The sequence below is a fragment of the Mediterraneibacter butyricigenes genome, from assembly GCF_003574295.1.
Classification (GTDB): Bacteria; Bacillota; Clostridia; order Lachnospirales; family Lachnospiraceae; genus Mediterraneibacter_A; species Mediterraneibacter_A butyricigenes.
The window spans coordinates 807,401-922,743 of record NZ_BHGK01000001.1; the positions used below are offsets into that span (position 1 = coordinate 807,401).

The window sequence follows — 115,343 nt, forward strand, 5'->3', positions numbered from 1 at the left end:
TTTACATCTTCCAATATCGGTACATCACCGGTATATCCAAACGAAAGATGCTCCACTTTGATTGCTTCCACTCGATTTCCCTCTTTCCGATTTCTTTCTTCTTTTCATTCTGTCCTTCAGGAGTCTCTGCACTTTTTTCCATTTTGCACAGCTCGCTGCCCCAGCAAATGTTGCTCTGATTTCACGGTTCGCTCTCACTCATTCAACGCCTGCTCCAGTGTTTTCAAATTGCGCTCCATCACAGAAAAATAGTCTTCTCCCTTTTCCAGATCTTCCTGATCCAGACCTTCCAGCGTATTCAAAACCGCTGTTTTGGCCCCAACCTCATCTGCAATGGTTTCTGCCACTTTCGGACTGACCAGCTCCTCAAAGAAAATAGTCTTCACCTGATGTTCCCGGGCAAACTGAATGATCTCTTCCATCCGGGCAGCATCCGGTTCAGAATCCGATACAACTCCCTCGATTCCCTGCTGTTCAAGTCCGTACGCATGGCAAAGGTAGCCGAACGCCTCATGGGCTGTGATCAGTTCCTTATTCTTCACCTGCTGCAGAACCTCCCGATAATTTTCATCCAATGTGTCAAACTGACCGGCATATGTTTCATAATTCTTTCTATAATATTCCGCATGTTCCGGATCAGCCTGCACAAATCCATCCAGGATTGCTTTCATTTCCTGTTTTGCCTTCTCAGGATCCAGCCAGACATGAGGATCCACACTGTGTTCCGAGTCTCCCTGACCCAGGCTATGACTATGATTATGGCTGTGTCCCCCATGACCATGTCCGCTTTCCTCACTTTGCAACAGTTCCAGATCTTTTGCTGCTTCTGCCACTACCAGATCCTGATTGTCCAAAGCATTCAGGACATCTTCTGTCCAGTGTTCCATTCCGGCACCATTGTAGACGAACAGATCTGCCCGTTCCAATGCCACCAGATCCTGTGCTCCCGGTTCCCAGTCATGAGGTTCCATCCCTGACGGCACCAGATTCTTCACTTCTGCATAATCCCCGCCAATTTTCTTTGCAAAGTCATACATCGGATAAAAACTGGCAACCACTTGCAATTTTCCATCCTGATCCACCTGATTTCCACCGGATGAATCCGTTCTGGCTTCTATATCTGTTTTTCCGCATCCGGTACAGGCAACTAAAAAAAGCAGCACTGCTGCCAGAAGCGTTACTCGTTTTTTCATTTCGTTCATGCCTCCGTAAAAATGCAATTAATTTGCATTTACAACAATACTGCTTTCTATTCGGTTTGTCAATATGATCCATTATATTTTTGCAACTCATTTGCTTTTTTCTGCGTCGATTTTTATTCTTCTCCGTTTTCCTGCTGTTCTGCCTCCTTTTCACAGTCCCCGCAAATCCCATGAAGCAGATCTCCCTGACAAAGCAGCCTGAACTGATGATCGCTCAGCAAATGGCCTTTCAGCTCATCCATGAATCCACAGTCCAGATGGATCACCTTTCCACACCGGACACATTTCAGATGGAGATGGCTGGTACAATGCCCGGCTTCCCCGGAATACTGATACAATGCACTTTCGGCGTGTGGATCCGCATATTTTATAATCAAATGTTCCTCGCACAGACGATCCAGACAGCGATACACGGTCGTCGGATTCACCTTGATTCCCTCTTCTTTCAGATATCGGATCACGTCCGATGCACTGGCTGTCACCGAAAAATTTCGTTTGAAATAATCCAGAATCTCCGTTCTTGCTTTTGTGGTATAAGTCTTTCGTTCTGCCATAATTTTTATCCTTGCCTCTCATCATCGACATTTCTTTGCCTTTATTTTAAGCCCTGCCCCTTCTGTAAGTCAAGAAATCCTCTCCGTTGTACCAAACAAAGCCTACGCTGAATAAAGCTAAGTTGAACTGTTACGATTCGCAACATAGCTGCAAACAATATTCCATCATTTTCATTTTAAAACGCACCTTCCTGTGTTAAAATGAACTGGATATGAAACAATCGGCCCTGATCTTTTTATGGAGCCGCCAAAAAATATAAACATACACAGGAGGATTTTCCAATGATCTCTTTAGAATGTGATTATAATGTAGGAGCACACCCTGCGATTTTACAAAGACTTTCCGAAACCAATTTAGAAACAAGACCCGGCTACGGCTGTGATGATCTCTGTGAAAGTGCCGCAGAGAAAATCCGGCTTGCCTGCCAGTGTCCGGAGGGAGACGTCTATTTTCTGACCGGTGGAACCCAGACCAATTCCACTGTTATCGCATCCATGCTTCAAGCCTATGAAGGAGTCGTTGCTGCCGACACCGGACACATTGCATCCCATGAAGCCGGTGCTGTAGAATATACCGGACACAAGGTGCTCACCATTCCCCATAAAAACGGAAAAATCCCTCCGGAAGTTTTAAATGCTTACCTGAAGGGATTCTTCGAAGATTCTAATCATGAACACATGGTATTTCCGGGAATGGTCTACATTTCCCATCCGACGGAATATGGAACCCTTTATACGCGGTCCGAGCTGGAACGAATTTCTTCTATATGTAAAGAGTATCAGATTCCGCTGTTTCTGGATGGTGCCCGTCTGGGCTATGGGCTTATGAGCCACGGTACCGATGTGACCCTACCGGATATTGCCCGTCTCTGTGACGTATTTTATATCGGCGGAACCAAGGTCGGTGCCCTCTTCGGAGAAGCCGTTGTCTTCACCCGACAGAATACTCCACCGCATTTTGTCACCCAAATCAAGCAACACGGTGCCCTGCTTGCAAAAGGTTTTCTGTTAGGGCTTCAATTTGATACCCTTTTCACTGACGATCTCTATTTTAAAATCAGCAAACACGCCATCGATATGGCCGACTACTTAAAGGAAATCCTTCTGGAAAAAGGCTGTCAGCTTTATCTGGACTCTCCCACCAACCAGCAGTTCATTCTGATGGAAGATTCCATGTTAAGCTGTCTGGATGGTCAGGTTGCTTATCGTTTCTGGGAGAAACCGGATCCGGATCACACCGTTATCCGGCTTGTCACCAGTTGGGCAACCCCAAAAGAAGATCTGGATCACTTGAAGGAAATTCTGCCGGATCCTTCTTAATTCACGAGACTTACACACTTTGAATTCTGATTTATTTTACCAGACATTTTTATATTGGATTTCTGTGCAGTTACACCGTCTCGTGGAAAGTTCGTTTGATCACTTCCAACTGCTGTTCCCGGCTCAGGCGGTTAAAATTCACGGCATAGCCGGACACACGAATGGTCAGGGTCGGGTAGTTCTCCGGGTGCTCCATGGCATCCAGCAGGACTTCCCGATTCATCACATTTACATTCAGATGATGGGCTCCCTGCACAAAATATCCATCCAGGATCTGTACCAGATGTGTGGTTCTCTCTTCCTTATTTTTTCCCAGTGCTTTCGGTACAATCGAAAATGTGTTGGACACGCCGTCCTGACAGATTCCGCGATACGGAATCTTTGCCACAGAATTCAGAGATGCCAATGCTCCGTTTTCATCTCTTCCATGCATGGGATTGGCTCCCGGCGCAAACGGTTCTCCTGCTTTCCTTCCATCCGGAGTGGATCCGGTTTTCTTTCCATACATTACGTTGCTGGTGATGGTCAGCGCCGACAGAGTATGGATCGCATTTCTATACAATGGATGTTTCTTCAGTTCTGCCGAGAAGTAGCTGACGATCTCCACCGCAATATCATCCACCCGTTCCTCATCATTTCCATACTTCGGGAAGTCTCCTTCCACCTCAAAATCCACAGCGATTCCCTCTTCATTCCGAATTGGACGCACCTTTGCAAATTTGATCGCTGACAGAGAATCTGCGGCAATGGACAAGCCTGCCACACCAAAGGCCGCCAGCCGTTCCACCAACGTATCATGGAGCGCCATCTGACTGGATTCATAAGCATATTTATCGTGCATGTAATGAATAATGTTGATCGTATCCACATACAGCTCTGCCACATAAGACAGCACCTTTTTATAATTTGCCAGCACCTTGGGATAATCCAAAATCTCATCGGTATCCCGTTCAATGTCCGGAATCACCTGAATGCCTTTCTTCTCATCGATTCCGCCGTTGATGGCATAGAGCAGACTCTTTGCCAGGTTTGCCCTTGCCCCGAAGAACTGCATCTGTTTTCCCACTCCCATGGCAGATACACAGCATGCAATGCAATAATCATCGCCATAGAGCGGACGCATGATATCGTCATTTTCATATTGGATGGAATCCGTATCAATACTCATTTTCGCACAGTACTTTTTAAATGTTTCCGGCAGGTTCTGGCTCCACAGTACCGTCAGATTCGGTTCCGGCGCGGTTCCCAGATTGGTCAGGGTATGCAGATAACGGAAGGTATTTTTCGTTACCAGCGTCCGACCGTCTACACCCATTCCGCCTAATGCTTCGGTCACCCAGGTTGGATCTCCGCCAAAGAGCTCATTGTATTCCGGCGTCCGGAGATGTCGCACCATTCGGAGTTTGATGATAAACTGGTCGATCAGCTCCTGGGCTTCCTGCTCGTCCAAGACTCCATTTTCCAGATCCCGCTGAATGTAAATATCCAGAAACGTCGCGGTCCGTCCCAGAGAGGTAGCGGCACCGTTATTTTCCTTGATTCCCGCCAGATAAGCCAGGTACAGATTCTGCACGGCCTCCTTCGCGTTCTCTGCCGGTCTGGTGATATCACAACCATAGGTTTCTGCCATCTGTGTCATTTCTTTTAAAGCACGGATCTGCATCTGCACCTCTTCTCTCAACTGAATCCTTTCTTCCGTCATCGGTCCGTCCAGCATGTCCAGATCTTTTTCCTTCTCCTCTATCAGAAAATCTGTTCCATAAAGCGGGACTCTTCGATAATCCCCCACAATTCTTCCGCGGCCATATGCATCCGGCAAACCGGTCAGCAGTCCAGCCGTTCTCGCCAGTCTGGTACGTTTCGGATATGCATCAAAGACCCCTTCATTGTGCGTTTTCCGATACATTTTAAAATGGGATTCAATCTCTGGATCCAGCTCATAGCCATACTCTTTCAACGCTGACGTTGCCATCCGCATACCTCCATAAAGATTGACAATCCGTTTCAGCGGCGCATCGGTCTGGAAACCGACAATCACTTCATTTTCCTTATCCAGATACCCCGGAGCGAAATTATTGATCCCGGACACTTTTTTCGTCTCCACATCGATGATTCCTTTCTGAATCTCCTCGACAATCAAATCATGCGCCTTGCCCCAGACTTTCTCCGTCTTCTTTGAAATTCCCTCCAGAAAGCATTCATCTCCTTCATACGGTGTGTAATTCTTCTGAATGAAATTCCGCACATTTACCAGATGTCTCCATTCTCCGGTGTGAAACCCTTCCCATGCCTTGCAGCTTACATCAATTGCCATCTTGTGTTCCTCCTGTTTTTCTTTCTGTTTTTTTCGGCTCTGTTATGTTCTTACCCGATTTCAATTTTTTCGGTTACCTTTTTCGTTTCTATATGATTCTTTGCGCCGGTTCTGTCAACCGGTGCTCTGATTTATGACAATGCTCTGATTCAGACGTCTTTCCCAGTCTGCAACTTCTTCCGTTGCCACCGCTCTTACATTTTCCAATGGATAATGGATCCCCAGTTTCTGATACTTATGAACGCCCAACACATGATAAGGCAACAGCTCTACCTTCTGAATGTTTGGAATGTCCTTCAAATATGCTTCCAACTCTTTCACATGTGCCTCGCCAAAGGTCAGACCCGGCACCATCACATGCCGGATCCAGACCGGTGTCCCCATTTTTTCCAGCAATTTTTGAAAAGTCTGAAATCTGTCCCGGCTTTTTCCGGTCATCTCCCTATACTTTTCTGACGTCACCTGCTTGATATCCAAAAGTACCAGATCCGTATTTCTTAAAATTTCTGTGTAATCATAGTCTTCCATCCCCACTCCTGCGGTGTCCAGACAGGTGTGAATTCCCACTTCTTTCAAAAGGGACAGGCCCTCTTCGAGGAATTCCGGCTGCAACAGCGGTTCCCCTCCCGAAAATGTCACACCTCCTTCTTGTCCATAATAGGGACGAAATCTCTGCACTTTTTCCACCAGTTGTCCGGGTGTCATCCGCTTTACCTGGCTACTGTCCATCGCCCAGGTATCTGGGTTGTGGCAAAATTTACAGCGCAGATCACATCCCTGCATAAAAACCACGGTTCGGATGCCCGGCCCGTCTACCAGCCCCATAGATTCGATGGAATGAATCTTTCCTTCCACTCTGATCGACCTCCTGTTCTTTTCGTCATGTCTCGTTTTCTTATAACAGGTTCCCTGATGTGCCCTCAAATGATTCTCGCGGAGCGTTTTTGATGCATAGTTTTTTATGCATCAGAAAAACCGCCTGAGCACATCATATAAAATGTGCCCAGACGGTCGGCTTCTTATCCGGATCATACTTCACGTGGTTTCTGCTCCACTTTTTCCGTCAGTCATATGATCTCTGTGCATTTAACATACTACACTCCTTTTTCATTTGTCAATAAATTTCTCAAAAATTTAGCTGAAAAATTTTTGAATTGTACCTTGACTTTTCCTCAAAATATAGTAACATAGATATTGCACAACATTTTGTTACAGAACACTCGGAAAACACAAGATGTACCACAATATATAGTGCATCATTTTTATACATGGATTCCCGTAAATCAACGGAAAATCGACTGAATTCCGCATATTTCTTACGATTTACCGCACGGATTGCAGGGCGCTAAATATAGAAAGATTCAGATGTACAAAGGAAAAAATAAGAAGAAAAGGAGGATGTTGAGCGATGACAATTCAGGGGAGTTCTAATGTAATTAAAAGGAATGGAGAAGAAGTTTCTTTCGATCGTGATAAGATCATCAACGCGATCCGGAAGGCCAATCAGGAGGTTTCTCCGATCCATCGCTTAAATGACTTTCAGATTGAGGCTATTGCCGACATGATCGTCCGAAAAGCCGTTACATCATCCAGCGCATTAAATGTAGAAGATATTCAGGATATGGTAGAGACCGGTATCATGGAGATGCGTGGTTATGAAGTTGCACAGAAATATGTCCGCTACCGTTATAAGAGAGAATTATCCAGAAAGTCCAACAGTACCGACAACAACATTCTGGCACTGTTAGACCAGATTAATGAAAACGTAAAACAGGAAAATTCCAATAAGAATCCGACCATCAACTCTACTCAGAGAGATTATATGGCAGGTGAGGTCAGCAAGGATCTTTCCATGCGTGTCCTGCTGCCGGAAGAGATCGTACGTGCGCATGAAGAAGGAATCATCCATTTCCACGATTCCGATTATTATGCACAGAAAGAGCACAACTGCGATCTGATCAATCTGGAAGACATGCTGCAGAATGGTACCGTCATCAGCGAGACCATGATCGAGAAGCCGCACAGCTTCTTCACCGCCTGCAACGTTACCACACAGATTGTGGCACAGGTTGCAAGTAACCAGTACGGCGGTCAGTCCTTTACTCTGGCACATCTGGCACCATTTGTGGATATCAGTCGTCAGAAACTGCGTGCCAAAGTGATTGAAGAACGAAAAGAATGTGGAGAAGCTCTGGATGAGACCATCATCCACAAGATTACCGAGCGTCGCCTCCGCGACGAAGTAAAGAGCGGAATCCAGACGATCCAGTATCAGCTCATTACTCTGATGACCTGTAACGGACAGGCTCCGTTCGTCACCATGTTTATGTATCTGGACGAAGTTCCGGAAGGTCAGGTTCGTGAAGACCTTGCCATGATCATCGAAGAAGCACTGCTTCAGAGACTTCAGGGCGTAAAGAATGAAAAAGGTGCCTGGATCACCCCGGCATTCCCGAAACTGATCTATGTATTGGATGAAGATAATGTAACCGAAGATTCCAAATACTGGCATCTGACCGAACTGGCTGCAAAATGTACCGCAAAACGTATGGTCCCGGATTACATTTCCGCCAAGATCATGCGAGAGCTGAAAAAAGGCGAAGTTTATCCGTGTATGGGATGCCGTTCCTTCCTGACTGTGGAAGATTCCCAGCGCAATGCTGACGGCAGCCACAAATTCTACGGAAGATTCAATCAGGGCGTTGTTACCATCAACCTGGTAGATGTTGCCTGTACCGCAGAAGGGGATATGGGTAAATTCTGGAAGATTCTGGACGAACGTCTGGAACTCTGCCACCGCGGATTACGCTGCAGACACGAACGTCTTCTCGGAACCATTTCCGATGTAGCACCGATCCTTTGGCAGCACGGCGCTTTGGCTCGTCTGAAGAAAGGCGAAACCATTGATAAACTGCTTTATGGCGGATATTCCACTATTTCTCTGGGCTATGCAGGTCTCTATGAAATGTGCGTCCGCATGATGGGCAAGACTCATACCGATCCGGAAGCCAGCAAATTTGCTCTGGATGTTATGCAGCATCTGAATGATAAATGTAACGAATGGAAAGCTGCTGAAAATATCAGCTATTCCGTATATGGTACTCCGATGGAATCTACCACTTATAAATTTGCAAAATGCTTACAGAAACGGTTTGGTATCATTCCGGGTGTTACCGATAAGAACTACATCACCAACAGCTACCACGTCCATGTAACCGAGGAAATCGATGCTTTCAGCAAGCTGAAATTTGAATCTGCATTCCAGAAGCTGTCCCCGGGTGGAGCCATCAGCTACGTAGAAGTTCCGAACATGCAGGATAATATTCCGGCGGTGCTCTCCGTCATGCAGTTCATCTACAACAACATCATGTACGCAGAGCTGAATACCAAGAGCGACTACTGCGAAGTATGCGGATACGATGGAGAAATCAAGATCAAAGAAGACGAGACCGGCAAACTGATCTGGGAATGCCCGAACTGTGGAAATCAGGATCAGAGAAAAATGAGCGTTGCCCGCAGAACCTGTGGTTATATCGGAACCCAGTTCTGGAATCAGGGACGTACTCAGGAAATCAAAGACCGGGTACTGCACCTGTAAAAGCTCTTTCAAATTATAAGTTCTTAATTATAGTTTTTAAACGAGATAGAACAGAATGCTTCTATCTCGTTTTTCGACCTTACTTTTATTTTTAGAGGAGCATTTTTCACTATTATTCTATCTAAGATTACTCATAATATTTTCTTATACGGAGGGATGAAATCATGAATTACGGAACCATCAAACCCTGTGATATTGCAAACGGAATCGGCGTTCGCGTCAGCCTCTTTGTGTCCGGCTGCCGCCATCACTGCAAAGGCTGTTTCAATGCCGAGGCCTGGGATTTCAACTTTGGAGTTCCTTATACCAAAGATACCGAAAAAGAGATTATAGAGGCCTTAGAACCGTCTTATATCGAAGGCTTCTCTCTCCTTGGCGGGGAACCCTTCGAGCCGGAGAATCAGCCCGTACTGGCCGAACTCCTGCAAAAGATCAAGGCGACCTATCCGGAGAAAAATGTCTGGTGTTACAGCGGATATCTCTTTGATTCTGATCTACAACCGGGCGGAAGCGTCTACACAGAATTCACAGATCAGATGTTAGAAATGATCGATGTTCTGGTGGACGGAGAATTTATTGAAGCACAAAAAGATATTACCCTTCGGTTCCGCGGATCTTCCAATCAGCGGATCATTGACGTAAAAAAAAGCAGAGAGGCACAACAGGTTGTACTCTCTCCGCTTCAGAAAAAACGGGAGTTTTAATTTCACCCTATCCCAATTATCATTCCCACCATATGTACCGCAAATGCCACGATCCAGGCGATTCCGCACTGTAAGATCACAGTCAGAATTGCCGTCCACATACTTTCCATTTCTCGTCGTACCGTAGCGATCGCTGCCACACAAGGTGTATACAGCAGGGTAAACACCAGAAATACGATAGCGGTAAATGGGCTAAAAATGGTCTGAAGCAGTGCCAGATTTCCACCGTTTAATACGGATAACGTAGACACTACACTCTCTTTTGCGATAAAACCTGTAATCAAGGCTGTGGATACTTTCCAGTTTCCGAAGCCAAGTGGTGCAAAAATCGGAGCAATCCAGCTTCCGATCAATGCCAGCAGACTCTTATCCGCACTCGCTGCGATATTCAGTCCGGCATCAAAGGTCTGTAAGAACCAGACTACGATGGTTGCCAGAAAGATAATGGTAAATGCTTTCTGCAGGAACCCTTTTGCTTTATCCCAGAGAAGCTGGCATACATTTTTTGCTCCTGGCATCCGGTAATTCGGCAGTTCCATTACGAACGGAACCGGCTCGCCTTTATATCGGGTGTTGCGCAGGATTACCGCGTACAGGATTCCGCACAAAATTCCGAACACATACAGCCCCACCATCACCAGACCTCTCCACGGTCTCGGGAAAAATGCAGTCGTAAACAGTCCGTAAATCGGCAATTTTGCACTGCAGCTCATAAACGGGATCAGCAAAATCGTCATTTTACGATCCCGCTCACTGGACAGGGTTCTGGTGGCCATCACTGCCGGAACCGAACACCCGAATCCTACCAACATCGGCACGATACTTCGTCCGGACAATCCCACTTTTCTTAAGATTTTATCCATGACAAAGGCAACTCTTGCCATATAACCGGTATCTTCCAGAATCGACAGGAAGAAAAACAAGGTCACGATTGTCGGCAGGAAACTGAGTACACTTCCCACGCCACTGCAGATTCCGTCCACAACCAGGGATCTGACCACCGGGTTTACATTTGCAGAAACCAGACCATGTTCGATTCCATTCGTCACCAAATCTACCAGATACGACATGCCATCCGATAAAAATGCACCGATAAAGTTAAAGGTCAGAATAAAGACCAGTGCCATAATCCCGATAAAGCACGGAATTGCTGTATATTTTCCGGTCAGGATCTTATCCATCTCCACACTTCGTCTGTGTTCTTTGCTCTCTGCCGGCTTCACCACCGTCTTCTCACAAAGCTGCTCGATAAACGTAAACCGCATATTCGCAAGTGCTGCTTCCCGTTCCAGTCCGCTGTCTTTTTCCATCAGCTCTACCAGATGTCCCAGGGTCTCTTCTTCCTCTTTCGGGATTTCCATTGCCTGTCGAATCAGCGCATCATCTTCCAACATCTTCGTTGCCGCAAATCGAACCGGAAGTCCGGCTTTTTTTGCATAAGGCTCCAACAGGTGAACTGCTGCATGGATACACCGATGTACTGCACTTCCCGGATCATTTGCCCCTCGATCTTCACAGAAATCGATTCGTCCCGGTGCTTCCCGATGTCTTGCCACATGCATGGCATGATCAATCAGTTCATCAATTCCTTCATTTTTTACCGCCGAAATCGGAACTACCGGAATTCCAAGTAATGTCTCCAGTTCATTGATCCGTATGGATCCTCCATTTTCCCGAACCTCATCCATCATATTCAACGCCAGAACCATAGGAATTCCCAGTTCCATTAACTGCATCGTCAGATACAGATTCCGTTCGATATTAGAAGCATCTACAATGTTAATGATTCCTGTCGGCTTGTTCTTGATCAGAAAATCTCTGGTAACAATTTCTTCATTTGAATACGGTGACAGAGAATAAATTCCCGGAAGATCCGTCACAGTTGCTTCCGGGTGTCTCCGGATACTTCCCTCTTTTTTATCCACAGTTACACCTGGGAAATTTCCCACATGCTGATTGGATCCCGTCAACTGATTGAATAACGTCGTCTTTCCACAGTTCTGATTTCCTGCCAGCGCAAAGGAAATGGGCTCGCCTTTCGGGATGGTCTCCCCGATTTTATTTACATGATAGTCTCCGGCTTTTCCAAGTTCTCCTTTTCTCGGATGAGCGATCGGCTGATGCAGTTCCTTTGCATTTCTCTTTTCTTCCGCCGTTCTACCTGTTGCTCTGTCTTCGGATCGTTCTCCGGATTTCTTTCCGGATTGCTCCGTCCTTGTTTCTGATGTTTCTGTTATGTTCCCGCTTAATTCATCCGGTACGATGTCTATCTTTCCGGCTTCCTCCAGACGCAATGTCAGTTCATATCCCCGAAGTTCCATCTGGATTGGATCTCCCATGGGCGCTACTTTTCGAAGCGTCACAATGGTTCCCGGCGTCAGTCCCATATCCAGAAGATGATGGTGCAGTGCACCCTGTCCGTTTACTTTGATGATTGTTCCTTTTTGACCGATTTCTAGTTGATCCAGTGTCATGATTCGGCTCTCCTCTGCTGTGATTGTTTTATCGATAGTTCTCTTCTGCTCCTCCTCTTATTGAGAAAAATCTTATTGAGAATTTTTATTAATTAGAATCATTTTTATGTTAAAACAATCACTCTGGAAAGTCAAGAAAGCTGCCTTAGTTTTTCCGGCAATTCCCGGATATCATTCAGGAACAGATCACTTCCTTTTAGCTCCTCGTCTGAACCAAAGCCATACCTGCATCCGATAAAAATTCCATCTGCTGCTCTTGCTGCTGCCAGATCACTGTCCCGGTCTCCAATCACAACCGCCTTTGTCTCTGACTGTTCCTCCAGCACTGTCTTTATAATCTCTGTCTTTGGAGCAAATCCATAGCTTTCACAGTCATAAAATTTCTGAAACCATCGCTCCAATTGAAACCCTTTCCAGTTTGCTTCTTTATATATGATACTGCAATTGCTTAAAATCACCATCGGATATCCGTCCTGTTTCAACCGGTCTAAGACCTCTCGCACACCCGGATACCATCTGGCATGTCCCATTTCAATCTGCTTTTTCATCTGCTTCGCGACTTCTTTTGCAGCAGCCTCACGTCTTACAAGTGGCAGATTTCCTGCCAGATCTTCCCACATTTCCTGCCGGTTCATTCCCAGCCATCCGGCGATCCGTTCCCTTTTTAATTCCTGTGGCAGCACCAGCCCTTCTTCTACCAGCCCCTGATACACCGTTTTGACGGACGGTTCGTAGATTTCTATGGTATGGTGCAGGGTTCCGTCATAGTCGAAAATTAAAAGTGGTTTGTCATTTTTCTTCATACATTCCCTCTTTTGCAGCATTTTCTATATCCTCTGTTTTTCTCTTTTATAAGTAGCTCCGAACAACAATCCTGTGGAACTGCTTCTATCCTACATCTACCCCAGAAATTTATCCAGAAGATTGATCTCTTTTCCCGGTTTTTTCCCGGTTTTACATCTGTTCCAGAAGGTTTACCATCTCGATCGCAGACAATGCACAATCGTAACCCTTATTTCCGGCTTTACTTCCTGCTCTTGCAATAGCCTGTTCGATATTTTCTGTGGTAATGACACCAAAAAGAACCGGAATTCCGGACTGTAATCCTACCTGCGCCACACCTTTGGAAACTTCATTGCAAACATAATCATAGTGTGTTGTATCTCCGCGAATGACTGCACCTACACAGATCACTGCGTCATACTTTCCGGAATTTGCCATCTTTGCGGCAGTGATCGGAATTTCAAATGCTCCCGGCACCCAGGCTGCTGTAATGTTGTCATCAGAGACACCGTGACGCACCAGTCCGTCAACAGCTCCACCCAACAGCTTGTTTACGATAATTTCATTAAATCTCGCTGCCACGATTCCCACTTTCATCCCCTCTTTTGCTACCACATTTCCTTCTAATACTTTGATCTCTTTCATGTTCTTTGTCTCCTTTTTCTTTTTTATTTCTTGAAATTTTTTCCTTTATAACTTTTTCTGATTTCTGCACGTTTCAAATGTACCTATGAATTTCTAAAATTGAATGTCGCGGAAAATATGTCCCATCTTTTCCTGTTTTGTTTTCAGGTAAATCTGATCATATTTCTGCGGTGCGATCTCGATCGGAACCCGCTCTTTGATTTCCAGTCCAAACCCGCTTAAGCCATACACTTTATCCGGATTGTTGGTCAGTAGTCGCAGGGATTTCACCCCCAGATCCGACAAGATCTGTGCTCCTACCCAATATTCCCGAAGATCCGGTGCGAATCCCAGTTCCAGATTGGCCTCCACTGTGTCAAAGCCTTTTTCCTGTAACTCGTAGGCTTTCAGTTTGTTGATCAATCCGATGCCACGGCCTTCCTGTCTCATATATAAAATGATACCGCGGCCTTCTTTTTCCACCTGCTCCATTGCTTTTTGCAACTGCTCTCCACAGTCACACCGTCTGGATCCGAAGGTATCCCCCGTCAGGCACTCAGAATGTACCCGGCAGAGCACATTTTCTCCCTCCCCGATCTCACCTTTGACCAGTGCCACATGATGCTCGCCCGTGATATCATTGACATAGCCATGAATCGTGAAGTCTCCGTATTTCGTCGGCATTTTCGCAACTGCTTCACAGTTCACATGCTTTTCATGCAGTCTGCAATAATCCTGCAATTCTTTGATGGTGATAAATTTCAGTCCATAGGTATTTGCCAGTTTCCAGAGATTTTCTGTCCGCATCATGGTTCCGTCCTCTTCCATGATCTCACAGCAGACACCACATTCTTTCAGTCCCGCCAGCCGCATCAGATCTACGGTTGCTTCTGTATGACCGTTTCTCACCAACACCCCGCCTTTTCTTGCGGTCAACGGGAAGACATGCCCCGGTCTTCTCAGATCTTCCGGCTTCGTCCCCTCTTCCACGCATTTCATCATGGTATAGGATCTCTCTGCTGCCGAGATTCCTGTGGTAGTGTCCTTGTGATCGATGGATACGGTAAATGCAGTGGAATGGTTGTCTGTGTTCTCGGATACCATCTGCGCCAGTCCCAGTTTATTTGCCAGTTCTTTGGACATCGGAGTACAGATCAGACCCTTGGCATGGCTTGCCATAAAATTGATATTTTCCTGTGTGGCAAATTCTGCGGCACAGATCATGTCTCCCTCATTTTCCCGATCCGGATCATCCGTCACCAGAATGATCTTTCCTGCCTTTAAGTCTTCCAACGCTTCTTCAATCGTATTGTATGGATATTTCATGTTCTCGTCCTCCTTCTTTTGTATGATCCTTTTCTGCTTTTGTTTCTGTCTTTTTTAATTGTCCTTTCTGACATTCAGCCATTTTTTTGTTTATGACATCCTGCTTCTTTAACTCCTGACTTCTTCTCCGCTCACTGATTAATGGTTGTACACTCTCTTGTCTCCCCCCAATTTAGATTTCAAGAGCCTGCAAATCTTCCATCGTCAGACCGGAAGGTTTTTTTGCCGTTCCATTTTCCTTGTCAACTCCTGACCGCTTTGCAACCCCTAGCAGCTTCTCCACATATTTTCCAACGATATCATTTTCCAGATTCACCGGATCACCGATCTGCTTCGTCAGCAGAGTGGTTTCCTCTCCGGTATGCGGAATCACCGATACAGAAAATGTCTGCTCCGTTTCCTCTGCTCTTGCAACTGTCAGGCTGATTCCATCGATACAAATCGAGCCTTTTTCCACGATTAGATTCAGGATATCCGGACTTGCCTGAATCGTAATCCAGACTGCATTTCCTTCTTTTATCTTTTCCTGAATTACACCGGTTCCGTCAATATGACCGGATACGATGTGACCGCCAAATCTGCCATCCGCTGCCATGGCCCGTTCCAGATTTACTTTGGAACCGTTTTTCAACATTCCAAGTGCACTTCTTCGGAAAGTTTCCGCCATCACATCCGCCGTAAATCCATCCGGCTTCAATGAGGTCACGGTCAGGCAGACTCCGTTGACCGCAATGCTGTCTCCGATCTTCGTCCCTTCCAGAACTTTCGCGGCCCTGATCTCCAACGTACCGGAGATTCCCTGCATCGTCACACGCCTGACCGTCCCCTGTTCTTCTATAATTCCTGTGAACATATTTTCAAATCACCGTTCCTTTCTCACATCATCAACGATCATTCATTCTCCACCTCATATTCCAGCAACAGATCTTCGTCAAATTTTCGAACTTCCTGCAATTTCAGCTTCACCGCCTCATCCGGCACTTCGACTCCCAGACCCCTCACCGGTGATTTTGCCTCTTCACCTCCGAATATTTTCGGTGCCACAAAGGCTGAGACATGCTGAACGATTCCTGATTTCAGTGCACTTTCATTCAAGGCTCCGCCACCTTCCAGCAATACACTGTCAATTTCCTGTTCTCCCAGATATTCCATCAGTTTCTTCAGATCAACTTTTCCGGCTTTTCCCGGAAGCTTTACGACCCTGACGCCCTGTTTTTCCAACTCCTGAATTTTTTTCTGAAATTCATTGTCTGTGTCACTATATACTTCCCTCTTGTCCTCGAGGTCTTCGCTCAAATCTTTTTGACAGATTTCATCATTCATCCATTTTCCGGTTTCACTGCAACGTCTGCTTTTTGTTGTTTTCTCATCGTTACTACACTTTCCCACATACGCCACAATCGTCAGATATTCCTTTGCGGTTTTCACGATCTGACTGTCCAGCGGAATCCGAAGCCGGCTGTCACAAATGATCCGAACGGGGCTTCGTTTGCCGGAAATCCTGGTATTTAACATGGGGTCATCTGCCAGAACTGTTCCGATTCCCACCATAATTCCAGTGTATCTGTGCCGCATATGCTGCACTTCCTGTCTCGCAGCTTCCCCTGTAATCCACTTGGAAGCTCCGGTTCTGGTGGCGATCTTTCCATCTGCAGTCATGGCATATTTCAAAACAACGTATGGCGTCTTTGTGGTAATGTAATGAAAAAACACCGGATTCAACCGATCACATACTTCCCGCATAAAATCTTCTTCCACTATCACACCCGCTTCTCTCAAAAGTCTCGCACCTTTTCCAGCAACTTTCGGGTTCGGATCTCTGGAACCAATCACCACACGTCCAATCTTCTGTTCCAGAATTGCTTCTGTACAAGGTGGAGTCCGTCCCTGATGGCAGCAGGGTTCAAGCGTCACATAAATGGTGGCACCTTCTGCCGATTCTCTCAGAGATGCGATGGCATTTCGCTCTGCATGAAGCTCTCCGCATCTTTCGTGATATCCTTCCCCGATGATCCGGCCATCTTTCACAATCACCGCGCCCACCATCGGATTCGGGCTGGTCCAGCCTTCGCCCTGCTTTGCCAGTTCTATGGCACGTTCCATAAATGTTTGATCCTGAGCCTCCTGACTTTGCTGCTGATACGTTATTTCTATTTTTTCTGTTTCTTCTTTCTTCTCTGTACTCATTCTGCTCCTCTCCTCCTTCCGTCATTTCTTTCTCACTTCTGTTTCATTTTCTTCTTTCATAGACTTTGGTTCGTCACCGGACAAAACAAAAGCCCTGCAAAGAATTTTTTCCTCTACAAGGCTTTTTCATCCAAGAAATCCGATCACCGCTATCACTTATAAGCTCTCTCGTATTCCTCTATGTTGATATCAGGAATTCATTTTTATCTCCTTGAAATTTACATCTCCGGAAATAAAAAAACTCTGAAACGGATTTCTCCATCTCAGAGCAATGTATCAAATGTATCTGTATTCTTATCGAGTACTGCATATGACGCATCTTCTTCCATCCAGACTTTACTGTCGGCCCCGGAATCTCACCGGATCATGCCTTTCGGCTCGCGGGCTTTACCGCCGGTAGGGAATTGCACCCTGCCCTGAAGATCACTTTACTTGTTCAACTGATTACAGTATAAGCGCAGAAAGTGTCGTTGTCAAGATTCCAATTTTATTTCTTTCCGGCTTTTCTGACCTGTCCCACGATCAGACAGAGGATCACGGTGATCACCATATCCGGCAGGGTATTTCCAACCGGGATATCCACATTCATCAGATACCGGTACAGAATAAATCCGATCACCCAGATTCCCAGATTCCATACATCCAGTCCTTCTTCTTTCCGGTCTTCTTTCAGGAAGAAGAAATCTGCAATCTGAACTGCGATCATCGGTGCAAATACGGAACCGATCAGATACAGGAAATCGGTGATATTATCCATCGGATATACGATCGCCGCAATGGTTCCCAGGATCGTTACCACGATCGCCACATGATTTCCTTTCCATTTGGACACGATCGTCTCACTGGAAATTCCGGCAGAGTACGCATCCAGGAATGTGGTCGTAACTGTGGAAAATACGATGATCAGAAGACCAGCGATTCCAAGTCCTGCCTTCAACATGATCTGTGCGATATCGGATTCTCCGGTAAAGATGGCTGCGCCCATACCAATCACATACATCCAGCAGCTTACCAGTCCATATACCAGTGCGCTGACTGCCGAACTCTTTACCGGCTCTTTTGCTTCTCTGGTATAATCGCTAATCAGTGGCAGCCAGGATAACGGCATCGCTACGGATAATTCCACAGCTGCTCCGAAACTCATCACATCGTCCATTCCTGTGCTGACTGCTCCGCCGTCAAAGAAAATGACTTTGCACAGGATCAGAGTCAGAATAAACAGTGCGGTCATCGCTACCACATTGACTTTTCCAAGGTTTGTGATTCCGATGGCGATCCACAGAATGATCAGGCCACCGATCACCAGACACCAGATCCATCTTCCGGTTGAAAGGATTCCGGTTGCTGCCAGTGCCCCATCATAGATCATGATGGCAGTCCAGCCTACCAACTGCAAGACATTCAAGATTGCGAACCAGACGCTTCCCTTTTGTCCGAAACTCATTTTGGAAGTTTCCATGGCACTGCATCCGGATTTTCCACCGATCACACCTGCCAGGAATAATAACACACATCCGATCACATGTCCCACGATAATGGCTGCCAGACCTTTTTCAAATCCAAGCGGTGCCAGGGATACTCCGGTCAGGATCTCAGCCAGGGATACTCCGGCTCCAAACCAGATCAGTCCATTTTCAAATACGGAGGTTTTTCTCTCTGTCATCTTAACAGTCCTCCTTTTCTGCCATCTCGGTATATTTTCCGGTCACTGCAAATCCATGATTCATCGGACCACTGCCTTTTCCAAGATCCAGCATCGCTGCCAGTGCCCCGGAAATGTAATCTTTCGCACGTTCCACTGCCGTATCCAGATCATAGCCTTTTGCCAGATTGGATGCGATGGCACTGGAAAGCGTGCAGCCTGTACCATGGGTATTCGGATTGTCGATTCGTTTACCGTTGAACCACTTGAACTCACCCTCCCGACACAGCAGGTCATTGGCATCGTTCAACTGATGGCCGCCTTTTAATAATACCGCACAATGATAGGTCTTGTTGATCATAAGTGCCGCTTCTTCCATCTCCTTTGCGCTGGTGATCTTTGCGCCGAAAAGGACTTCTGCCTCCGGAATGTTCGGTGTGATCACGGTTGCCATTGGAAGGAGTGTGGATTTCAGGGTTTCAATGGCATCATCACTGATCAGTTTTGCTCCACTGGTTGCCACCATCACCGGATCCACTACAATATTTTCTGCCTGATATTCTTTTAATTTTCCTGCGATCATTTCGATCAGCGGGCTGGCTGATACCATTCCGATCTTCACCGCATCCGGACGGATATCCGTAAAGATTGCGTCGATCTGACTTCCTAAAAACTCTGGTGTAACGTCCATAATTCCTGTAACGCCGGTGGTGTTCTGTGCAGTCAGTGCTGTAATCGCGCTCATCGCATACACACCATTTGCAAGCATGGTCTTCATATCAGCCTGAATTCCGGCGCCTCCGCTGCAATCACTGCCAGCGATTGTTAATGCTGTTCTCATAAAATTCTCCTCTCGTTTTCCTGCATTAATTTTCTTAAGCGACAAAAGGTGGTGCCCCCAATCCGCCGCTCTGTTTGATAAACTGCATTTTTGCAGATATCATTCCCGGATTGCTATCTTGCGAGCATCTCTTTTGTACGCTCACACAATTCTTTTGATGCTTCTTTCACATCCTCCTGTGCAAAGATTGCACTGATCACTGCGATTCCGCAGATTCCGGAACCTGCCAGTTCTCTTACATTTTCTTTGGTAATTCCTCCGATCGCAATGACCGGAATCTTTACCGCTTCGCAGATTGCTTTCAGTGTCTCATGTTCCACTTCTTTGGCATCATCCTTGGAGCCTGTTGCAAAGACGGCCCCCACACCCAGGTAATCTGCTCCGTGTTTTTCCGCAAGCAAAGCCTGTTCTACGGTCTGTGCCGATACCCCGATGATCTTGTCCGGTCCCAGTTTCGCACGGACATCACCGGCTTCCATATCACTTTGACCTACGTGAACTCCATCTGCTCCGATCTCAGCTGCGATCTCCACATTATCATTGATCACAAAAGGAACCTTATATTTTTCACAGAGTGCTTTCAGCTCCTCTGCCTCTTCCAGAAATTTCTCCGGATCCAGATCCTTTTCCCGGATCTGTACAAAGGTCACGCCTCCCTGAATCGCCTCTTCTACCTGATCCACCAGGCGTTTTCCGTTTAACCAGCGACGGTCTGTCACTGCATATAATAATAAATCTTTTTTATCGCACTTCATACTTTGCTCCCTCATCTAAGGTCTTCTGATCCATGTTGTAGATTGCATCGATGATCCGGTTACGGTAAGTAGAATTGCCGTCTCCTTCCTGCATTCTGGAAAATCCGATCTCTCCGGCCAGTCCCATGGTGCAGACTGCTGCCGCTGCCGCTTTTAATTTTTCTTCCGGGTTTGCCGTGATAAATGCTGTCATCACTCCGGAAAGCTGGCAACCGGTTCCCGTAATCTTCCCCATCTCCGGGCGACCGTTTCGGATCACATAACACTTCGTTCCGTCACTGACCAGATCGATGGCTCCGGTCACCGCAATGATGCATCCCATTTTTTCCGCAAATGTTTTGACAAACGCGATAGACTGATCCAGATTTTCCTCTGTCACCGCGTCTGCCACATCCGCATCGACCCCTTTGGTGGTGCCGCTTCCAAGCGCCAGCGTCTTGATCTCAGAAATGTTTCCACGGATCACATCAAATTTGATCTCCTGAATCAGTTTCAGCGCCGTCTCTGTACGAAATGCACTGGCTCCTGCTCCCACCGGATCCAGAAGTACGGCATGTCCCAGTTCATTTGCTTTCTTTCCTGCCAGAAACATTCCCTCTACGGTTCTCTGATTTAAAGTTCCGATATTGATATTCAGGCCTCCGCAAATGGATGTGATATCTTCCACATCCTTCGGATCGTCTGACATGATCGGGCTTCCGCCACATGCAAGCAATACATTTGCCACATCGTTGACCGTCACATAATTGGTAATGTTATGCACCAGTGGGACATTTGCCCGTACCTGATCTACACAAGCTCCTAATGTACTCATCGTTTCTCCTCCTTTATATTCTTATGATTCTGTAAGCCTCGCTCCTGTGACTGTCGCTTGCGACATTTTCATGAATCGTCACAGTGCGCATCCTCACAGAGCGTTTTCATAGATAGGATACAATTTCCCACACATGAAAAAAGACACCCCAATTATGGAGTATCTGTCAATCTTCTGCATCCGCATTTTCTCTGCACGCTGCATCCATTCCTACGTTGGCATTATCCACATCAGGTTCCCGGGTCGAAATCTTCAATTTCCTCTCAGCCTGCTTGATACGCAAGCTCCCCTTTTCTTTTCCATCCCTATTATACTACGGATTTCCCAAAATGCAAGACATACCGCTTTTTATCGGTTCCCCCTTAACTTTCCCCCCTGACTTTTTCATGGGATTTGCAGGAACCCGGTACTGTATTTCATACGGAATTTTCATTGAAAAAGCGGAACATCTGCGCCATAATAAAATCATCCGGTCTGTGATTCAAGAATAAACCCATAAGATCCGGATTCTTTTCGGAGCATTCCGATATCAAAGAATAGTAAAAAGGAGACAAACTCATGAAATCATCAGAAGAACTTCGCAATTTATTACAACGGATCGACCATCGCGGTTATCCGGCTTATAAAGATACAAAAGGATGTTATTCCTTCGGTAATTACACCTTATCCATCGATCATGTACAGGGAGATCCTTTCGCCGCACCTTCCAAAGTCAGCATTCGGATTGCTCAGAAATTCCACAAAATCCCGGCGGAACTTTTTGATCAGCCTTATAAACGGATTGCTTTACAGGACTTTTTGCTCCGCGGATTTTCCCGCGCTGTTGATAAAGTTTCTTTCAAAGCCAAAGGTTCCGGAAAAAGCGGACTCCTTTCTGTCAGCCGCTGTTCCCAGGAGATTCTGGAGCGAACCGCCTGCACGATCCAGCCCGGCTCCGGCGAGTTGAAGCTTTGTATGGAAGTGGGCTTTCCGGCAAACGGACGTACCATCAATGCAAAAGAACTGATCAAAATTTTCTTCGACCTTCTGCCGGACGTGATTCATCAGTGCCTGTTTTTCAGCCGGCTCCCGCAGCAAAAACTGCAGTCTGTCATTGAACTGGCTGAAGATCAGCAGTATATCCGGGAACAGTTGCCCCAGATGGGACTGACTGCCTTTATCGCCAACCAGTCCATTTTGCCCAGAGAAAGCGGAATTTCTTCCAGACCGATGAAAAACGCCATTCCATTTGTCTCCCCGGCTTCTATGGAAGTTGCTCTCACACTTCCTCACCGCGGCGTAATCAAAGGAATGGGAATTCCTCAGGGCATCACTCTGATCGTGGGCGGTGGATACCACGGGAAATCTACCCTGTTAAAAGCACTGGAAACCGGAGTCTATAACCACATTTCCGGGGATGGCCGGGAATATGTAATCACAGAAAATACTGCGATGAAGATCCGCGCCGAGGATGGTCGCAGCATTTCACAGACTGATATTTCATTCTTTATCAACGACCTGCCAAATAAGAAAGACACGACTTCTTTTTCCACAGAAGACGCCAGCGGAAGCACCTCTCAGGCGGCAAATATCATGGAAAGTATGGAATCCGGTACCCACACCTTCCTGATCGATGAGGACACCAGCGCCACCAACTTCATGATCCGGGATGAACTGATGCAGCGTGTGGTTCTTCGGGAAAAAGAACCCATCACCCCTTTTATCGAACGGGTACGCTACCTCTACGAAACCTGTGGAATTTCTACGGTAATCGTTGCCGGAAGTTCCGGTTCCTATTTTCAGGTAGCCGACCATGTCATCCAGATGGATCAGTATGTTCCTTACGAAATTACCGAAACTGCAAAAGAAGCCGCTGCGGATTATCCTTCCATCACACTGCCGGATGCACCGGCCGACAAGCCCTCTTTCCATCGCGTCATGCGTCCTGTTTCCATGTCCGGGGATCGGGGCCGTACCAAAATGAAAACATTGAGCAAAGACGCGTTCTCCATCAACCGCGATACCGTGGATCTTCGTTACGTAGAACAGTTGATGGATTCCGAGCAGACCACAGCTTTGTCTTACTGTCTGCTCTATGCCGAATCCCATCTGATCAATGGGAAAGCCACTCTTCAGGAGGTGGTCGAGAATCTGATGGAGCTTCTGAAGAAAAAAGGACTGTTTGAAATTATGGAAAGCACTTATGCCAAATCCAATCTGGCAATGCCGAGAAAGCAGGAGATCTTTGCCTGCCTGAACCGATATCGGAAATTATAAAGATGGAATATTTATTTACAGATCAAAAAGCTGTGGAAGTTCTTTTAAGGAATCGATAGTGTAGTCAGGATCCTTCACATCACCGAATCCGTAGGTTACCCAGACGAAAGGAACGTCAGCATCCTTGCAGGCTTGTGCATCAGAAGGCGTATCACCTACATAGACCACATCTTTCAAACCTTCTCGTTCCATTAATTTCCGAATGGAACCGGATTTCGGAAGAAGGGTTTCCCCATAACAGAGATGACCGGAGATAAAATCTTCAATTCCGGTCGTTTCAATACAGGTGGTATCGTATCCGGTCTGGCAGTTGCTGACAACGTAAAGTGGAATTTTCTCAGACAACTCTTTCAGAGCATCATAAACATCAGGATAAAGAGTTCCGGGATGTTTCGGAAGATATTCCCCCTGAGCCTTCTGGCAGGCTTTTAAGACTTCCGGACGTTCTTCCGGTGGCAGCGGGGCCAGAAGCTGATCTCTTAAAATGTCCATCTGTTTTCCAAATGCATTCTGCAAATCTTTCGCAGTCAGTTCAAAGGGAACGGATGCGTTTTCCTTTACAGCCTGCGTCCAGGCAACTGCTGCCTGTGGGGTAGAATCCCAGATTGTTCCGTCTATATCAAAAATAATTGCGTCCATTTATATCTTCTCCTTTATGAAATGCATATACCGGTAAATGTGCCTGGTGGCACTTCCGGTGATTATTCTAGCGCAAATAATCCGGAAAATCCATTGCATTTTCTGACAGACTTACAGAAGAAAAACAAGAAAAATCGTGCAGGGTGTACAGCAAGGCACTCAGGACACATAGCAGAAGCCGAAAAAGAAATTGCACAATAGAAAAAATGTGATATAATAGTTTGGTAACAGTTTTGGAGATGTACCCAAGTGGCTGAAGGGTCCGCACTCGAAATGCGGTAGGTCGGTTTACCGGCGCGAGAGTTCAAATCTCTCCATCTCCGTAGAAAAATCCAGCAGTAATTTTCTACTGCTGGATTTTATTCTATGAGTTCTTTCTTTATATATTCCATATAATTCTTTAATATATCCAAATCCGTACCGGAATACAACATTCTGGCTCCGACCGCATCTTCTATCTCATTTAATACCATTTTCCCCTGATCAAAGAGAAAATCAATTCCCACATAGTCTGTTTTTAATTCTTCCAGAATTTTTTGCACCATATACTGCTCTTCTGCCCCCAGTTCATAAGGCTCCGCCTGTCCTCCCAGACAGAAATTGCTGCGAAAATCCGTTTCCGATACCCGAAGCATCGCCTGTACAATCCGATTTCCTATAGCATACACTCTTACGTCTTTTCCCAGTTCTGATGCAGGTCGCTGGATCATCCATTTTTTCCCGTCCAGCAATCGTTTTACCTTTGATAGTTCTGTCGCATTTTCCACCCAGAACACTTCCGTTCCCCCGTGACCACCACAGGATTTTGCCACCAGCGGAAATGTAACACTTCCCTGTAAAACGTCTTTTACGTCTTTTGCTTCTTTCGTCTTTTCCCCGGTCTTTGCCTCCGTTCCTGACATATCTGACGCATACAAAGATTCTCCGTCTTTCCACTCCAATGTAGGAATTTCCAGAGATTCCGCGAACTCCAGCGTCTGCTCTTTGTCATTTGCAATCCGGGTCACGGAAGAAGAATTGAACACTCGAATTCCTTTTTCTTCAAACCACTCTGCCAGACAAGTATCCCGACTCCGGTTGATCACATACCCCGGAAGTTCACGAACTTTGCAGTCCGCATTTTCCTCTGACGCTTCCCAACTATCGTTCTTCCACGCTTTCCACCACTGCCAGGTTTTTACCTCCAAAGGGATCTCCAGACGTTCCGCATTTTCACACATGACCCGAATGGAAAATTGATTCCGCACGATTTCCTCTTCCTGATAAATCAGCCATCCATGCTTCTTTCTCATTTCTCGTCCCCTCACTCTATATCACAGTTCTTTTCTGCTTCGATTCCAGCAGAGTCTGTTACAGTTGCTCCAAAATGTAAGAAATAATTGCATCTGCCACATTGATGCCGGTACAGTCATAAATATTTTTAAAATGAGCATTGGAATTCACTTCACAGAGGATCGGCTCTTCCTCTTCTCCAAACAAAATGTCTACTCCCGCGAAATCCAAACCCAGAGTCCACATGACTTTTCTTGCCAGTTCTACCTGGGCTTCCTTCGGTTCATAAGGTTTCATGCTTCCTCCATTGGTGATATTGGCACGGAAATCTGTGTCATTATACCGATACATGGCAGCCACCGGATTTTCTCCCACCATATTGATGCGGATGTCATGTCCTTTCGATGCTTCGATATATTCCTGAAGCAAAAACGGTCGATTCTTCAGCTCCGGCAATAACGTTCTCAGTTCCTGTTCACTTTGCACCAGGTGCACCTGCGCCCCAAAGGAACCAAAACTTTCTTTTAACACCAACGGATAACCCAGATCTTCCCCCGCATGTTCAAAATATGCCGTCTGGTCATAATATCCGTCTTTTGCAAATGTCATCGGTGCGATCCAGGTCTTCGGCATAGAAATTCCTGCATTTTTCAGACAAATATACGTCCGGGATTTATCATCACAGACAGCAATACTCTGTGCGGAATTGAACAGACGAAATCCTTCTTCTTCCATCAGTCTTGCCAGCCGCACATCTTTGTCCCAGAAGATCACAAAATCCGGTCGCTCCATTTCCCGGATCTTTCCGCTGCAAACAGCTTCCATCATCTCATTATTTCCAAAGCGCCTTATCTGACAGCCTTTCCGCGCTCCGGCTTCTTCGATCCAACGATAGATTTCCAGAAATTTCGGATTTGTAATATATCCGTTTACAATCAGCCATCCCTGTTTCATTTTCCCATGTCCTTTCCCTGCTACTTCAAAGTTTTCAAGTTTTTCTTTGCACCGCTTCTCTTTTTGCCGGTTTTTTCACCGCTTTTCTTTTCGCCTGACTTTCTGCCCGATTCTCAGTCGTACTTCTCTCGCCAGGCTTTTACTCTGCTTCCTCGCTGTTCCAACCTTTGCACACGTCGATCCAGGCTTTTGACTCTGCACAAATCTCCAACTCCGTAATATTCAAACGAACCGCACTGTTCGCACTTCCTGCTGCCGGATAAACGATTTCAAACCGTTTCAGCGACTCATCCAGATAAACTTCCACCTTCGGCCTGATGGCAAACGGGCAGACTCCGCCCGGCGCATGCCCGATGATCTCCTCTACCTCTGCTCCCGGTATCATCTTTGCTTTCACACCAAAATAACTCTTATATTTCTTATTATCTACTTTCGCATCTCCGGCTGCCACGATCAGAATCGGTGTGTCCTTCACCAGAAAGGATAAGGTTTTTGCAATCTGCTTTTCCTCACATCCCAATGCTTCTGCTGCCTCTGCAACGGTGGCACTGGAATGATCCAGTTCCATCACTCTGTCTTCATATCCCTTTTCAGCCAGATATTTTTTTGCTTCTTCTATTGCCATGATGTTTCCTCCTGTTTCTTTTCTGATACCATTTTCTGCTGATGAAGCTCTATGTCACCTTACCGTTTTACCGGTTCCCGTTTCTCACCTGTCAATGTTCTTTTGTTTCACGTAATATCTCTTTATCGGCTCCTGTCCCTTCGTTCATTGATGTTCCTATATTCTACAGAATATCACTTTCCCGACCACAACTAATAAGGGCATGTTTCCGGAACATAAAAATCGTGCCTGACACATAAAAAAAGGGAACGCAGTTTCCATGCGTTCCCCTGCACTTTCCTACTATATAGCAATTTCTTTAGGAAAGCAAATCTTTCACGGCTGCTTTTTCCATGGAGATTCCATTTTTAAAGCGCTCAATAAATACTTCAAATCCTTCTACGTCTGCCGGATCCGGATCCATGCTGGTTCCTTCATCTCCGTGGAAGACTTTTTCTGCCAGATAATGATCCAGTGTCTCATCTGCCTCTTTGTTGATCATATAGGATGCAAGCAGAGCCATTCCCCATGGTCCGCCTTCTCCGGCCGTCTCCATAACAGAGATCGGAGTGTTCATTGCGGCTGCCATAAATCTCTGACCTACTCCTTTTGTCTTAAAGAGTCCGCCGTGTCCCAACAGCTTGTCGATCTCTACATGCTCTTTCTTGGTCAGGATATCCATTCCCACTTTCAGAGCTCCCATGGAAGTATACAGATGGGTTCTCATAAAGTTGGCCAGGTTAAATTTGCTGTCCGGTTTCCGAACAAACAGCGGGCGTCCTTCTTCCATGCCCATGATAAATTCTCCGGAGAAAAATCCGTAAGACAGCAGGCCTCCGCAGTCCGGATCTCCTTCCAGTGCCTTCCGGTAAAGGGTTCCGTACAGGTCGTTCATATCCACTTTCATTCCGAAGGACTCGGAAAATTCTTTAAAAATGTTGACCCATGCATTCAGATCAGACGTACAGTTATTGGCATGTACCATTGCCACCAGATCTCCGGACGGAGTCGTTACCATATCAATCTCCGGATAGAAATTCTCCAACGGTTTCTCCAGCACCGTCATTCCGAAAATGGATGTTCCCGCTGATACATTTCCGGTTCTTCTTGCCACACTGTTGGTTGCTACCATACCGGTTCCTGCATCGCCTTCCGGCGGACAGATCGGAATTCCTGCTTTTAACTTGCCGGATACATCCAGAAGGGCTGCTCCTTCTTCTGTCAGAACGCCTGCCGGTGCTCCTGCCGGAAGTGCCTTCGGAAGGATCTCTTCTAATTTCCACGGAAAATGTTTTTCCTCGATCAGAGCATCAAACTGAGCGATCATCTTTGCATCATAATCTTTGGTTGCCATGTCGATCGGGAACATACCGGATGCATCTCCGATTCCCAGTACCTTTTCTCCGGTCATCTTCCAGTGGATGTAACCTGCCAGTGTCGTAAAGAATGTAATCTCTTTTACATGCGGCTCTTCATTTAAGATTGCCTGATACAGATGTGCAATACTCCAACGCTCCGGAATATTGTACTGGAACAGCTCGATCAGCTCTTTGGCTGCCTGTCCGGTCATACTGTTTCTCCAGGTTCTGAACGGAACCAGAAGATCTCCCGCTTCGTTAAATGCCATGTATCCGTGCATCATCGCACTGAAACCGATGGCTCCGACTTCTGTCAGCTCTACGTCATATTTTTCTTTTACATCTTTTACCAGATTGGAATAGCTGTCCTGTAATCCACTCCAGATATCCTCCAGAGAATAGGTCCAGATTCCATCCTCCAGACGGTTCTCCCATTCATGATCACCGGATGCGATCGGAATATGATTCTCATCCACCAGTACTGCCTTGATTCTGGTAGAACCAAATTCAATACCAAGCGCTGTCTTTTTGTTTAAAATGCTGTTCTTTGCAGCTTCTGTTGCCATATCTGCACCTCCACTTTCCCATACAAGTCCATTGTCATCACTTCCATGTCTACCGAACCTCTTTTACGTTCCGGCCACATGTGTTCTCGTACATTATACACGATAGAAAAACATTTTTCCACAGATTTTTTCAGCTATTTAACCAAGTTTTAAATTTTTACAAATCAGATCCTTCTACCTGTGTGCTACTTCTCCATCCGGTCATCTGCTTCCAGTGCTGCCATAAACAATTCATAGAAATCATCCTCCCCGAAAGCATCGGGGAATTCTCTCCGCCGCCATTGGTACTGCGCTTCATGGCCGCATGAAATTCTTCTCCTGCACAGATCAGATCCATTTCATATACTTCATAACCGGCTTCCCTGCAAGTCCTGCAAAACGCTCCATACGGGTCTTTGGAATTTCTGGTTTCCAAAAGTGTCTTGCGAAATTCTTTGTCGTGTATCGCTTTTCGTTCCAGTTCATCTAAGATTGCCACTAGTTCCATTTTCTCACACTCCTTTTTTCTTGCAAATGTCTTCCAGACAACATTTCTCACAATAAGGCTTTGTCCTTGCGGTACAGACATCTCGACCGTGATATACCAGACGATGGCAGAAATCACTGCCCTCTTCCGGCGGCACGATTTTCCACAATGCCATCTCTACTTTCTTCGGATCTTTCAGATCATCCACCAACCCGATTCGGTTGGACAGGCGGATGCAATGGGTATCTGTTACGATAGCCGGTTTTCCAAACACATCTCCCATGATCAGGTTGGCGCTTTTTCGTCCAACCCCTGGCAGTTTCAACAATGCATCGAAATCATCCGGAACTTTTCCATCATATTCATCCCGAATCATTTTCATACAGGCGCTGATATCCCTGGCTTTGCTTTTTCCAAGTCCGCAGGGTCTGACAATCTCCTCAATCTCCGAAACGTCTGCATCTGCCAGTGCATTTACATCCGGAAACTTCTTATATAAATCTTCCACCACTACATTCACTCTGGCATCGGTACACTGTGCCGCCAGCCGGACACTGACCAGAAGTTTCCACGCCTGATCATAATCCAGCGTACATCCTGCATCGGGATATTCTTTTTTCAATCGTTCGATCACTTCTTTTGCGAGCTGTTTTTTCGTCATATTATGTATCCTCTTTTCTTCCGTGAAATCTATTTCTTCCATATCCGCATAAATTTTTTATCTTCCATATTTCTTCTATTATCATAAGATGTCGCCGGACTGTCAAGAACTCCCTCTCCTTTTTCCGCTCTTTTTCGCGCCCTTCCCCTACATTTTTCTAAAAAATTTTCTACATTTTGACCGTTCTCTTTTTATTGACGTTAAAGCACATCCGGGATTATACTTAAAATACAAATGTTACTCGAGATTTTGACTTGTTTTTACCTGTTTTAATTACATATCATCCTCCTGTCGTCAGGCCACTCCCCGAATCTGACGCTGGGCATAATCTCTTAACCTTACTCTCTCAATTGGAGGAAATACCTATGAAGAAGCACCCAAAACACTTATTTGGTCTCTTCGTTTCCTTTTGCCTGGCAGCCTGCTTTCTCCCAATGCATGTGTCTGCCGCGCCCAACCAGACGACTCCCATCGTCATTGATGTCGGCGGCGCAAATGTAGATGAAGATGCCTACGCAATTACCGATACCGGTATCAACCTGAAGCAGCGGGACGTTGTCTACAAGCTCACCGGAACAACCGATAAAAAGCTTAATTTCTGGGGAAGCAACAACTCCGCTGATATCAATCAGGCCTATTATCTCACTTTAGACAATGTCAACGCAAATGGTGGAATCCAGATTCAGAACAGTCCGGTCAAGATGGTTATCACCGTTCCGGAAAATACCGTGAACAATCTTGGACTGGTTGTCGCCAATGATCTGACGATCCAGGGCTCCGGTACTCTGAACACCACCGATTTAAGTGTCGGTCAGCAGAACACCCTGTATATGCCAAGTGCACTGACTGTTACTGACACCACGATCAATGTCACTTTAAGTTCCAAACGGTATTCTCAGATGAACGGTACCTGTGTACTCGGCGGAAATGCAACCATAACCTACAGAGGCGGCGGTACATACGCCCCGTTACATCTCGGAGAGGAATCCCGTCACACCCATTCACTCCTGCTGAAAGATCAGGCGAAGCTTTACTGTCTTCAGGATGATCCTGATACCCCTGCTGCCAGTTCAGTAAGCGGGCTGGAAGCATTCCAGAGTGCCACCATCACTCTGACCGGTTCCAGCTATCTGGAGGCAGAAGGAAAAGATTCCACCGGAAAATATTTCGGAATGGGTGTTTGTTCCGGCAATCCGATTTACGTCCAGGACAATGCCACACTCAAAACGACTGGTTATGACATTGCGCTCTGGGCCGGATCGTTAAATGTAACCGGAGGTACAGTCATCGCCAACAGCCATTACGGCAATGGAATCTGCGCAGACGATATCTCCATCTCCGACGCGACAGTAGAAGCATCCGGATACTATCCGGCTCTTTATGGCGCTAACAGTCTTACAATCTCTGACAGCAAGATCAAGGCAACTTCCAGCTCTGATGTTGCCATTTTCAGCCCCGGTGATGTAACCATCTCCCAGAGTGTTCTTCAGACAACTTCTGCAGACGACTATGACGGTATTCTGTCCAGGAAAACGCTGTCTATCCGAAACTCCTGGTTTGAGACAACTGACAGCAACTCCTATGACGGTGCCCTTACAGACTCTATTTTATTCAACGGAACAAAAGGTAAAGTCATCGGTTCTGCAACCCTTCCATTCGATTTCACTCTGTCTGACGATATGACATTGGATATCCCGGAAGGAGCCTCTTTCACCGTTCCGGAAGGAATCACCTTCACGAACAACGGTACCGTTCAGGTCGAAGGATCTGTTGCCAATCAGGGAACGCTCATCTGCAACATCCACACCGGCGGAACTGCAACCTGTGCGAAAAAAGCTGTATGCGAACTCTGCGCAGCGGAATACGGAGAACTTGCGCCGGATAATCACACAGATCTGCAGCATGTGGAAGCCAAAGCTGCCACTACCACTTCTGAGGGTAATGTAGAATACTGGTACTGCAAAGATTGTGGAAAATATTATTCAGATAAAGAAGCCACCAAAGAAATGAAACAGGCCGATACCGTCATTGCCAAACTTGCCGATAAAAATGACAAGAACGACAAGACAGATAAAAATGATAAGAATAACAAGACGGACAAGAATAATAACGCTGACAAAGATACGAAAACCGCCAAAAACTCTGCGAAGAAGACCAACTCCAAAACCGCACCGAAATCCGGTGACAGCAGTTCTCTGCTTTTCTGGAGTTTCCTGCTTCTCCTTGGCGGATGCGGAAGTTTCGTAACCTGGCAGAAACGTAAAATGCACTAAAGTATTAAAAAAGCTGACACTTACATGAAAGGATATCTGAAATCCAGGTATCTGCTCATGTAAGTGTCAGCTTTTTATTTACGTATTGTGTTATAAGAATTTTTTCAGTTCTTTCATAAACATTTCTTCTGTTTCCACCAGCTTCTTTGCCAGGGATTTTGACTCCTGAGACGCCTGCGGATACTGATTCAGATACTCACTGACCGACTGGATTCCCATATTACAGCCGTCCATCATAATCTTCGCAATCTGATGACTGTTATCCTTCATCAGCAGTTTCATTTCCGTTGTAATCCACGCAAAAGCACTGGCCAGTTTGTCCGGCCCCTGCTCTTCTTTCTGGAATTTTTGCAGTTGTTCCGTGATCTCTTCCTTTAATTTCTCATGTTTTTTCTGATATTGATCCAGAAGCTTTTTCAATGCTTCCTTTTCTGCATATTTTTCCACCTGTGCAATGCTGTCCGTTGCCATTTTGCAACCGGCATCACATTCTTTCAGCAGTTTGATGGTATCTTCACTCATCACCGATCCCCACTTTCTACTATTTTCTCCAATCTGATACGATCCAGTATTTCCCGTGGGGAGAAAATTATACCTTTTATTTATAATTTTTAATATGCCCTACCTGTTTTGTTTCAGGGCCCGGATCAGATCCACATCTGACTGTTTGACTCTGATATTTGCAGTTCTCTCTTTTCCCTGCGGAGTCTTCACCGTCACTTCGATGATGGTATCTGCTGTGATTCCATCCTGTTCTACTGCCCGGATAAAAGGCAGCAGTTTCGGGTGATTTTCATTTACGGTTTTCCATGCTGCCTGTACTTTCATCATATTTTTCAGATTCATTGTTTCCATCCTCCTTAAATCCATCTTGCATTTTATCATCTCAACTTTACTTTGTCATTATTCTCTTCCGACATTTCTTATATTTTTCTTTCCCCATCTTTTTTCCATGTCTTCCATTTACCACTTACCGCCTTCTTCTCTTTTCATCTTTCATTCTCCTCTTGACATATATCGATAATCTACATATAATAGTACCATCAATATATATAGATCATCGATATAAGGAGGTTTTATTATGGCTATCGAAAAAAGTCTGTTATCCGGAAGCACTGCCATGCTTCTCTTAAAATTGCTTTCCGAAAAAGATATGTATGGATATGAAATGATCGATACACTCCGCCAACGTTCGGAAAATGTCTTTGAATTAAAGGCCGGGACTCTTTATCCCCTGCTTCATAATCTGGAAAGCAAGCAGTTTCTGGTCAGTTATGAAAAAGAATCCAGCGGTAAGATCCGCAAATATTATCAGATCACTTCCACCGGCAAGAAAGCACTGAAAGAAAAGCAGAACGAATGGAACACCTATTCTCAGGCCGTTCTCCATGTTTTAAATGCCTGTTAGTTTCGTTTTCAAGGAGGGTTTGTCATGAACACAGAAGAATATCTTACAACTTTGACGCAGCAGATCCGCTGCAAAGCCGCCCGCGATTCTGTCTCTGAGGAAATCCGTCAGCATATTGAAGATCAGATCGAAGCCTATCTTTCCTGTGGTACTTCCCCGGAAGAAGCGGAGAAACTGGCCATTGCAGACATGGGGGATCCGATTGAAACCGGAGCCGCCCTGGATCAGATCCACCGTCCCAAAATGGCCTGGCCCCTTTTGCTCGGTCTTGTTGTATTCAGCCTGATCGGTCTGTTGGTCCAGCAGTATCTTTCTGTCCGCTTTCCGGAAAACTTCAGTCCTCTGATTCCTTCAAGAATCGCAGGCTCCCTGCTGTTTCTCCTCTTTGCTATGGGCATCTGTTTTCTGGACTATACACGGATCGCAGCCAGAGCCCGCTTTCTTTATCTTGGACTTTGTCTGATTTTATTGCTGCTTCCACACACCTCGCTGACCCTCATGTTCAACGGAGCGCGAACCTATCTGGCTCTGGGTGGATTTGTCATGAATCTGGTACTTCTTGCCGTATTATTTGCCCCGTTATACGGCTCGATCGTGTACCGTTATCACAACCAGTCCTATCAGGGCATCCTGAAATGCGTCCTATGGATGGTTCCTGCAGTTTTCGTCATCCTGCGCATGCCTTCCAGCATGTACGCGTTCCTGTTTTTATGCACTTGCTTTGCCACCTTGATCTTTGCCGTGATGCAGAACTGGTTTCAGGTGAAAAAAAGCAGAGCTTTCCTGCTCCTTGGCACACTGTTTTCTCTGCTGCCGCTGTCCGTTGTCTTTCTGTATTTCACCGTTTTTGCTTCCTATCAGAAAGAACGGCTCCTGTTTTATCTGTCGCCTTATCCGGGAAATGTATTCTCCTACCGGCTTCAGATGATCCATCAGCTCCTCAGCGGCAAGACTTCCGCCCTGACAGCAGCCGCATCCGGTGGAGAACCGGCTCTGACCTTCCAGAGTTACCATCTGACTTATTTATGCGCCAGCATGGGCGTATTTGCGCTGATTCTTCTGATCTGCGGACTGTGCTGCCTGATCCTGAACTGTTTTAGGATCACTCTGAAACAACAGAACCGCCTAGGACAACTGGTTGGATTCTCATCCGCCTTTATTCTGGCACTCCAGATTCTGTTATACCTGGCTGTCAACCTGGGCCTTGGAAATGTATCCTTAATCTTTGAATCCATTTACTGTCCGTTTTTCAGTCCCGGCTACTCCGGTGCACTGTCTTCCGGAATTCTGTTCGGGATCCTGCTTAGTATCTGTCGATTCCAGAATATTACGAGAGAACCTCATTTCAACGCCTCCTGAGAATTTCTCTTCAAAATCAGACAAATCCGCATGCGATTTTTCTTCCATCTTTCGGGCTTTGTGCTATAATGGACAAAGCTAGATATTTAGATTTAATTTAAGGAGGAATTCTCAATGGAGATTACGAAAGACATTCAATATGTCGGCGTGAATGACCATCAGATAGATCTGTTTGAAGGTCAGTACGTTGTTGAAAATGGTATGGCTTATAATTCTTATATGATCATGGATGAAAAGATTGCCGTCTGCGATACCGTAGATGCACATTTTACAGAGAAATGGCTTGGAAATATAAACGCTGTTCTGGATGGGAAAAAACCGGACTATCTAATCGTTCATCATATGGAGCCGGATCATTCCGCAAGTATTGATGCTTTTATAAAGACTTTCCCAGAGACTAAGATTGTTTCCAGCGCGAAAGCATTTGTCATGATGAAACAATTCTTCGGAATCGACTATCCGGACAATCAGTTGGTCGTCAAAGAAGGGGATACCCTTTCTCTTGGTACACACGAACTGACTTTCGTGACCGCACCGATGGTTCACTGGCCGGAAGTTATCGTTTCCTATGATTCCAAAGATAAAGTCCTGTTTTCCGCAGACGCATTCGGTAAATTTGGAGCACTGGATGTAGAGGAAGACTGGGCTTGTGAGGCTCGTCGTTATTACATCGGTATCGTTGGAAAATACGGTGTACAGGTTCAGACTCTTCTGAAGAAAGCTGCCAACCTGGATATCCAGATCATCTGTCCACTCCATGGACCGGTTTTGACCGAAAATCTTGGTTATTACCTGGACCTTTACAATATCTGGTCTTCCTATGGTGTAGAATCCGAAGGTGTTGTGATCGCTTATGCTTCCATTTATGGACATACCAAACAGGCCGCTGAAGAACTGGCTGCACTGCTTGAGAAGAAAGGATGCCCGGAAGTTACCATAACCGATCTTGCAAGAGACGACATGGCAGAGGCTGTGGAAGATGCATTCCGCTACGGCAAACTGGTGCTGGCAGCCCCGACCTACAACGGAGATGTCTTCCCATTTATGAAGGAATTCATCAACCACCTGACCGAACGTAATTTCCAGAACCGTACCATCGGCCTGATCGAAAATGGTACCTGGGCTCCTACTGCCGCAAGAGTCATGACAAAAATGCTGGAAGGCTGTAAGAATTTAACATTCACAGACACTACCGTTAAGATCCTGTCCTCCTTGAATGATGACAGCAGAAAAGCCCTGGAAACCCTGGCTGACGAATTGATTTAAGAAGCTAAAAAAGATTCACTGAACCTTTTTGTCGTATGCTTGGCAATAAGACAAATAGAATCCCCGGAATGATTCAGCATATTCATTCCGGGGATTCTTTTTTTGAGTGGTTCTCATAATTCACAATATGTATGGAAATTTTTCCACCTTTGCGAGACGCTTGATCATAGACAATGCTCTTTCATGCTGATTTTCCTGGAACAGGGACATGAAGTTGCTAAAATCGTTTCTTCAACAAACTACCTCTTCACGAAATACTCTTCATACCATACCAGGAAGGTATAGATCGTCCATACTTTTCTCCAGTTATCGGAGTTTCCTCCCACATAATCGTCAAAAATCGCATGGATGGCATCTACGTCAAAGAATTTTGCTGCCATCTCACTGCGGAATTTCTCTCTCACATCCTGATTATATCGGTCATCTGCCATCCAGATACGAATCGGCACGATGAATCCCAGTTTCTTACGGAATGCAATTTCCTCCGGAAGAACCTTTGCAGCAGCAGTACGGAATGCCACTTTGTTCTGCTCTTCGTTGACTTTATATTTGGAAGGCATTCTGGATGCAATATCGAAGATTCGCTTGTCGGTCAGCGGCATACGGATCTCCAGACCTGCCGCCTCGCTCATCTTGTCCACATTCAGATAAATATCTCCTTCCAGCCAGATCTGGATGTCTACATCTGACATTTTTGTCAGCGGATCCAGTCCTTCGGTCTCTTCATAGATTGGCTTTGCCAGATCAATCGGCAACACATCCGGATCATAATGCTTCAGGATCTTCTGCTTCTCATCCTCTTTCATAATATTCGTGTTGCCCACATAGAACGTCTTCAGATTCTCTCCATAACGTTCCGCATTGCGGTACATGTTATATCCGCCGAAGAATTCATCGGATCCTTCTCCGGAATAACAGATCTTCGTATGCTTTGCAGTCTCCCGGCATGCAATGGCAAATGCAATGGCAGATGCATCACCCAGCGGCTGCTCCATGTTGTACATAACATAGGGTACGATATCAAAATACTGTTCCGGTGTGATCAGGCAGCGGGAATTGCCTCTTTTCAGCAGATCTGCCGTCTGTTTTGCCAGACCGGATTCATCAAATCTCGGTTCCTCATATCCGCAGGAATCGGTCATCTGCACGTCAGACATTGCTACCACATAGGAAGAATCCACGCCACCGGACAGGAAGGCTTCCGCCGTCTCATCTGCCGCTTTCACTTCCGGCATAATGTCTTTTAATGTGGTATGGATTTCATCCGCCCAATCTTCCAGAGACTTGCTCTCATCCGGATGAAATTCCGGTTTCCAGTACCGCTCGATCCGGTAGCTTCCATTCTTCCAGATCAGATAACGTCCCGGCATCAGCTTTTTCACACCCTTGAAAAAGGTATTCTCTCCTGCCACATAGGTCAGAGACAGGTAAAGCTGCAACATTTCCTCATTTAACTCTTTCTTAAATCCAGGCTGTTCCATGATTCCGCGAATGGTCGTTCCATAAAGCAGCGCTCCGTCTTCCGTCTCATAATAATAAAACGGCTTCGTTCCAAACGGATCTCTTAAGCAGAAAAGGGTCTGTTCTTCCTCATCCCACAGCGCAAATGCATACATTCCATGCATATGGTCTCCCATTTCACATCCCCATGTCTCATAGGCTTTTTTCAAAATTTCAGGTTCTCTTTCCTCTCTGGAAAGTGTCGGATCAATCTTTAATTTTACACACAGCGCTTCCCAATTTCGGATATGTCCTCTGTATTCTTTTACTGTAATCATCTTATGTCCTCTCTTATACCAAATCATATTTTTCAGAACTTCTTTATTATAGCGCAACTTGGCTTTCTTTCACATCATTTTCTATAAAAATCCTAAATTTGACCCATTTATTTTCCCAAAATTTGCTCCAAAAACCTTCCTTTTGATCTTACCAATCGTCATACATTGATTGACTTTCTCCCGCTGTCCCCGTACAATAAACTTAACAATATAAACTAAACCGGTGCATCCGGAACATCTCACCGGGACTTAAGCAAAGGAGGAACCCTATGAAATATCAAATTCTTGGAGATACCCTTCCAGTCGTTGTCTGCGAGTTGGAAAACGGAGAAAAAATGATCACAGAAGGCGGCGGCATGTCCTGGATGTCTCCGAATATGAAAATGGAAACTACCACGAACGGCGGTATCGGGAAGGCATTCGGCCGTATGTTTTCCGGGGAAAAAATATTTCAGAATATTTATACCGCTCAGGGCAACGGTATGATCGCCTTTGCATCCTCCTTTCCCGGATCCATCAAAGCCTTCGACATCGCTCCGGGACAGGAAATGATCTTCCAAAAAAGTGCATTTCTTGCCGGAGAGTCCGGAGTCGAAATGTCCGTCTTCTTCAATAAGAAATTAGGAGCCGGTCTGTTTGGCGGAGAGGGATTTATTATGCAGCGTATCAGCGGCTATGGAACCGTCTTTGCAGAATTCGACGGCCATGTGGTAGAATACGAACTCCAGCCCGGACAGCAAATCGTTGTAGACACCGGTCATCTGGCAGCCATGACTGCCACCTGTTCCATAGACATTCAGGCCGTTCCCGGGGTAAAAAATATGCTCTTTGGCGGTGAAGGCGTCTTCAATACCATCATCTCCGGACCGGGACATGTATGGCTCCAGACTATGCCAATCAGCAATGTTGCAGGGGTGTTAAAACCATACTTCCCATCGAACTCATAATGACAGAATAACTCTGTCCCCGTGTTGTCAAAAACCAGATCCTGAGAATTGTATACTCTTCAGGATCTGGTTTTTATGCTTTCCCTTATTTCATCCATCCGTAAAAGATTTGCAACGGGAAACATTCCCCCCCTGCTCCGGGTTTATGTCAAATGCGATTTTTTAATGGTTATTTCTGATTTCTTTATCGTTATAGGGCAAAAATTTGAATACGACGTCCTTCTCCCACCGAAAAAGATTATAGCTCTTCCCGTTGCAATCTTTAAATGAAATACTCAATCGTCTTTTCTTCTGTCAGCACTGTCTCTTTATTGGTCAAAAGCACTGCTTCTCTGCCCTCTTTCGGGCCCAACGCGTATAGTTCCAGTTCTTCCCGGTTAAAATAATGTTCCGGGATGATCCGATTATACTTCATCGGCTGATCCAGGATAAGCTCTATGCCTTCTTCCTCATACAGTTCGTCTTCATAATAAGGATCAAAGACAAAGATCTTCCCATCTTCTGCACCGGTAAACGTCACGTAATGCCATTCATCCAAAAACAGGCGAACCACAACAGCTCCGCCTCGCCTTAAGATATCATTGATCCTGCTTCCACTTCCAACATATACCTGATCACCTGACAGATAGCTGCTTCCGACAGACAGTCTTCCGACCTTTCCGAATTCATTTAACCAGTTGGACAAAAACATCATCGCCATCCGGGAGGTTCCGCTCTTGCAAGGAATTCCTTCCGCACTGTAACAGTCCAAACAATAAAGCATAATATTTCTTATGATTTCCGGCGGGATCTCTTCCCGTTCAAACAAATAACTGACTGCATTTAACATGGAAGTCGGTCCGCAGTCACATTCTGATATCTGATAATGTAATGGATTTTTCATATTTTTCCTCTTATCCGCAAAAATTTCTGGTGGAATTATATCACATTTATCCTCCGGAGTATAGCAAAAACAGGGAGATATTGATTGTGCTTTTTCACTTCCTGTATTACAATGGTTAAAGAATGTCAAAAGGGGGATTTTTCCTATATGAAAAATTATAATTTCTTCAAAAGCCTGCCGTTCAAGCTGATCGTAGGTGTAGTCGTCGGTATCATCGTCGGTCTGATTTTAAATTCCACGGATGGTGCACCGCTTACTTCCGCGATCCTGAACATCGTCGTCACACTGAAATATGTGCTGGGACAAGTCATCAATTTCTGTATCCCGCTGATCATCATCGGATTCATTGCACCATCCATCACCAAGATGGGCAACAATGCGTCCCGTCTGCTTTTACTTGCAGTCGCCATCGCCTATACTTCATCCGTTGGTGCCGCATTATTTTCCACGGCTGCCGGATATGCGCTGATTCCACATCTTTCTATCGCATCCAGCGTGGAAGGATTAAAGGAACTGCCAGAAGCTGTTTTCCAGCTTTCCATCCCGCAGATCATGCCCGTTATGAGTGCTCTGGTCTTCTCCATCATGGTTGGACTGGCTGCTGCCTGGACCGGTGCTAAAATTATCACACAGGTACTGGATGAATTTCAGGCCATTGTACTGGATATCGTTTCCCGGATCCTGATTCCATTACTTCCGTTTTTCATCGGACTGACCTTCTGTGGTCTGGCTTACGAAGGTTCCATCACCAAACAGCTTCCGGTCTTTATCCAGGTGATTCTCATCGTAATGGTCGGACATTATATCTGGATGGCACTGCTCTATACCATCGCAGGTGTTTATTCCGGTGAAAATCCGTTGGAAGTCATAAAACATTACGGTCCGGCTTACCTGACTGCTGTCGGTACCATGTCTTCCGCCGCCACACTGGCCGTTGCACTCCAGTGTGCACGTAAAGCAAAACCACTGCGTAAAGATATGGTAAGCTTCGGAATTCCGCTGTTTGCAAATATCCACCTCTGCGGATCTGTGCTGACCGAAGTATTTTTCTGTATGACCATTTCCAAAATTCTCTACGGAAGTCTTCCGTCCATCGGAACCATGATTCTGTTCTGTGTACTGCTTGGTGTCTTTGCCATCGGAGCTCCCGGTGTACCGGGTGGAACTGTGATGGCTTCTCTTGGTCTGATCACCGGTGTGCTCTTATTTGACGATGCCGGAACTGCGCTGATGTTGACTATCTTCGCTTTACAGGACAGCTTCGGAACTGCCTGCAACGTAACCGGAGACGGGGCGCTGACTCTGATTCTGACCGGATATGCCAGGAAGCACAACATTGCAGAAAATTCAGAAACCCCGTCTTCTCCGCTATAAACCTGCAACCCTAAGTTTTTCCGGCTAAAAAGGAATGCTGAGCAACTTACGAAAGAGGCCCGACGGCCTCTTTCTTTTACTTGTCCAACAACACGCCAAAAACTAAGAAAGGACGTTTCACCTTATGAAAACTTTACGCCCCGATTATTATGAAACCTTTCACTGCATTGCGGATGCCTGTCCCATCACCTGCTGCCAGGAATGGAAGATCTACGTAGATCCGGACACGGAATCTCTCTGGAATACGCTTTCCGTCCCCGGTGATTTACCGGACAAAAAAGCATCTCTGACCGACTATCTCACAACCAGAGAACAGCAACGAGTGATCGCTCTGAATCCGGACCACCGTTGTCCGTTTCTTGCCGAAAACAAGTTGTGCCATCTGGTTCTGGCTCACGGAGATTCTGTTCTCTCCGAGACATGCACGATATTTCCAAGGGAATCTCATACCTTTTCTTCCCATATGGAGCAGTCGCTGATGCCCTGCTGCCCTGCAGTCATTGATCTGTTCCAGGAAAAAGAAACACTCACTTTTCCGATACTCCCGGAAATTTCTGATCATTCGGAAGTTCTACTTTTTCAGATTCGTCAGGAAATGATCCGGGCATTTACAACAGAGAGCTCAAACTCCGATTCTGATTCTTCTATTTCTTGCGAAGAGATCCTCCTGGAGTTGTTTTATATTTTACGGGAACTGAGCCGGCAGGAGCATCCAGGCCCGGAGATGATCCGGGAGTATTTTTCTTCCGCCAACCGTTCCGCACTTCACCGGGCAATCTCTGAGATTGAGCTGCCCCTTACAGACACGCTGGATGAAGCTTCCGAACTGCTGCAGGATCTGTCGGTAAATTATGAAAAAGAGGGACTGTATCAGGAATTTTTATCTCCGATTCTGCTCTGCGCACAAACGGTATTCCCGGAACTTTCCGAAGAAGAACTGCATGCTCACTGGAAGGACTTTCAAAAGGGCCTGTCCCCTTTTCAGACTTTATTCCGGAATTTCCTTGCCAACGAGCTTTATTCTGATCTGGTATTACCGGATTATTCCATAAAAGAAATGCTTCTGAAATTACAATGGATCGCCATGGAGTACACAGCGATCCGTCAAAGTCTGTTTTTCAGTTGGCTTGGGCACCCATCCCTTTCTTATGAGCGCGTCCGGCAGACGATTGTGATTCTGACCCGGATGACCGGCTACGAAGACGAAGATATTTTCTCCTATCTGGAGAACAGCTTCGAATCTCCCTTCTGGGACTGGGGGTATTTTGCCCTGATCGTGGGAAAAGCGTAAGAACTTATTCTTCCACCGGATGAAGATTTTTCATGGAAATATCCAGAATCGGTGCAGAGTGGGTCAGCGCTCCACTGGAAATATAATCCACGCCCACTTCTGTCACTTGCCTGATATTTTCTCTGGTCACATTTCCAGAACACTCCGTTTCTGCTCTTCCGTTGATGATACGGATGGCTTCTTTCATTTCCTCCGGTGACATATTATCCAGCATGATAATATCTGCTCCTGCATCTGCTGCCTCTTTTACCATCTCCAGATTCTCCACCTCAATCTCAATTTTCCGTACAAACGGCGCATATTCTTTTGCGGCAAGAATGGCTTCTTTGACACCGCCCGCAGCTCCGATATGATTATCCTTTAAAAGCACACCGTCTGACAGATTGTAGCGGTGGTTGAATCCGCCACCTGCCCGAACCGCATATTTTTCAAAGATTCGCATGTTCGGTGTGGTCTTTCTGGTATCCAACAGTTTCGTCTTGCTTCCTTTTAACAATTCTGCGACAGAATGGGTATACGTCGCAATTCCGCTCATTCTCTGCAAATAGTTTAAGGCAACTCTTTCGCCGGACAGAAGCACCCGGATATCACCCGTTACTTTTCCCAAAAGCTGTCCCTTTTTGACCGCTTCGCCATCCTTGCAGTAAAGAGTGGTCTCGGTCTTTTCATCCAGAAGTTCAAAGACTCTGGCATATACATCCAGACCGGCAATGATTCCGTCTTCTTTACAGATCAGCTCTACTTCCCCCTTTACATATTCCTTCATCACCGCATTGGTGCTGACATCTTCACTGGAAATATCTTCTTTTAAGGCTTCCATGATCAAATGGTCCGCCTGCAATTTCATTGTAATCGTGTTCATTTGTTTTCCTCTCTGTTTCGTTTTCCCCTGTGTCTTCCATTTCTTTCCTGACTCTGCATATTTCTGTTTTCTTTTGCAGCTTCAGATAGCAGCACTCTTCTCCACTTACGCTACATGCTTTTTTACATTCTCTTTTGCTGTCTGCGTTTCCGTTTCTGTGATTCCATCCGGATTTGCAGTCTTTCTTCGATCCTGAGCGTCTGTCTCCTGATCCATGTTTTGATTCATGGTTTCTCCGGTAATCTTCCGTGCCGCTCTTTTTGCAAACACAAGACTCTCCAATAAAGAATTGCTGGCAAGACGGTTGGCTCCATGGACTCCGTTACAGCTTGTCTCGCCTACCGCATATAAATGTCCCATAGAAGTGTGGCTGTCAGAATCCACCCAGACACCGCCCATAAAATAATGCTGTGCCGGAACCACCGGAATCGGCTCTTTGGTTACGTCATATCCTTCTTCCAGACAATGCTGATAAATGTTCGGGAAATGTTTCAGAATCGTTTCTTTGTCAATATTCTCCATAGACAGCCAGACATGATCCGATCCTTCTTTTTCCATTTCTTCCCGAATTGCTTTCGTCACCACGTCTCTCGGCAGCAATTCATTGACAAACCGTTCTTTCTTCGCATTCAGTAGAATTGCTCCCTCTCCACGTACCGATTCGGAAATCAGGAATCTCCGGCCCGGTTTCTTCGAGTACAATGTGGTCGGATGGATCTGTACGTAATCCAGATGTTCCAGACGAATTCCGTGTTTTTCGGAAATATCCAGGGCATCTCCCGTCAGATGCGAAAAATTCGTAGAATGCTGATATCTTCCGCCGATACCGCCACTTGCCCAGATCGTATCTTTTACATAAATTTTCAGCATTTCTCCGCTTTTTGTTTCTGCCAGGATTCCGCAGCACGCTCCATCCTCGATCAGGATATCTTTCATGGTTGTATACTCATAAATCGTTACATTTTCCAACTGCTTTACCTGTGCCAGAAGCTTGCTGGTGATCTCTTTCCCCGTGATATCTTCATGGAACAGGATTCTCGGTCTGGAATGTGCGCCCTCTCTGGTAAATGCATACACATCTTCCAGATTATTTCCTTTCCGATCCCTTTCCTCTGTTTTCTGGAAATCCACTCCATATCCGATCAGATCTGAAATGATCTCTCTGGAACCACGGATCATCAGGTCTACGGATTCCTTCCGATTTTCATAATGTCCGGCTTTCATCGTATCCTCAAAATAATTGTCATAATCTTCTGCATCATGCAGCATGCAGATTCCGCCCTGTGCCAGGAAGGAATCACTGCTCTCCAGGTCTGATTTGGTAATCATAATGATCTTCTGTTTTCGTGGAAGATTCAGGGCGCTGAACAGTCCGCCCACTCCCGTTCCGACAATTACAACATCCGCCCTTAATTCTGCTTTTTCCATTTTTGCGCTCCCATCTTGCCTTGCACTTATATCTTGGCTTACACTTTTGTCTTTTCTTGCACCTTGATTCTGTCTTGTGCTTTTCCCTTACTCTTTTTCTCGTCCTTTACCAGCTCTGACATTCGGCTTTCCGCCTGCTCACTTCTCCAGTCCTGGAATTTCACTTCTTACTTCGACAGTTCCAGCATCCGCTCCAGTGGCTTCCTGGATTCTTGCCGAACCACCTCGTCCACAAAGATTTCATTTTCCCCGGTCTGAAGAACATGCAGAACTTTTTCCAGGGTTACTTTCTTCATATTCCGACAGACAGGTAATGTCTCTGTAAAATAAAACTTCTTGTCAGGATAGCGTTTCTCCAATTCATACAACACGCCGCTCTCGGTACAGATGATCATCTCTTTCGCATCGGTGATTCCTGCCTGTTTGATAATTCCGGTAGTACTTCCTATGTAATCGGACATCGCAAGCACTGCCGGCGGACATTCCGGATGAGACAGGACTTCTGCCTCCGGATGGGCTGCCTTCGCTTCTTTGATCTCTTCCACTTCCATATATTCATGGACAATACAGAATCCTTCATTATAGATAAAATGTTTCTCCGGCACCTGCTCTGCAATGTAATGGGCCAGGTTGCGATCCGGAATAAAGAAAATGTTTTTGTTCGGCAGGGCTTTTACGATCTGTACTGCATTTGCAGATGTCACACAGACATCACTGTGCCGTTTCAGCTCTGCGGTAGAGTTGATGTAACAGACAACTGCCAGGTCGTCATATTCTTCCCGGACTTTCTGGATCTTTTCTGCTGCTGCCATATGTGCCATCGGACAGTCTGCCTCCATATCCGGCATCAGCACATGCTTTTCCGGATTCAGAATCTTTGCACTCTCTCCCATAAAGGACACACCACAGAAAATAATCGTCTGTTCTTTCAGATCAACTGCTACTTTACTCAGATAGAAAGAATCTCCCACATAATCTGCAATCGCCTGCACCTCCGGACGGACATAATAGTGCGCCAGAATCACTGCGTTCTTTTCTTCTTTTAATTTTAAAATTTCTTCCTGTATTGCCATACTTTCACCTCATCATCTTCTCTTCACAAACCTTATTCACGGATTTCATCCTTCACACTCCAAAAATCCTCTTACAAATTTACATGTTGCTCATTATAGCACTATTATTTGCAGATGACAAGACACCTGTTATTGCTGTTGTATATTTCTTGTAAACATTCTGGAATACCAACGTCTGAAAACCCCTTCCTGTAAATGCAACGGTGAAATAAAACCTGCCATAACAAGAGAAAGGCCCCTTCCCGGAAAGACGGCAGAAATTCCGAAAAGGAGCCTCATGGCATTTATGATGGTTTATTTTAAACAATAGGGATACGAGATTTATTTTTCTTATTTGATAAATCCTACATGTTTGCAGATTTCTTTCACTGCTTTTTCTTTTCTTTCATTAAAGATGACTTTGTTTTCTTCGAACAGGTTTCTTCCTTCTGTATCGATGGATACGATCAGCGGTCCGAATTCTTTCACACGGCAGTGCCACAATGTTTCCGGCATTCCCAGATCTCTCCACTGTGCGTCCACGATCTCCTCGACTTCTGTGGCTGCAACGACTGCATTTCCGGCAGGAAATACGCAGTGGATTGCTTTATAATTCTTGCAGGCATACTCCGTATTCGGACCCATTCCACCTTTTCCGATGATGACTTTTACACCGGTCTGCTCTACAAATTCTTTCTCGAATTTCTCCATACGCATGCTGGTAGTCGGTCCGACAGATACCATTTCAAACTTATCATTTTCCAGTGGTCGGATGATCGGCCCTGCATGGAAGATTGCAGCATCTCTTACATCGACCGGAAGTTCTCTTCCGGCTTCTACCAGACGTCTGTGTGCTACGTCACGGCAGGTTGTCATACTTCCGTTCAGATATACAATGTCTCCGATGTGAATGTCTTTCAGATCTTCTGCTGAGATCGGTGTTGTTAAAATTTTCTTTCCATCTTTCATTTCTACCATCCGAAATTTTGTCCAACAGAACTTAGGCGGAGCCTTTCTCTACGCTTCCCTTCTGAGAAATATGCCGGAGCTGATCGGCCTTCCCATCGTCCCACCCATCGAACAGGAAATCGGTTTGATCTGGAAAAAAGGCAAATATGTTGATGAAAACCATGATCCTCCCGCAAAAGGTTGCAACGGGAACCGCTTACGCTTGCCTTCGCCCCATGGAGATACCCTGCGAACGGCGCTAATGCTTGCTCGCAGGAAGTACCGGGGCTTCGGATGTTCCCTTATGCATTCCTTTTGTGGGAGAAACAAACGGTAAATCTTCATAAATAAAACAGAGCAGACATATATGATATCTGCTCTGTTTTGTATTTTCCTCATAGAATCTGGATTTACAACGAAAAAGATTCCATAATGGAATTAAGGTTCTTACTTTTTCTCTACGCAGGCTCTGGAATCTTTCGATACAATGCCCCCGTAATTTGCTGCCGGTGCCTTACTTCCTTTTTTCACCAGCACGATCTGTAATGCTTCCATTCGGTAAGAGAATCCCGTAGTTCCGCATTTTTCACCATTCTTTGCCCAGCCTAGCCAGCCAAAGTGCTGCACGTGAGTCCGATAATAAACGTCATAGTGCTTTTCCAAATCTCCGGTCAATTTCAGGCAAAATGCTTCCAATCGCTTGGATTCTCCACTGGTTCCAGCCATTTCTCCTTCCTTTTTCCAGGTATTCGGATTGTTCACATCTCCCTGCCAGCCATAGGTCTGCACATGTGTGGTATAGCGAATGCTTCCGGAATAATCTTTATTACTCAGTGTAATCTTGATGCCTTCCAGTCTTTTTGCCTCTCCGCTGGTTCCGGAAAGCCCTCCGTCGCTGACCCATCCCTGCCAACCGTAAGTCTGCACATGAGACTGGTAATGAATGGAAATCGGCTTGACCACCATGGAAATACTTCTTGTCGAAGTGATTCCTCCGTAGTTTGCCGCCGGTGCACTGCTTCCTTTCTTAACCAGAACGATCTGAACAGCCTCCATCCGGTAACTGTACCCAGAAGTTCCGGCTGTCTCTCCATTTTTTGCCCAGCCAAGCCACCCCACATTCTGAGAATGTACACGGTAATAAATGTCATAATGCTTTTCCAGATCTCCGGTCAGCTTGATCTTAATGGCCTCCAATCGCTTGGATTCTCCACTGGTTCCGGACATTTCTCCATTCTTTTTCCAGGTATCCGGATTGTTCACATCTCCCTGCCAGCCATAGGTCTGCACATGGGAAGTATATCGAATATCTCCTTTGTACCGAGAAGGAATATTGTTAATCTTGATTTTGATCGCTTCCACTCTCTTGGATTGTCCGCTGGTTCCGGTCACCTGTCCGTTGGTCTTCCAGTTCTGCCAGCCATAGGTCTGGACGTGGGACTGATACGTCAGAGACATCTTGCTGTCATCCACCGGAATCTCTTTCCAGTGCGCATATAAAGTCTGTGCTGCCGTGATCGTCACCTTGGTCGAAGCACTGATCTTCGTCCCACCGCTCTTTGCCGTATACCACCCCTCAAAACTATAATTGGTTCGACTTGGTATCGGAAGTGTACCATAGGTTCCCTCATAACTGACCTCTTTTGAACCGGTCGATACGTTTCCTCCGTTGGCATCAAAGGTCACCTTGTAACGATTTGCCGTCCATTTTGCATACAGGGTATAGTTTCCAGATGCCTTTTCCGGAATCTCTGTCAACTTATTTTTAAATGCACTTTCCGTATACCATCCTGCAAAGGTGTAACCTTTCTTCGTGGCGTCTTTCAGCGCGATCTTATCATTTCCTTCTTTATAGGAAGTCGGATTGCCGGAAGCATTGGTTCCGCCGTTCAGTTCATAGGAAATCGTATAAGTCTTCGCTTCTGCCGGCGGGTTCGGCTGATCCGGTTGTTCCAGGTCTTTGGTCTGATTGTCTGTAAATGCTTTGATCCGAAGATTTCCTGCCGGCATTGCCTGGAATTTTCCACCGGACAGATAGAAACTCTTCTGGTTATACTGACTGACGCTTCTCTCCCAGGTATAAACAATATTTGCAGCAGACGGATCCACCGCTTCACTCCATCCGTCTTCCACGTCTATGGCATTCTTATCGGTTGTCACCACAACTGCATAGGTACTTCCCGGCTTCAGCGTCACTGCCTGTTTCAACGGGATCGTATAATAGCCCGCATAAGCCGATGCTCCCGTAGTCGTTGCTGCATCCTGCTTGGTTCCACTGTATGGATCTCTCGCATTGGTCAGATCCGTATAAATTTCAATGGTATATGCTACATTGGATTGCTTGGCAAACGACAGAGAAACTGCCTTTAGACTTTCCGATATGACCCCATCTTTTTTCTGTGTCGTAAAGAGATTGGCCACAGTCTTATAACTTGCCTCATAGGTTTCCAGACCACCATCTAACTGGTAATTATTGTCATAATTATCCTTCGATCCAAAATCAAAGACCCATGCCGTATTACTCAATGATGCGGATTCATAGGACATCCAGAAATACTGTTGCGTAAATCCCCAACTGTTTCGGATCAACCAGGCTCCATTGTTGGAAGGCTTGTTATTATTCGGAGAAATAAAATTGTCTTTGGAAAAATTATCATCCCAACCCACAATCATCACCGCATGACTTCCTCCTGTCACATCCGCTGCATGATAAGTATAACACTGCAAGGTATCATTCCATCCCATATTCAGATCGTCATGATAATACATCACTCCCGCTGCTCCATGCTTCATAATCTGACTTTTTACATCTGCCTGATTCTGCTTCATGTTAATTTCATAAGCATTTTCCAGATGAGCCACATCATACCCATAGGCATACTTTTCATCCACACCCTTTTGAATCGAATCTGCCGCCTGACTATAAGGGACTTCGGATTCATTGACCGGTCCGATCCACTGAGACAGACGCCGTAGTGCATACTGATAAGTTCCGCCTTTATTTAGATACTTTAAGCTTGTATTTTCATTATAATATTTTGCGATATCCCCTGCGGTTCCACCTAATGGATCCTGCACAAAATTATAGGTAAAATATGCAAGCTGCAACTCACTTAGATTAATCCCCTGCGTTGCCATTCCCTTATTGATCAGGTCAAATTCTGCCATTCCCATGGTGGAAAATGCCCAACAGGTTCCATAAGGATTCTGATTCCCCGGTTCCGGATATTTTGCCCGGATTGCATCGATGCTTCCCGGATAAGCAGAAGGAAGTTCTGCTGCACTGCGAATCGAATCATCCGAGTAGACCGGCGGATTCCATTCCAGATCATTGTCAAGGTAGCCACCGGTCACACCGCCTTGTTCCACCGGTACCTCCTGGGTCTGCGCCTGAACTTCCTGTGCCTGAATTTCCTGTGTCTGAATGCTCTGCGTGGTTCCTTCTTCCGCAAAAACATAGCTTACCGGAGTTGCCGTCAACGCACTTGCCAGCAAGATTGCCAAAATTCTTTTTTTCATTCGTCCTCCCTCAAACTTCAAACGCTTCTTTTATACTGTCGTAATGAAGGAATTCCCCTTTCGCGGCGATCTCCTTGATCTTATCCAGATCCGCGAACATATAACCGTCGGTTTCTTCCGTCTGTAAGTTCAAAGCTGTATCTTCTATTTCCAGTACAAACCGGTATACATCCACAAAATAGTTGTCTCCCTCGCCCGGATTCTCTCTCTTATAGGTGAACAGATATCCTCCGTCTGCTTTGCTTACATCCAACCCGGTTTCTTCTTTCACCTCTCGAAGTACCGCATCATAAGATGCTTCACCAGCCTGTGCCGCACCGCCGGAAACTTCCCACCAGCCCGGAGCCCAGGCTTTTGTCATCACACGCTTTGTGATCAGAAATGTATGATCTGGTCTTGCAACTACGCCCAATACCGTCAGATGATATTCCCCGTCTTTTAAGCACCAGTCATTGCGTTTCATTGTCCGCCCGGTCGGCTGTTTGTTTGCATCATAAATATCCCAAAATTCCATTGTACTTCTCCTTTTTCTGTTTCTTCTTTCTGTCTCTTTTTCTATTACTCTCTTATGTTTTAACTGTTTTTCACGCCTGTACTGCCACAGTTTTCCTCGTAACAGATATTTTCTGACCAATGTTTTCCCACAAGATCTGCTCTACCTGTGGATTGCGAGTTCAACTTCTCACTCTTATAATCCCAGTTTTTCCCGTATCATCTGTCTCCGTTCTTCATAGGCTTCATAAAATTGCTCCGGCTGTTCCAGATCTTCCTTGTTCTTGCCCGGATAGGGTGTCTGATAAAAGGTACGCAACATTACCATCTGTAAAATTTTCTGTTCTTCCTCGGACAATTCTCCTGTTGACTCTTCACAAGTTTTCAGAAGATGATGCCAGGATACGATATATGCCTCGTAATGTTTCAATTCCGGAATCCCCAGCCATTTCTTTACTTTGATCTTGGTGCGGTCTGTCTTCTGACATTCATGAATCTGAAGAAAATACCGGAAGCCATTTCCATCTTCTTCATAATACCGTCCCAACGGGAATAATCGACAGATTCCCGGCCGGAACGCATGAACCTTACATCGTCCTTCCTGATTCAAAAAGGGACAGGCCCCTTTTGACTCGGCATCGACATTGACATCAGCATCACCAGCCCCTGCATCCTGATTGGTTTTCAGATAGGGCAGGATCATCCCATCGGTGACTCCCAGTTCGATCCATCCCGACTGTAACATTTCTTCAAAATTTTTTCCAAGTCCCGTACTTAGCTGCCAGATATCGTAGGGATCCAGTTGGAGCGAATTTCCCATATTCCGGCAGCAGGCGGAACACCCTTCGCAATCTCGGCAGTCTGCTTTTACCATATCATTTGCGGTATATAAATTCCCATCCGAAATCTCTGCCATTGTTACATTTCGTTTCATTTCTTCTCTGACCTGATCTTTCTGTTAAAGTTTATATCCCATCTCATGCCATGCTTCGCCGCCCCAGGTAGAGTCCGCCATTCCATAATCTTCCAGACCGAATTTTTCATACATCGGAACCTTCTCTTCCAGACAGGTTAAAAGCAAGAGCTTTCGTCCGTTTTCTTTTTCTATTTCTGCATAACGATGTACCAATTCTCTTGCCAGCCCCTGTCTCCGGTACTTTGGAAGCACATCCAGTCCCAGAAGCATTACCGTTGTCCCTTTCGGATCATAAAGCATAGCATCTGTAAAAAATTCATCCCGGAACTTTGTCTCCATCGTCGAAAGCCCGTTCAGAAATCCTGCGATTTTTCCTGTTTCTCTGTCCACTGCCACCAGAAAAAGTTCCGGTGCCGCCTTTATCCGTTCTTCCATGTATTCCCGGCTGCAGGCTTCATTCGGCGGAAAGCAAATCTGTTCGATCTGCACTGCCTGTTCCGTTTCTTCTATACGTATCGTTCGAAATTCAAATTTTTCCATGCTGTTTTCTCTTTCCGTTTCTTTTTTCTTTTCATTCTATCATCTCTTAAATCCTGTTCAAACTTAGGAGTTAGCCCAGACGGGTAGGAATTTGTTATAAATATTTAATTCATTTTATTTTCGAAATCCTGCAATTCATGAAAAATATTATCTACATAAACAATATCATTTTCAATACGGTAAAGCATAAAATATCGATAGAATAAAAAATTAATTCTTCGGTATCTTAATTCTCTCAATTTTAGATTATCACAAAGTTTCAGACTCCCGGCAACATTTGACAAACTTGTTTTTGTTGCCTCAAAGTCATTTAATAAATTTCTCGTAGCCTGTTCACTTTTCTTTTCGAACAAAAGATATGTGATAATTCTGTCAAGATCCTCTTCCGCGTCCCTCATCAAAACAATCTTATAATCCATACTTTGACCTCATATCAGAAATCACTTGATCTGCATCTCTGAATGTTCCCTGTTCTCTGGACTTTTTCAATTTTGTAAGCATTTCTTTCTCGGTCATCGGTGCATACGGATTTGATTCTGTCTGTCTTTTTATTTCAAAAGGGAAGCCATTTGTTGCGACAGCCTGTGTTAAAAACATTCGGATTGCCGTTGTTGTATCTGTACCTAGATCCTTAAACAGAGCATCTGATTTACGCTTTAACTCATCTTCTACTCTGACCTGAATTGTACTAGCCATGTTCAGCACCTCTCCTTCATTTATTCCTTCTATTATAATGCTAAATCATTTCTAATTCAATATTTTTGTATTGTTTTTGCATGAATTCTATTTTATAGAGCGAGTTGCAGAATCCACAAAAATCCGAGACTCAGAATCCCTCCTACATATTCACATTCTGCCTCAGGCAGCTTTTCAGGTCATCCTTCGCGTTGCTGATCAGTTTCAGGTCAAAGGTATCGATCAGATATTGAAGCACATTGGGACTCAGGAATGCGGGAAGAGTCGGTCCCAGATAGATTCCTTTGATTCCAAGACTCAAAAGTGCCAGTAGATCCGCCACGGCTTTCTGCTCGTACCAGGATAAGATAATGGAGAGCGGCAGTCCGTTTACATCTGTTTCAAAGGCGTCCGCCAGGGCCGTCGCGATCCTTACCGCAGAATAGGCATCATTGCACTGTCCGATATCCAGAAGTCTTGGAAGCCCTGCTACTTCTCCGAAGTCTAGTTTGTTGAACCGGTATTTTCCACAGGCCAGTGTAAGAATCACGCAGTCGTCCGGCACCAGACGGGCAAATTCCGTATAATAATTTCGTCCCGGTCTGGCTCCGTCGCAGCCACCGATCAGGAAGAAATGCCGGATCTTTCCCTGCTTCACCGCTTCCACGATCTGTCCCGCCACGTTCAGTGTGGTATGATGGCCGAATCCCACCAGAATCTCTTTCGGTTCTTCCTCTTCCGGAAATCCACCCAGTTCCAGTGCCTGTTCGATGATTGGTCGAAAATCTTTTTCTCCGTTCTCCTTTTTGCCAATATATTTCACGCCTTCCCAGCCTACCACGTTGGTACTGTAAATCCGGTCTTTATAACTTTCTCTCGGCCGCATCAGGCAGTTGGTGGTCATCAGGATACAGCCCGGAAGGTTGTCAAATTCTTTCTGCTGATCCTGCCAGGCTCCACCGAAATTCCCCACCAGGTGCGGATATTTTTTCAGACCGTCATATCCGTGGGACGGCAGCATTTCCCCGTGAGTATAGACATTGACGCCTGTCCCCTTTGTCTGCTTCAGTAACATTTCCAGGTCTTTCAGGTCGTGTCCCGAGACGATGATAAACGGTCCTTTTCTCCGCTGCACATTGACCTTATGCGGAGTCGGATTTCCGTAAATACAGGTATTGGCTTCATCCAGCGTCTTGATGACTTCCACGGCTGTCTCTCCGGTTCGCATGGTCATACGGATCAGTTCTTCCACCGTCAGATTATCGTCTGTCAGCGCGTCCAACGCCTGTAAATAGAAGGAATCGACCTGTTCGCTCACATAGCCCAGTTCCCTCGCCTGATGCCCGTAGGCGCTGATTCCTTTCAGTCCGTACAGAATCGTCTGCCTGAGAGACCGGATATCCGGATCTAAGGATTTGTCATACATGATTCCCGCGATTCCGGCACTTTGTAGCATTTCCGATTTTGTCTCCGGCAGCACGTAGGTGACATAAACAGGAAAAGTTTTCATTGCATTTTCCTCTGATTTCAAATTTGATTCCACATCGGGTGCCATGTTGGAATCTCGCCACACCTCTTTCACTGACTTTTCCTGTGCCTGTACCTGTCCCTTATTCTGCTTTATCTTTCTCAACAGTTCTTCTTTCACCTTCTGGGATTTTTTCAGAAGATCCACATGCACCTCCGCATCAAAATTTACATTGGTCAGAGTGGTAAATAACACAAATTCCACAAAGCGGATCACCTTTTTGTCCATAGGCTCTCCCTGATCCATCACCCTTTTCCCCAGATATCCGATCCCTTTCAACTGAAAGATCAGAAGATCCTGTAGATTGGCGATCTCTGGCGTCTTTCCGCAGACTCCCAACTTCGTACATCCTTTTCCGTTTGCCGTCTGTTCGCACTGATAGCAAAACATCTCATATCCCAGATCCATATGATTGCTCATACCTTCACCGTCCTTTTCTTTTTTTCTTTTTCTAAGTAGTATCGGCAAAGGTATGAGAATTATTCTTCTTATTCTTTTGGAAGAAAGAATCTGAATCTTGTCTGCTCCGGCTCATCAAAGATCTTCTCATCCAGCATTCCCTGAATCTGAGACCGGATGTATCTGCATCCCAGTCCGCTGTCTGCTGCCCGCCTTGCCAGACTCTGTCTCGTCCGATCATCCATCTCCATTTTCACTTCATACTGCTCTTCAATCTGACGAATCGGAGACATCCGTTTCGGGCTCTTCATGATCTGTTCAAAGTCTGTTGCATCCAGATCATCCAGTACCACAATCTGCTGAATTCTTCCTGCGATCTCTCTCCGAACATTTCCGTATTCGATCAAATCTTCTTCCGTAAGATTCCGGTCTTCTTTCGGATCTGACTTCCGGTTCTGTCCGAAACCGATTCCTGAATTTGCAGAACAGCGGTTCTCTCTCAGCGTCTCAAAGCTTCCGCAGAATACGAAGGAGATGTTGGAACAATCGATCGACACCGGATTCTTCCCAGACTCTTCCGGAACAAAGGTCACTTCATCCCCATCCATCACTTTTAAGAACTCATTCTGGATAGCTCTGGAGAAGTCGGTTCCGCCTGAACCCACCATGGGTTCAAACAACTTATCGGCTTCATCAATGACCACCAGCAACTTCTTCACTTTCTCCGTGGGTTCCTCCAGGAAAATGTCTTTCATGTGATGATACAGCATGATCGCCGCTCCTCTTTTTGCTTCTTCCTGTCCATAGACATATTCTCCCAGATAATCATAGATCCGGTGCGGCGTCCACTGATAGGGTTTCGTGTCAAACGGTGTCTCTCCGTAAAACGCTTCGAATCCTGCGTCTGCTTCCTGATTTCTTTCTTTATTTCGTTCTTTCCGTTCTTTTTCCTGTAACCTTTTGTCTTCCTGTCCATGTCCTTTCGCTTTTGGTTCCTGCGCTTTTTCCTCTTCCTGTTTTCGTTGTTCCCAGTCATAGGTTGTCCGCTCTGAGATCTCCGCCAACATCATGGCCAGATCTTTCACTTCCGCTTCCCCGATCGGAGTCTGTTTCAACGCTTCCAGAAATACTTTTCCAACCGCCTTTTCCGATGCACCTTTCCAGAAGGAAGCCACTTCTTCCGCCCGCTCATATCGTTCATAATAGGTTTCATCACTTAGCTCATCAAAATCTCCGGCATGAGCCTGTGCTTTAAAGTCATGTAACGGATTACTCATCTCAATATCCGCCCCATCTTTTGTGATCAGTTTCATATAAATTAACCAAAATTCATAGGCATCTTGTCTTTTCATATCGTTCTCCTTTTTTCTTTTTCCGAACACTAAATTCTTTTTTAAGTACGCAAAAAGACCTGAAGTTTTTCTATTCTTCAGGCCTTTTCTCTCGTCCTTCTTACTTTATAACACGCTTACTTTCCATCGTCTGATCTCCTTTTCTTCTACGCGCGGTTTGCGGTGTTATTTCTACAGAAATACACCTGTAAAAATTTATTTAATTAAATTTTTTCTTAAAAGGAAATCAGTTTTTGATCCTTTTCAATACAGACTTATGGAAATATTAATATAAAAAATGGAGTGCAGAATTTCTTCTGTACTCCGTTTTTTCAAACTAAGGGGTCGCTCCTTCTTCACGAAAAGCAACTTTTTTCTTAATACACATATCACGCCAGCGCCTGCTCCAGATCTGCGATCAGATCCTCTACATGCTCGATGCCCACAGATAGTCTGAGGAAATCTTCTGTAATTCCCAATCTCTCCCGCACATCTTTCGGCACATCTCCATGTGTCTGTAACATCGGATAGGTAACCAGGGATTCCACTCCGCCCAGGCTTTCTGCATAAGTGATCAACTGCACCTTTTCCAGAAGCGTTCTGGCTGTTTCTTCCGAATCCACCTGAAATGAGATCATACTTCCCGCTCCGCTGGTCTGATTTGCATTCACCTCATACCCCGGATGATCCGGAAGCCCCACATAATAGACACTCTTTATCTTCGGCTGTGTCCGCAGCCATTCTGCGATTTTCTTTGCATTCTTCTGTTGCTGTTCCATTCGTACCGCCAGCGTCTTTAATCCCCGGATCAACAGGAAACTGTCAAACGGAGACAGGCAGGATCCACATGTCTTGTAAATATATCGGATTTTTTCCACATAGTCTTTGTTCCCGGTACACAAAAATCCCGCCAGCGTATCATTATGTCCCCCAAGGAACTTGGTTCCGCTGTGTACCACAAAATCAGCACCGAGTGTCAATGGTTTCTGAAAATATGGCGAAAGGAATGTATTGTCCACAGCTACCAGCAGCCCGTATTTATCCGCCAGCTTCCGGACGGCCCTCAGATCTGTGATCTGCATCGTCGGATTACTTGGGGTCTCAATATAAAGGACTTTGGTATTTTCTTGGATTGCAGCCTCTGTCGCTGCCAGGTCTGCCGTATTTACATAGGAAAATTCCAATCCACGCTTTTTCCCCATGCTGTCAAAGATCCGGACAGATCCTCCATAAAGATCTTCCGAACACACCCAGTGATCTCCGGAAGAAAATAATTCCATCAGCAGAGAGATTGCCGCCATCCCGGTCGTACAGGCCACTGTATCTTCTGCCTGTTCCAGACCGCTCATCATCTTTTCCAGCTCCGTTCTGGTCGGATTGCTTTCTCTGGTATAGTCATAGCCGGTAGAGTGTCCGATCCCCGGATGGGAAAATGTGGCGGTCTGATAGATCGGGACTGCCACTGCCCCATAAGGATGTGCCTGCTCCTTTGTCCGATCCCCATGGATACATTGTGTTTCAAAATGATAGGTCATACCTTCTCCTCCTGCTGTTTTGTTTCTTATACTCGTTGCCGTTTCTGTTCTCTGTTCAGCCTCTCGTTCTGCAACTTTCTATTCCCTGTATAGATTTCCGTTGTACCTGCACCTTTTCGTTATCTGTGCAAATTTTATTGCTCAGAACATTTTCCGGCATTTTCACATGGTACCACACAATACTCGCATGTGTCATCCCCTGCGCCGATTTGTTTTCGAAATTCCAGGCGAACCTTATCATGCGGATTCATATTTCCATAATCTCCTGCCGACAAAATGTCCTGACAGAGGACTTTGATCTCTTCGTCCGTAGCGCCCAGTTCCCGGAAAGCCTCGATATGCGGACAATGATGAAAGGTTTTCTGCGCGTATGTTTCAGAACATTCCTTTAATGTCTGGTCAAATACCAGATACCCGCCCATAGAGGACTGTGCGATCAGAGCCTGTCCCGGATTCTCGATGTCCCCCCAGGTCTCTCCTGCAAGTTCTCCGAATTTTTCATAAGCAGACGCCATCACTTTCGTGGCGTCTACTTCCGGATATTGTTCTTTCAATTCTTTCCACACCAGATAGGTCACTTTTGATCTGGCTTTGATGGCACCTTCCACTGCCGATTGAAACTGTCTGATAGAAACACTGTCCGGTGCCATTACTTTTTCCCGAAACCGTTTCTCATATTCCGTTCTGTTGTCTGTTTCCTGATTTTTTCCCGGTTCGCTCATGCCTGCCTCCTGTATTCTGCTTCCACTTCTTCCGCACTCAGCGCATGGTCTGTTCCATCCAGTTTCTGATGAATCTGATGTTTATAGTAAGATCTCTGAGAAATGGGCCGCTCCTGTAAAAGCTGTGCCAGCCGGTCACTTGCCTCCGGTGTCCAGACTGCCTCATAGGCCCGTCGCTTTTCTCCCAGATCATAGACTTCTGCTTTCTGTCCTGTCTTTCCGGCTCTTGCTTCTCTGGTCTTTTCTTCATCCACTGCCAGTCCTTCGGCAGTTTCCTTTAAAATAACCCCGTAAGCTTCTTCTGCTTTTTCCACAGACAACAATCCTTCTTCCACATCCAGCAGCACTGCATCTTCCGGTCGTTCGTATGGATTTCCCCATCCACCGCCGCTTGGAGAGCAGATCCGTACCACATCTCCTTTTCCTACATGGAGGACACTGATCTTGGATAAGTTCTCTTCCTGTTCGGTTCCCGGATTCAGCGTAACGGTGCCCACTTCTCCGGCGATACCGCCCTGCAATCCCCAGGGTTCAAATTTCAGACGTTCCTGACCTCTTGCGCCTACCAGAGAGCCCTGTTTCTTCACTTCAAACTCGATCTGGATCGCATTTCCTCCCCGGTAAAGTCCTGCACCGGCAGAGTCTTCCACCAGTTCATACCGTTTTACCAGAATATCGGTCCGGTGCTCCAGATTTTCAATCGGTGTATTGCAGAGGAAACCGGAAGAATGATCGATTCCATGCACACCATCCATTCCCTTCTGGCCGCCACCGCCACCTCCCATAGGCTCTACTACGGTACTCTTATAGGCTCCGCCTCTTTCATCATCCGGTACGGACAATACGACAATCGCTGCCTGACCGCCGCCTGCTGCCTGTACTTTCTCCGGAATCACCTGTGCCAGCGCCCCAAGAACCGCATTGTACAGTCGCAGGGAAACAGGATGCCGGCATCCCACTGCCGCCGGATACTGCGCATTGACGATGGTTCCTTCCGGTGCCAGGATATGGATCGGATTGGTCAGTCCTCCATTGACCGGAATAAACGGATCCTCACTGATGATATAGTTGATCAGTCCCTGATAAATATAAGAATGATGACTTCCGTTTGTCACCAGGTTAAATGCGGTAGCTACCTGCGGATCGCAGTCTCTGAAATCCAGCGTGATATCGGAACCTTCCACACGGACTTCTACCGCCAGCCGGATCGGCACCTCACTCTCCATGTCGTCATCCAGATAATCTGCAAATCTGTAAGATCCGTCCGGAATTGCTTCCACGATCTTTCTGGCACGCAGTTCACTCTGGTCGATCAGATCCAGCATACTGTCTTTTGCAGTCTGAAGACCGAATTTTGCGACAATCTCATGGATTTTACGCTCTGCCGTATTAACCGCAGATACCATGGCATTCAAATCTCCCATGTTCAGAACCGGCATCCGGCTGTTCGCCAGGAACAATGCCTTGATGTCCTGATTTTCTTTTCCTGCCTGAAATAATTTGACCGGAGGGATCCGAAGCCCTTCCATCTGAATGTCTGTGGCAGTCGGAGTGATACTGGATGGCACGCATCCGCCCACGTCACTGGTATGAACAAACGTCCATGCAAAGCAGATCAGCTCTCCTTCATGGAAAATCGGTTTGATCACATGCACATCCGGAAGATGGGTCGACAGACCATCTGTGGTATACGGATCATTGGTTAAAATGATGTCTCCTTCTTCAAAATCCTTGCATTCTTTGATCACACGGGTCAGTGACAATCCCATAAAGTTGGTGACACCTGCGGTCTTCGGATAGGCAAAGAATTCTCCCGTCGGAAGAGTCAGTGCTGTCGCATAGTCTGCGGATTCTGTAACGAAAGTGGAGTAAGATGTCCGCTCAATCACATAGCCCATTCCGCAGCACACTGCTGAATAAAAGTTCTGAATAATCTCTAAAATTGCCGGATCTGTACGCATTATGCTTCCTCCTCTTTTCTTACGATATGCAGATTATAAAACGGATCGATGGTTCCCTTCCAGTCCGGGAGAATCAGGACGGTAGTATCATCCTGCTCCACCACTGCCGGTCCGGAAATGGTGGTTCCTGCTTTCAGGGTTGCTCTGTCATAAATATCTGCCTGATACTCGGTTCCGTTGATGTAAACCGGGCGTTTTGTTTTTATCTGTCCCTTCTCATTCTCTAAGGACTCACTTGCCGGGAATTCCGGAGCCTGACCTTCAATCCTTGCACGGATATTGACCAGTTCAATCTCCGCACTCTCTTCAAAATGTCCGTATAATTTCTGATGCTGTGCATGAAAATCTGATACCAGTTTTTTCAGTCCTTCTTTCAGAAGTGCCTCCGGACCCAATGGAATCTGGATTTCATAAGACTGACCCTGATATCTTGCATCTGCCAGAAATTCCAGCAGTGGATGTTCCATATCCAGTCCGCTCTCCTGCGCATCCAGCCATTCTTTTGCCTGCACTGTCAACTCTTCCAGTGCCTTTGTAATCTCCTCTGCACTCAATGCAGACAGTTTATTCTGTACCGGCCTTACCGCGTCATAGACAAAGCTGGCGGACAGTGCACCTGCCGCACACAATGTTCCCGGTCTGAACGGTACCAGTACTTTCTTTGCATGAATTTCTTCTGCAATGAAGTTTGCCGTTACCGGACCACCGCCACCATAAGCCAGTACGGTCAGTTCCCGTGGATCAAATCCTTTCTGCTCCATTACATTGCTCAACTGTGCATACATATTTGCAATAGAAATCTGGATCAGTCGGTCTGCCAGTTCTCTGACGGATAACTGCAACTTTTCTGCCAGCGGTTTCAGGGCTTTCTCAGAACGTTCCTCGTCCAGTCCCATACTTCCGGCTGCAAATCGTTCTGGATTCAGATATCCACAGAGAAGGAAGGAATCCGTAAGAGTCGGAAGAAAACTTTTTCCGTAACATGCCGGTCCCGGATCTGATCCTGCGGATTCCGGTCCTACTTTCAACATTCCGCCTGCGTCCAGCCAGCCGATGGATCCTCCTCCGGCTCCGATGGATTCGATATCAATCGATGGCATTACGATCGGGCAATCTGCCAGCTCACTCTTCTGTCCCATGGTTGGTGTTCCGTTCTGCACGACGGAAATGTCTGTGCTGGTTCCACCCATATCAAAAGTAAGAAGCTCTGTCTCTCCTGCTTTTGCTGCCACATTCACAGCCCCGATCACGCCTGCCGCCGGACCGGAGAACAGGGTACGGATCGGCATCTTCGCTGCCGTATCCAGATTCATGATTCCACCGTTTGACTGTGTGATAAACGGTTTCACCCGGACGCCTTCTTCTTTCAGAATCTGTTTCAGATTCTCAAAATATGTCTCTACATTTTTCTGAATATACAAGTTGACCACGGCAATCACTGCACGCTCATATTCTCTCATTTCCGGCCAAATCTCGCTAGATGCACAGACCTTTAATTCCGGTGCCTTTTCTTTGATATAGGACTCTACCTGCTGTTCATGGGTTCCGTTGATGTAGCTGTGCAGGAAACAGATGGCAATTCCTTCCACGCCCTGTTTCTTTGCATCTGCAATAGCCTGATCCACACTGGCATAATCAACCGATGTCTCTTCCTCTCCCTGGAACAGGGTTCTCTCCTTGATTCCATAGACCAGATTTCTCGGTACCAGCGGTTTCGGAAGCCTGGAATGGAAGTCATAAGGAACCGGAAGGCGCATTCTCTGCATGGTCAGAATGTCGCGAAATCCTTCCGTCACGAACAGCGCGATCTTTGCTCCTTTTCTCTGAAGCAGTGTATTCAGTCCGATCGTCATTCCGTGTACGAAATACCGGATTTCTTCCGGATTCAGTCCGTAGGTTTCTTTCAAGACTTTTAGTCCGTTCTTTACACCCTGTTCCGGTGCAAGCGGTACGGTCGGTGTCTTGATTCCGACAATCTTCTGCGTCTGTTCCTCAATCAGCGTAAGATCGGTAAATGTACCTCCTATATCTATTCCCAAACGATAGGATTTCTTTTCTCCCATATCTTTCCTTCCTTTCCCTGTTCCTTCTGTTCCTTCTGTTCCTTCTGTGCTTTCTGTTTCTTTTATGCTTTATGAGCCTTCTTGATCCATCTGGCTTCACAAAGGTTCAGGCAAGAGCCAGCATTTCTTTCAACACCCGGTACAGTCCGGCTGCACTTTCTATCTGCAGTCTCTCTTTCGGTGTGTGATAGTCCTTCATGATCGGTCCCACAGAAACAGCTTCTTTGATCTTTAGTCTTTCTTTGATTTCTCCACATTCCAGCGTAGCCGGAATGGATACAAATGTCGGCTTCTTTCCGTGTACTTTCCGATAAGCCTCTGTCAGTTCCTGTTTGAGACTTCCGCCGCTTTCCGGCTGCCATCCGGCCGCTTTTTGCTGCGCTTCCAGCGATGCTCCGGTTTCTTCGGCCAGTTGTTTTTCCAGGATCCAAATCTTTCTTTCAAAAAACGTTTCATCCATACTCCGGTAATGGCAGCGAAACGTCAGCATCTCCTTTGTCATCTCCACACTGGCTGGATTTGCAGAAGTATGAACCCGGCACATCTCCATTCCTTCCGGAAAATCCGTCTGTTTGTCGGATTGCTCTTTTAACACTCCGCTCTGCACCTGACAAAGCAATGTAACCACTGCCTGTCTGACCGGATCGGTCAACTGTTTCTGTGGACGTCTGATCTCTCGTTTTTTCAAAAAAAGATTTGGATCGGTCATCCGGTATCTTTCCTGAAACTCCTGTTGCATCATTTCAAAATAAATCTCGAACAAAATTTCATCATCGGGAACTCCAAGTGTAACCTCTGCGTGATTGGAAATCACATTGTCCCATCCTTTTGATTCGAATAAAGCCAGATCCCATTTCCCCGGAATTTTTTTCAGGAATTCCGCCATCAGTCGGATCCCATTGGCTCCGCGTTTGTAACTCTGAGTTCCGGAATGGCCTCCCGTAAGCCCATCTATCTGAATCTCATACCAGTGGATGGAATCGGAAACTTCCCACGCAAGCAGCTTTGTAAATACACCGGCAACACCCATGGCACTTCCTTCCACCATAACCTGATCCCAGGCGGTGTCCAGATTGATCAGCTTCTGTGCCTGGATTTGAAAGTCTTCGGCATTCAAAGCATTGGCTCCCCTCATTCCGATTTCCTCGCCCACCGTAAAAATTCCTTCCAGGATTCCCTTCTGATCTTCCTCCAAAAGAGCCAACAAATATGCCATTCCGATGCCATTATCTGCGCCCAGGCTAGTTCCCTTTGCCATCAGCCATCCGTCTTTTTCTTCCACCCGGATCGGATCTTTTGAAAAATCATGGATGCAAGTTTCCTCTTTCACACAGACCATATCCTGATGCGCCTGTAGCAAATATTCTGCTTTCTTTCCGGAAAATGTACCGATCCAGATATTTCCGGCTTCATCCATTTTCGCAGGTCGTTTTAATTCCTCTGCTTTTTTCAGGATGTAAGCACCGACCTTCTTTTCTTGTCCGGAATTTCTCGGGATCTCTGAAATCTCAAGAAATAACTGCTTTACCTTTTCCCAGTCTGCTCTCTGTGCTTCTTTCATGTCTTCAATCCGTTCTTTCTTCCGATCAGGAACAGTAACAATACAGAAACTGCGATAAAAACTACGGAAACTGCATTGACTGCCGGATCATAAGTCTGTTCTACATAGTTAAAGATACGGACAGAAACCGGGATATCTGTCGGAGCTGACAGTAACAGGCTGACAGAAACTTCTCCTAAGGATGTTACGGCCGCCATCACGGCTCCGGAGAAAATTCCTCCTTTGATCAGCGGCAATGTCACTCTGAAAAATGTGCGAAGCGGCGATTCTCCAAGACTCATGGAGGCTGCTTCCAGAGACGGGGGAATGCTGACCAGACTGGCATTTACATTTCGCACCACATAGGGAAATGCCACCAGGATCTGTCCGATTGCCAGTGCGGCAAAGGTTCCGTTTAAGCCCCAGTCCGCAAACACATATAACAGTGCAATACCGATAATAATCTGCGGGATCATCAGCGGCGATACCAAAAATGCCTGGATCTGAGAGCTGATTTTCAATTTTAACCGGTTCAGTCCATAGGCTGCCATGGTTCCCAGAATGGTAGTGATCGGTGTGACCACCAATACCAGCAGCAAACTGTTGTGGATTGCTTCCATCCAGTCATCATCGATAAATAATTTTTCAAACCACTGCAGCGAAAATCCCTGGGGTGGAAATGTGGAATATTTGGATGCACTGAATGCCGAGATTGTAATGATGATGCTTGGAAGCAGCAGGAATAAAAAAATCAGAATTCCCACGATCCACACGCCCAGCATCAACCAGTCGATTTTCCTATTCTGCTTATCCATACACTTTTCTCTCCCATCTCTTCAACGCATATTCCACCGGCAATATGATCAAAAGAACCAGGATCAGAAGGACGCAGGAATACGCACCTGCTCCCTGAAGATCCATCAACTGAATCGCCTGCTGGTAAATTCGAACCGGCAGGAAATCCTGTCTTCCTCCTCCGATCAGGAGTGGAGTAATATAAGATCCTGCGGTCAGCGCAAAGACCATCACCCCTCCGGAGACTGCTCCGGTTACCGTCAGCGGCAATGTAATCTTAAAGAACGTGGCAACTCTGCCCATACCCAGACTTTTGGAAGCTTTCTCATAATCGGTACTGATCTCTTCAAACGCGGAAGAAAGAGGCATGACTGCAAATGGAAGCAACACCTGTACGTATACCAGAATGACTGCTTTTAAATTCCAGAGCAGGGTCAGCGGTTTTTCCGTCACACCCGCCGCGATCAGAATCGTATTGATAATTCCGTTCTGTGTCAGCAGTACAATCCAGGCAAACGACCGGATCACCACGCTGGTCAGGAGGGGCGATACCAGAATAATATAAAAGACCGTCTTCCAACTCCTGCTTTTTGTCCGTGCCATCAGATATGCCACCGGATACGCCAGCAGTTCACAGAATCCGGTCACCAGAAGGGCCACTCCGATTGTCAGCCCAATCGCTTTCCAGTCTCTCGCCGATGTCAGAATCTGTGCATATCGTTCAAAGCTGAATGCTCCCGCCTCACTGATCAGACTCTGCTGAATGATAAATACGATCGGTACTACCATAAAGACCAGCAGAAAGATCAGTGCCGGCAACATCATCAGCCAGTAGATCGTTTTTCGTTTGTTCATACTACGCTATTTCCTCCCATTCTGCGTGTTTATGCGACTCCGTCCCGAACCGGAATCAGACTTTCCGAACTCCATGATACATGGACTCTCTGTCCGACTTCCGGAATCTGTGTACCCCAGGTATCCAATAAGGTTACCTGAAGACTGCCTTTCTGATCAAACTGAACCGTCAGATAAATTTCACTTCCCGCATAAATCACTGAAGCTACCGTTGCATCGGTACAATTTTCCATGCTTCCTTCTTCGTAGAGTGCCAGCTCGATCTGCTGTGGACGAAGCAGGAACATTTCCGCCTGTCCTTCGTGATTTCTGTTTTTCTGCGTGGATTTCAGCAACAACGGCTTGCCGTCTGAACCGATCCAGTCTGTACTTCTGTAATATTCACTGCCCTTTGGATCCGGTACGGCTTTTGTCAGATTCACCTGTCCTAAAAATCCTGCCACAAACTGATTGGCCGGATGCCGATAAATCTCTGCCGGTGTTCCGATCTGCTGGATTGTTCCGTCTTTCATGATACAGATCCGGTCTGAAAGGCTCATAGCCTCTTCCTGATCGTGTGTGACCATGATGGTGGTAACTCCCACTCTCTTCTGGATCGTCCGAAGTTCTACCTGCATCTCTTTACGGAGCTTTGCATCCAGATTGCCCAGTGGTTCATCCATCAGAAGAATGGACGGGCGGATTGCAAGAGCTCTCGCAATTGCCACCCGTTGCTGCTGTCCACCGGAAAGCTGATGCGGCATTCGTTTTGCATAATCCTGAAGCCGTACACTTTCCAGACATTCCCGGACTCTCTGATCCATTTCTTTCTTCGGAACCTTTCTGGCTTTCAGTCCATATGCCACATTGTCATACACACTCAGGTGCGGGAACAGAGCATAATTTTGAAAGACCATTCCAATCTCCCGTTTATGGGGAGGAATCTTGCTGATTTCACGGCCGTCCACCAGCAGTTCCCCCTGTGTCTGTGTTAAGAAGCCGCCGATAATGTTCAGCAATGTGGTTTTTCCGCATCCGCTTGGTCCAAGCAGACAAAAGAACTCTCCGTCTTCAATTTTCAGATCCATATGATGTAAGACTTCATTCTTATCATATTTTTGAACAATATCTTTGATTTCTATCTGACCCATGTTAGTTTAAAGCCTCCTGCCATTTCTGTACCCAGTCATTCAGTTTCTGATCTACCTGATCATAATCTACCCATACCAGAGATTCGTAAAATTCTTCTCCGACCTGCACCTTTGAAAGGAAATCATCAGAGTACTCTGTCTTCTGATTGGCTGTTCCGTAGTAAGATGCCTCAGAGAAGCTCTTGCAGGATTCCGGAGATAAGATCTTATTTAACAGTTCATATGCATTGTCAAGATGCGGTGCATTTTTCAGAACAACCCAGTTGGATGCTGCGCAAACCGCTCCGTCTGTCGGATAAGCAAATCCTACATCCAGTCCCTGTTCTTTCAGGGAGTAAGCTCTTCCATCCCAATAAGGTATAACCCATGCATCTCCACGCTCGATCAGAGTCTGAACGGCTCCCGCGCTGTCCGGCAGAGAGGATACGCTATCTTTTAATTTTGCCAGATCTGCAAAGACTTCGTCTTCCGAACGCGTCTGTAACAGTCCGCTGAAGAACTGTAATCCTGCTGTATAAGTAAGCGGTGAAATTGCTACATGTCCTTTATATTCTTCGTTCCAGAGATCTGACCAGGAAGTCGGTGCTGTATCTACCAGATCGGCACGATACATCAGACCTAACTGACCGATAGCAAATGGAACTGCATGATAGGTTCCGTCTTCATTTTCAAATTCTTTCAGAAGTGACGGATATAGATCTGCGATATTGGATACCTTGTCGGAATCCAGATTCTCTAAAAGTCCCTTTTCGTTCAGCTCACGAATGGAGTTCGGCATCAGTACCAGGATATCATAAGGTACATTCTTTCCGTCTGCTGCTTCTACTTTGGATACCCATTCTGCATCAGCTCCCTCTACAATGTTTACCTTGATTCCGGTTTCTTTTTCAAAATCCTGAAGTGCCGCCTCATCAATCTGAGTCTTCCAATCTCCACTGTATACTCCGATGGTTACTTCCTCATCTTTTTTGGCAGATGTATTGTCAGCACTTTTATTTCCGGATCCACAGGCTGTCAGCCCCAATACCAACGTTGCTGCTGCCAGGATTGCTGTAATTCTTTTCTTTTTCATATTTCCCTACCTCTCCTATCTGTTTGGTATGTTTTTGTTGGTATGAAGTATATAACATTTAATTCCTATTTGTCAACTATATTTTATAGGTTTTGAAATTGTATGTAGATTTGTACAATATATTTTTCCGTTCTGCCTGGCATGTACTCTTGTAAAAATCAAGTTGCAGATACCAGTATTTCATCCCCGCAAAAGTTGCAACGGGCCGTGACAAAAAACATTAATATTGCAAAAAAGGAACCCGGTTAAAATATACCGAGTCCCTTTCTGAATGGAATTCATCCTTCATTTTCAATCTTTATTTTTCTTTCCCGCAGAACCGATGGCTACCAGGATTCCTCCGATAAACAGGAACATATCCCCCAGGTTAAAGGTAACCTTTTTGAGTTTTTCCCATTTGACTCCGAATCCAAAATAATCCACCACATAATGTCTCAGGCAACGGTCGATGGTGTTGCTCCAGCCTCCAGCTGCCATCAATACCAGACCTGCCTGTTTTAATCTGCGGTTCTTCTGCCGAAACAGACAGTAGATCAGATAGAGTGTCACGCTAAGAGAGGCTCCCAGTGATATCTTTTTCACCTGATCCGGACGGTCATCCATCGCATTCAGGCACATCCCGCGATTGTACACCTTGCGGATCAGCAGATGGCCTCCCAGCACTTCCCGGGACTCGCCCTCCTTTAGACGGGCTTCTGCCAGATTCTTTAAGATCAGATCGACCAGGATCAATGTTGGTACAATTCCAAAAACAATCCCGATCATTTAAGCTTCCTCAGATTCCGGAGCTGCTGCCGTTTCAGCCTCTTCGGCTGTTTCTTCTGCAACTTCTGCCTCTGTTCCTGCTGCTTCCTCCTCCGGTTCTTCTTCCTCTTCCGGCACTTTCTCTCCACACTGCGGACAGTATGCCATATCCGGTGTCAGGTTAGCATGACAGTTCGGGCAGACTGTAGTTCCCTTGGAATCTGCGATCATCTGTTCCATCTCTTCTGCAGTTGCTTCCCGCTTCTCGATCTCTTCACAGATACATACCATCTCCGTATCGATCACTTCGCCATTTTTATATTTCTCATAGATCATACGACCGATATCCCGATAGTCTCTCTCGTTATTTCTATCCAGGGCACGAATCTGTCCGCGGATTCTCTGTACCTCAACTACCTCACTTGCACGGTTTGTAAGGCTTTCTGCCGTCTCGCCCAGTCTTTTTCCTAAATCTTCAAAGAAATCTCTCATTTGTATTCCTCCTCTTCCAAGCTGTTCGCTTTTACAATTCCAAGCTTTTCTTTCGTCTATTATACCGCTACCCTTTCGCCTCAGCAAGGAAATTCCCCGGTTTAAATCTAAAGACTTTATAAACTGATCAACCGGTTTCTTCTCCCTGAAATTTCTTTCTTTAAAATTTACGGATTTGTAAAAATACATTTGCCAGATTCAACGTTCCATAGCCCCATTCTCTGGACGGATAGGAAATTCCTTCTTTCCGGTCTGCACCCAGGATCAGCAGGCTTTTCAGCTCTGCCGCATCCAGACTCGGCACCGATAGCTGCTCTAAGATCCATTCCAGCAAAAGTGCCACAGCTCCCGAGGTGATCGCTGCCGCCGGAGAGGAACCGGTCTGGCTTATCAGGCGGTCTCCCGGGAATATTCCCTGTACCGAATCTCCCGGTGCCGTCAGATCCGGTTTGATCTGATTTTCTCTGGTAAAGCCTCTGCCGGAATTCACACCGATACTCTGATTGGTGCCATTGTAATATCCCACCGTAATGGCACTTCGTGCATCCCCCGGCGAGGTTATGGTCATGTTGGGATCCGATTCCAGAAAATAGACCTCTGTGTTCAGGAATTCCCGGACCGGAAGCCAGATATGATAATTCCCGTCCCCAAGCTGCGACGCCTGCACCTGCAACTTCCAGATTCCCGGAGTCGGATCCTGAAATCTCAGGCTGATCAGCTCGGATGTGGTTCCTTCTGCCGTAATCCGGTATTCCAGATACAGCACCGTCTTATCCAGCAGAAACTGAAAGACTGTATTCCCATTGGAACGGATAAAAATCGGATTGGTAGATTCCCCGGAAGGTGACGTAAGTCCCACCGACAGGATATTCGGAAGGTTGCTCCACAGTTCCATAGTAAACCCTTTACAGTCCTCTCCTACCCGGATATCCACTTCCTGTACTTCTTTCAGATCACTGATCCGACCGGAATAATGATGCCGCTGGCCGGCTTCATTTCCCGCCCCGACCACAGCCACCTGATTGTTCTGTCTTGCGTAGGCATTTAACAGTCCCGGAAGCGGTGTGCTTCCTCCATGTCCGCCCAGACTGGTTCCAAGCGCCAGACAGTAGACGATGGGCATTCCTTTTTCCAGAGCCAGATCGTGGAGGAATTTTAAACCCAACATAATATCATTTTCCTGAAAACAGACTGCATCCTTTTTGATAAAATAAAAATCTTTCAGATATTGCTTTGCCGGTTTCAGCTTCACCACGGCAATCGTGGATTCCGGAGCCGCGCCGAGAAATTCCCCTGCGTTTCTGTCGTCCGGTGCATTTCCACAGGCGACACTTGCCAGATAAGTACCGTGTCCGTTTTCATCCCGCGTAGAAACCACTGCAAATGGATCTTCAGATCGAAGCGCGCGATCAATTTCTTCTCTGTTATATACTGTTCCATAGGCCGGATTCCAGAGTCCGTCTGTTTCTCCTGTTTTCCCTGATTCTCTGACCACTTTTTCCATCGTTAGCGTCTGATCCCAGATTGCTTCGATTCTGGTACTTCCGTCCAGATTCCGAAACACCGAACCGGTATAATCAATTCCCGTGTCCACAAAACCGATCATAACTCCGCTTCCTTTTAACTGCAGGGTCGGATAATTCTGGATCAGAAGAATCCCCGCCTGATTCAGTGCTTCCATCCCAAGCAGGGTATAGCACTGAGGAACTGCATTATAGGAATAGCGTTCATAGGTAATCGGATCTGCCACCACATCCGGCAAATAAAGACATTCATAACCTTCTCCCACAGAAAGTTTACAGGGCGCAGAACCGATTATCCCTTCCAGGAAACCGGTTCGTACGCCCCGTATAATAAAGTCTCTGTATTCTTCCGAAAGAATCTTTTCTCTACACATACTGTCCACTGCCATAATTCCAACTCCTCTACGGCCTTTTTTATCTTTTCAGTCTATGCAAAGTTCTCGTATTTCTTTCTCCTTTACTGCGAATATTCTGGCATCCGCCTCTTTATTTCTTCTGTCTTGTTTCTCCACGGTACTGATCCGCATTTTCATAGTAACTGGTAACCTGTTTGCCGGCTTCAACCGGTGTATCTTCATTCTTCTTGAATACCAGTTTCAAGAGGATCGGTGTGACGATCGTTGTAACCACAACCATGATGATGATAGGTCCAAGGAAATCGGATCCCATCAGTCCGGCAGATGCACCCTTGCTGGCCACGATCAGCGCAACCTCACCACGGGAAATCATTCCCACACCGATTCGAACGCACTGATAATTTTTATATCCGCATACTTTTGCACCAAGTCCACAACCGATGATCTTAGTCAGGATTGCAACCACTGTAATTGCAACGGAAAATGCGATGATAATTCCGCTCATCTCCGGCAGTACAACTTTCAGACCGATACTTGCAAAGAATACCGGGGAAAGTACCATATAGGAAATGGTATCAAACTTGGACTGCAGCCATTCGGAACGTGCCACGTTGGATACGATCAGTCCGGCAATAAATGCTCCGGTAATATCTGCCACACCAAATACCACTTCTGCAATGTAAGACATCAGCAGACAGAATACAAATGCCACAATAGCATGACGATGTAAAGCTTTGGTAGATTTTGCAATCCACCAGGTATACAGCTTATAAAATGCAAATCCTGCCACACCTGCAAAGACGAAGAACAGGACGATCTTCAGCAGAACCACCCCGATGCTGACAGAAGAATCCGCCATACTCATAACGATGGTCAATGCAACGATACCAAGCACATCGTCGATGATTGCTGCACCCAGGATTGCATTTCCGGAACGGGTTTTCAATTTTCCCATTTCTTTTAAGGTCTCCACGGTAATACTTACCGATGTAGCTGTCAGGATCACACCGATAAAAATATTCTGAAGGAATGCGCTTGCATTCGCCTCTGATGCGATCATATCCGGGCGGTTAAATATGTATGCCACTCCGAATCCACCGGCCAGCGGTACCAGTACACCAATCAACGCAATCACGAATGACGCTTTACCACTCGCCTTTAACTCCTGAATATCCGTCTCCATGCCGGCACAGAACATCAATACGATAACTCCCAGTTCTGCAACCTCTGAAATAAATGCGGTTTCCTTCATAAAACCAAGCATTGCAGGCCCTAAGATCAAACCTGCCAGCAACGCTCCGACTACCTGTGGCATCTGAACTCTTCGCGTCAAAAGCCCAAGGCCTTTTGTGAACAAAAGGATCAGTGCCAAATCCAATAAATATCTGTAGCTCTCCATTTTCTCATCTCTTCCTTTCCGGTTTTCTGTTAATATGTTTGTGTAAGCTGCTCAGGCTGCTGCCCTCGCAATGTAATAACAGGTCCTCCGGTTCCCTCAATATAGGCACGGGTGATGGTCACCTGACCTATGGAATCGTCCTTCGGAATTTCATACATAATATCCAGCATGAACTCCTCAATAATTGCCCGCAGCGCACGGGCTCCTGTATCTTTTTTCATCGCCTTCTCTGCAATTGCCCGAAGTGCATCTTCCTCAAAATCCAAACGGACTTCATCCAGTGCCAGAAGCTTCTGGTACTGTTTTAAGATTGCATTTTTCGGCTCTTTCAGAATCTTGACGAGCATGTCCTCCGTCAGTCCTTTCAACGTAAAGATAATTGGAAGTCTTCCGAGGAATTCCGGTATCATACCGAATTTACGCAGGTCTTCCACCGTAACCTTCGATAAAATGTCCTTATCCTGCGTATATTTATCTTTTAAATCGGCTTCAAAACCGATGGAAGCGCGTTTCATCAGGCGTTCCCGGATGATCTCATCCAGTTCCGGAAATGCACCACCACAAATGAACAAAATATTTTTGGTATTGATGGTGGTCATCGGCACCATAGCGTTTTTACTGGTGGCGCCTACCGGCACTTCAACTTCACTGCCCTCCAACAGCTTCAGCAGTCCCTGCTGAACAGACTCTCCGCTGACATCTCTTGGGTTGGCATTTCGTTTCTTTGCAATCTTATCGATCTCATCAATAAAGATAATGCCCTGCTCTGCGCGGTCTACATCATTGTCAGCCGCCATCAGAAGTTTGGAAAGGACACTCTCGATATCGTCTCCTATGTAGCCTGCCTCCGTAAGGGAGGTGGCATCTGTAATAGCAAGTGGTACATCCAGAATCTTCGCCAGGGTTTTAACCAGATAAGTCTTTCCCGCACCGGTCGGTCCGATCATTAACATATTGGATTTCTCGATTTCAATATCGTCTGACGTATCAGATGCCACTCTTTTATAATGATTATAAACAGCCACGGAAATTGCTTTCTTTGCGTATTCCTGACCTACTACATATTCGTCCAACTGCGCCTTGATCTTATGTGGTGCCGGCATTTTCCCTAAATCGAAGACCGGTTCTACTTTTTCTCCCGGTTTCTTCTTTTTGACCTGCTGCTGTTTCGGCATCATATTTTCCAGATCCGCGAGATTTAAGAACTGCACCCCCGGAATATTCATATTCATCAGCTTTGACGGATCAAAAGCACTGTTGTTCATCATATCCATACTTTTCTGCATACAGTCCTGACACACATTCATATGATTCGGGAGTTCAATCATCTTCCCTGCCGTACTCTCCGGTCTGTGGCAAAGCATGCAGACTTTTTCAAATTCATCCTCTTTCTTCGAAGTTTCCGGATCCGTTGTCACAGGCTTTGTCTCCTCTGTCACACTTCCGTCTTCTTCAATGATCAAATCTTTTTCTGACATTGCTGTCTCTCCTTTTCCATCCGGGATCGAAGATCAGAGATTCTCCTTTACCCAGGCATCTAATTCCTCTCGTGTGAGGACTCCGGTAGAGCTTGCCACTTTCTCTCCGTCTTTAAATAAAAGCAAAGTGGGAATTCCCATCACACGAAACTGAAACGCTAAGTCTCTCGCCTCATCGACATTTACCTTTCCCACTTTGATTTCTTCATGCTCTTCTGCAAATGCATCTACCGTTGGTGAAAACTGTTTGCACGGCTCACACCAGCTTGCCCAAAAGTCCAGCAATACCGGTTTTTCTGAATGTTTTACTTCTGCGTCAAAATTGTTCAATGTAATTTCTAACATCACAAATTCCTCCTTTTCTGCCTCAAACTCTATTGTCTGGGGCACCCCAAAAGCACCCCTTCTTTTCTTCGTGACCTATTCTATCACATTCGGTCAAAGAAAGATACAAAAAATCATTTTCATGACAACATTTGAACAAATTCATCTTCTGAGAGGATTTTTACCCCCAGTTTATTGGCATCTTTGTTCTTGGATGACGTACTGTTCACGTCATTATTAATCAAAAAGTTGGTGTTTTTGGTGACTTTTCCCGTCACTTTTCCCCCTTTGCTTTCGATCACTTCTTTCACTTCTCTCCGGTTTGCAAAGTGGTGGACCGATCCGGTGATCACAAAGGTCATCCCTGCAAAGATCTGATCTCCTGCTTCCGCTTCTGTTTTCTCCGGGAGAGTCACTTCTTTCAGAAGTTTTTCCAGCACCTTAACATGAGTCTCTTCCTTAAAATAATCTGCAAATGCTTTTGCCAGCACCGGTCCGATTCCCTGGAACGCGGCGATGTTTTCGTCCTCTGCATGGATCATTTTCTCCACATCATCTCCAAAAGCCTGACAGATCACTCTGGCATTGGCCAGACCGATGCCCGGAATTCCAAGGCTGTAGATCAGCTTCGGAAGGGTTGTCTGTCTGGCCGCCTCCACGCTCTGCATGATCTTCTGGTAGGATTTCTCCCCGAACCCATCCATTTCTTTGATCTGTTCTTCATAACGGTCCAGATGGAACAGATCATCAAAATCTTTGATAAATCCGCAGCCGATGAATTTTTCCAGAGTTGCCTCCGACATTCCGTCCAGATTCATGGCATCCCGGCTCACAAACAGTGCAAATGATTTGATCTGCTTTGCCTGACAGTCCGGATTGGTGCAGACCAGTGTCTTCGTGTCATTTGCCACGGAAATCTTTGTGGTACCTCCGCAGACCGGACAGATTTTCGGGATATCCTTTACTCCGCTCCTGGTCAGATTCTCGGCAATCTGTGGGATGATCATATTGGCTTTGTACACCTGAATGGTATCTCCAATTCCAAGTTCCAGTTCTTCCATAATACTGATATTGTGGACACTGGCTCTGGACACCGTGGTTCCTTCCAGTTCCACCGGATCAAAGATCGCCACCGGATTGATCAGTCCGGTTCTGGATGGGCTCCACTCGATCTCCCGAAGGGTCGTCTCCCGGATCTCGTCTGCCCATTTAAACGCAAAGGAATCTCTCGGGAATTTTGCTGTCCTTCCAAGGGACTGTCCGTAGGCAATATCCTCATAGATCAGAACCAGTCCATCCGACGGAAATTCATTCTGCGCAATCTTTTCTGCGAAGAAATCCATCCTCGCATCCAGATCATTTGCATCGGTCAGGTAATGCTCCACGACCTCAAATCCCTGTTCTTTTAACCAGGCGAACTGCTCCATCCTGGAATTTTTGAAATCCACATTCTCCGCGCTGACTAAATGGAAGGCATAGAATCTTACATTTCGTTTTGCCGTAATTTCATTATTTAACTGCCGTACCGATCCACTGCAAAGATTTCTGGGATTCTTATATTTGGCGTCCACGTCCTCGATCTCTTCGTTGATCTTCTCAAAGTCTTTGTAACTGATCACCGCTTCTCCTCGCAGCACCAGTTCTCCCTGATAGGGAATGGTCAGCGGTACATTCTGAAACACCCTGGCATTGTTGGTGATGACTTCTCCCACTTCCCCGTTACCACGGGTGACTGCCTTGAACAGTTGTCCGTTTCGATAAGTCAGCACGATGGTCAGCCCGTCCATTTTCCAGGAGATGACCGCCTTATGGCTGCCTAAGAACTCTTTCAGTCGGGAACGTTCTTTCGTCTTATCCAGCGAAAGCATGGGGCTTTCATGCCGCTCCTTCGGCAGCTCACTTAAAACCTCATATCCTACGTTGACGGTGGGACTCTGCGCCATGGTAATCCCCAGCTCTTTTTCCAGATCCAGAAGTTCATCATAAAGCTTATCGTACTCGAAGTTGCTCATAATCTCCCGGTCTTCCTGCTCATAGGTACGCCTTGCCCGGTTCAGCAGCTCCACCAGTTCCTCCATGCGTTTCTTCTTATTTAATATATCTTTACTCTCCATGATGTCCCCCATTTCTTTCTCCCGGACCTTTCGGTGCACTGTATGAATCCCGGATCATATCATATAATGTGTCCAACTCTTCATCGGTCAATTCACGATACATTCCTTCTTTTAAATTTCCAAGCCGGATATTCATAATCCGCTCCCGTTTCAGTTTCTTTACCTGATATCCCAGTGCCTCGCACATCCTACGGATCTGTCGATTCAGCCCCTGAGTTAAAATAATCCGAAACGTATACGTCCCGATCTTTTCCACCTGACAGGGTCTGGTTATGGTATCCAAAATCTCCACACCGGAAGCCATCTTCTCCAGGAAGTCCGCAGTGATCTCATGATCTACCGTTACCTTATATTCCTTTTCATGATAATTTCCAGCCCGCATCATTTTGTTGATGATATCTCCGTTATTCGTCATCAGAAGCAGACCGGTGGAATCCTTGTCCAATCGTCCGATATAGGTTACACGAATGGGATAATTCAAAAAGCGCACAATGCTGTCCCGTTCTCTGCGATCTTCCGTACAGACAATTCCTGCCGGTTTGTTCACCGCCAGTACCACCATCTCATCTTTCTTCGAGATCACCTTTTTCCCCATCCGGATCTCCTGCTTGCCTGGAATCACACGCATCCCCATTTCCGCCCGTTCTCCGTCTACGGTGATCTTGCCGGCTGCGATCAGTTTATCTGCCTCCCGTCTGGAGCAGATTCCTGCTTCACTTAAGTATTTATTCAGTCTGACCGGCTCTTTTTTGTTTTCAAATTCTTCCTTGATTCGATTTCCCATGTCGTTTTTATTCTCCAGTTTTTTTGTTGCTTCACGTAGTATAGCACGAATTTTACCATCGTGAAAGAGATTTGTGGTATACTGATTCTATCTATAAGTTCAGCTTATTCGGAGGTGTCTATGATTGCAATCCAGTTTCCAAATGTAAAATCCTGTATGGCAAAGCTTTTGCTTTCTCCTACATTCGATCCTTTCTATTTTATAGAAGGAGAAATCGTCACCTATTCCACCTTTTCCATCGACGGACGGTTCCATTCCTACTTCTTTTCCGAAGAGGATCTCCAGGAATATAAAGAAATCCCCGAATATTCTTACTGGAAGGATATCCGGGAATTCTGTTTTTCTCTGATCAAGGGGCGGCGTACCCCTCTTAGTTTCAAATTGATCTTCGGTCTGGACTCCGCACAGATTGCGAAACTGCTATCCTTTGCCGACACTGCGTTTACGTCCAATGATGTGCAGGGAGCTTTCTTAAATTTCCGCTACGACGGAACCTCGCTTCAATGTATCACCGGGACTTCCCTGAATCTGTTCACCCTGGACAAGAGTCTGGAACAGGCCTTCGATCTGGCGATCCAGAAGTTCCTGGCACAGCAGGAGATCCCATTTGAACTTCTGTCCTGAGTTCCATCTTGCTCCGGTCTGGCTTTATCCCCAACGGATCCAGCCCGACCTTCGCATGTGCCTTATATCTGTATTTTCCTTTTCTTTACTTCGTCAACAGCATCATGATCTCATTGCTTCTCTGTACAAAGGCTGTCATCTCTTCCGGGCTTAACGGTTTGTGTGCCAGCATCGCCAAATCATACAACTGTTTGCAAATGATCGGTACATTCTTGCTTCTCTTATGCTCTACCACAAATTTAACCAGCGGATGACCTGCATTCAGGATCAGCGTTGCATTGGTTCCGAAGGCTGCCGCATCCATTCCGCCCATACCGTACATCTTCATCATCTCTTCCATACGGCGGGACTGTTCCGGAAGTACTGCCATCGATGCGATACTGGCGTCTTTCAGCTTCTCGACTTTTACATCTAACTTCTCATTGTTCAGAGATTTCCGGAAGATCTCGATCAGACTGTCTGAATTCTTCTTAAACTCTTCCTTTTCTTCCTCCGCTACTTCTTCTTTCAGAGACTCATTAACATCGGCATCGATTCTCTGGAAACGAACCTTCGGATTCTTCTGCTCCAGATAGGTAATAAATGCGGAATCAATGTTGTGTGACAGAATCACTGCATCCTGTCCCTGCTCTTTGAACATATTGACATACTGGCTCTGCTGCTGTTCGTCGGTCACATAGTAAATCGTGGTCTTGATCTCTTCAACTTCATTTTCAGCATCATCCTCATTTGCCTCTCCTTCTTCTTTCGGAGAAACTACGGAGCCGCCATTTTCTTCGATACATTCATCCAGTGTCAGATATTTATGATCCAGATTCTTAAAGAGCATGGAATCTTTCATACGGTCACCGAATTTTTCATCTTTCAGACAACCGAATTTCAGGAACGGGCTGATATCATCCCAGTATTTCTCATAGTTCTCTTTATCCGTCTTACACATTCCTGTCAGCTTATCTGCGACCTTTCTGGAAATGTAATCTGCAATCTTATTGACAAATCCGTCATTCTGCAATGCACTTCGTGATACATTCAGCGGCAGATCCGGACAGTCGATGACACCCTTTAATACCATCAGGAATTCCGGAATCACTTCCTTAATATTGTCTGCGATAAAGACCTGATTGTTGTACAACTTAATGGTTCCTTCTACGGAATCATACTCGGTATTGATCTTCGGGAAGTACAGGATACCTTTCAGGTTGAACGGATAATCCATGTTCAGATGGATCCAGAACAACGGTTCCTTGTAATCCATAAATACCTTACGATAGAATTCAATGTATTCCTCTTTGGTACACTCATTCGGATGCTTGGTCCAAAGGGGTGCAATGTCGCTGATGGAAACCGGACGTTTCACAATCTTGACTTTCTTCTTCGGCTCTTCGCCCTCTTTTGCTTCCTCTTCGATATGTTCAACCACTTCATCGGTCTCTTTCAGATCAGCCTCGTCGATCGTCTCATATTCCGGCTCTGCATTTTCTTTTCTCAGGAAAATCTCTACCGGCATGAAGGAACAATATTTATCCAGGACTTCTCTTGCCCGGTATTCGTTGGCAAATTCCAGGCTGTCTTCGTTCAGGAACAATGTAATCTCTGATCCTACAGTCGTCTTGTCTCCGTCCTGCATCTCATACTCGGTACCACCATTGCTGACCCAGTGTACCGGGGTCGCACCTTCCTTATATGAAAGGGTATCGATGTGAACCTCATCGGCTACCATAAATGCGGAATAGAATCCCAGTCCGAAATGACCGATCATATCGTCTTCCGTCGTCTTATCTTTATATTTCTCCAGGAACTGTGTTGCTCCGGAAAAAGCGATCTGTGTGATGTACTCTACCACTTCATCGGCTGTCATACCGACACCGTTATCAATGAATTTCAGAGTCTTCTCTTCCGGATTAACTACAACCTCAATCTTACCTTTGTATCCTTCCGGAAGTTCATATTCTCCCATCAGATCTAATTTCTTTAATTTAGTAATGGCGTCACATCCGTTGGATACCATCTCTCTGAAGAAAATATCGTGATCGGAATACACCCACTTTTTAATAATCGGAAATATATTTTCACTGTCTATTGATAAGTTTCCCTTTTTTACCTGCATTATGAACACTCCTTTCATTAAAGGATATTCTAATACTGTAAATTTTAAAAGTCAATAGAAAATTAGCACTCTTTTCAAAAGAGTGCTAATAACTTTAAATTCTCTATTTCAGCATTTCCCGCAGCATCTGGTTGATCATGCCCGGATTTGCTTTTCCCTTCATTGCTTTCATGGTCTGTCCAACCAGCGCTCCAAGGGCTTTTTCTTTTCCGCCTTTATAGTCCGCTACTGCTTTCGGATTATTGGCGATTGCCTGTTCCAGTGCCGCTTTCAGTGCACCCTCGTCGTTAACCGTCTTCAGACCGTGTTCCTCTACATAAACCTCCGGATCCACATCCTCATCAAAGACATGCTCAAAGACTTCCTTTGCCACGGAACTGTTGACGGTTCCGGCTTCGGTCAGATCGATCAGTTTTGCAAGATTTGCCGGAGAGAAGCTTAAGTCTTCCACTTCCATGCCACGGTCTTTTAACAGACGCATCGTCTCTACCATCAGCCAGTTGGACACTTTCTTCGGCTTGTTGCAAATTGCAGTCGTCTCTTCAAAAATGTCTGCCATCTTCTTAGAACCAGTCAGGATCTCTGCATCATACTCCGGAATCTCAAATTCTTTTTTATAACGCTCCAGCTTCTCGGTACGAAATTCCGGCTGACGAGCCTTTACTTCTGCGATCCATTCGTCGCTGATCACGATCGGCACCAGATCCGGTTCCGGGAAGTAACGATAGTCTTTCGCATCTTCCTTGGAACGCATGGCGTAAGATTTTTCTTTGGTATCGTCCCATCTTCTGGACTCCTGGATTACTTCCTCGCCGGATTCGATCAGATCGATCTGACGGGCTCTCTCTCCTTCGATGGCTCTTGCTATGGCCTTGAAAGAATTCAGGTTCTTCATCTCGGTACGGGTTCCAAACTCGGTTGCTCCTACTTCCCGGACGGAAATATTAACATCCGCACGCATAGAACCTTCCTGAAGTTTGCAGTCTGATGCGCCCAGATACTGAATGATCAGACGTAATTTTTCCAGATAAGCCATCACTTCTTCTGCGGAACGCATATCCGGCTCGGATACGATCTCTACCAGCGGCACTCCGCTTCGGTTATAATCTACGAAAGAAGCATCTTCCCACTCGTCATGTACCAGTTTTCCCGCATCTTCTTCCATATGCATTTCATGGATTCCAATTTTCTTGGTCTGACCGTCTACTTCAATCTCCACATATCCGTCTCTTGCAATCGGCAAATATAACTGGGAGATCTGATAGTTCTGCGGGTTGTCCGGATAGAAATAATTCTTCCGGTCAAATTTGCAGACCTGTGTGATCTTGCAGTTGGTTGCCAGACCGATACCCAAAGCATATTCTACCACCTGACGGTTCAGTACCGGTAAAGATCCCGGCATTCCGGTGCAGACCGGACACGTATGGGTATTGGGGGCTCCTCCGAATGCGGTACTGCATCCGCAGAAAATTTTGGTTTTGGTTGCAAGTTCTACATGTACTTCCAGACCGATGACTGTCTCATATTGCTTTGCCATTTCCCTTACGCCTCCTTTCCCGGAACTGCAGAAAGATCTGCCGGTCCTTCAAATTCTTTTTTCGTTGCACATTCATAGGTGTATGCGGCACGGATCAGTTTCTTTTCCTGGAATCCGTCACCAATCAACTGCATACCGATCGGCAGTCCTTTTTTATCTTTGCCCACCGGAAGAGAAATTCCCGGAAGCCCTGCCAGGTTGACAGAAATCGTATAAATATCTCCCAGATACATTTTGATCGGATCGCTCAGACTCTTTCCAAGCTCCGGTGCCGTCGTCGGGGCTGCCGGTGCCAGGATCATATCGTATTTTTCAAAGGCTTCGTCAAAGGCTTTCTTGATCAGAGCCTTGGTTCGAAGTGCTTTCAGGTAGTATGCATCATAATATCCGGAACTCAATACGAAAGAACCCAACATGATCCGGCGTTTTACTTCTGCGCCGAATCCTTCGGAACGAGTCTTCTTATACATGTTGTGAAGACCTTCGTACTCTTCGGTACGGTAGCCATATTTCACTCCGTCGAATCGCTCCAGGTTGGAACTTGCCTCGGCAGATGCAATGACATAATAAGCCGGAATCGCATACTGTACTAAACTTAAGTCAAATTCTTCGACGATGGCTCCTTTTTCTTTCAGCACATCCGCTGCCTTTAAAATTGCCTCTTTTACTTCCGGATCCAGTCCGTCTCCGAAATAATCCTTCGGAATTCCAATCTTCAGACCTTTCACATCTTCTACCAATGCGCTTGTGAAATCATAGTCCTCTCTTTCCACGGAAGTAGAATCCTTTGTATCATGAGACGCAATCGCTTCCAGAAGGGTCGCACAGTCTGTCACGTCTTTTGCTACCGGTCCGATCTGATCCAGAGAAGAACCATAGGCGATCAAACCGTAACGAGATACGGTTCCGTAAGTCGGCTTCAATCCTACCACTCCACAGAAGGAACTTGGCTGACGGATCGATCCACCGGTATCAGATCCCAGTGCCATAAAGCATTCCTGTGCTGCCACTGCCGCGCAGCTTCCTCCGGAGGATCCTCCCGGGACATGCTCCGTATTGTGTGGATTTTTGGTCGGACCATAGTAAGAAGTCTCTGTGGTACTTCCCATGGCAAACTCGTCCATATTGGTCTTTCCAACGATGACCATTCCCGCCTTTTTCAGATTCAGGACTGCTTCCGAGGAAAAGGTCGGTTTGAAATTATATAAGATTTTGGAACTGCAGGTCGTAAGCTGTCCCTCGACGCACATATTGTCCTTTACCGCTACCGGTACACCTGCCAGCGGTCCTGTTAGTTCCCCTGCATCGATCTTCTTCTGCACTTCTTCTGCCTGTGCAAGTGCCCCCTCTTCATCTACGGTCACATAACTGTTGATGACAGGCTCTGCTTTCTTTATCTGCTCCAACACGGCTTTGGTCGCTTCCACCACCGTGATCTCTTTTTGCTTAATCTTTTCACTCAGCTCCGTGGCTGTCAGACTTAATATCTCCATGCTGTTCATTCACCCCTCTATCCTATCGTCTTCGGAACTTCGAAATAATCTTCATTACATTCCGGTGCATTTGCCAGAGTCTTTTCTTTCTCATCTCCGTTTGTCACTACATCCTCACGGAATACATTCTGTACCGGAAATACATGGGACATCGGTTCGATCCCCGTAGTATCCAATTCATTCAGTGTATCAATATAATCCAACATCTTTTCCATGTCCGCTTTGGCATGTTCCTTTTCCTCCCCGGACAGTTCCAGCTTTGCAAGAATTCCTACATACTCGATGGTTTCATCTGAAATCTTATTTGCCATAATTCTCTCCTCTACTACAATGTTCTTCCGTTTCATCCTGACTTTTTCTTTGCAGGCTATCTCATTTTATAATATGCCTCATAATCTGTGGACTCAATCCGCTCACTTGGTTTTAAAATCACCTGCAGATCTTCCCCCGATCCGTCCAGTGACACCTTAACACCTTCCGGGATCACCAGATTTTTAAAAGCAATGTCCTCATCATATTCCCGTTCCAGGTAGACACTGCTGATATAATAATCCGCATATTCTTCTCCGTCTACTACCGGAACTTCAAAATCCAGGTATGCCCATTCATCCGTCGTCTCTACATCATAGACACCTGCCGGGAAATCAACGCCTGCCACCAGCGCATTCTGTCCGGTCAGCGTGACTTCTTCGGTCAGCGGATTGTCTTCTCCGTTATCCAGGCTTTGCGCACAATCGGTTGTAAATCGTATTTTTCCACCATCCAGACGTACCACAGCGCCATTGTACAGCCGCACATCTTCCAGACTGGTCACCGTATCCTCATCGGTATCTTCCAGTGCGAATTGTCTCCAGAGATAGATTCCATTTTCATAATCACTGAGATTAAAGGTATCGGAGCCACTGTCGACCTCCAGCGTGTAAATTCCTTCCGGAATCTGGATACCTACCACATATTCTCCGCTTCCCAGCGTTTCTTCCCAACTGTCTCCGTCTTCCGACAGTTCCCGGGTCACATAATCATAAGTACCATCTGAATCTGCCGAATCTTCTTTTGAAGAAAATACCGAAGTGCTGTCTTTCCACAGATCTTCTCCCACATTCGTGATCACCTCGAATGCAATCAGTGCAAACACCAGAAATCCCAGGATCTTTTTTGGCCTGATTCCGTTTCCGGCCTTCCGCATCTTTTTCTTTCTCGGGAACTTCTCCCCCACGGTTGCTGTGTAGCCGTAACCTCTACCGGTTCTGCTATTTGCGGATGTGCCGGTATATTGGCTTCCGGTTCCGGAATTCGAAGCACCGCTGTATCCATCGCCCGATCCGTAATTTCCCGCATCTGTATAGTCTCTTCCGAGTTGTGAATCTGCTGATGCATACGGATCTGTGTAGCCTGTGTTAGTTCCGGATCTGGATTGCGTATAAGCATTCTCCATTGTTTTATCGGATTGACTCCTGTGAAATGAAATCTTCTTCTGCGTCTTTTCCTTCTTTGGCTTCTTTTCCTCATGCACATGCGTCAGAGGGCCTTCATCACATTTGCTGGTCCCCAGATATTTTTCATACTGTGAATCATTTTTACTGTTATCCAGACCACATTCCTGACAGATCGAACCATTCAGTTTACCGCCGCATAACTGACATCGTTTTCCAAACATGAAAATCCCCTCCTTTTCGCCATTTCATGACGATTAATGTTACCATAATTCTGCCCTTTTTGCAAGGCGGACACTCTTGCAATCCCTTCGTTATTCAAGTAAAATAGAGTCGTTGTTGCATTTTATATTTCTATTTATACTGGAGACAATTTATGGACTACGAAAAGCTTATCAAAACACGAAATTCAACCAATTATTTTGCTAATATGATGGATCTTCGGATTATCGAGATCAAAAAAGGCTATGCCCGCACTGTAATTGATCCTGTTACAAAGACCCATTTAAATCCGATCAATTCCGTACATGGCGGATGTCTGTTTACCATTGCCGACGTTACAGCCGGTTCCGCTGCATCTTCTTACGGAATCCAGGTCACAACCTTAGACAGTCATTTTAACTTTCTTCGTCCCGGACTTCACACGACAAAACTGACCGGGGAAGCCACGGAATTAAAACATGGAAAAAACATTTCCGTCTATACCGTGGAAATTAAAGATCAGGATGACACCGTACTGGCTGAAGGAACTTTTACGTTTGCTTCTCTGGGCAAACCCATCGTCTTTCACGATTAATTGTCTTTCTTCCAAGAAAGCCTATGACTTATGAACTCATTTTTCCACATCACAAGAAAGGAGTCGCTTAATGTCAAACACCTATCGCAAAGAACTTGTTGGAGTCTTCGGTTATCCGGTAGATGAAAATCCAACGGTGATTCCCGAAGAAGCTGCTTTCCATGCACTGGATCTTGATTTTCGGTATCTGACGATTGAAGTGCATCCGAAAGATCTGAAAGATGCCATGCAGGCTGTCCGTGCCTTGAATTTTCGAGGAATCAACCTGACAATTCCTCACAAATGTGAAGTTTTAAAATATCTGGACAGCATTTCTCCTGAAGCAGAGATCATCGGTGCTGTAAATGTGGTCGTCAATCAGATGGGCAAACTTCATGGAGATAACACTGACGGGAAAGGCTTTTTAAAATCTTTGACCGATGAGGGAATTTCTCCTGTTCATAAAAAAGTTACCATTCTCGGAGCCGGAGGCGCTGCCCGTGCTATTGCAGTAGAACTGGCCCTTGCCGGTACCAGTCACATCAGGATTATCAATCGTCAGGAAGAACGCGGACATCATCTTGCGCTTCTGATTCAGGAACGCACGCCCGCAATTGGTTCTTATCTTCCCTGGACACCGGAAATCATTATCCCGTCAGATACGGATATCCTAATCAACACCTCTCCTGTTGGAATGTATCCAAATACGGATGAACAACCAGATATCGCCTACGACTCCATTGCATCTCATATGATTGTCTGTGATGTCATTACCAACGACCCACATACCTGCTTTTTAAAAGAAGCAGAAAAAAGAGGTGCCAAAACCATTCACGGCCTGAATATGATGATCAATCAGGGAGCCATCAATTTCACGCTCTGGACCGGAGAAGAAGCTCCCATCGATGTAATGACCGATTCCATCGTAAAAGAATTTCATCTTTAAAAGCAAGGTCCGATAAACCTGTTTTTAAGCGTTATTTTTTAAGCGTTATAACTTTTTTAAATTTTTTCAAAAAAAGGCTTGCATTTTTTTATCAGTCTGTTATAATAACGATGTTGCGTCTGACAGGGACGAAACGAGTAATGCGGATTGGTGTAATGGCAGCACAGCAGACTCTGACTCTGTTAGTAGAGGTTCGAGTCCTCTATCCGTAGTTCAGGAATCTGAATCATTCAGGTTCCTGTTTTATCGGAGTGTGGCTCAGCTTGGTAGAGCGCTACGTTCGGGACGTAGAGGTCGCAGGTTCAAATCCTGTCACTCCGATTCCCCCATTTCGATGGGGGATTTTTTTATATCCAATATTGTCATTCTGACATAATTTTCCCAACTTTTTTTAATATTATATTATCATCGCAGGATTTTTCCAGTTATACCTTTTAATCATTAATGAGAGTAATATTCCGAAAATTACTTGATTTTTTATGGATATATGCTATAATATTTCTGTATATCTATAGAGTAGATATCCTTTTTCCTTAGAAATTATAGAAGGAGGACTTGACTATGGTAAACAGAAACGCCGACAATTATTGCCGACTCGGCAGGTGCATCGTGCCGTTTTTTCAACATGTCAAGTCTTATATCATACAATTTATAGCGAACCAGTTGCCGGAGACAGGGCTTATTATGCCTTGGCTTCGGCTTTTTGCGTTTGCCGGAAGGACGGTGGTTTGATATTGAAATCCTAACGCCCACCTGGAAACACATCTTTTCTCGGTATGTCAGCTACCGGAGAAAGAACCAAGCGGACAATTAAAAAAAGAGGAGGAACTGCTATGAAGAAAAAACTATTAGCAATCTTGATCTGTCTTGTAATGGTAGTTGGATTGTTGCCAACCGTAGCCTTTGCCGCAGGAAACTACAATCTGTATGTAGACGGCGAACAATTCACAAGCGAAAAGCTCTCCATTGCCTGTGGAGAAGGAACAGCAACCTATGACCCGGATACAGCAACTCTTACGCTGCACAATGCGACCATCGATAACGATATAATGGCGAATTACGGTATTAAAGCATCTATCCCCAACAGGTTGAAGATAAAGCTGACCGGAGCAAACACTATTACCCGAACTGATATCGGCGGAGGAGCGGGAATTTGCTCCGATAATGCAGTAGAAATCATTGGTGACGGAACATTGACAATCAATGTTAAGGGAGATACTTATGATGGAATTTACACAGGCAATGACCTCAAAATTTCCGATAAAGCAACGGTTAAAATAAACTCTAAAGGCGGATTGGGCATCTCAGGCGAAGGAATTGTTGAGATTGATGGGGCAATTGTGGATTCTGCAGGTCTGTACGCCGGAATTGACACCTATGAGTTAAAGATTACAAACGGCGCCGATGTCACACTTAAGGCAACTTCTGAACATTGTAACGGAGCATTTATCAGGAAAGATAATGAAGGAAACGGTGGCAATATAGAGCTTATTGCATCCAAAGTCAAAGCAACAAGCTATTATCCCGGTCTGTATGCCGGAAACAATCTGACAGTTAACGGCGGCGAGGTAAGCTGTACCTCCACTGCAGACAGTGCCATATGGACAAAAGGCAATATTTTGATTAAAGGCGGCGCCAAAGTAACCACTGACGGCAAATACCCGATGGGATGTGACGGATCTTTCACCGTAGAAGAAGCAGAGATCGATGCAAAGAATACGAATGAGAACAATATCCCTGCAATTTTCGATGAATGTGTGCCTGTAATTACGGATGGCTATCAACTGAACTATGCAAAAGCGGTAGACTCCGAAGGAACAGAAATCGACCTGCTTTCCAGCGGGACCCAATATTTTGCACTATATAAGAATGTTCATTTTATAACAAAGGCTGTCTATCCGGTTTCTTTCGTTGTAACGCCAGACGGTCTGACCAATGTTGTTGTTAAAGTGAATGGTCAGGAGGTTACCGGCTCTGTCAGTTTGGAAGCAGGAACTTATCCTATTGAGGTTACGGCGGATAACTGCGAAGCATACAGCGGCAATATAACAGTTACAGCCGATGCGGCAACGCACACGCAAACGATTGCAATGACTTATTTACCTGCCGACTACACAAAGGTTGATGCAGCCATTGCCAAGGCAAATGCCTTGAAGAAGGACGAATACAAGGACTTTTCGGCGGTACAGACAGCGGTAGACGCTGTCGCCCGTGGTAAGAATATCACCGAACAGCGCGAAGTGGATGCAATGGCGAAAGCAATTGAAGATGCGATTGCAGTTCTGCAATACAAGGATGCGGACTACACAAAGGTTGATGCAGCCATTGCCAAAGCAAATGCCCTGAACAAGGATGACTACAAGGACTTCTCCGCTGTGGAAGCTGCCGTGAAGGCTGTTGTTCGAGACAAGAACATTACTGAGCAATCCGAAGTGGATAAGATGGCAAAGGCTATTGAGGATGCCATTGCAGCTCTTGAGAAAAAGCCAGCCAGCGCCAAACCTGGAACATCCAATAAGAGTACGCAGACCGGTGATCCCAGCAACATTGCACTGTGGATTACTCTGCTGTTTGCCAGCAGCGGTGCAGCCATTGCTACAACGACTGTAAGCAGAAAGAAAAAGCACAAAATCACCCCGTAACCATACAGCGGAAAACGATTTTGGGTGTTTCTGCATTTCGGTGGGCAAATCGACAATTAGGCAGCAAAAAGGAGTTGTTGGCCTGAGATTTTTATTTCATTCAGGTAAAAATTTATACATCCAAACCATAAAAAACCAGCGGAGATTTCAACTCACCAAATCTCCACTGGTTTTTGGGTTATAGGACAAAACGTGTCTGCTCTGTTTTGCATTTTTCCTCATAGAATCGGAGATTTACAACGAAAAACAGATTATTTTTCTACATCTCATCCAGATTAATCTCTCCATCAAATACCACGGTTGCAGGACCGGTCATATAAACCGGATGTCCCTCTCCCTGCCACTCGATCTTCAACTCTCCGCCGAGAAGTTTTACTGTCACCTCATGCTCTGTCAGTCCATTCAAAATGCATGCCACTGCTGTCGCGCAGGCTCCGGTTCCACAGGCAAGTGTTTCTCCCGATCCACGTTCCCACACACGCATTTCCACTGTATTTCGATCCAGAACTTTTACAAACTCTGTATTAATCCGTTTCGGAAATCTTTCATGGTTTTCGAAAGATGGGCCTACTTTTTCAATATCCAGCCCTTTCACATCCTCGACAAACAGCACATCATGCGGATTTCCCATAGACACACCGGTGATTCGATATTCGATTCCATCTACAGTAATCGGTTCATCGATCACACGATCATGTTCGGAAACAATCGGAATCTTCTCCGCTTCCAGGATGGGTTCTCCCATATCCACTTTTACCTGAAGAACTTTTCCGTCTTCCACCGTCAGATCCAGATATTTTATTCCCCCAAGGGTTTCCACGGAAATATGTTCCTGATCCGTCAAGCCATATTCATACACATATTTCGCCACACAACGGATTCCGTTTCCGCACATTTCTCCACGGGAACCGTCCGCATTATACATCTTCATCTCAAAATCTGCCTTGTTGGACGGGCAAATCAGGATCAAACCATCCGACCCGATCCCAAAATGGCGGTCACTGACTTTGATCGCTACTTCTGACGGATTCCACACCTGTTCCTCAAAACAGTTGACATATACATAATCATTTCCGATTCCATGCATCTTTGTAAATTTCATGATTACTTTTCCTTTCCATAACCCAGATCCGGATTCTCATAATCTCCTCTTTGCTTTTTCTTCTCCACATAGGTACCCCAGACATTTGCTTCATCTTCGATTCCTACAGTTGCCGGATCAAAGAGTGGATCCAGACCAAGATTTTTCTGTTTCTCATAGTCTTTCACAATTGCAATCACCTTCGGGGTCAGCAGAAGGATTCCAAAAGTATTGACCCAGAGCATACATCCAACTCCGATATCACCCATTGGCCAGATCGTATCTCCGTCGATCAGGATTCCAAACATACAGAATACCAGAAACAGGATTCTTACAAAAGTTACCACCCATTTTCTCTCTCCAAACAGGAATTTACAGGTGGATTCCAATTGATAGGAATAAGACAGCATCGTAGTAAAAATAAAGACAAACAGCATGATCGCCAGAAGAATTGCTCCCGCTTTTCCAACTGTCACAGACATTGCTTCCTGCATGAAGGCAATTCCATACTGAACTCCCGGTAATTTTTCTACCAGCAGCACTTTTCCTGCGCCGTCCGCCGCCACGTTATAGGTTCCCGCAAGTAATACAGAAATTCCGGTACAGGTGCAGACCAACAATGTATCAATATAAACAGAAAATCCCTGTACCAGCCCCTGTTTTACCGGATGGGACGTATCCGATGTGGATGAGATCAGCGGACTCATTCCGTTACCGGCATCATTGGAGAAGAATCCACGTTTGATTCCCCATGCCAGAGCAGAACCCACAATTCCTCCGAATACTGCATCTTTTCCAAATGCACTGGCAAAAATCGAGCCGAATACCGCTGGAACCTGATCGATATTTACCACAAGAATGATGATCGTAATGATAAAATAAATGCCACACATGATCGGAGCCAATAGCTCTGCCACCTGGCCGATTCGCTTGATTCCACCCATGGTTACGATTCCAACGATCACAGTCATGAGAATTCCAACAAATAAAAAGGAGATCCCAAACGCTCCGTTTACCGCCGTTGCTGCCGTCTGAGTCTGCATCGCCGGAAGCAGAAATCCCGGTCCGATAAATACCGCAATACAGAACAGCACCGCCAGAGTTTTTCCCAGCGTCTTATTCTTGATTCCATTGGACAGATAAAAAGCCGGTCCTCCGGTCAGTTCTCCTAAATTTCTGGTCTTATAGGCCTGTCCCAGAATACACTCTACCATTCCGGTAGATGCTCCGAGAATCGCAGTGACCCACATCCAGAACAACGCGCCCGGGCCTCCCATAAATACAGCCGTTGCCGTACCGGCGATGTTTCCGGTTCCCACCCGGCCACCTACCGTTGTCGCAAAAGCCTGAAAAGACGAAAGACCGGTATCTTCTTTGTTGTCTCCTTTTTCCAGAAGACAGTTTACCATGTCTTTCAGCCGGCGCACCTGCATCCCTTTCAACCTGACAGTAAACCACAATGCAGCAAACATCAGGAACACGCACATTACCGGATGCCAGATAATGTCATTGACCTTGTTCATAACAGTTACAAATACTTCCATGTTTCCCCAACTTTCCTTTGTATTTTCGTATTTTTATATACACAAAGGACAGTATAACACATTTTTTCTATTCTGACATGATCGTCAGGATCATTTGTGCGGTTTCTATCATGCTGGTTCCTGTATCCATACTGTTTTTCTGCAGATACCGATGTGCTTCCTCTTCTGTCATACCATTTCGCTCCATCAGAAGACCTTTGGCCTGATTAATGATCTCCCGTTGTTTCGGATCCCGGTTCTTTAAAGCTTCCCTGCGTTTTTTTCTCCTTCGTCTCATGGTCTGCAGGATCATTTCCAGAGTATTGACCAGATCGTACACTTTGATCGGCATGGGAAGTCCGACCACCCCTTCTTCCAGTCCGTCTCCCCATTTATCCGCTGATGCGATCAGCAGAAGTTGGAAAGAATCCGGAAGATAGTCTCTGATATCACTGTACATCATATCAGAGAGTCGATATCCACACACGATCACTCCATCGTCCAATGTATCCACATAGTGCAGAGCCTGGGCACCTGTCGTTGTGACAGCCAGCACATCAAATCCGCTTCTTACCAGAATGTTCCGGATATTTGTTGCAATCTCTTTTTTGGGGAATACAACAATGATATTGCTCAAGCTTCACACCTCCTGTCACTTTTCTTTGTTTCCGTCACAGGAGATGCTACATTTTATGTAAGTATTGGTCGATCTCCCACTGGGTGATCTGCTGCTGATACTCTCTGTATTTTTCCCGATAGGATTCGATCAGTTTTGTGGAAAGATCTTCTCCCAGCACCTTGCAGATCAACTCATCCTTTTCCAGTTCATCCACTGCTTCTGCCAGTGTCATCGGTAATTTTTCCAGACCCAGAGCCTGTCGTTCTTCTTCTGACATCTCAAAAATATTCAGATCCACACTCTCGGGCGGCATAATCTGATTGCGAATTCCATCCATTCCCGCTTCCAGAAGCACTGCCAGTGCCAGATAGGGATTGGCAGTCGCATCCGGACTTCTCAGTTCGATTCTGGTTTCCTCCCCGTCAACCGCCGGAATCCGGATCAGCGGACTTCGATTCTGCATGGACCACGCAATATATACCGGTGCTTCATATCCCGGTACAAATCTCTTATAAGAATTTACCGTCGGATTAGTCAGGCAGGTAATCGCCTTCATATGCTTCAACAAACCTCCGATAAAATAATACGCTTCCCGGCTCAGGCCGTTCTTGTCTTCCGGATCCTGGAAAATGTTTTTACCGTTCTTCGAAAGCGACATATTGATATGCATTCCCGATCCGTTGACTCCCGCCTTCGGTTTCGGCATAAATGTAGCATGAAGACCATGACGTTTTGCGATCATTTTTACCACCAGCTTAAAGGTCATGATATTGTCCGCCGTTGTCAGGGCATCATCATATTTAAAATCCACTTCATGCTGCGCCGGTGCGCCCTCGTGATGGGAAGCCTCAACCTCGAATCCCATATCTTCCAGAGTCAGCACAATATCTCTTCTTGCATTTTCCCCCAGATCCAGAGGACCCATATCAAAATATCCAGCCTTTTCATGTGTCAGTGTCGTCGGCATACCATCTTCATCGGTATGGAACAGGAAAAATTCACACTCCGGTCCCACATTCAGAGTATAGCCTTCCTCTGCCGCTTTCTGGATCGCACATTTCAGGATATTTCTCGGATCACTTTCATAATGGTGTCCGTCCGGGCGATGGACATCACAGATCAGGCGCGCCACCTTTCCCTGCTGAGGTCTCCACGGAAAAATCTCAAAGGTACGGATATCCGGGAACAGGTACATGTCCGACTCTTCAATCTTCGCAAAGCCCTCGATCGCAGCCCCATCAAACATGCAGCCTTTCTCCAGCGCTTTCTGAAGCTGTCCAGGTGTGATCGCCACATTTTTCATCATCCCCCAGATGTCTGTGAACTGTAACCGGATAAATCCAATATCCTCTTCCTCGATCATTTCAAATATATCTTCTCGTGTATAGTTTCGCATGGTAAACCTCCTTGACATTGACCTTGTGTTCTTGTATGCCCGGCAAAGAAAAAAAATTGTATGCAATTGCCGGATAAAATGACAAAAAGGCGCTCTCATCCATTGAAAACGCCTTTGTTTGTCCCTTATTATAGCCATTCCGTTATAGTTTGTCAATTCTCATCTTTCATCAGAAATCTGCCGTCCCGCCGGATCCATATGATAATTTTCCCGATAGATCAGTTCCGAAATCGGTACGATCTCATATCCCTTTTCTTTCAGTCCCCGGATCACAGATTCCAGCGCATCGGCCGTATATTTTGCTCCGTTATGACAGAGAATGATGGAGCCGTTTCGTAGATTTTTATGCTCCAGAATGGTCTGAATCACGCTGTCTGTTCCGTAATTTTTCCAGTCCAGACTGTCCACGTCCCATTGAATCGGATAATATCCGCACTCTTTTGCCGTCAGGATCACCTGATCATCATAATCTCCGTAAGGCGGTCGGAACAGTTCCATCTCCACCCCCGTCAGCTCTTTCACCTCTTCATGCACCTTCATCAGTTCTTCTTTCTGTTCTTCTTTCGATAACTGACTCATGTTTTTATGAGTTTCACTGTGATTTCCCAGGTCATGCCCCGCCGCTTTGATTGCCTTTACATCTTCCGGGTACTCACTGACCCATCCACCGGTCATAAAAAAGGTTACATGGACTTTTTCCTTTTTCAGAATATCCAGGATTTTCTGTGTGTCCTCATTACCCCAGGCTGCGTCAAATGACAACGCCACCTTCTTCTCTTCCGTCTCCACCGAATAGATCGGCAATTCCCTTCCACTGACATTTGCCGTCACTCTCGCCAGAGAAGAAAGATATCTTAAGGAACCCGCCACGACCACAAGTGCCGCCAGAATAACCAGACTATATTTTTTCATAGATCTCCTGATCTTATTTCTTCTATCCAATATATGCCGGATTCTTTCTCGAAATGTCTGAAACCATCCTGCAACTTTTCCCTGCTACAAATGGATTCTTTATCTTATTTCATTTTGTCTGGATTATTTCCGGATTAATTGAAATATACCAGCTCCGGTACCGGATCCGCCGGTTCTACGCTGATTGCCTTCAATACCGGACCTCTGCCTCTGTAAACCGATACATGGCGGAAAGTTACTTTTGCCCGGACTTTCACCCATTCTCCCGGTTTGAGAGAAGGTGCATCCTCATAATCGCAAAGATATCCGATAAACGAGGTATCATCCGCACAACAGGTCATGGCCATACGTCCCGGCATAATATATTTCGGCGGGAATCCCTTTGGTTTCATTGCTCTCGCAATAATCTCTACCACTTTTCCCTTGTAACGATCCGGGTGATCCATCATATCCACATACCAGATTCCATAATCTTCATTCGGAATCTGAATCACCGGTGCATCCAGATCAAACGGTACGCTGTCCGCAAAGATATTCTCAATCTCGCCCTGATCATTTTCAAAGACAACTTCTGCTTGCGGGCTGACTACCTTTACACTTCTTCGATATCCTGCCAGCGGCTTTACATCGGTACAACGGTTAAATACCACCAGTTCCGAATCTCTGACCATTTCCACAAACAGCGGTTTTAAATTCATCATATACACCTCAAAGGTGCTGGCATCCACTGTGGTCAGCTTCTGGGCAATCCCCCAGCCTTCCGGCAGAGTCAGTGCCTCAAATTCACTGACTTTCCACATTCCGTTGTATTCTACCACAACACGTTCCGGATGGTAGGTATCTTCCAATTCCTGCAGCCATTCCTCGGTCAGATCTTCCTGATCTTCCACTGTCAGGATCTTTACTCCGTATTTTGCAAACTGTTTTTCATCAAACTCTTCTTCTCCCTCTTCGCAGAGGATCAGAAGCGTAGTTCCGTCTACCTGAAAATAATCCTGCTGCAGGGTAAATTTCAGAAACTGAGATTTTCCGCTGTCCAGAAATCCTGTCATCAGATACAGCATTACTCTTGGTTCATCCATAGTCCTTTTCCTTTTCTTTCTATAATCAGATTAATTATTCATGAAGTCCGAACAACTCTTCCAGTTTTTCCTCATCCAGTTTTGCTCCGATGACACAGAGGCGTCCGGTATATTCCGGTGCGCCTGAACGCACTTCATGCTCACCCGGCACCATATCAAAGTAAACCCAAGTTCCATCCGGAGACTCTACCATACCCTTTGCACGGAGAACATCTCCATAAGCCGGATCTGATTCCAAGGTCTTTAGGATCTCAGCTACCTGTTCCTGCGTATATTTCTTCATGGTCTCATGGCCCCAGCTTGTGAAGACCTCATCAGCATGATGATGTCCGTGATGATCATGATGATGATCGTGTCCGCAACCGCATCCACACTCGTGATCATGGTCATGATGATGCTCATGTCCTTCATGGTCATGATCGTGGTGATGCTCATGTCCTTCATGGTCATGATCGTGGTGATGCTCATGTCCTTCATGGTCATGATCGTGATGATGCTCGTGTTCCTCATGGTCATGGTCGTGATGGTGCTCATGCTCTTCCTGATCATGGTCGTGGTGATGATGTTCATGATCATGTCCGCAACACTCACCTTCTGCGTGATGTCCGCCACATTCCGGGCAGGTGATCTCTGCCAGAAGTTCCTCTTCCAGACTCATGCTGTGTTCCATGGTTTCTACGATCTTTTTCCCGTCAAGCTGAGCAATCGGTGTTGTAATGATCGGTGCTTTTTCATTGATCTCACGCAGCATCTGCACTGCTTCTTCTGCTTTGCCCGGTTTTGCCTTATCGGTTCTGCTTAAGATAATTGCTCCGGCGTATTCGATCTGATTGCTAAAGAATTCTCCGAAGTTCTTCAGATAGATTTTACATTTTGTTACATCCGCTACCGTCGTAAAGCTGTTCAGTTCGATTTCCACTTTATCCTGTACGTCTTTGACCGCTTTGATCACGTCAGAGAGTTTACCGACTCCGGATGGTTCGATCAGGATACGATCCGGATGATAAGTCTCTACTACTTCTTTCAGAGACTCTCCGAAATCTCCCACCAGAGAGCAGCAGATACAACCGGAATTCATTTCCCGGATCTCCACTCCTGCTTCTTTTAAGAACCCTCCGTCGATTCCGATCTCCCCGAATTCATTTTCAATCAGAACCACCTGTTCTCCCTGAAATCCTTCCTTTAACAGCTTCTTAATCAGGGTTGTCTTTCCTGCTCCAAGAAAGCCGGAAATAATATCTACTTTTGTCTTTGCCATCATTTTCTACCTCCTACTTACCGGCAACCTCCGGACACTTCTATATCCCGTATTACCGAAAACTTCAAATGACATTTTGTCTTGCATTAAGAAAAGTGCCGAATCCACTCCGACACTATCCTCTGTTTTCTTTTATTCCATTTCCAGAATGACCGGACAATGATCAGACCCATAAACGTCTGTTAGTATTTTCGCACCTTTCAAGCGATCTTTCAACCCCTCAGATACACAAAAATAATCAATACGCCATCCGGCATTCTTTTCTCTTGCTTTGAACCGATAGGACCACCAGGAATAAATGCCTTCCTTATCCGGATAGAAATACCGGAATGTATCGATAAATCCCGCCTCTAACAGTTCCGTAAATTTCTGACGTTCCTCGTCCGTAAATCCCGCATTTTTCCGGTTTGTCTTCGGATTCTTCAGGTCAATCTCGGTATGGGCCACATTAAGATCTCCGCAAAAAACAACCGGTTTGCGCTCTTCTAACTTTTTCAGATAACTCAGGAAATCGCTTTCCCATTTCATCCGGTAATCCAGACGCTTCAATTCGCTCTGGGAATTTGGTGTATAGACCGTAATAAAATAAAAATCTTCAAATTCCAGTGTGATCACACGACCTTCCTGATCGTGTTCTTCTATTCCGATTCCGTAAGATACAGATACCGGCTCCTTCTTCGTAAAGATTGCCGTACCGGAATATCCTTTCTTCACTGCAGAATTCCAGTACTGATGGTATCCGTCCAGTTCCAGCGTAAGCTGACCTTCCTGCATCTTCGTCTCCTGAATACAGAAGATATCCGCATCCGCCTCTTTAAAAAAATCCAGGAATCCTTTTTGCACACAGGCGCGGATCCCGTTCACATTCCATGATACAAATTTCATCCTTTTCTCCTTCTTATGCATCCAGCCAGTCGATCTCTTCTTTTACCGGTTCCGGCTTTGCATATTTATAATAGACTTCCCGCAGGAACAGTCCTCTTGCCGGAGCCAGAAAACCGGATCTTGACGAATCTTTTGCCGCCAGAATCTCCGGGATCTCCTCCGGATCTTTTTCTCCGATTCCCACTTCCAGAAGGGTTCCGGTCAGTTTTCTTACCATATGATATAAAAATCCGTTGCCCTTGTAAACGATCCGAATTTTATTGGCTTCCCGCTCAATTCGGATCTCATCGATAGTTCTCCGGGTAGATTTTTCTCCGGGTTTCATATCCGTAAAACTGTCAAATTCATGGGTTCCGATCAAATAGGCCGCTGCTTTTTCCATGGCCTCCACATTCAGTTCGTGGGGATAATGAAAGCTGTATCTTCTGGTAAATACATCCGGCTTTTCCCGGGTATCCAGATAATATTCATACCGTTTGCCCTGTGCATTATGCCTTGCATGGAATCCGTTTTTCATCAGCTCCATCTTGGCGATCTTAATATCTTCCGGAAGATGGCGGTTAATCGTCGTCATAAATTCATGCATGTCCACCTGACCTCTTAATACCAGGCTTGAAACCTGTCCCTGTGCATGCACTCCCGCATCTGTCCTTCCGGACCCGTTGATTTCTACATTATATCCCACATACATCCCGATGGTCCGCTCCAGAATTCCCTGAATCGTAAGATCAGTATTGATCTGTCGTTGCCAGCCCTGATACTTTGACCCGTCATAGGTTATGGTCAGTTTATAGGTTCGCATCTTTTCCCTGCTCTCTTTCAATCTCAGTAATGTGTCCGTCTTTCAGAAACAGGACACGGTTGCAGATCATGCTTACCACATCGATATCATGAGACACAAACAGATAGGACACACCTTCCGAATCTTTCAGTTCTTTTAACAACTGTAAAATCTGTGCCTGAACCGTCACATCCAACGCGGACAACGGTTCATCCGCCAGAATGAACTTCGCTCCCGAGATCAGTGCCAGTGCCAGGCTTACTCTCTGACGCTGTCCTCCACTTAATTCTCTCGGATATCGGTCATAAAACTCACCGGAAAGATGAACCTTTTCCAGATATTTGCAGGCTTGTTCCTTCCGTTCTTTCGCCGAAAGTCTGGTATGGATCTTTAAGGGTTCCTCCAGGATCCACCCAATCGTCTTCCGTGGGTTCAGTGAGCGGAACGGATCCTGGAACACCATCTGCGGACGGTTGGTAAAATGTCGGATCTCTCCGTCATATTCTTTCAAAAGTCCAAGAACCGCCTTGCACAAGGTGGATTTTCCACTTCCGCTGGCTCCCACCAGACCCACAATATCTCCTTCATAAATAGAAAAAGTCACATCCTTAAGAATCTGCTTTCTCTGTCTGTTTTCTCTGTAATAAGCATTCACATGCTCTAATTCTAACACTTTTTCACTCATTTGTGCACCCTGCCTTTTTACAGTTTCTTCATCAGCAGATCATAATATGCGTTCTGTTTCGTCCGGGTCGGAATCGCCGCGATCAACTCTTTCGTATACGCCTCTTTCGGTTCCGAAAAAATCATTTCCGCCTTTCCCCGTTCGATAATTTCTCCATTTTTCATTACCAACACATTCTCACAGAGACTCTTCACCACCCGGAGATTATGGGAAATAAACAGAATTCCCACCTGATGTCTCTGGTTCATTTTTTTCAGAAGCTTCAGGATACTCTCCTGTGTTCCCACATCCAACGCCGTCGTAGGCTCATCCGCAATCAGAAGATCCGGTTTGCAGATCAGCGCCGATGCGATCATCACCCTCTGTCTCATTCCTCCCGACAATTCATGTGGGTACTGCCGGTATATTTTTTCCGGATCCGGAAGTTCTACCTCTTCCAGAGCCTGTAACACCTTCTGTCTTCGTTCTTCCTTCGAACAGTCTGAGTGAAGCTTCAACCCTTCTCCTACTTGTCGTCCGATCTTCATGGTGGGATTCAGTGCAGTCATCGGTTCCTGAAAAATCATGCCGATCTTTTTCCCCTGGATCTGCTGCCACTGTCTCGTATTCAATTCCAGAAGACTGGTTTTCTTTAACAGGATTTCTCCCGATTCCACGATCGCATTTTTCTTCAAAAGTCCCGCAATCGTCAGGGCTGTCAGCGTCTTTCCCGATCCGGATTCTCCCACGATTCCCAGAATTTCTCCTGCTTTCATGGAAAAATTGACATGACGCACTGCATCTTCTCTTTTTCCTCTGTCTGTAAAATAGATGCTCAGATCCTTCACTTCCAGCATTATCTTCCACCTCCGAACCGATCCAGGATTCCTTCTCCCAGAAGTCCTACGCCTAATACCATCAGCACTAGGAACAATCCCGGGAAAATCGCGCACCACACTCCTGTTGCAAGAAAGGTCTGCGCCTCGGACAGCATCCGTCCCAGACTGGCATCCGGCGGCTGTACCCCGATCCCCAGATAACTCATTCCTGCCTCCGCCAGAACCGCATTGTTAAATCCAATCGTGAGCGAAGAAAGAAGCACCGGAAGGATATTCGGCAGGATATGCACAAACAGAATCCGGTAAGACGGAACCCCGGTCAGGATCGCACTCTTCACATAATCCTCTTCCTTACATTTCATGAATTCTCCCCGGACAATCCTTGCAAAACTCGGAATAAATCCAATTCCCAGAGCGATCATCACTTTATATTTTCCTGTACCAAAAATACTTATGAGAACCAACGCCAACAGTACACTTGGAAATGCTGCCAGTGCGTCGTTGACTCTCATAAGTATTTCGTCTAGCCAGCCACCAAAATATCCGGTCACTGCTCCTAAAATCACACCGATGATTCCCCCGATCAGAATGGTTCCCAGGGCAATGATCAATGTATTGCCTGCCCCGCTTAACACGCGGCTGAAAATATCCCTTCCAAACTGGTCGGTTCCAAAGAGATGTAACAGGGATGGTCCCTGCAATTTGATGGATCCCTGCATTGCATCCGGTTCATAAGGTGTCCAGAAAAATCCCAGCACAATCAGAGCTGTCATCACTGCTGTCAGCCCCACACCCATCTGAAAATAAACTGATTTTATCTTGCGCTTCATGGATCTTTCTCCTTCTTTGTTTCCCGAATATTTTCTCTTATTCTATCGTCTTTCGTTTTTGAACCTTCTGAAATTTTTCGACTACCGAATCTCAATTCGCTTATCCAGCTTCTGATACAGCAGATCAACCACGGTATTGGCAATCAGGATCACGGCTGCAATCAACAGGATCAATGCTTCTACAACCGGATAATCTCTTCCCGAAATCGATGAAATCAGACTTCTTCCGATTCCCGGAATTCCAAAGACCGCTTCCACAATCATACTGTTTGCAATCATATCAGCGATCGCCATTCCCAAAAATGTGATCACCGGTAAGATTCCGTTGCGAAATGCATGGCAAAGCAGAACTCTTGTCGCCGAATTTCCCCGGCTGTACGCGGTTCTTATGTAATCCTGATGCATCTCCGTAATCAGAGAATTTCTCAGGAGTTTTACCGTCATTGCTATCTTAGGAAGTGCTACGGCAACTGCCGGAAGAATCAGATACCCGATAAAGCCACCGATACTTTCTTTATAAGAAATGTAACCGCCCGGCGTAAACCATCGAAGTACCAGTCCAAATACAACGGTCAGAACCATTCCTACGAAAAACGGAGGAATCGACATCACCACCTGATTCCACGCCGTAAAGAAATGGTCGATCCAGGTATTCTCATACTTGGCACACAGAATTCCAAGCGGAACGGACACCAGCAGGATCATCACAAAAGCAATGGCTGTCAGTGTAAACGTAACCGGCACCTTATCCCCGATCAATTCACTGACCGGCTGATTGTATTTATAAGAGGTTCCCATGTCTCCTTTCAGAAAATCGGACAGCCAGTTTACATAACGCTCCGGGAGCGGGTCATTCAACCCCATCTCTTCCCGGAGTGCTTCGACTTTTGTTTCCGTCGCTTCTGTTCCCAGGATTGCCACTGCCGGATCCCCCGGGATAATTTCAAATGCAAGGAAAGCCAGCATACTGACAATTAATAATGCGATTATAAGACCTGCTATTTTTTTGATAAAATATTTCATGCCGCTCTCCTTTCATTTTTGAAATCCGTTTCCGTCAGACCATTGATCTGTCGGATGTTTTACATTTTCTTAATTATCTGATGTTTTATAAATCGTTGACATATCCTGTACGTACAGCGGATAGAATACGTATCCGTCATATCCGTCGCGAATGGCTACCAGATTTGCCAGATCCTGGATGTATACATTTGCTGCCTTCTCTGTCAGGATCTTTTCACAGTCTTTATACAGTTTTACCTGCTCCTTGTCATCTGTCGTTGCAATGGCTTTTGCAAAGGTCTCATCATACTCCGGATCATTGAAATTGATGAAGTTGTTATCTGCATCTGATACAAAACGTTCCAGCATTGCTCTCGCTGTCAGGTTGGCTGCATCTACACCTACTACGGTAGACTGGAAGTTCCGGTTCATATAAGCCTCAGACAACCATGTCTGCCACTCTACCGGTTTGATCGTTGCATTGACCCCAATCTCTTTCAATTCCTCTACAATAACCTGAGCAGCATCCATATGTGGCTGATCTGCGGAACATACCGTGATCTCCATATCAAATCCATCCTCATATCCTGCCTCTTTCAGCAATTCTTTTGCCTTATCGTAGTCCTGAGTATAGTAATCATTCAGATCCTTATCGAAGTATTTCTTCAGACCAGGATACATGCTGGTTCCGACGCGCTCGCCTTTTCCATCCGCCACAATATCCATGATCTCCTGTGGGTTAATGGCATAGCAGAGAGCCTGTCTTACTTTCTCATTGTTGAATGGTTCTACCGCATTGTTCAGGTAAAGTGCCTGTACTAAGTTCATGGTTCCTTCTTCGATATGGAATCCATCTGTCAGCTCTGCTGCCTGGCTGGTTGTCAGTCTCATGACCATATCAACAGATCCACCCTTTAAGTTTGTTACAAGAGTATCTGCATCTGCGATGATCTTGAAGACAACCTTGTCCAGATGAGCCTTTGTGCCCCAATAGTCTTCATTCTTCACCATCACAAAGTCCTGGTCAGCCGTTCTGGATTCGAACTTAAACGGGCCGGTTCCAACCGGAGCAGTTGCCTGATCTTCGTAATCCTTCGGAATGATTGCAGTTGTCATGTAAGCTGCAAATTCTGTATTTGGCTCAGAAAGGTTGATCTCAACCGTCTTGTCATCTACGATATTGACGCTTTCTATAATAGAAAACGCTGATACCAATGGTTCCCCATTTGACGTATCAGCGCATCGATCAATTGAATATTTTACATCTTCGGCTGTCACATCCTGACCATTGTGAAATTTCACGCCGTCGCGAAGTGTAAATGTATAAGTCTTCGCATCGTCGGAAATCGTATAATCACTGGCCACAGCCGGTTGCAGATTTCCATCTGCGTCTGGTTTTACCAGACCTTCAAAAATGTTAAATAAAACCTCTTTCGTTCCTGCCGATACTGCTAAGTGTGGGTCAAGACTATCCAAATCCTGGGAAATACCTACTGTGATACTTCCACCTTCGGTGGGTTCTGAGGAAGCATTATTATCGGACGTTGACGCCGTGCTGTTCTTATTGCCTGAACATCCTGTCAGTGCAAGAGAAAGCGTTGTGGTTACCACTAAAAGAATACTGATTATCCTCTTCATGTTTGTCTCCTTCTTCAAATAACCTCCATTATTAAATTGTCCACACCATTGTATCACTTTTTCTCAAAAACACAAGGCTTATTTATCCAAAAATTTCTTAATTTCTTCCATAAAAGTATTCACGTCTTTAAATTCCCGGTAAACGGATGCAAACCGTACATAGGCTACGGCATCCAGGCTTTTCAGCTTGTCCATTACGATCTCTCCGATTACCGTACTGGACACTTCCTTTTCCTCCCGATTAAATACTTCCGTCTCCACTGCATTTACCGTCTTCTGGATCGCATCAGCAGACACCGGACGTTTGTAGCATGCACGTAAGATCCCGGTCTCAATCTTGGTACGGTCGTACTGTTCCCGGTTGTTGTCCTTTTTGATCACGATCAACGGGATCGTCTCTACTTTTTCATAGGTTGTAAAACGTTTCCCACATTCATCACAGGAACGTCTTCTTCGGATGGCGCTCCGGTCTTCTGCCGGTCTGGAATCGATCACTCTCGTATCCAAGTGTCCACAGTAAGGGCATCTCATATGCATTTCCACCTTTCCCAACATCATTTGGGTTGATTATACACAATTTTCCGCAAATTTGCAAAATTTTAACCCCGTTCTGATTTGCTTCTGCCAGAACCGGTTTCCGCCTGATTTCCTTCTGAATTTCTCTTCAATCACCCCTGAAAAACCTCTGCGGATCATCAAAACAACTCAGAAACGCTAAAGATCAGATCAGTTCCTTCAATTTCTTCCGATCGATCTTTCCATTGGCATTCTGCGGCATATTCTTCACACGGATCACCTGATCCGGCATCATATACGGCGGAACTTTTTTCCGTACCGCCTCCCGGATCACTTCCGGATCCTTCACGCCACCTTCATAAATCAGCGCAAGGCAGTCCTTTTCCTTATCATAGACGCAGGCGCAGGCTTTCACCTTTTCCACACTGTTGGCTCCGGCTTCGATTTCTCCCAATTCAATCCGGTATCCTCTCCGTTTGATTTGAAAATCCTTCCGTGAAATGTAGATCAGCTCTCCTCGTTCATTGTATTTTACCAGATCACCGGTTCTGTATACACGTTCCGGATAGTAGGCATTCAACGGATTCTGTACGAAAGCCTCTTCCGTCTTCTCCGGATTTTTATAGTACCCGTCTGCCATAAAGGTGGAACGCACGAACAATTCTCCTTCTTCTCCCGGCTCTGCCAGCTTGCCCTCACTGTTGACAAGAAAGACATCGCAGTTATTACAGGGACGGCCGATCGGCAGACTCTCATCGTCTTTAAATTCCCGATCTACTACATAAAAAGTACAGATATCCGTGGTTTCTGTCGGTCCAAACAGATTTGCATAGGTGATCTCCGGATCCAGCGTATGAATCCAGTAATTTAACTGCTTGGTCGGCATCACCTCTCCTGCAAACAGCACCGTTTTCAGATATTCCGGTTTCGCCACATCGAACGCTTTCCAGTTGGACAGAATCGAGATTGCTGTCGGAACCCAGTAAATCGTATTCACCTGATGCTCATTCAAAAATTTGATCAGATTCATCGGAAATGAAAAGTTCTGTTTCGGAATGATATGATAGGTGCATCCACATTTGACAGTGGAATAAAAATCCGTCACCGACATACTGAAATATAAAGGTGTCTGGGAACCAAAACTTGTGGTCTCGTCAAACTTAAATTCTTCCGTCACCCAGTTGATATAACTGATCAGCGCTCTGTGGCTGACGATGGTTCCTTTCGGCATTCCGGTGGAACCGGATGTAAACAAAATGTATGCCGTATCCATATCACACATCCGGCTTCGGATCTGTTCCAGAATTCCCGGTTGTTCTTCTGTCCTACTAATCTTTTCATAGAGGAAATAGTCCACGTTCAGGCTCTTTGCCAGTTCTTCGCTCTGCTCATCTGTCACGACCAGCAGATCATCCAGAACTCCCAGGATATTTTCAATCCGGTCTGCCGGGGAATGGACATCCACCACGACATAAAAATCTCCTGCATACAACGCTCCCAGCATGGTATCCATGCAGTTTATCTTTTTATCGATCAGGATCGCTACCGGTCGTCTGCTTCCATGTTCTGCCAGAAAGGACCCGATTGCTCTTGCGCGCAGCTTTACCTCCGCAAAGGTCGCTTCCCGCTCGCTGTCGGTAAATCCCACTTTATCCGGATATGTTTCTGCCGTCTTTTCAAAATATTCTAAAATGTTTTTCATCGATTTATTTCTCCGGATTTACTGCAGTTTTTCGATCAGAGCCATGATTGCTTCCGGGGACTGGAAATTCTCCGGAACCACTTCACTGACCGGAATCTCCACATCAAACTCGTCAGAAATATCTGAGATCAGATTCAGGATTGTCATGGAATCCAGATCTCCGCTCTCTACCAGATCTGTACGTCCCTCCAGCGGAATTCCCGGTAACAGGTCTTCTAAAATCTCCATCAGTTCTTTCATCGTTTTTCTCCTTTCTCTTGTCCGTTTTTTTATTTCTTCAGGTCACCAAGTACCGTTTCTCCAAATACTTTGGAAAATGCTCTGGCGCTGTCTCCGTTCATATGGCCGTCATAATCCACATAATTTGCCAGATCATGACCATATGCACCGTAATATTCTCTGTTAAAGTTATAGTAAGGAACGCCCTGCTCCTTAAAATATTCCGTGAAATAATCCCAGGCCTGTCGATAACTGTCCTCTTCCTGCACCAGCATGGTAGCTGCAAGCGGCATCGTTGTAGCAATGAATTCCACATCATTTTCCCGACACAGCTCGATCAGTCTGGTCAGATAATCCATATTGGTCTGTTTGACATCCGCCGCCGTAAATAAGGTCGGAGAATAAGACGGGAAATTCTCCACAGCCACCGGATATTTCTCGATAAATCCGTTCTCGTGGTATTCCTGCGCCTGTCCTTTCAGATAGGACACATCATAGTTTCCCGTGGTTTTCTGATAAACGGTATCCTTCATCTTCGACAGTTCATACTGCAGAGAATACTCATGAAACGCAAACAGCGGATATCGGAAATCGCAGTCCAGCATGGTATCGAAATAATATTCCACCTTTGTCATAGACATGGGAAATTCGTGATAAAACAGACAGTAGTTATTTCCCTTCTCTTTTTCCGTCGTAAAATATCCCGGAGACAGTTCGAAAATCACAGCCTTCGGTTTCTGTTTTTCCAGCGCAAGCTTGGTCAGATAGTACGCATCCACCGGATACTCTCCACCTACACAGAGGTTCTGTCCAGTCAGTCCGGTTCCTTCCAGAATATAATCCGGATCCAGATCCGACATTCCGTTGGAAGTCCCGAAGATCAGCAGATCCTTTTGCTCCGTAGAAATCGTATGCACGTTGTTTCTCACAAAAGTACAGGGATACAATACCAGATCCAGGCCTTTTATCACCAATACGCAGATCAGCAGACATATCAATATTTTTGCTATTTTCTTAGAATTGTGCATAAATGAACCCCCTGGCAACTGACATTGGACTGAATAACGGAATACTGATCAACAGCAGTAAGAACATCAGGAATTCTACCGCAAACGGAAGTCTGGACAATGCTTTCTCCATATCTGTTCCCCGTTCTTTTAACACACTGACCACAAACCAGATCAGACAGCCGATCGCCAGCGTAAGCAGTGCATACGGTGTATAGGCAACCCCCAGTTTTCCGGAGGAGATCAACAGAAACTGTGACGGATGGAAACTGGTCAGCGAATATCGGATCATCTTCCAGGCTTCTCCCACAGAATTTACGCAGTCAAAATATTCTCCCAGATTAAATAATAAATAAGTTCTCAGAATCATAAAGATATGATACCCTTTACTTTTATCATTGATATGAAGCCTGTCCTTCCAGCTTCGATAGGTATCTGCCAGAAATCCGCTGGTCGCGATGATCACACCGTTGTAAAATCCCCAGCCAATATTATTCCAGTTTGCTCCATGCCAGAGTCCCACCAGAACAAAGACAATCAGATCTGAAACTGCAATCGTAAAGAACCGGCCTTTTTTTCTGCCCATGGCTGCTTTGGCTTTTTTCTGAAGTTTCGTCATCGGGCGTGACAGTGTCAACGGATAAAAGACATAATCTTTCATCCACGCTCCCAGCGAAATGTGCCATCTCCGCCAGAAATCACTGATAGATGTGGAAAACATAGGCTGGCGGAAGTTCTCATCCATTTTGATTCCGAACAATTCCGCAATTCCCAACACAATATCGATTCCTCCTGCAAAATCTCCGTAGAGTTCTATCGTATAAAGAAACACTCCGAAGATTGCAATGCCTTTGTAAGTATCCGGATCTGCGAAAATCGCCTGTCGGTAAACACCTGCCCACTCTGCAATCACCATTTTCTTAAACAATCCCCATAAGATCCGCTCCAGACCATGTTTGATCTTATGAAAATCCAGGGAATGTTCTGCCGTCAGTTGTCCTGCCAGTCGGCCATAACGTCCGATCGGCCCCTGCACCAACTGCGGGAAGAAGGACACGAACAGCGCATATTTCAGGAAATTATGATCCGCCTGCTGCCGTCCCCAGTACACATCCAGAAGATATCCCAGCGACTGGAACGTATAATAAGAAATTCCAAGCGGCAGGATCAGATGCAGCATGGAAAAGTTCTGTCCGGTCAACGCATTCACATTTGCGATCATAAAATTTGTATATTTCAGGAACGCCAGCATGCCCAGATCCAGCAGAATCCCTGCCACAACGATCCGTTTTGCTTTTTTCTTTTCTTCTTTTCCAACCTGTTCGATCCAGAGTGCAGCCCCGAACGTCACCGCCGTTGAGAACAGCAAAAAGAAGACTGCTCCTACGCTGATCCACAGATAACACGCATAACTGCATATCAGTAAAATAACCCATTGCAAACGTTTTGGGACCACATAATAAATACATAGTCCCAAAACAATAAATAGGAAAAATAAATTTGATGTTAACGACATTTTCCTATTCCTCTCTATTAATATGTCAGTCCGTCATCTACGCAACCCTGGTTGGAATCATCAGAGCTTCCGCTGTTGTCCTGTGCCGGTGCTGCCGGTTCTGTATAAGTAGACTGGGAAGATCCACCGGAATTACTGTTGGAGTAATTCTGAGAAGAGCCGGAAGACTGTGACTGAGAAGCAGCTGCTGCAGCTGCTTCGGCCTGTGCGGCTGCCTCAGCTTCTTGCTGAGCCTGTGCTTCGGCTGCTGCGGCTGCTTCCGCATCCGCCTGATCTTTTACAGCTTTTTCTGCATCATATGTATTAACCTCTTCTCCATCGTTGCTCTTATATTCCAGATAAGCGATACCGTCTTTTGTCTTAACTTCGCCCTCTTTCATATCCTCAAACGGGAATGCATGAAGTTCTACAGTGCTGCCATCTGCCAATGTCAACTGGACGGAATATTCCGTTGGAAGTTCTTTGCCACCTTCTGTTGCCTGTGCGGCTGCGGCTTCCTCTGACGGTTTGTAGAAAAGATTTCTTGTCTCATCTTTTTTAAAGGTATCAGAATCCTTCAACATGTTTTCCGGATAAGCTTCTTCTGTAGACGCTTTCACACTGACTCCTGTCACATCCTGTCCCAGAGAATTCTTGATCTGTACCTTCCATGCATCTTTTACACTGTCATCTCCGATGGATTTGTACTCTTCTTTCTTCTCTTCTGTCTTTTCCACCTTTTTCGGTTCTTCTGTTTTCTTCTTTCCACATGCTGTCACAGAGGAAACTGCCAGCGCAGCCACCAGAAGTGCCAGTCCCACTTTTTTCATTTTCATTGGTATCTTCTCTCCTGTTCCTTCTTTAGATTCTTTGGCTTCTTTTTGTTCAGCCTTTTTTATTCATAATGATAGTTGCTGTATCTCCAGGTACCGGATGTCTTATAACGGAACTTGAATCCGTTTCGTCCTGTCTCGTACTGGAAATCCGGATCGTACACATAAGTGGTTCCACCTTCATCAATTTCCACCCATGCATGGTCTACCATACCGCCACCGGCTCTCGGCACGTATCCGTATACATATCTTGCATTGTAACCAAGACCTTTTGCCAGCTGATAGAATGCTGCTGCATACGTTCTACAATCTCCTCTGTGCTGCTCGAATCCCCAGATAGCATACCACTGCGGATTGGTATAACCACTCGGTGCTCCACCAGAAATGCTGTAATATCTGATATTCTTTACACACCAGTTAAAACAGTTGTATAAATTCTTTCCAACCTGATTATAAACGCCCTGCACTCCGTTATCTACGCGTTCCTGTGCAGGGGTTTTCTTTACGAAATAATTGCTGTGGGCACCTGGCGCCGTCGTATTTTTCGGAACGATCTGGATCTGGATTGCTTCCAGTCTGTAGCTGAGCCCGGCAGAACCAGCACTCTCTCCATTCTTTGCCCAACCAAGCCATCCATGATGCTGGATGTGTACTCGATACCAGACATCGTAATACTTTTCCATATCTCCGGTCAGTTTGATTTCTACTGCTTCCAGACGCTTGCTCTGTCCGGTGGTTCCTGCCAAGGCTCCGTCGCTTACCCAATCCTGCCAGCCATAAGTCTGTACATGGGCACGATATGTGATGGAGCCTGTATAATCACTCTGTCCTAATTGGATCTTCAAAGCTTCCAGACGTTTACTCTTTCCGGTCACTCCCAGAACTTTTCCGTTTAAAACAGCCTGAAGATCTCCATAGGTCTGCTGATGTCCGGAATAAGTCACACTCGGAGTCTGCTTATTCGAAATCAGGGAAAAGTTCCCCTCGTCCTTCGGGACCTCTCCTCCATCTTTCTTTACCAGTACAATCTTAATTGCCTCAATCCGTTTACTCAATCCCTGTGTACCACACCAGCTGCTGTCCTGATCAGAACCTTTGACCCATTTTGTCCATCCGAATGTCTGACAATGGGTACTGTAATAAATGTCATATTGTTCTGCCAGATCCCCGGTCAGGTACATCTGGATTGCTTCCAGCCTCTTGCTCTGTCCGGTCGTACCAGCCTTTTCTCCGGTCTTCATCCATTTCTGGTTTCCGTAAGTCTGTACATGGACACGGTACATGATCTCACCTTCGACATCTTTCAGGGCATCTCCTTTGTTTACCACCAGAGCTTCCATTCGTTTGGATTCTCCCGTGGTTCCGAGAGCTGCACCATCTTTCACTGCCTTCAGATCTCCATAAGTCTGTACATGACCGGAATAGGTCAGAAGATTTTCTTCAGCCTGTGTCTCCACTTCCGGCTCTTCTGTTGCCTCTTCTGCAACTTCTTCGGAAGCTTTTTCTTCTATATTAGTATCTCCGGATTCTTCCGGTGTTCCAACCTCGTCTGTCACATCCGGCTGCTCTTCTGCGTCCGACTGATCCGGCGTGATCTGTGTCTCTGTTGTATTCTGTGTCTCCCCCGGTTCCTGCGCATATGCTATAGCCGGTGCTGCTCCCACTGCAAGAGTGAGGGTCAATACCCATGCCAATGCCGCAGACTTCCACTTTTTCTTCATCCTGCGTAACCTTTCCTTTCATTTTCTTTCCGCCTGATTTCAGGCACTACTTTATTCATTTTAGCACACCGATATACGCAATTCAACTGCCTGTTTACCAGCTTTTTGCAATTCTTCCGCGCAAAATTTCTCCGCGCAAAAATGAACCTTTGTTTTTTGTACACAACTACGAAAAAATCCGTATTATTTCAGACATCTCTCCTCTGAAATTTCCACCAGAATAATGTCCGGTCCCACTTTCTTTATACACTCCACCGGAATCACATATTCCTTTTCCGCTCCCCATAGTCCACAGATTTTCCCCGGAACCGGAACGATGATGGCATCCATACATCCTCTGCACAAATCAATTTCCAGATCTTCCACACACCCTAGTCGCTTACAGGTACAACCATTGATTACTTCCATTTCCCTCAATTCACATAATCTCATTTTCTGACTTCCTTTTTCTTTCTACTTACTTCTTTCTTTCAGATATCTGTGATAACTCCTCTATATTGCCTGCGGAACTTTTTACATTCCACCACATATAATTTTCTACAGGTATTCATATTTTTATTTTCCAAGATCTTATATTAATATATGAAGAGAAGCCACATTTTTTCTGTACAATGCGGAAAAAATCCCTTAAAATAAAACGTATCCAAAACCGTTATTATTTATTTTCCAGAAAGGATCCTTTTTATGAAAGAAACGATTTTACTTTTTAACATACAGGATCGCCAGAAAGCCCTGAAAATCGAGATGGCATTATTTCCGCTGCATGTTCGTCTCCGACGCATCAAGCCGGAAGATTACGGGCATACCCTTGGATACCTGGCGGGTCTGAAATCTGCCGAAACCGAGACTACCATGGAAACTTCCGGTACAGAGACAAACGGCGCAGATACCAAAACACCGAAAAATGCTCCCAACAGTTCTGCTACCTTGCCGGAACTGGACAGCGAAATGATCGTATTCGCCTTCTTTGAGGACAGCCGCCTGAATCAGGCACTTGCCGCTCTCCGAAAAAGCGGTGCCGGTCCGCTTCCTTATAAAGCAATCCTGACCCCAACCAATCAGAACTGGACCCCGGCAGAATGTTTTGAGGAAATCCGCCGGGAACATGAGGCAATGAATCCCGAAACAAAGAAATGATCAGGCCGGGAAATGATGATGGTGCAAAAGGTTTACAAAACCCTCCATCCGTTTTATAATATTTTCATTAAACCGAATACAGAAAGATCGAGGTATAAATTATGAAAAAGAAAGTTGTTGTTGCTCTCGGCCATCGTGCTCTCGGAACCACACTTCCGGAACAGATGGTTGCCGTTCACAAATCTGCAAAAGCGATTGCGGATCTGATTGAAGATGGTTATGACGTTGCGATCACCCACAGTAACGCACCGCAGGTTGGCATGATCCATACTGCAATGAACGAATTTGGAAAAGCGCATCAGGACTATACATCTGCTCCGATGTCTGTCTGCTCTGCCATGAGTCAGGGCTATATCGGATATGATCTGCAGAATGCACTTCGCGAGGAGCTGTTGGATCGCGGAATCTACCGTACCGTCAGCACCATCCTGTCACAGGTGATCGTAGATCCTTATGATGATGCATTCTATACTCCGACCAAGGTTCTGGGACGTTACATGAATGCAGAAGAAGCCAACGAAGAACGCAAAAAAGGGAATTTTGTTGTAGAGGAAGCCGGAAAAGGATTCCGCCGTATCGTGGCTGCTCCGAATCCGGTAAAGATCGTGGAAATCGATGCCATCAATGCACTTCTGGACGCAGGACAGATCGTCATCGCCTGCGGCGGCGGCGGTATTCCGGTTCTGGAACAGGATCACCACCTGCGCGGTGCCAGCGCTGTCATTGAGAAGGATTTGGCTGCCGGCAAACTGGCTGAGGGTGTGGATGCTGATCTTCTGATCATCCTTACCAATGTGGAACAAGTCTGCATCAACATGGGAAAAGACAACGAAGAACTTTTAGGACATATTACACTGGATCAGGCAAAGACTTATATGGCAGAGGGCCATTTCGGCATTTACAACATGCTCCCGAAATTCCAGGCTTCTGTAGAATTTCTGGAGGAAAAACCGGGCCGTCAGGCACTGATCACTTCTTTCGACAAATTAAAAGACAGCTTAAAAGGAAAAACCGGAACCTGGATTTCATAATCCAGGCTCCGGCCTTTTTCTTATATCAGGAATTTATTTTTTCTGGCCTCCCGCCAGAATTCTTTTTTCTCTTCAAACATCTGATTCAGCCAGTCTGTCACCTGCTCGAATCCTTCTTCATTAAACGGAAACTGCCGGTGTATTTTCTGATCATCCGGTGTCTTCTCCATACAAAACGGCTCCGGATATACATAAGCCTCGATTTGCTCCTCCTTTGCCGTCAGATAAAACCGCATCCCCTGATAGCTTCCGGAATAAGGCATTTTATTCAACTTTCTGTGTATGATTTTTCCGTCAATCATTACTTTCTTCTCCTCCCCCGGCTTCTCGCGCCAGGATCATTTCTTTATCCAGTGCTCTTCCCACCTTGGCACATACTTTCAGTCTTCGGTACGTGGGATCTTTTCTGTCTCGTTTTCCCTTTTTATAGCATTTCTCATGCTCCAGTTCTGCCCAGAGATGCATCACGATCGTACGGATCTGAATTTCCACTTTCATCTCCCGCATCCCTTCTTCTGTAGCTACCGGAATCTTTATGATCAGATGCAGACTTCGATATCCGCTTTTTTTTGGGCGCTCCACAAAATCTTTCTGCTTCAGGATCTTCCATTCCTTCTGCTCACAGATTTTATCCCGGATCCGGTAAATATCATCTTCAAACCGACAGATGATCCTGATCCCCGCAATATCATTCAGCTTTTCAAATTCCGTCTCCCGATCTGTCTTATATCCTTTTCGTTTCAGCTTTTCTTCTATGCTTTCACCCGATTTGATTCTCTGGGAAATTCCTTCATATACAACCCGTCCGCATTCTTCCGACAGTTCTCTGACACAAGTTTCCAATATGTCCCGGGTCTGATCCAGCGCCATCTGATAATAACGTCCTTCTTTCGTTCCTTCTACTTCCAGCCTGTTCATCCATCTCACCTCCTGCTTTTTCTTTACACTCTGCGTCTAATATATGGGATATTTGTGAAGTTTAGAACAAATATTTCTTAAATTTGTTTAAAGTCTTGCTTTTCAGGAATACACGTTGTAATATATACATATCTTGTATGTAGTTTTAAATACTACGTCGTGTAATATTCGGAGGTGTTATTATGGTATCAACTACAAAACTTTCTTATCAAACTTCTTATGATTATAACATAAATTATAAAAAATACTTTTATATCAAGGATCCCGGAAGCGCGATCACACATTTTATCGGAATGATCGCTGCCTTTATCGGAGCTTTCCCTCTGCTTTACAAAGCCGCCCGTACCGGCAGTCTCCTTGCCTGCATCGCAATGGCTGTCTACTCTCTGAGTATGATCGCTCTTTACGGCGCCAGCACCACATATCATACCTTTGATAAAACAGAACAGATCAATACAATCTTAAAGAAAATCGACCATATGATGATCTTTGTTCTGATCGCAGGCAGTTATACTCCGGTCTGCCTTCTGGTTCTCGGCGGGAAAACCGGTCTTGCCATGCTGATCACCGTCTGGTCCATCGCAATCCTGGGAATGGTTCTGAAATTCTTCTGGGTCTTCTGTCCCAAGTGGGTTTCTTCTATCCTGTATATCGGAATGGGTTGGGTCTGCATCTTTGCAATCGGCAAGCTGCTCCACACTCTGACCCCTGCCGCATTCGGATGGCTCCTGGCCGGTGGTATTATCTACACGGTCGGCGGCGTCATCTACGCACTGAAACTTCCGATCTTCAATGGAAAGCACCAGAACTTCGGAAGCCACGAGATCTTCCATCTTTTCGTCATGGGTGGAAGCCTCTGCCACTACATTTTTATGTATGCATACGTCCTGTAACAAACCTTTTTGCCGTACGCCCGGCAATACAGCCCCGGATAATCGTCCGGGGTTTCTTTTTGCATAGCATCCTGCCGAAATCTGTTCCCTCTTATCCCCCGGCAACCATTCGTTTTCTATTTCAGAGTTCTTCTGCCGTTGCAAATCCTTTCTTTGCATACTCCCGGATCCGCTGATCAATTCCGTGACTGAGCACATATTCATAAACAGTCCGTGGAACCAGTTGCTGCCAGTTCTCTCCTTTTTCAATACAGGTTCTCACCTCGGAAGCCGTAATTCCGCGTTCCGCTTCCGTTCTTCTCCAAAGCACTTCCACATTCAGGTTTAAATTTTTCAGAATCTGATACCGCTCTTCTCCCCATTCATCACAGATGCTCATATAATAGGTAGCATCTGCCGGTGCGTACTGGGTAATATATTCTGGCCGGTTCATCGGGAACGGAATAATCTCGTATTCTTCTCTCTGCACTCCAAAATCTTCCAACGCTCCCTGTATCATCTCAAACCGTTCCAGAAACGTCATCGGATTATCTCTTCTTGTCACTCCATGTTTATCATTCGGTGAAGACGCCGTAAACGTATTATCCGGATGCGTGATTCCGATATATAACTTCTTACAATGCATCTTTGCCGCCAAAACATATTCCAGATGTTTCAGATGAAACATCTGGAACCTTCCATGAATCACACCTTTTTCATCCATACTTCTGCCTCCCCTTTTCGTTGTCTTCTCG

At 45.8% G+C, this 115,343-nt stretch carries 103 protein-coding genes, 3 tRNA genes and 2 riboswitches (1 of these 108 cut by a window edge); of the genes, 21 read left to right on the plus strand and 85 right to left on the minus strand.

The annotated features are described in order from the left end of the window. The 3 genes from KGMB01110_RS03820 to KGMB01110_RS03830 all read right to left on the minus strand — a co-directional run. Nucleotides 1-71: the beginning of a metal ABC transporter ATP-binding protein gene (locus KGMB01110_RS03820; RefSeq protein WP_117888917.1), read on the minus strand. It extends 592 nt beyond the left edge of the window; only the first 71 of its 663 coding nucleotides appear in the window; its start codon is at nucleotides 69-71; its stop codon lies beyond the left edge, outside the window. A 123-nt stretch (nucleotides 72-194) separates the two neighbouring features. Further along, nucleotides 195-1,193, minus strand: coding sequence for a metal ABC transporter substrate-binding protein (locus KGMB01110_RS03825; protein WP_119297609.1), 999 nt, complete (start codon nucleotides 1,191-1,193; stop codon nucleotides 195-197). Between the two features lie 122 nt (nucleotides 1,194-1,315). Beyond that, nucleotides 1,316-1,756 (minus strand): Fur family transcriptional regulator, encoded by a 441-nt coding sequence (locus KGMB01110_RS03830; RefSeq protein ID WP_119297610.1) that lies wholly within the window; start codon nucleotides 1,754-1,756, stop codon nucleotides 1,316-1,318. A 282-nt stretch (nucleotides 1,757-2,038) separates the two neighbouring features. Here KGMB01110_RS03830 and KGMB01110_RS03835 point away from each other — a divergent pair, with 282 nt between their 5' ends. After that, nucleotides 2,039-3,076 carry a threonine aldolase family protein gene (locus KGMB01110_RS03835; RefSeq protein ID WP_119297611.1) on the plus strand — a complete coding sequence of 346 codons (1,038 nt, stop codon included), beginning with the start codon at nucleotides 2,039-2,041 and terminating at the stop codon, nucleotides 3,074-3,076. 70 nt (nucleotides 3,077-3,146) lie between these two features. Here the strand turns inward: KGMB01110_RS03835 and pflB are convergent, their stop codons facing one another. Together pflB and pflA are read right to left on the minus strand one after the other, a co-directional pair. Next, nucleotides 3,147-5,390 carry a formate C-acetyltransferase gene (gene pflB / locus KGMB01110_RS03840; protein ID WP_119297612.1) on the minus strand — a complete coding sequence of 748 codons (2,244 nt, stop codon included), beginning with the start codon at nucleotides 5,388-5,390 and terminating at the stop codon, nucleotides 3,147-3,149. 114 nt (nucleotides 5,391-5,504) lie between these two features. After that, complete coding sequence (gene pflA / locus KGMB01110_RS03845; protein WP_279220912.1) at nucleotides 5,505-6,245, minus strand: pyruvate formate-lyase-activating protein; 741 nt, start codon at nucleotides 6,243-6,245, stop codon at nucleotides 5,505-5,507. 139 nt (nucleotides 6,246-6,384) lie between these two features. Beyond that, nucleotides 6,385-6,471: riboswitch (ZMP/ZTP riboswitch) on the minus strand. A gap of 327 nt (nucleotides 6,472-6,798) precedes the next feature. Between pflA and nrdD the strand changes: the two genes are divergently transcribed. Together nrdD and nrdG are read left to right on the plus strand one after the other, a co-directional pair. Next, nucleotides 6,799-8,988: an anaerobic ribonucleoside-triphosphate reductase gene (gene nrdD / locus KGMB01110_RS03850; protein WP_117888921.1), complete on the plus strand. Its 2,190-nt coding sequence runs from the start codon at nucleotides 6,799-6,801 to the stop codon at nucleotides 8,986-8,988. 164 nt (nucleotides 8,989-9,152) lie between these two features. Then, nucleotides 9,153-9,692: an anaerobic ribonucleoside-triphosphate reductase activating protein gene (nrdG, locus tag KGMB01110_RS03855; protein WP_117602835.1), complete on the plus strand. Its 540-nt coding sequence runs from the start codon at nucleotides 9,153-9,155 to the stop codon at nucleotides 9,690-9,692. Nucleotides 9,693-9,694: 2 nt separating this feature from the next. Here the strand turns inward: nrdG and feoB are convergent, their stop codons facing one another. The 10 genes from feoB to thiM form a co-directional block, all read right to left on the minus strand. After that, nucleotides 9,695-12,166, minus strand: coding sequence for a ferrous iron transport protein B (feoB, locus tag KGMB01110_RS03860; protein WP_119297613.1), 2,472 nt, complete (start codon nucleotides 12,164-12,166; stop codon nucleotides 9,695-9,697). A gap of 131 nt (nucleotides 12,167-12,297) precedes the next feature. Next, nucleotides 12,298-12,969 (minus strand): HAD family hydrolase, encoded by a 672-nt coding sequence (locus KGMB01110_RS03865; protein ID WP_170141686.1) that lies wholly within the window; start codon nucleotides 12,967-12,969, stop codon nucleotides 12,298-12,300. 151 nt (nucleotides 12,970-13,120) lie between these two features. Next, nucleotides 13,121-13,594 (minus strand): 6,7-dimethyl-8-ribityllumazine synthase, encoded by a 474-nt coding sequence (ribH, locus tag KGMB01110_RS03870; protein ID WP_117602832.1) that lies wholly within the window; start codon nucleotides 13,592-13,594, stop codon nucleotides 13,121-13,123. Nucleotides 13,595-13,687: 93 nt separating this feature from the next. Next, the gene (locus KGMB01110_RS03875; RefSeq protein WP_119297615.1) at nucleotides 13,688-14,899 is read right to left on the minus strand and encodes a bifunctional 3,4-dihydroxy-2-butanone-4-phosphate synthase/GTP cyclohydrolase II; all 1,212 of its coding nucleotides are present in this window, start codon (nucleotides 14,897-14,899) and stop codon (nucleotides 13,688-13,690) included. Nucleotides 14,900-15,071: 172 nt separating this feature from the next. After that, nucleotides 15,072-15,752 (minus strand): riboflavin synthase, encoded by a 681-nt coding sequence (locus KGMB01110_RS03880; protein ID WP_119297616.1) that lies wholly within the window; start codon nucleotides 15,750-15,752, stop codon nucleotides 15,072-15,074. A 38-nt stretch (nucleotides 15,753-15,790) separates the two neighbouring features. Next, the gene (ribD, locus tag KGMB01110_RS03885) at nucleotides 15,791-17,086 is read right to left on the minus strand and encodes a bifunctional diaminohydroxyphosphoribosylaminopyrimidine deaminase/5-amino-6-(5-phosphoribosylamino)uracil reductase RibD (protein WP_119297617.1); all 1,296 of its coding nucleotides are present in this window, start codon (nucleotides 17,084-17,086) and stop codon (nucleotides 15,791-15,793) included. Between the two features lie 313 nt (nucleotides 17,087-17,399). Continuing rightward, nucleotides 17,400-17,514: riboswitch (FMN riboswitch) on the minus strand. A 59-nt stretch (nucleotides 17,515-17,573) separates the two neighbouring features. Further along, complete coding sequence (gene cytX, locus KGMB01110_RS03890; RefSeq protein ID WP_119297618.1) at nucleotides 17,574-18,749, minus strand: putative hydroxymethylpyrimidine transporter CytX; 1,176 nt, start codon at nucleotides 18,747-18,749, stop codon at nucleotides 17,574-17,576. Between the two features lies 1 nt (nucleotide 18,750). Further along, complete coding sequence (gene thiD, locus KGMB01110_RS03895) at nucleotides 18,751-19,569, minus strand: bifunctional hydroxymethylpyrimidine kinase/phosphomethylpyrimidine kinase (protein WP_117602827.1); 819 nt, start codon at nucleotides 19,567-19,569, stop codon at nucleotides 18,751-18,753. Nucleotides 19,570-19,682: 113 nt separating this feature from the next. Further along, the gene (thiE, locus tag KGMB01110_RS03900; protein ID WP_119297619.1) at nucleotides 19,683-20,324 is read right to left on the minus strand and encodes a thiamine phosphate synthase; all 642 of its coding nucleotides are present in this window, start codon (nucleotides 20,322-20,324) and stop codon (nucleotides 19,683-19,685) included. Further along, nucleotides 20,311-21,138, minus strand: coding sequence for a hydroxyethylthiazole kinase (gene thiM / locus KGMB01110_RS03905; protein WP_119297620.1), 828 nt, complete (start codon nucleotides 21,136-21,138; stop codon nucleotides 20,311-20,313). The genes thiE and thiM overlap by 14 nt, the downstream gene beginning before the upstream one ends. 558 nt (nucleotides 21,139-21,696) lie before the next feature. Between thiM and KGMB01110_RS03910 the strand changes: the two genes are divergently transcribed. Continuing rightward, entirely contained in the window at nucleotides 21,697-23,394 is a 1,698-nt protein-coding gene (locus KGMB01110_RS03910; protein WP_119297621.1) for an ABC-ATPase domain-containing protein, read from the plus strand. Nucleotides 23,395-23,409: 15 nt separating this feature from the next. Here the strand turns inward: KGMB01110_RS03910 and KGMB01110_RS03915 are convergent, their stop codons facing one another. After that, entirely contained in the window at nucleotides 23,410-24,033 is a 624-nt protein-coding gene (locus KGMB01110_RS03915) for an HAD family hydrolase (protein WP_117888928.1), read from the minus strand. A gap of 235 nt (nucleotides 24,034-24,268) precedes the next feature. On the opposite strand from KGMB01110_RS03915, the gene KGMB01110_RS03920 reads away from it, so the two are divergent. Next, nucleotides 24,269-24,356 (plus strand) — tRNA-Ser (locus tag KGMB01110_RS03920). A gap of 36 nt (nucleotides 24,357-24,392) precedes the next feature. On the opposite strand, the gene KGMB01110_RS03925 is transcribed toward KGMB01110_RS03920, so the two are convergent. The 6 genes from KGMB01110_RS03925 to KGMB01110_RS03950 form a co-directional block, all read right to left on the minus strand. Further along, the gene (locus tag KGMB01110_RS03925) at nucleotides 24,393-25,325 is read right to left on the minus strand and encodes an ATP-grasp domain-containing protein (RefSeq protein WP_119297622.1); all 933 of its coding nucleotides are present in this window, start codon (nucleotides 25,323-25,325) and stop codon (nucleotides 24,393-24,395) included. A 58-nt stretch (nucleotides 25,326-25,383) separates the two neighbouring features. Further along, nucleotides 25,384-26,259 (minus strand): ATP-grasp domain-containing protein, encoded by an 876-nt coding sequence (locus KGMB01110_RS03930; protein ID WP_119297623.1) that lies wholly within the window; start codon nucleotides 26,257-26,259, stop codon nucleotides 25,384-25,386. Nucleotides 26,260-26,398: 139 nt separating this feature from the next. Beyond that, the gene (locus KGMB01110_RS03935; protein ID WP_117888931.1) at nucleotides 26,399-26,884 is read right to left on the minus strand and encodes a YbaK/EbsC family protein; all 486 of its coding nucleotides are present in this window, start codon (nucleotides 26,882-26,884) and stop codon (nucleotides 26,399-26,401) included. A 298-nt stretch (nucleotides 26,885-27,182) separates the two neighbouring features. Then, nucleotides 27,183-28,787 (minus strand): xylulokinase, encoded by a 1,605-nt coding sequence (locus KGMB01110_RS03940; protein ID WP_119297624.1) that lies wholly within the window; start codon nucleotides 28,785-28,787, stop codon nucleotides 27,183-27,185. Between the two features lie 157 nt (nucleotides 28,788-28,944). Next, on the minus strand, nucleotides 28,945-29,274 hold the full coding sequence (locus tag KGMB01110_RS03945; RefSeq protein ID WP_306307823.1) for a hypothetical protein: 330 nt from the start codon (nucleotides 29,272-29,274) through the stop codon (nucleotides 28,945-28,947). A 4-nt stretch (nucleotides 29,275-29,278) separates the two neighbouring features. After that, nucleotides 29,279-29,914 carry an endonuclease III domain-containing protein gene (locus tag KGMB01110_RS03950; protein WP_117888934.1) on the minus strand — a complete coding sequence of 212 codons (636 nt, stop codon included), beginning with the start codon at nucleotides 29,912-29,914 and terminating at the stop codon, nucleotides 29,279-29,281. Nucleotides 29,915-30,279: 365 nt separating this feature from the next. Here KGMB01110_RS03950 and KGMB01110_RS03955 point away from each other — a divergent pair, with 365 nt between their 5' ends. Then, complete coding sequence (locus KGMB01110_RS03955) at nucleotides 30,280-32,187, plus strand: autotransporter outer membrane beta-barrel domain-containing protein (protein WP_119297625.1); 1,908 nt, start codon at nucleotides 30,280-30,282, stop codon at nucleotides 32,185-32,187. Nucleotides 32,188-32,277: 90 nt separating this feature from the next. Here the strand turns inward: KGMB01110_RS03955 and KGMB01110_RS03960 are convergent, their stop codons facing one another. Together KGMB01110_RS03960 and KGMB01110_RS03965 are read right to left on the minus strand one after the other, a co-directional pair. Beyond that, the gene (locus tag KGMB01110_RS03960) at nucleotides 32,278-32,709 is read right to left on the minus strand and encodes a hypothetical protein (RefSeq protein WP_117888936.1); all 432 of its coding nucleotides are present in this window, start codon (nucleotides 32,707-32,709) and stop codon (nucleotides 32,278-32,280) included. 99 nt (nucleotides 32,710-32,808) lie between these two features. Next, complete coding sequence (locus KGMB01110_RS03965) at nucleotides 32,809-33,033, minus strand: hypothetical protein (RefSeq protein WP_119297626.1); 225 nt, start codon at nucleotides 33,031-33,033, stop codon at nucleotides 32,809-32,811. Between the two features lie 235 nt (nucleotides 33,034-33,268). Between KGMB01110_RS03965 and KGMB01110_RS03970 the strand changes: the two genes are divergently transcribed. From KGMB01110_RS03970 to KGMB01110_RS03980, 3 genes are all read left to right on the plus strand, one after another. Beyond that, nucleotides 33,269-33,595 (plus strand): PadR family transcriptional regulator, encoded by a 327-nt coding sequence (locus KGMB01110_RS03970; protein ID WP_119297627.1) that lies wholly within the window; start codon nucleotides 33,269-33,271, stop codon nucleotides 33,593-33,595. 24 nt (nucleotides 33,596-33,619) lie between these two features. Next, the gene (locus tag KGMB01110_RS03975; protein ID WP_119297628.1) at nucleotides 33,620-34,954 is read left to right on the plus strand and encodes a permease prefix domain 1-containing protein; all 1,335 of its coding nucleotides are present in this window, start codon (nucleotides 33,620-33,622) and stop codon (nucleotides 34,952-34,954) included. 114 nt (nucleotides 34,955-35,068) lie between these two features. After that, nucleotides 35,069-36,220, plus strand: a complete 1,152-nt coding sequence (locus KGMB01110_RS03980) for an FprA family A-type flavoprotein (RefSeq protein ID WP_119297629.1) — start codon at nucleotides 35,069-35,071, stop codon at nucleotides 36,218-36,220. A gap of 239 nt (nucleotides 36,221-36,459) precedes the next feature. Here KGMB01110_RS03980 and asnB read toward each other — a convergent pair whose 3' ends face one another. Beyond that, complete coding sequence (gene asnB / locus KGMB01110_RS03985; protein ID WP_119297630.1) at nucleotides 36,460-37,998, minus strand: asparagine synthase (glutamine-hydrolyzing); 1,539 nt, start codon at nucleotides 37,996-37,998, stop codon at nucleotides 36,460-36,462. Nucleotides 37,999-38,267: 269 nt separating this feature from the next. Here asnB and KGMB01110_RS03990 point away from each other — a divergent pair, with 269 nt between their 5' ends. Next, on the plus strand, nucleotides 38,268-38,945 hold the full coding sequence (locus KGMB01110_RS03990) for a TIGR00266 family protein (RefSeq protein ID WP_117602778.1): 678 nt from the start codon (nucleotides 38,268-38,270) through the stop codon (nucleotides 38,943-38,945). A 262-nt stretch (nucleotides 38,946-39,207) separates the two neighbouring features. Here KGMB01110_RS03990 and KGMB01110_RS04000 read toward each other — a convergent pair whose 3' ends face one another. Next, nucleotides 39,208-39,828, minus strand: a complete 621-nt coding sequence (locus tag KGMB01110_RS04000) for a peptidase C39 (protein ID WP_119297632.1) — start codon at nucleotides 39,826-39,828, stop codon at nucleotides 39,208-39,210. 147 nt (nucleotides 39,829-39,975) lie between these two features. Between KGMB01110_RS04000 and KGMB01110_RS04005 the strand changes: the two genes are divergently transcribed. Then, nucleotides 39,976-41,202 carry a dicarboxylate/amino acid:cation symporter gene (locus KGMB01110_RS04005; RefSeq protein WP_117602853.1) on the plus strand — a complete coding sequence of 409 codons (1,227 nt, stop codon included), beginning with the start codon at nucleotides 39,976-39,978 and terminating at the stop codon, nucleotides 41,200-41,202. A 124-nt stretch (nucleotides 41,203-41,326) separates the two neighbouring features. Continuing rightward, complete coding sequence (gene fliB, locus KGMB01110_RS04010; RefSeq protein WP_117602776.1) at nucleotides 41,327-42,493, plus strand: flagellin lysine-N-methylase; 1,167 nt, start codon at nucleotides 41,327-41,329, stop codon at nucleotides 42,491-42,493. A gap of 4 nt (nucleotides 42,494-42,497) precedes the next feature. Here fliB and nadC read toward each other — a convergent pair whose 3' ends face one another. The 29 genes from nadC to KGMB01110_RS04155 all read right to left on the minus strand — a co-directional run bounded on the left by nadC (nucleotide 42,498) and on the right by KGMB01110_RS04155 (nucleotide 77,070). Beyond that, complete coding sequence (gene nadC, locus KGMB01110_RS04015; RefSeq protein ID WP_117888942.1) at nucleotides 42,498-43,355, minus strand: carboxylating nicotinate-nucleotide diphosphorylase; 858 nt, start codon at nucleotides 43,353-43,355, stop codon at nucleotides 42,498-42,500. Nucleotides 43,356-43,460: 105 nt separating this feature from the next. Further along, the gene (locus tag KGMB01110_RS04020; protein ID WP_119297633.1) at nucleotides 43,461-44,783 is read right to left on the minus strand and encodes an L-aspartate oxidase; all 1,323 of its coding nucleotides are present in this window, start codon (nucleotides 44,781-44,783) and stop codon (nucleotides 43,461-43,463) included. Between the two features lie 167 nt (nucleotides 44,784-44,950). Further along, a complete protein-coding gene (gene nadA, locus KGMB01110_RS04025; RefSeq protein ID WP_119297634.1) occupies nucleotides 44,951-45,856 on the minus strand; it encodes a quinolinate synthase NadA in 906 nt (301 codons plus the stop codon). Nucleotides 45,857-46,186: 330 nt separating this feature from the next. Then, a complete protein-coding gene (gene ttdB, locus KGMB01110_RS04030; protein WP_117888944.1) occupies nucleotides 46,187-46,813 on the minus strand; it encodes a L(+)-tartrate dehydratase subunit beta in 627 nt (208 codons plus the stop codon). Between the two features lie 417 nt (nucleotides 46,814-47,230). Beyond that, nucleotides 47,231-50,302 (minus strand): InlB B-repeat-containing protein, encoded by a 3,072-nt coding sequence (locus KGMB01110_RS04035; protein WP_119297635.1) that lies wholly within the window; start codon nucleotides 50,300-50,302, stop codon nucleotides 47,231-47,233. A gap of 10 nt (nucleotides 50,303-50,312) precedes the next feature. After that, nucleotides 50,313-50,816: an NUDIX hydrolase gene (locus tag KGMB01110_RS04040; RefSeq protein WP_119299072.1), complete on the minus strand. Its 504-nt coding sequence runs from the start codon at nucleotides 50,814-50,816 to the stop codon at nucleotides 50,313-50,315. Between the two features lie 174 nt (nucleotides 50,817-50,990). Further along, on the minus strand, nucleotides 50,991-51,728 hold the full coding sequence (locus KGMB01110_RS04045) for a YkgJ family cysteine cluster protein (RefSeq protein ID WP_119297636.1): 738 nt from the start codon (nucleotides 51,726-51,728) through the stop codon (nucleotides 50,991-50,993). A gap of 24 nt (nucleotides 51,729-51,752) precedes the next feature. Continuing rightward, nucleotides 51,753-52,250 carry a GNAT family N-acetyltransferase gene (locus KGMB01110_RS04050; RefSeq protein ID WP_119297637.1) on the minus strand — a complete coding sequence of 166 codons (498 nt, stop codon included), beginning with the start codon at nucleotides 52,248-52,250 and terminating at the stop codon, nucleotides 51,753-51,755. 104 nt (nucleotides 52,251-52,354) lie between these two features. Beyond that, nucleotides 52,355-52,669, minus strand: coding sequence for a type II toxin-antitoxin system RelE/ParE family toxin (locus KGMB01110_RS04055; RefSeq protein WP_119297638.1), 315 nt, complete (start codon nucleotides 52,667-52,669; stop codon nucleotides 52,355-52,357). After that, nucleotides 52,659-52,946 carry a type II toxin-antitoxin system RelB/DinJ family antitoxin gene (locus tag KGMB01110_RS04060; RefSeq protein ID WP_117602767.1) on the minus strand — a complete coding sequence of 96 codons (288 nt, stop codon included), beginning with the start codon at nucleotides 52,944-52,946 and terminating at the stop codon, nucleotides 52,659-52,661. The genes KGMB01110_RS04055 and KGMB01110_RS04060 overlap by 11 nt, the downstream gene beginning before the upstream one ends. A 142-nt stretch (nucleotides 52,947-53,088) precedes the next feature. Continuing rightward, on the minus strand, nucleotides 53,089-54,873 hold the full coding sequence (gene hcp, locus KGMB01110_RS04065) for a hydroxylamine reductase (RefSeq protein ID WP_119297639.1): 1,785 nt from the start codon (nucleotides 54,871-54,873) through the stop codon (nucleotides 53,089-53,091). Between the two features lie 68 nt (nucleotides 54,874-54,941). Continuing rightward, a complete protein-coding gene (locus tag KGMB01110_RS04070; protein ID WP_119297640.1) occupies nucleotides 54,942-56,204 on the minus strand; it encodes an ATP-dependent Clp protease ATP-binding subunit ClpX in 1,263 nt (420 codons plus the stop codon). 368 nt (nucleotides 56,205-56,572) lie between these two features. Beyond that, entirely contained in the window at nucleotides 56,573-57,718 is a 1,146-nt protein-coding gene (locus KGMB01110_RS04075; RefSeq protein WP_119297641.1) for a trans-sulfuration enzyme family protein, read from the minus strand. Nucleotides 57,719-57,852: 134 nt separating this feature from the next. Beyond that, nucleotides 57,853-58,440, minus strand: a complete 588-nt coding sequence (locus tag KGMB01110_RS04080; protein WP_117888953.1) for an L-2-amino-thiazoline-4-carboxylic acid hydrolase — start codon at nucleotides 58,438-58,440, stop codon at nucleotides 57,853-57,855. Continuing rightward, nucleotides 58,437-60,401, minus strand: a complete 1,965-nt coding sequence (locus KGMB01110_RS04085) for a hydantoinase B/oxoprolinase family protein (RefSeq protein ID WP_119297642.1) — start codon at nucleotides 60,399-60,401, stop codon at nucleotides 58,437-58,439. Before KGMB01110_RS04085 ends, KGMB01110_RS04080 begins: the two co-directional genes overlap by 4 nt. Then, on the minus strand, nucleotides 60,401-62,464 hold the full coding sequence (locus KGMB01110_RS04090; protein ID WP_119297643.1) for a hydantoinase/oxoprolinase family protein: 2,064 nt from the start codon (nucleotides 62,462-62,464) through the stop codon (nucleotides 60,401-60,403). Before KGMB01110_RS04090 ends, KGMB01110_RS04085 begins: the two co-directional genes overlap by 1 nt. Before the next feature lie 106 nt (nucleotides 62,465-62,570). Beyond that, entirely contained in the window at nucleotides 62,571-64,025 is a 1,455-nt protein-coding gene (locus KGMB01110_RS04095) for a M20/M25/M40 family metallo-hydrolase (RefSeq protein ID WP_119297644.1), read from the minus strand. Next, nucleotides 64,022-64,819, minus strand: coding sequence for an ABC transporter permease (locus KGMB01110_RS04100; protein WP_117602759.1), 798 nt, complete (start codon nucleotides 64,817-64,819; stop codon nucleotides 64,022-64,024). Before KGMB01110_RS04100 ends, KGMB01110_RS04095 begins: the two co-directional genes overlap by 4 nt. Then, nucleotides 64,812-65,654: an ABC transporter permease gene (locus KGMB01110_RS04105; RefSeq protein ID WP_119297645.1), complete on the minus strand. Its 843-nt coding sequence runs from the start codon at nucleotides 65,652-65,654 to the stop codon at nucleotides 64,812-64,814. Before KGMB01110_RS04105 ends, KGMB01110_RS04100 begins: the two co-directional genes overlap by 8 nt. A gap of 29 nt (nucleotides 65,655-65,683) precedes the next feature. After that, nucleotides 65,684-66,784: an ABC transporter ATP-binding protein gene (locus KGMB01110_RS04110; protein WP_119297646.1), complete on the minus strand. Its 1,101-nt coding sequence runs from the start codon at nucleotides 66,782-66,784 to the stop codon at nucleotides 65,684-65,686. Between the two features lies 1 nt (nucleotide 66,785). Beyond that, nucleotides 66,786-67,856 carry an ABC transporter substrate-binding protein gene (locus KGMB01110_RS04115; RefSeq protein ID WP_117602756.1) on the minus strand — a complete coding sequence of 357 codons (1,071 nt, stop codon included), beginning with the start codon at nucleotides 67,854-67,856 and terminating at the stop codon, nucleotides 66,786-66,788. A gap of 291 nt (nucleotides 67,857-68,147) precedes the next feature. Then, entirely contained in the window at nucleotides 68,148-68,621 is a 474-nt protein-coding gene (locus KGMB01110_RS04120) for a signal peptidase II (protein ID WP_117602755.1), read from the minus strand. Then, nucleotides 68,622-69,092 carry a zinc-ribbon domain-containing protein gene (locus KGMB01110_RS04125; RefSeq protein ID WP_119297647.1) on the minus strand — a complete coding sequence of 157 codons (471 nt, stop codon included), beginning with the start codon at nucleotides 69,090-69,092 and terminating at the stop codon, nucleotides 68,622-68,624. It lies immediately after the preceding gene. Nucleotides 69,093-69,252: 160 nt separating this feature from the next. Next, nucleotides 69,253-71,004 carry a S8 family peptidase gene (locus KGMB01110_RS04130; protein ID WP_119297648.1) on the minus strand — a complete coding sequence of 584 codons (1,752 nt, stop codon included), beginning with the start codon at nucleotides 71,002-71,004 and terminating at the stop codon, nucleotides 69,253-69,255. A 97-nt stretch (nucleotides 71,005-71,101) separates the two neighbouring features. Next, the gene (locus tag KGMB01110_RS04135; protein ID WP_119297649.1) at nucleotides 71,102-72,370 is read right to left on the minus strand and encodes a cation:proton antiporter; all 1,269 of its coding nucleotides are present in this window, start codon (nucleotides 72,368-72,370) and stop codon (nucleotides 71,102-71,104) included. Between the two features lie 29 nt (nucleotides 72,371-72,399). Continuing rightward, entirely contained in the window at nucleotides 72,400-73,848 is a 1,449-nt protein-coding gene (gene clpX / locus KGMB01110_RS04140) for an ATP-dependent Clp protease ATP-binding subunit ClpX (RefSeq protein WP_119297650.1), read from the minus strand. Nucleotides 73,849-73,881: 33 nt separating this feature from the next. Beyond that, a complete protein-coding gene (gene trxA, locus KGMB01110_RS04145) occupies nucleotides 73,882-74,193 on the minus strand; it encodes a thioredoxin (protein WP_117888962.1) in 312 nt (103 codons plus the stop codon). Between the two features lie 119 nt (nucleotides 74,194-74,312). Further along, entirely contained in the window at nucleotides 74,313-76,286 is a 1,974-nt protein-coding gene (gene ligA, locus KGMB01110_RS04150; protein WP_334294940.1) for an NAD-dependent DNA ligase LigA, read from the minus strand. Then, nucleotides 76,276-77,070: a pseudouridine synthase gene (locus KGMB01110_RS04155; protein WP_119297651.1), complete on the minus strand. Its 795-nt coding sequence runs from the start codon at nucleotides 77,068-77,070 to the stop codon at nucleotides 76,276-76,278. Before KGMB01110_RS04155 ends, ligA begins: the two co-directional genes overlap by 11 nt. A 120-nt stretch (nucleotides 77,071-77,190) precedes the next feature. Between KGMB01110_RS04155 and KGMB01110_RS04160 the strand changes: the two genes are divergently transcribed. After that, nucleotides 77,191-77,694, plus strand: coding sequence for a DUF5721 family protein (locus KGMB01110_RS04160; RefSeq protein WP_119297652.1), 504 nt, complete (start codon nucleotides 77,191-77,193; stop codon nucleotides 77,692-77,694). Between the two features lie 85 nt (nucleotides 77,695-77,779). Here the strand turns inward: KGMB01110_RS04160 and htpG are convergent, their stop codons facing one another. From htpG to KGMB01110_RS04185, 5 genes are all read right to left on the minus strand, one after another. After that, the gene (gene htpG / locus KGMB01110_RS04165; protein WP_117602747.1) at nucleotides 77,780-79,801 is read right to left on the minus strand and encodes a molecular chaperone HtpG; all 2,022 of its coding nucleotides are present in this window, start codon (nucleotides 79,799-79,801) and stop codon (nucleotides 77,780-77,782) included. A gap of 103 nt (nucleotides 79,802-79,904) precedes the next feature. Beyond that, nucleotides 79,905-81,338, minus strand: a complete 1,434-nt coding sequence (gene gatB / locus KGMB01110_RS04170) for an Asp-tRNA(Asn)/Glu-tRNA(Gln) amidotransferase subunit GatB (protein WP_117602746.1) — start codon at nucleotides 81,336-81,338, stop codon at nucleotides 79,905-79,907. 5 nt (nucleotides 81,339-81,343) lie between these two features. Continuing rightward, the gene (gene gatA / locus KGMB01110_RS04175) at nucleotides 81,344-82,831 is read right to left on the minus strand and encodes an Asp-tRNA(Asn)/Glu-tRNA(Gln) amidotransferase subunit GatA (protein WP_117889071.1); all 1,488 of its coding nucleotides are present in this window, start codon (nucleotides 82,829-82,831) and stop codon (nucleotides 81,344-81,346) included. A gap of 17 nt (nucleotides 82,832-82,848) precedes the next feature. Further along, nucleotides 82,849-83,142, minus strand: a complete 294-nt coding sequence (gene gatC / locus KGMB01110_RS04180; protein WP_117602745.1) for an Asp-tRNA(Asn)/Glu-tRNA(Gln) amidotransferase subunit GatC — start codon at nucleotides 83,140-83,142, stop codon at nucleotides 82,849-82,851. Nucleotides 83,143-83,198: 56 nt separating this feature from the next. After that, nucleotides 83,199-84,488 carry a hypothetical protein gene (locus KGMB01110_RS04185; protein WP_119297653.1) on the minus strand — a complete coding sequence of 430 codons (1,290 nt, stop codon included), beginning with the start codon at nucleotides 84,486-84,488 and terminating at the stop codon, nucleotides 83,199-83,201. A 152-nt stretch (nucleotides 84,489-84,640) separates the two neighbouring features. Here KGMB01110_RS04185 and KGMB01110_RS04190 point away from each other — a divergent pair, with 152 nt between their 5' ends. The 5 genes from KGMB01110_RS04190 (at nucleotide 84,641) to KGMB01110_RS04210 (ending at nucleotide 88,627) form a co-directional block, all read left to right on the plus strand. Beyond that, nucleotides 84,641-85,060 carry a PaaI family thioesterase gene (locus tag KGMB01110_RS04190; RefSeq protein WP_119297654.1) on the plus strand — a complete coding sequence of 140 codons (420 nt, stop codon included), beginning with the start codon at nucleotides 84,641-84,643 and terminating at the stop codon, nucleotides 85,058-85,060. Nucleotides 85,061-85,130: 70 nt separating this feature from the next. Beyond that, the gene (gene aroE, locus KGMB01110_RS04195) at nucleotides 85,131-85,985 is read left to right on the plus strand and encodes a shikimate dehydrogenase (protein WP_119297655.1); all 855 of its coding nucleotides are present in this window, start codon (nucleotides 85,131-85,133) and stop codon (nucleotides 85,983-85,985) included. Between the two features lie 141 nt (nucleotides 85,986-86,126). Beyond that, nucleotides 86,127-86,197: transfer RNA gene (locus KGMB01110_RS04200), tRNA-Gln, on the plus strand. Nucleotides 86,198-86,232: 35 nt separating this feature from the next. Then, nucleotides 86,233-86,306 (plus strand) — tRNA-Pro (locus KGMB01110_RS04205). A gap of 512 nt (nucleotides 86,307-86,818) precedes the next feature. Beyond that, nucleotides 86,819-88,627: a hypothetical protein gene (locus tag KGMB01110_RS04210; protein ID WP_170141665.1), complete on the plus strand. Its 1,809-nt coding sequence runs from the start codon at nucleotides 86,819-86,821 to the stop codon at nucleotides 88,625-88,627. A gap of 259 nt (nucleotides 88,628-88,886) precedes the next feature. On the opposite strand, the gene dapF is transcribed toward KGMB01110_RS04210, so the two are convergent. The 22 genes from dapF to KGMB01110_RS04320 form a co-directional block, all read right to left on the minus strand. Further along, nucleotides 88,887-89,729, minus strand: coding sequence for a diaminopimelate epimerase (gene dapF, locus KGMB01110_RS04215; RefSeq protein WP_119297657.1), 843 nt, complete (start codon nucleotides 89,727-89,729; stop codon nucleotides 88,887-88,889). A 2-nt stretch (nucleotides 89,730-89,731) separates the two neighbouring features. Further along, a complete protein-coding gene (locus tag KGMB01110_RS04220; protein ID WP_119297658.1) occupies nucleotides 89,732-91,252 on the minus strand; it encodes an alanine/glycine:cation symporter family protein in 1,521 nt (506 codons plus the stop codon). 67 nt (nucleotides 91,253-91,319) lie between these two features. After that, nucleotides 91,320-91,868, minus strand: a complete 549-nt coding sequence (locus KGMB01110_RS04225) for an ANTAR domain-containing response regulator (RefSeq protein WP_117602739.1) — start codon at nucleotides 91,866-91,868, stop codon at nucleotides 91,320-91,322. 46 nt (nucleotides 91,869-91,914) lie between these two features. Further along, nucleotides 91,915-93,246, minus strand: a complete 1,332-nt coding sequence (gene glnA, locus KGMB01110_RS04230) for a type I glutamate--ammonia ligase (RefSeq protein WP_119297659.1) — start codon at nucleotides 93,244-93,246, stop codon at nucleotides 91,915-91,917. A gap of 159 nt (nucleotides 93,247-93,405) precedes the next feature. Continuing rightward, the gene (locus KGMB01110_RS04235) at nucleotides 93,406-94,158 is read right to left on the minus strand and encodes a polysaccharide deacetylase family protein (protein ID WP_119297660.1); all 753 of its coding nucleotides are present in this window, start codon (nucleotides 94,156-94,158) and stop codon (nucleotides 93,406-93,408) included. 134 nt (nucleotides 94,159-94,292) lie between these two features. Then, complete coding sequence (locus KGMB01110_RS04240) at nucleotides 94,293-95,240, minus strand: TIGR03943 family putative permease subunit (RefSeq protein ID WP_117602736.1); 948 nt, start codon at nucleotides 95,238-95,240, stop codon at nucleotides 94,293-94,295. 34 nt (nucleotides 95,241-95,274) lie between these two features. Beyond that, nucleotides 95,275-96,498, minus strand: coding sequence for a CobW family GTP-binding protein (locus KGMB01110_RS04245; RefSeq protein WP_119299076.1), 1,224 nt, complete (start codon nucleotides 96,496-96,498; stop codon nucleotides 95,275-95,277). A gap of 132 nt (nucleotides 96,499-96,630) precedes the next feature. Beyond that, the gene (gene xth / locus KGMB01110_RS04250; protein WP_119297661.1) at nucleotides 96,631-97,383 is read right to left on the minus strand and encodes an exodeoxyribonuclease III; all 753 of its coding nucleotides are present in this window, start codon (nucleotides 97,381-97,383) and stop codon (nucleotides 96,631-96,633) included. A gap of 13 nt (nucleotides 97,384-97,396) precedes the next feature. After that, nucleotides 97,397-98,185, minus strand: a complete 789-nt coding sequence (gene truA, locus KGMB01110_RS04255) for a tRNA pseudouridine(38-40) synthase TruA (RefSeq protein ID WP_117602733.1) — start codon at nucleotides 98,183-98,185, stop codon at nucleotides 97,397-97,399. Next, nucleotides 98,172-98,849, minus strand: coding sequence for an ABC transporter ATP-binding protein (locus tag KGMB01110_RS04260; protein ID WP_117888975.1), 678 nt, complete (start codon nucleotides 98,847-98,849; stop codon nucleotides 98,172-98,174). The genes truA and KGMB01110_RS04260 overlap by 14 nt, the downstream gene beginning before the upstream one ends. A 17-nt stretch (nucleotides 98,850-98,866) precedes the next feature. Further along, nucleotides 98,867-99,685, minus strand: a complete 819-nt coding sequence (locus KGMB01110_RS04265) for an ABC transporter ATP-binding protein (protein WP_119297662.1) — start codon at nucleotides 99,683-99,685, stop codon at nucleotides 98,867-98,869. Next, entirely contained in the window at nucleotides 99,685-100,497 is an 813-nt protein-coding gene (locus tag KGMB01110_RS04270; RefSeq protein WP_117602730.1) for an ABC transporter permease, read from the minus strand. Before KGMB01110_RS04270 ends, KGMB01110_RS04265 begins: the two co-directional genes overlap by 1 nt. 81 nt (nucleotides 100,498-100,578) lie before the next feature. Next, the gene (locus KGMB01110_RS04275) at nucleotides 100,579-101,520 is read right to left on the minus strand and encodes an ABC transporter permease (protein ID WP_117602729.1); all 942 of its coding nucleotides are present in this window, start codon (nucleotides 101,518-101,520) and stop codon (nucleotides 100,579-100,581) included. A gap of 69 nt (nucleotides 101,521-101,589) precedes the next feature. Continuing rightward, nucleotides 101,590-103,137, minus strand: coding sequence for an ABC transporter substrate-binding protein (locus KGMB01110_RS04280; protein WP_117888977.1), 1,548 nt, complete (start codon nucleotides 103,135-103,137; stop codon nucleotides 101,590-101,592). A 78-nt stretch (nucleotides 103,138-103,215) separates the two neighbouring features. Then, nucleotides 103,216-103,668 carry a transcriptional regulator NrdR gene (gene nrdR / locus KGMB01110_RS04285; RefSeq protein WP_119297663.1) on the minus strand — a complete coding sequence of 151 codons (453 nt, stop codon included), beginning with the start codon at nucleotides 103,666-103,668 and terminating at the stop codon, nucleotides 103,216-103,218. Nucleotides 103,669-103,858: 190 nt separating this feature from the next. Then, the gene (locus tag KGMB01110_RS04290) at nucleotides 103,859-105,355 is read right to left on the minus strand and encodes an amino acid adenylation domain-containing protein (protein ID WP_119297664.1); all 1,497 of its coding nucleotides are present in this window, start codon (nucleotides 105,353-105,355) and stop codon (nucleotides 103,859-103,861) included. A gap of 18 nt (nucleotides 105,356-105,373) precedes the next feature. Beyond that, nucleotides 105,374-105,595, minus strand: a complete 222-nt coding sequence (locus tag KGMB01110_RS04295) for an acyl carrier protein (protein ID WP_117602725.1) — start codon at nucleotides 105,593-105,595, stop codon at nucleotides 105,374-105,376. 29 nt (nucleotides 105,596-105,624) lie between these two features. Next, nucleotides 105,625-106,602, minus strand: coding sequence for a hypothetical protein (locus KGMB01110_RS04300; RefSeq protein ID WP_119297665.1), 978 nt, complete (start codon nucleotides 106,600-106,602; stop codon nucleotides 105,625-105,627). Further along, a complete protein-coding gene (locus KGMB01110_RS04305) occupies nucleotides 106,589-108,097 on the minus strand; it encodes an MBOAT family O-acyltransferase (RefSeq protein ID WP_119297666.1) in 1,509 nt (502 codons plus the stop codon). The genes KGMB01110_RS04300 and KGMB01110_RS04305 overlap by 14 nt, the downstream gene beginning before the upstream one ends. A gap of 17 nt (nucleotides 108,098-108,114) precedes the next feature. Continuing rightward, complete coding sequence (locus tag KGMB01110_RS04310) at nucleotides 108,115-108,912, minus strand: hypothetical protein (RefSeq protein ID WP_119297667.1); 798 nt, start codon at nucleotides 108,910-108,912, stop codon at nucleotides 108,115-108,117. Between the two features lie 59 nt (nucleotides 108,913-108,971). Then, the gene (locus tag KGMB01110_RS04315; RefSeq protein WP_119297668.1) at nucleotides 108,972-110,630 is read right to left on the minus strand and encodes a transglutaminase domain-containing protein; all 1,659 of its coding nucleotides are present in this window, start codon (nucleotides 110,628-110,630) and stop codon (nucleotides 108,972-108,974) included. Nucleotides 110,631-110,813: 183 nt separating this feature from the next. Next, entirely contained in the window at nucleotides 110,814-111,062 is a 249-nt protein-coding gene (locus KGMB01110_RS04320) for a PRC-barrel domain-containing protein (RefSeq protein ID WP_117602720.1), read from the minus strand. A 252-nt stretch (nucleotides 111,063-111,314) separates the two neighbouring features. Here KGMB01110_RS04320 and KGMB01110_RS04325 point away from each other — a divergent pair, with 252 nt between their 5' ends. Together KGMB01110_RS04325 and arcC are read left to right on the plus strand one after the other, a co-directional pair. Next, nucleotides 111,315-111,767 carry a DUF3783 domain-containing protein gene (locus tag KGMB01110_RS04325; protein WP_119297669.1) on the plus strand — a complete coding sequence of 151 codons (453 nt, stop codon included), beginning with the start codon at nucleotides 111,315-111,317 and terminating at the stop codon, nucleotides 111,765-111,767. A gap of 101 nt (nucleotides 111,768-111,868) precedes the next feature. Next, nucleotides 111,869-112,798, plus strand: a complete 930-nt coding sequence (gene arcC / locus KGMB01110_RS04330) for a carbamate kinase (RefSeq protein ID WP_119297670.1) — start codon at nucleotides 111,869-111,871, stop codon at nucleotides 112,796-112,798. Between the two features lie 20 nt (nucleotides 112,799-112,818). Here arcC and KGMB01110_RS04335 read toward each other — a convergent pair whose 3' ends face one another. Both KGMB01110_RS04335 and KGMB01110_RS04340 read right to left on the minus strand, forming a co-directional pair. Further along, a complete protein-coding gene (locus KGMB01110_RS04335) occupies nucleotides 112,819-113,100 on the minus strand; it encodes a GNAT family acetyltransferase (RefSeq protein ID WP_119297671.1) in 282 nt (93 codons plus the stop codon). Beyond that, the gene (locus KGMB01110_RS04340) at nucleotides 113,093-113,716 is read right to left on the minus strand and encodes a GTP pyrophosphokinase (RefSeq protein ID WP_119297672.1); all 624 of its coding nucleotides are present in this window, start codon (nucleotides 113,714-113,716) and stop codon (nucleotides 113,093-113,095) included. The genes KGMB01110_RS04335 and KGMB01110_RS04340 overlap by 8 nt, the downstream gene beginning before the upstream one ends. A gap of 182 nt (nucleotides 113,717-113,898) precedes the next feature. Between KGMB01110_RS04340 and trhA the strand changes: the two genes are divergently transcribed. Continuing rightward, nucleotides 113,899-114,609 (plus strand): PAQR family membrane homeostasis protein TrhA, encoded by a 711-nt coding sequence (gene trhA / locus KGMB01110_RS04345; RefSeq protein WP_117888985.1) that lies wholly within the window; start codon nucleotides 113,899-113,901, stop codon nucleotides 114,607-114,609. Nucleotides 114,610-114,730: 121 nt separating this feature from the next. Here the strand turns inward: trhA and KGMB01110_RS04350 are convergent, their stop codons facing one another. Further along, nucleotides 114,731-115,312, minus strand: coding sequence for a nucleotidyl transferase family protein (locus KGMB01110_RS04350; protein WP_117602714.1), 582 nt, complete (start codon nucleotides 115,310-115,312; stop codon nucleotides 114,731-114,733). Nucleotides 115,313-115,343: the final 31 nt, after the last annotated feature.

Excerpts from the sequence above, each read along its gene's own strand:
- xth (WP_119297661.1), bottom strand. The coding sequence starts at position 97,383 with ATGAAATTTGTATCATGGAATGTGAACGGGATCCGCGCCTGTGTGCAA.
- KGMB01110_RS03960 (WP_117888936.1), bottom strand. The coding sequence starts at position 32,709 with ATGAGTGAAGATACCATCAAACTGCTGAAAGAATGTGATGCCGGTTGC.
- KGMB01110_RS04305 (WP_119297666.1), bottom strand. The coding sequence starts at position 108,097 with ATGTCGTTAACATCAAATTTATTTTTCCTATTTATTGTTTTGGGACTA.
- thiD (WP_117602827.1), bottom strand. The coding sequence starts at position 19,569 with ATGAGAACAGCATTAACAATCGCTGGCAGTGATTGCAGCGGAGGCGCC.
- thiM (WP_119297620.1), bottom strand. The coding sequence starts at position 21,138 with ATGAGTACATTAGGAGCTTGTGTAGATCAGGTACGGGCAAATGTCCCA.
- KGMB01110_RS03990 (WP_117602778.1), top strand. The coding sequence starts at position 38,268 with ATGAAATATCAAATTCTTGGAGATACCCTTCCAGTCGTTGTCTGCGAG.
- fliB (WP_117602776.1), top strand. The coding sequence starts at position 41,327 with ATGAAAACTTTACGCCCCGATTATTATGAAACCTTTCACTGCATTGCG.
- KGMB01110_RS04120 (WP_117602755.1), bottom strand. The coding sequence starts at position 68,621 with ATGATCGGGATTGTTTTTGGAATTGTACCAACATTGATCCTGGTCGAT.
- truA (WP_117602733.1), bottom strand. The coding sequence starts at position 98,185 with ATGCGAACCTATAAACTGACCATAACCTATGACGGGTCAAAGTATCAG.
- KGMB01110_RS04080 (WP_117888953.1), bottom strand. The coding sequence starts at position 58,440 with ATGAGCGAACCGGGAAAAAATCAGGAAACAGACAACAGAACGGAATAT.
- KGMB01110_RS04325 (WP_119297669.1), top strand. The coding sequence starts at position 111,315 with ATGAAAGAAACGATTTTACTTTTTAACATACAGGATCGCCAGAAAGCC.
- KGMB01110_RS04340 (WP_119297672.1), bottom strand. The coding sequence starts at position 113,716 with ATGAACAGGCTGGAAGTAGAAGGAACGAAAGAAGGACGTTATTATCAG.
- KGMB01110_RS04090 (WP_119297643.1), bottom strand. The coding sequence starts at position 62,464 with ATGGGAGAAAAGAAATCCTATCGTTTGGGAATAGATATAGGAGGTACA.
- KGMB01110_RS04075 (WP_119297641.1), bottom strand. The coding sequence starts at position 57,718 with ATGACCTATCATTTTGAAACACAATGTATCCATGGGGATCGGACAAAG.
- KGMB01110_RS04265 (WP_119297662.1), bottom strand. The coding sequence starts at position 99,685 with ATGCTGGAAGTGAAGGATCTGAGCATCTATTTTACAGACAGAGGAAAA.
- ttdB (WP_117888944.1), bottom strand. The coding sequence starts at position 46,813 with ATGGTAGAAATGAAAGATGGAAAGAAAATTTTAACAACACCGATCTCA.
- KGMB01110_RS04095 (WP_119297644.1), bottom strand. The coding sequence starts at position 64,025 with ATGAAAGAAGCACAGAGAGCAGACTGGGAAAAGGTAAAGCAGTTATTT.
- hcp (WP_119297639.1), bottom strand. The coding sequence starts at position 54,873 with ATGAGCAATCATATGGATCTGGGATATGAGATGTTTTGCTATCAGTGC.
- KGMB01110_RS04185 (WP_119297653.1), bottom strand. The coding sequence starts at position 84,488 with ATGTTTGGAAAACGATGTCAGTTATGCGGCGGTAAACTGAATGGTTCG.
- KGMB01110_RS03925 (WP_119297622.1), bottom strand. The coding sequence starts at position 25,325 with ATGAGAAAGAAGCATGGATGGCTGATTTATCAGGAAGAGGAAATCGTG.
- KGMB01110_RS03975 (WP_119297628.1), top strand. The coding sequence starts at position 33,620 with ATGAACACAGAAGAATATCTTACAACTTTGACGCAGCAGATCCGCTGC.
- thiE (WP_119297619.1), bottom strand. The coding sequence starts at position 20,324 with ATGAAGTGCGATAAAAAAGATTTATTATTATATGCAGTGACAGACCGT.
- KGMB01110_RS03965 (WP_119297626.1), bottom strand. The coding sequence starts at position 33,033 with ATGAATCTGAAAAATATGATGAAAGTACAGGCAGCATGGAAAACCGTA.
- KGMB01110_RS04210 (WP_170141665.1), top strand. The coding sequence starts at position 86,819 with ATGAAGAAAAAACTATTAGCAATCTTGATCTGTCTTGTAATGGTAGTT.
- KGMB01110_RS03865 (WP_170141686.1), bottom strand. The coding sequence starts at position 12,969 with ATGAAGAAAAATGACAAACCACTTTTAATTTTCGACTATGACGGAACC.
- gatA (WP_117889071.1), bottom strand. The coding sequence starts at position 82,831 with ATGGAGATATTAAGTCTGACAGCCACGGAGCTGAGTGAAAAGATTAAG.
- glnA (WP_119297659.1), bottom strand. The coding sequence starts at position 93,246 with ATGCGAAACTATACACGAGAAGATATATTTGAAATGATCGAGGAAGAG.
- trxA (WP_117888962.1), bottom strand. The coding sequence starts at position 74,193 with ATGTTAGAAATTACATTGAACAATTTTGACGCAGAAGTAAAACATTCA.
- KGMB01110_RS04235 (WP_119297660.1), bottom strand. The coding sequence starts at position 94,158 with ATGAAAAAATATAGTCTGGTTATTCTGGCGGCACTTGTGGTCGTGGCG.
- KGMB01110_RS04105 (WP_119297645.1), bottom strand. The coding sequence starts at position 65,654 with ATGAACAAACGAAAAACGATCTACTGGCTGATGATGTTGCCGGCACTG.
- KGMB01110_RS03910 (WP_119297621.1), top strand. The coding sequence starts at position 21,697 with ATGAAATCATCAGAAGAACTTCGCAATTTATTACAACGGATCGACCAT.
- KGMB01110_RS04300 (WP_119297665.1), bottom strand. The coding sequence starts at position 106,602 with ATGCACAATTCTAAGAAAATAGCAAAAATATTGATATGTCTGCTGATC.
- KGMB01110_RS04130 (WP_119297648.1), bottom strand. The coding sequence starts at position 71,004 with ATGGCAGTGGACAGTATGTGTAGAGAAAAGATTCTTTCGGAAGAATAC.
- KGMB01110_RS04190 (WP_119297654.1), top strand. The coding sequence starts at position 84,641 with ATGGACTACGAAAAGCTTATCAAAACACGAAATTCAACCAATTATTTT.
- nrdR (WP_119297663.1), bottom strand. The coding sequence starts at position 103,668 with ATGAGATGCCCTTACTGTGGACACTTGGATACGAGAGTGATCGATTCC.
- KGMB01110_RS03970 (WP_119297627.1), top strand. The coding sequence starts at position 33,269 with ATGGCTATCGAAAAAAGTCTGTTATCCGGAAGCACTGCCATGCTTCTC.
- KGMB01110_RS04000 (WP_119297632.1), bottom strand. The coding sequence starts at position 39,828 with ATGAAAAATCCATTACATTATCAGATATCAGAATGTGACTGCGGACCG.
- KGMB01110_RS04110 (WP_119297646.1), bottom strand. The coding sequence starts at position 66,784 with ATGGGTCAGATAGAAATCAAAGATATTGTTCAAAAATATGATAAGAAT.
- pflB (WP_119297612.1), bottom strand. The coding sequence starts at position 5,390 with ATGGCAATTGATGTAAGCTGCAAGGCATGGGAAGGGTTTCACACCGGA.
- KGMB01110_RS04320 (WP_117602720.1), bottom strand. The coding sequence starts at position 111,062 with ATGAGATTATGTGAATTGAGGGAAATGGAAGTAATCAATGGTTGTACC.
- KGMB01110_RS04035 (WP_119297635.1), bottom strand. The coding sequence starts at position 50,302 with ATGAAAAAAAGAATTTTGGCAATCTTGCTGGCAAGTGCGTTGACGGCA.
- KGMB01110_RS04070 (WP_119297640.1), bottom strand. The coding sequence starts at position 56,204 with ATGAAAAGACAAGATGCCTATGAATTTTGGTTAATTTATATGAAACTG.
- nrdG (WP_117602835.1), top strand. The coding sequence starts at position 9,153 with ATGAATTACGGAACCATCAAACCCTGTGATATTGCAAACGGAATCGGC.
- KGMB01110_RS04270 (WP_117602730.1), bottom strand. The coding sequence starts at position 100,497 with ATGAAGCGCAAGATAAAATCAGTTTATTTTCAGATGGGTGTGGGGCTG.
- asnB (WP_119297630.1), bottom strand. The coding sequence starts at position 37,998 with ATGATTACAGTAAAAGAATACAGAGGACATATCCGAAATTGGGAAGCG.
- KGMB01110_RS04275 (WP_117602729.1), bottom strand. The coding sequence starts at position 101,520 with ATGAAATATTTTATCAAAAAAATAGCAGGTCTTATAATCGCATTATTA.
- nadC (WP_117888942.1), bottom strand. The coding sequence starts at position 43,355 with ATGAACACGATTACAATGAAATTGCAGGCGGACCATTTGATCATGGAA.
- KGMB01110_RS04100 (WP_117602759.1), bottom strand. The coding sequence starts at position 64,819 with ATGGATAAGCAGAATAGGAAAATCGACTGGTTGATGCTGGGCGTGTGG.
- KGMB01110_RS03930 (WP_119297623.1), bottom strand. The coding sequence starts at position 26,259 with ATGAAACAGGGATGGCTGATTGTAAACGGATATATTACAAATCCGAAA.
- KGMB01110_RS04060 (WP_117602767.1), bottom strand. The coding sequence starts at position 52,946 with ATGGCTAGTACAATTCAGGTCAGAGTAGAAGATGAGTTAAAGCGTAAA.
- KGMB01110_RS04040 (WP_119299072.1), bottom strand. The coding sequence starts at position 50,816 with ATGGAATTTTGGGATATTTATGATGCAAACAAACAGCCGACCGGGCGG.
- aroE (WP_119297655.1), top strand. The coding sequence starts at position 85,131 with ATGTCAAACACCTATCGCAAAGAACTTGTTGGAGTCTTCGGTTATCCG.
- KGMB01110_RS03940 (WP_119297624.1), bottom strand. The coding sequence starts at position 28,787 with ATGGCAACAGAAGCTGCAAAGAACAGCATTTTAAACAAAAAGACAGCG.
- KGMB01110_RS03950 (WP_117888934.1), bottom strand. The coding sequence starts at position 29,914 with ATGACGAAAAAACAGCTCGCAAAAGAAGTGATCGAACGATTGAAAAAA.
- KGMB01110_RS04135 (WP_119297649.1), bottom strand. The coding sequence starts at position 72,370 with ATGGAGAGCTACAGATATTTATTGGATTTGGCACTGATCCTTTTGTTC.
- KGMB01110_RS04085 (WP_119297642.1), bottom strand. The coding sequence starts at position 60,401 with ATGCGTACAGATCCGGCAATTTTAGAGATTATTCAGAACTTTTATTCA.
- KGMB01110_RS04350 (WP_117602714.1), bottom strand. The coding sequence starts at position 115,312 with ATGGATGAAAAAGGTGTGATTCATGGAAGGTTCCAGATGTTTCATCTG.
- gatB (WP_117602746.1), bottom strand. The coding sequence starts at position 81,338 with ATGGCAAAGCAATATGAGACAGTCATCGGTCTGGAAGTACATGTAGAA.
- KGMB01110_RS04295 (WP_117602725.1), bottom strand. The coding sequence starts at position 105,595 with ATGAAAGAACTGATGGAGATTTTAGAAGACCTGTTACCGGGAATTCCG.
- KGMB01110_RS04315 (WP_119297668.1), bottom strand. The coding sequence starts at position 110,630 with ATGAAGAAAAAGTGGAAGTCTGCGGCATTGGCATGGGTATTGACCCTC.
- trhA (WP_117888985.1), top strand. The coding sequence starts at position 113,899 with ATGGTATCAACTACAAAACTTTCTTATCAAACTTCTTATGATTATAAC.
- KGMB01110_RS04280 (WP_117888977.1), bottom strand. The coding sequence starts at position 103,137 with ATGAAGAGGATAATCAGTATTCTTTTAGTGGTAACCACAACGCTTTCT.
- KGMB01110_RS04155 (WP_119297651.1), bottom strand. The coding sequence starts at position 77,070 with ATGGGAAATCGAATCAAGGAAGAATTTGAAAACAAAAAAGAGCCGGTC.
- KGMB01110_RS03880 (WP_119297616.1), bottom strand. The coding sequence starts at position 15,752 with ATGTTCACAGGAATTATAGAAGAACAGGGGACGGTCAGGCGTGTGACG.
- feoB (WP_119297613.1), bottom strand. The coding sequence starts at position 12,166 with ATGACACTGGATCAACTAGAAATCGGTCAAAAAGGAACAATCATCAAA.
- gatC (WP_117602745.1), bottom strand. The coding sequence starts at position 83,142 with ATGGCAAATAAGATTTCAGATGAAACCATCGAGTATGTAGGAATTCTT.
- KGMB01110_RS04290 (WP_119297664.1), bottom strand. The coding sequence starts at position 105,355 with ATGAAAAACATTTTAGAATATTTTGAAAAGACGGCAGAAACATATCCG.
- nrdD (WP_117888921.1), top strand. The coding sequence starts at position 6,799 with ATGACAATTCAGGGGAGTTCTAATGTAATTAAAAGGAATGGAGAAGAA.
- KGMB01110_RS03825 (WP_119297609.1), bottom strand. The coding sequence starts at position 1,193 with ATGAAAAAACGAGTAACGCTTCTGGCAGCAGTGCTGCTTTTTTTAGTT.
- ribH (WP_117602832.1), bottom strand. The coding sequence starts at position 13,594 with ATGAAAGAGATCAAAGTATTAGAAGGAAATGTGGTAGCAAAAGAGGGG.
- KGMB01110_RS03875 (WP_119297615.1), bottom strand. The coding sequence starts at position 14,899 with ATGAAATATCCATACAATACGATTGAAGAAGCGTTGGAAGACTTAAAG.
- cytX (WP_119297618.1), bottom strand. The coding sequence starts at position 18,749 with ATGACAGAGAGAAAAACCTCCGTATTTGAAAATGGACTGATCTGGTTT.
- KGMB01110_RS04005 (WP_117602853.1), top strand. The coding sequence starts at position 39,976 with ATGAAAAATTATAATTTCTTCAAAAGCCTGCCGTTCAAGCTGATCGTA.
- KGMB01110_RS04045 (WP_119297636.1), bottom strand. The coding sequence starts at position 51,728 with ATGAAACGAAATGTAACAATGGCAGAGATTTCGGATGGGAATTTATAT.
- KGMB01110_RS04240 (WP_117602736.1), bottom strand. The coding sequence starts at position 95,240 with ATGGATGAACCAAGAGTAATGCTGTATCTGATGACAGGATTTCTGGAC.
- KGMB01110_RS04115 (WP_117602756.1), bottom strand. The coding sequence starts at position 67,856 with ATGAAAAAGAAAAGAATTACAGCAATCCTGGCAGCAGCAACGTTGGTA.
- KGMB01110_RS03830 (WP_119297610.1), bottom strand. The coding sequence starts at position 1,756 with ATGGCAGAACGAAAGACTTATACCACAAAAGCAAGAACGGAGATTCTG.
- KGMB01110_RS04160 (WP_119297652.1), top strand. The coding sequence starts at position 77,191 with ATGATTGCAATCCAGTTTCCAAATGTAAAATCCTGTATGGCAAAGCTT.
- ribD (WP_119297617.1), bottom strand. The coding sequence starts at position 17,086 with ATGAGTACAGAGAAGAAAGAAGAAACAGAAAAAATAGAAATAACGTAT.
- nadA (WP_119297634.1), bottom strand. The coding sequence starts at position 45,856 with ATGGCAATACAGGAAGAAATTTTAAAATTAAAAGAAGAAAAGAACGCA.
- KGMB01110_RS03945 (WP_306307823.1), bottom strand. The coding sequence starts at position 29,274 with ATGGAACTAGTGGCAATCTTAGATGAACTGGAACGAAAAGCGATACAC.
- KGMB01110_RS04245 (WP_119299076.1), bottom strand. The coding sequence starts at position 96,498 with ATGGCAAAGACAAAAGTAGATATTATTTCCGGCTTTCTTGGAGCAGGA.
- clpX (WP_119297650.1), bottom strand. The coding sequence starts at position 73,848 with ATGTCAGAAAAAGATTTGATCATTGAAGAAGACGGAAGTGTGACAGAG.
- KGMB01110_RS04220 (WP_119297658.1), bottom strand. The coding sequence starts at position 91,252 with ATGGAAGTATTTGTAACTGTTATGAACAAGGTCAATGACATTATCTGG.
- KGMB01110_RS03980 (WP_119297629.1), top strand. The coding sequence starts at position 35,069 with ATGGAGATTACGAAAGACATTCAATATGTCGGCGTGAATGACCATCAG.
- KGMB01110_RS04050 (WP_119297637.1), bottom strand. The coding sequence starts at position 52,250 with ATGGAAAAATTTGAATTTCGAACGATACGTATAGAAGAAACGGAACAG.
- KGMB01110_RS04335 (WP_119297671.1), bottom strand. The coding sequence starts at position 113,100 with ATGATTGACGGAAAAATCATACACAGAAAGTTGAATAAAATGCCTTAT.
- KGMB01110_RS04055 (WP_119297638.1), bottom strand. The coding sequence starts at position 52,669 with ATGGATTATAAGATTGTTTTGATGAGGGACGCGGAAGAGGATCTTGAC.
- KGMB01110_RS04260 (WP_117888975.1), bottom strand. The coding sequence starts at position 98,849 with ATGAGTGAAAAAGTGTTAGAATTAGAGCATGTGAATGCTTATTACAGA.
- KGMB01110_RS03935 (WP_117888931.1), bottom strand. The coding sequence starts at position 26,884 with ATGGCAATAGAAGAAGCAAAAAAATATCTGGCTGAAAAGGGATATGAA.
- KGMB01110_RS03835 (WP_119297611.1), top strand. The coding sequence starts at position 2,039 with ATGATCTCTTTAGAATGTGATTATAATGTAGGAGCACACCCTGCGATT.
- KGMB01110_RS04125 (WP_119297647.1), bottom strand. The coding sequence starts at position 69,092 with ATGAGAGATTTCTTTGAAGATTTAGGAAAAAGACTGGGCGAGACGGCA.
- dapF (WP_119297657.1), bottom strand. The coding sequence starts at position 89,729 with ATGAAATTTACAAAGATGCATGGAATCGGAAATGATTATGTATATGTC.
- KGMB01110_RS03955 (WP_119297625.1), top strand. The coding sequence starts at position 30,280 with ATGAAGAAGCACCCAAAACACTTATTTGGTCTCTTCGTTTCCTTTTGC.
- KGMB01110_RS04020 (WP_119297633.1), bottom strand. The coding sequence starts at position 44,783 with ATGGAAAAAGCAGAATTAAGGGCGGATGTTGTAATTGTCGGAACGGGA.
- KGMB01110_RS03915 (WP_117888928.1), bottom strand. The coding sequence starts at position 24,033 with ATGGACGCAATTATTTTTGATATAGACGGAACAATCTGGGATTCTACC.
- htpG (WP_117602747.1), bottom strand. The coding sequence starts at position 79,801 with ATGCAGGTAAAAAAGGGAAACTTATCAATAGACAGTGAAAATATATTT.
- arcC (WP_119297670.1), top strand. The coding sequence starts at position 111,869 with ATGAAAAAGAAAGTTGTTGTTGCTCTCGGCCATCGTGCTCTCGGAACC.
- KGMB01110_RS04310 (WP_119297667.1), bottom strand. The coding sequence starts at position 108,912 with ATGAAAATGAAAAAAGTGGGACTGGCACTTCTGGTGGCTGCGCTGGCA.
- ligA (WP_334294940.1), bottom strand. The coding sequence starts at position 76,286 with ATGGAGAGTAAAGATATATTAAATAAGAAGAAACGCATGGAGGAACTG.